Origin of the sequence: Paenibacillus xerothermodurans (assembly GCF_002220865.2) — a bacterium.
In the GTDB taxonomy this organism is placed as follows: Bacteria; Bacillota; Bacilli; order Paenibacillales; family NBRC-103111; genus Paenibacillus_S; species Paenibacillus_S xerothermodurans.
This window is the reverse complement of sequence record NZ_NHRJ02000010.1, coordinates 1-107,505: the sequence shown is the minus strand read 5'-3', so window position 1 is coordinate 107,505 and position 107,505 is coordinate 1. Positions and strand designations below refer to the sequence as shown.

The window sequence follows — 107,505 nt, the reverse complement described above, 5'->3', positions numbered from 1 at the left end:
CGCGATCTCGTTCAAGGTGCTCTCCTCACGCAATACTTCTAACACGATCATGGCCTTCTGTTCCGGGTTGTAGGTTTTCCGTTTGTTTGTCATAGTTTTATTTTATCTTATTTTTTCAGTTCTGTGTCCAACCCTATGGGGACATTATAAAATACCGGAGCGATTCTGGAGATTGTATTGTTTGTACAACGCTCTAATTATGCTGCCAACAATATCATGGACTTTAAAAGTTGTTCCGCACCAACTGGAATCTATGATTGATCGCATTCGAATTGTGCTGGAAGATCATAAGAACTTTGAAAAAGTCATCCCAAGCTGGTATAACGCTTAACAAGCGCTACAAATTGTAGAGGGCCTGCTCAAGACAGCAGGTCCTCTTTTTTGTTGAATGACTTAATCGTAAACGCCCTAATTTTAGAAAATATTTGTTACTTGTACATATAAGCCCTAGCGTAATTATCTAAATCTTCATAATGTAAGACATGCGATTTGTGAACGGAGGTGATTATGTTGAAAGTGTGTGTTGTCGGTTTAGGTTATATCGGCCTTCCAACAGCTATCATTTTCGCTAAGCATGGTGTTCAGGTTCATGGAGTCGATGTTAATTCAACTGTGGTAGAAGCATTGAATAACGGTGAATTGCACCTCGAAGAACCTGGATTAAAGGAAGCTTTACATGAAGCCTTAACATGCGGCAGATTGTCTTTTTCTACCGAGCCTACCCTTGCGGATGCGTTTATTATCAGTGTTCAAACTCCTGCACTGGCCGATCATACAGCTGACTTATCCTTCGTAAAGGCAGCTGCTGCTTCCATCGTTCCTTACTTAATGCGGGGGAGTCTCGTCATCGTTGAATCGACAGTGCCACCCAAAACTGTAGAAGAAGTGGTTATACCTATTTTACTTCAGTCGAAGCTCGACATTGGCAATGAATTATATGTGGCTCATTCTCCGGAGCGTGTGATACCCGGAAATATATTGGTTGAAATGGTCACTAACACCCGGATTGTCGGAGGGATTAATGATAGGTCGACAGAGAAAGCGATAGAACTGTATCGCAGCTTCGTGAGGGCTAACATTATCGGCACCGATATCAGAACAGCAGAAATGGTGAAATTAATGGAGAACACGTATCGGGATATCAATATAGCCTATGCCAACGAATTGGCACGCATAGCAGAGAGGATCGGCTTTGATATATGGGAAGCCATATCGTTGGCAAACACACATCCAAGAGTCCATATCCAGCAACCCGGCCCTGGGGTAGGGGGACATTGTATTGCCGTCGACCCATGGTTCATTGTGAGCAGTGCCCCTGAGCAGGCACGATTAATCGCAATGGCCAGAACAATTAACGCTGAGACACCTATGCACATCGCTCACAGGATAGAGGGCATTGTAGGCGAACAGGAGAAACCGGTTGTTACGGCATTCGGTCTTGCTTATAAAGGAAATATCGATGATACAAGGGAAAGCCCCTCACTCTCCGTGATCAAAATATTAAAAGACAAAGGATTTATAATAAACATTTATGATCCACACGTAGAAGGAGACTTCCAGAATAAATTTAACTGCCCCTACGATGCTGCCTTCGGATCCGATTGTATCGTTATTCTTACGGATCACGAGGTGTTTAAGGATATGAACTACTCAAAAATAAAAGATCAGATGAGAATTCCTAATTTATTTGATACACGCAATATTCTGGATGCAGCCGCAATGCGAGAGCTTGGCTATAGATGTTTCGGCTTTGGCCCCGCGTGGCAAATTGAAAAGGGGGAAAGAAGCCGTGGCCTGTAATTTGTGTACTGATACTATTCAAGCTGACATGTTTAACTGGAATCTGCATCCAGCAAGCAAAATATTCGAGAATTGCCCTGTTTGTGAATCTCGGCCCCGGTATAGAACGCTAGACGTCATCTTTGCAAAGAAGGTCGTGCCCTCATTAGTTAATCCAAAGGATCAACTAAGCGCTTTGGTCATGTCGGGTACGGCCTGGGAGCAAAGCATACTCAAAAAGACATTTATAAATATCGTTAATTCTTGTTTGTATGGCGATTACGGGGAAGGCAGAATACATGCGGATCTCCGTGATTTAAAGCCATTCGACGACCAAACTTTCGACTATGTTCATGCTAGTGGCGTGCTCGATTTTATTCTCGAGATCGATAAGGTATTGACTAGTGTTTATCGGGTGTTGAAGCCTAACGGTCAATTTCTGTTTCACATATTATCCCATCGATTACGCGATGACGATAGCCCTCCGACCGTCGAGGGGACTAAAAGAGAAACGTATTACCCGGAAGGGGTTGTATTGCCAAGTATTATGTACGGCAAGAAAGATATCTTACGAAGGATGAACCAACACCGATTCAGCTCGGAGATGGTGGAGATGATCGACCCCTTCTCCGGTGAGCACTGCACTTGGTTTTGGGGCCAAAAAATTTGAGGAGATGTTGTAACTATGCCGTGTAACGTTTGTAATGAAATGTATCACACAATGTTACTGGAAGGAAAAATCAAACAAATTCCGATCGCTGAAAAATTTGAGAACTGCCCGGATTGCGAAGCAAGAACGCGATTCAAAACGTTTCGCCTGATTTATGACCAGCAAGTGGCTCCGAGAGCGAATAATAAAGGAAATCTTCGAGCCTTGGTTATTTCGGGGACTGCCTGGGAGCAGTCGATCATTTCTCAGAATTTCAGTTCATTCATATCATCTGCTTTGTATGGCAATTACGGTGAAGGTACCGTAAAGTCAGACATGCGAAATTTAAAGGAATTTGCTAATGAACATTTTGATTACGTGCATGCATGCAATGTGCTTGATTATATCCCTGAATTAAACGAGGTATTGTCTAGTGTATACAGGGTGTTAAAGCCTGGCGGGATGTTCTTGTTTCATATTGCCGAATTCCGGCTTACGAACACGGACGCACGTCCTATCATAAAAGGGACTAAAAGAGAACCCTATTATCCAGAAGGGATAAGTTTACCCAATGTCCTCTTTGGCAAGCATGGTGTTGTTGAATGTATGAGGAAAAATCACTATGACGCGAAAATGTATGAAGTGAATGATATATTCAGCGGCGAAATCTGCACATGGTTTCTAGGTATCAAGTAAACGGAAGGAGAAGCGAACTTATGGCGTGCAACGTGTGTGATAACAACCTTCACTTGTTGTGGTTAAATGGAAAGATTCGACATGTTAAACCGAAAAACGAGAAATGTCCTTCATGCACAGCTGATCCCCGCTTCAAAACCTTTCGTATTATTTTCGATCAGAAGGTTATTCCGGGTGTAGTGCTGCCGAGCGGTGAATTAAAAGCCTTAGTCATTTCAGGTACCCAGTGGGAACAGGATATCATTAGAAAGCGTTATGGAACTCTAGTGTCCGCGGCGCTGTATGGGCGCTACGGTGATAATACAGTGAAAACGGATCTTCGGGATTTAAAGGAATTCCAGGATGAAGAGTTTGATTTTGTTGAAGCCTGCGGTGTGATTGATTTTATAGTTGAGGTGGATAAAGTATTCGGAGCGGTAAAGCGGGCGCTTAAGCCGGGCGGGCAATTTCTTTTCCATATTCTCGATCATCGGTTAACTGATAGCAGCAAGCCGCCTGCGGTAACAGGTACGAAGGTAGAACCGTATTTTCCCAAGGGAATCGAGCTGCCAAGTGTACAATTTGGTAGACAGTATTTATATAATGCCTTAGGTAAGGCAGGGTTTAGAGCGGCTCAGTTTGAAGTGCGAGATATATTTAGTGGTGAAACCTGCACTTGGTATTTAGGGAGAAAATAGCGCAAACGGATCGTATACTAGTGAATGATCTGGAGGTGCTTACGTGAAAAAGGTGAAAACAGCTCCAGGGGGAACCATCCGAAAAAAAGTGAATCGTTTGCAAACGTATACGCTTGAGAAATGCAACCGGCCGGACATTGTTGTGGCATGTATATTAGATATGTTCAGCTACGAATGCTTTCGGTTCGAATGCAACTTGGTGCAGCTTCACGCAGAAACATGGTATGAACAAATACAAAACATTTGTCCCCATTTTTTATTCGTTGAATCCGCATGGAGAGGTTTGGATGAGAGTTGGAGAGGCGAAATCGCAGGCTCCGAATGCAAGACAGACGCCACAATTGGCAAACTAGTGAGCTATTGCAAGGAAAGCGGGATACCAACTGTCTTCTGGAACAAGGAGGATCCTCCCAATTTTCAACATTTTATAGAAACAGCCAAATTATTCGATATCATTTTTACAACTGATTTGAACAGTGTTGACCGGTATAAGCAAATAACCGGGAACGATCGGGTCTTACCGCTTCCTTTCGGGGCGCAACCGGCTATCCATAACCCTGTTGGTATCAGGTGGAAGGAAAGAGAGAACGTAGCTTTTGCAGGATCGTATTATCAACATCGTTATCCTGAGCGCAAAACAGATATGGCTATTCTTTTTAAACCTGCATTAAAATACAATCTCCACATTTATAATCGAAAGAAATTCCCATTTCCCAAAAGCTACAAGAATCACGTCGTGGCAAGACTTGATTACAAGGATATGGTTAAGGCATACAGATGCTACAGGGTGTTTTTGAACGTGAATTCGGTAAAAGATAGTCCAACGATGTTTGCAAGGAGAGTATTCGAATTGCTGGCATCCGGCACGATCGTAATTAGTACGTTTTCCGAAGGAATCCAAAAGATGTTTAAGGACATTGTGATGATCGCTAAAACGCAGGAAAAAGCGAAGAAATATCTAAAGCGTTTCATTAAGCGCTCCGACCTAGGCGAAAAATTAAGCCTTCTCGGTATCCGTAAAGTTCATTCAAAGCATCTCTGCGAGCATCGATTCGCCTCAATACTACAAACTTTAAATATCCCTCTACATGCAAAGCCGGGGGTGACCGTGATCAGCCTAGTAAACAGTCCGGAAAAGTTGAACCGGCTGTTGAAAAATTATCGGCGTCAGGCATGGAAGGAGAAAGAGCTTATCATCTTATCTGAATGTGTTGAACTTTGCGACGAGTGGAAGGAGGTATGTGCGAGGGCCACAGACATTTCAATCGTTCAGGTGCCTCCCGGCACGTCTGTGGGAAAAGCTGTCAGTTTGGCGCTTGAGCAGTCGCGTTACGATTACATCTCCCTGTTTCATTCATTTTACTACTACGGGCCTCACTTTATCACCGATTTAATGAACGCATTTCGTTATACAGACGCGCACATCGTGGGGAAAAGCAGTTACTTTCAATTCATCAAAAACCGGAGTTTACTTTTACTTCACCATGAATCTTATCAAAATACTTATGGTGAGCCCATTTCCGCACATGCGTGGATCCTTAAAAAGGAGATTTTATCTCGGGTTCCGTTACCCAACAACCTTAAAGGTGCGTTTCCTGAATTTTTGAATGCATGTTCGCAAGCAGGCATGCGCATGTATTCCACAGATAAATTTAATTTTGTAAAGATTAGTCCGAATTGGAATGGGTATCAAGCAGCGATTAAGCGAGGCAGTGCTACTCTTATTGCTCAGACCTCAAAATATAGAAAAATCGTCACTGTTTGATACTCTTCTCCTGGCGTAAGGGGCTGGATGTTAATGGGGAGTGAAGTACAATCTCAATTCGTGCAGACGTTACAACGAATGATGGACGTCATTCAACACGATTCCTCTGAAGCGGAAATAAAAAAAATGATAAAGTCATTGAAGTCAATAGAACGCATGGTAAAAGAAAATGGGTATCAGCCACAAGTGATTCAGCAGATTTTTGTGACCACACACCCCCTGAATAAACGAAGGAAAAAGAAAGTATGGTCTCGTCTTCTGGAATTCCTTATCCATGACCCCGTTCCATTGCCGGTGGATGAAAAGCTCATAAAGGCAATAACGACTGTTATGGATGGGAATGTTACATGGGATACGATACGGGTTCGCTGGTATTCAGAACAAAATAAGTTGCAGGAGCTGTACGCCGTCCTAGATAAATATCCAGTTCGGCAAAGGGTTGGGCTTCTGCAGTATCTGGCTAAACAAAGTTTTAAACAAAATGATCTGAAGAATTCTTTACTGTATGCTGAGGAGGCTTATTCGATTCATCCAACAAACCCAACCATATTAAGAAGACTCATCAGTCTTCACCATCGTATGGGAAACATAAGCCAACGGTTGAATTTCATCGAACAATTAAGCTCTAAAAGTAACAAATTGCTGCCTAACGAGTATCAAATGGCAATGGATGAATACAAGCTTACGCAAGAAAAATGGGTGTGGACTCATGCGCCTCACAGTGTGCCGAGGGGGAATGTTATTTTACACGCATTAAACAAATCCTATCCGGAAATTAACGGGTATTCCGTGCGCAGCGCTGAGATTGTGAACCATCAACAAGAGGCGGGGCTTCATCCGGTCATTGTTACAAAATTAGGCTGGTCGCCGGTAGAATCAATGGAATTCAACACGTGTGAGACTATTGGGAATGTGGATTATTATCGCCTATTGGATGATAGAGGGTCGCAATTAAATAAAGTACCGCTTATTTCATACTTCTCGTCTTATGCCAAACAGTTTGCAGATTTCCTGCTTCGGGTTCAACCGAGAGTGGTTCATGCCGCATCCAATTTTCAGAATGCTCTAGCACCTATTATGGTTGCACAACGTATGGGTATACCCACTGTCTACGAAGTAAGAGGGATGTGGCATGATACACAAAGTTCAAAGACGCCCGGCTTTGAGGGATCGGAACGTTACAGGATGCATGAGGACTATGAGATATATACCTGCAACATGGCTGACCAGGTGGTGACCATCAGTGAAGCGTTGAGAACCCACCTGATCAACAAGGGGGTAAATCCCCTAAAAATCGAAGTGATACCTAACGGGGTTGATGTCGAGAAATTTAACCCTGTCTCGCCAAACCTATACCTTAAAAACAAGTATGGATTAGACGGAAATCTAGTAATCGGGTTCATCGGTTCTCTTGAAGTCTACGAAGGAATTGAGTTTATTTTACATGCCATTCATCAACTAATTCATGCTCCTAGCGGGAAACAATATAAGATTAAGATGTTGATTGTGGGGGAAGGCCCTGCACTAGCCGAGTTAAGAAGACTTACCTCGAGTTTGGGTCTGACACACAGTGTTCATTTTGTCGGTAAAGTTCCGAGAAGTGAAGTTGTACAATACTATTCCGTGATAGACGTATTTCCGTTCCCACGTAGAAAATTCAAGGTTTGCGAGCTAGTCACTCCGTTGAAGCCGTATGAAGCGATGGCTATGGCCAAAATCGTATTGGTAAGCGATATTCCGGCACTTAGGGAAATAATCATTGATAAACAAACGGGCATTGTGTTTGAAGCAGAGAATGTACAGTCTTTAGTTGAAGCTATACGAACCGGAATGGATCATCCTCATATTCGATGGCAGGCGAGGGAATGGATTGTGCACAACAGGGATTGGAAGAAATTGGTGAAAAGGTATAACGATATATACGATAGGGGGTGCGTCTGTGAAGCAGGAGGAAATCAAGATGCTCCGAAACCGTAAACCCATCAAAATATTCGGTGTAAAAGATACCAATTACTCAGAGAAAAAACTTCTGAATATCTGTAATGAACTGCTGAACGATAATTATTATATAGCGGAAAGATACCCTGTCTACCAAAGCGCGCATACAGGGGTCAGTCTCTGGACCTGCGATCCATATAAGGAGAGGAGTTGGAGATTTTGGCTGCACACGCTAATCGTGATCGAATACTTGGTTCATGGTTTCGAACTCTTTGGCCATACAAAGTTCATTCATAAGTCACTCGCCATTGTTACGGATTGGAAAACGCATAATCTGCCTACGGCTGATTCCGAGATGGCTTGGCATGATCATTCCACGGCGTTAAGGCTGATTGTGATCTGCAGATTATTTGAGGCTTGGCGTACCGTTTCTTGGGATCCGACAGTAGCGATGCAGTTTGCTGAAATTGCTGAATTTCATTGCATGAAGCTAAGCGATTCCGGGTTTTATCGTCAAAAACATAACCATGGGTTGGATCAAGATATTGCTTTATATGTAGCCGCTACAGTTTTTTCTCACTTGGAGCATGCCTCTGCATGGCGTGCTTTAGCTTTGACAAGGGCACAACAGCAATTGAAGCATTTGTTCGCAGCAGATGGCAGCTATCTGGAGCATTCGCCCGGGTATAGTGTGATCTTTCTCAACCGGTTGTATCATTTTATGCGCTTCCTCCAGCAGCAAGGTGACCCTCATTATGAAATGCTGCAAAAAATTATTTCTCGAAAGATTAGGTTTATTGCGCATATCCTGCAACCAAACGGTCAAATACCACCGATAGGTGACAGTATGATGACCGAACTTGATGTAGGACCTTGGCTAGACTTGGATGATAAGAATGTCTCCGAGTTAAAGTACGTACTTAGCAATGGAGTGAATGGAAGCAAGCCATCAGCGTTGGACGCACTGTTTAGCGGGGGCGGATACGCGGCGCTCAGGAATAAATGGAAATTTGACGACAATACTGTACAGCTCGTTTTTTACAGCGGCTTCCATTCGCGAGTGCATAAACATCATGATGATTTATCTTTTACGCTGTTTGGCCATGGTCAGCCGTTGTTGACGGATGCAGGTCGTTATAATTACAACTATGACAGCCCTGAGCGCAAGTATGTAGTGTCTGCAAGAGGACACAACACCGTGATGGTAGATGGGACGGACACTCTGACAACTCGGCTCAACATTGGCAATTCGGGTCTGGCTCATTACTATTTCGGCAAGCCATTTAGCTTCGTATCAGGATTACACTGCCTTTATCGTGACGTGATTCATCAGAGGGCGATTCTATACTACAAACCATGGAATATATTGGTATTTGATAGGCTTTATTCTAATCGGATGCATCAATATGAGCAATTGTTTACTTTTTTCCCCGGTGTAGAGTGTACATTCAGCGATGGCAGCATTCTTGCTATGACCAGCAAAAACAAACAGATGATCATTCGATCTTTACTAAACGATAGTCGCGAACCTAACCTTGTTAAAGGACAGAAGAATCCATTGAAAGGTTGGTGCTCTGTCCGCCACGGAACATTAGAGCCTGCATGGACATTAGCATATACCGCAGAGGGACAGCAAGTGAATTTTGCGACACACATTAGTCTGCAGCCATTGACTCAGCCGATCTCGGCGTTTCAATGGACGCATGAATCGATAAACTTTGTAATCGATGGATTCAAAATCAATTTACGACTAGAGCCACAGGGTGCCGTTTTGGGGATGAATGGGAATCGGATAAAGTTAGAGATGATTAAACAGCCAATTCTAGAGAAAACGATCAATGATCTGCGCCGACGACTAAATTTAGGGTAATTGGAGGTTCACAGATGTCTACTAACAGTTCTCCCATCCAAACTAAATGGTACACAGCTTTACTCGATGCATCAGGTCGCCTTCGTATTTTGGACAAAGCGGGGAAGGTTATCCTATCTTCAACTCAATACGCTGCCACATATGGGGAAGTATATTGTGTGCTCTATCCATTGCGCGAAGGAGACCAGAGTATCCTGCTAGATCATACAGATCATTTACATGTTGGTGATGTTATTCAAATTAGGAACGAATTCAGGAGGGGCTTCATGAACCGCCCTCTGATTCATGAGGCAATCATCACAGATATTGGGCAAAACAACAAGGTATATTTCAAGCCAAGTGTTCCTAATTCATTTTGTGAGAAGCAGAGTGTTTCCAAGAAGCTAAGCCTGCATATTCGTAAGGTAACCGGAACCGTTGAAGGTTTCTCCTCATGCTATGTTCGGCATATGATGGAAAAGGATGAGGCTATCGAGGTAGAAATGGTGGGAACCACACCGTATGCGAAAATCATATTTCACTATACATTCTCTCGCAAGTGCCCTGAGATTGAGATGCATATTACAACCCGCTACAAGGATAATGTGAAGGTATTTAATGAATCGTTGCTCTATAACTTTGCAGTAGCTCCCAGCGCAGTGTACAGAAAAAATCGGAAGCTGGATAGTCTGCAGCTGCAGAAAGAATATTGGCTCGACAAGCAAGGCTGTAAGTTCGGTAAGGATCGTCGTTCCGCTCTCATATACCACACGCCCGGCGTATCCTCCCTTCAGCTAAAGACTCGAGAAAGGCAGTTAATCATTCACCTGGACGATATGCATGACCATCGACACCGTCGAGATGTCCTAGGTATTACCTACGAGGGGCAGTCTGTGAAAGTTTTTCAAGAGTGCAATGCAGCACGATATAATAAGGGAGACCAAAGAACAAATCACATTGCGTTCATTGCAGGCTTCTCACCTGAAATTGTACCAAGAATTATGTTGAATCCGAACGGATATCTGGCAGGCTTGCTTTGGACCGAACACGCGGATAGGTCTACCATGGCTTCCACTAGGGCGGTTTACTTAGGGAGTGAGGATATCGAGTTACCTGAGGATGCTTCGGGAGGATTCGTTAAATATAAAATTCCTGTGACCAAAAGCGTTTTTTATTCCAATCCTAAGGATCGTTTATACAATGATTTGTTGCCGTCCAACACACTACAAAATCTCCCCAGCTTGGTTGCAATCAAAGAAAACAAACCATTTCGTCTTCTCTTGCAGCAGCTTTACCGCCTAAATTATGAGCTTTGCTTACATGGTATTGTGCCAACCTCGGATGACGAGGATAGACGGTTAGCTGAAGAGGCTATGCTGTTCATGAAAGCAAACTTCGATACCGTAAGTTGGATTGATCATGGTCGAAACCAGTGCAATATATCTTCCGATGGTTTGCTGCAGGGTGCATATCAATATGTAGGAGATCTTTGGGAGCAGTTGGGAACAAAGTATTTCTGGCAGTATAGTTCCGAGGATATTTCTCACGTGCAAGGCGGCAACATCGACCTGCTTCAACTAAAAAGGGGGGATACGCTCCGCACCCCGCTATATTGGCAGCACCCTACGTATACCGGACGTTTCTATACTTGGGCTGCCATCGCTACCAAAAAACTTGAGCTTTATTCAGAAAAAAACTTGTCGGATCTTGTATCCAACTGGGGTATATGTATTAATCACGTATATCCCCCAGAGGTTATGGACAACAGTTATTATATTTGCCGGGACAAAGACGGGGTGCTTAGGGCTAAACCCGAATTTAACGATTTGCTTGAACGGATAGCGGCACTGCGGGATAGCGGTCAATTAAATATCTGCACGGTTCGACAGCTTATGGACTATTGGACCCTCATCGAAAATATACGGTTTGAATACCGTTTAGATGGAAAAATTGTTGTCCATAACCGCAACGCAACTGCCATTAGGGGTCTGGCGTTAGCGATTTCCCCCGCTGATTTTGTCATTCATGTAGACGGAAAAAAGGTTAATCAAAAAATAATTGATAACAATACTATAATCTGGTTTGATATAGAGCCTGCATCAAAGGTAGCGATAACGAAACATAATTAGTACAACTCCTGGTGCTAGCAGTCTACCACAAGGCACGCCATCACCAACATAACATAACCGGACTACGATACGATGCCGTATAAAGCGGCATTTTTTGTTGTCCTAGGAATCACACTTTGGATTGACAGCTGGATGCCCATGCATTATACTGGAAAATGTAAGCGGATACAAATATGTAATGGATTACATGTAATCTGCGGAGATGCTTTGTAATGGATTACATTGCACTCATGGAAGGGGGTGTACTTGATGCGTCAGGTTACGATGGGTGATGTCGCCAAAAAGTGCAAATTATCCGTTGCAACCGTATCACGAGTGTATACTGATCCGGAGAAGGTGTCCCCCAAAAATCGTGAAAAGGTCTACAAGGCTATCCAAGAGCTCAATTACCAGCCGAATGCGCTCGCGAGAAATCTTAGAAAGCTGCAAACCAACAGTATACTCGTCATCATTCCCAATATTATGAACACGTTCTTCTCGTATATTTTGTGTGCGATACAGAAGGTAGCTTTTAATAGCGGTTATAAAGTGCTGTTAGGTGATACGGATTCATCGCCCGAAATGGAAGCAAAATATTTATATTATTTACAGCAGAAATTAGTGGATGGTGTCATCTTATTGTATCCTCGCTCGAATCCTGAAGAAATTCAGAAAATAGCAGGTGAGTATCCGGTTGTCATCGTCGGGCAGCAGGCTCCGGAGAGCAGCATCCCTTTCGTGATAAACAGTAATTTTTTAAGCTCACAAACTGCCACCGAGCATATGATCAAGCTTGGCCATCGCAGAATTGCGCATTTTTCCGGCCGATTAAGCCAGCCTGTGAGCCGAGAGCGGCAAAAAGGTTTCGTGTTCGCAATGGAAGCCAATGGATTAGATGTCGATAAATCGTTAGTGTGTGAAGGCGATTTTTATTTCGATTCCGGACATGCGTTAGCGTTAAAGCTGTTGTCTTCCGCACAACCGCCCTCCGCGTTGGTTGCTGCCAGCGATGAAATGGCTATCGGAGCTATTAAGGCCGCCAGAAAATTAGGGGTCCGCGTACCGGAGGACTTTGCAATAATAGGCTTCGATGATATTAAAATGGCCTCTATCTGTGAGCCCGCACTCACAACCATGGCCCAGCCAAAAGAGGAACTAGCCAGACTGTCCACCGAGATGCTGCTCAGCTATATCAAAGGAGAGCCGCCTCATCAGAATTGCGTTGTGCTGAATGATCAGCTCATCATCCGGGAGAGCTGCGGCTGGGCTTTGCTAAATAATGATTGAAATGTAATCGATTACGAATGCATTATTCACATCGTGTATTGCCCCAGACTGGCTTTTGCAGTGTAATTGTAATCGATTACAGCAGGGAGGTGGTCCAGCACAGCAAAGGCGTACTACAGCAAAGTCGGCGTTGTTCTCTGCTCTAATAAAATTGAAGGGGATGTATCCATGAAAAAGGCCATCGTTGCATCGAGCATCGCGACACTGTTACTTTCAGCTTGCAGTTCAGCCGCACCCGCAGACCAAAAGGGTAGTGCGTCGGGAACGCCTGCGCAGAAAACCGCGGATGCAGGAAGCGGACAAAAGAAAACATTAGAGTTTTGGTACATAGATCCAGGTGAGAAGGAAAAGGTATTTTTGGAAGCAGTCGAAAGATTCAAGAAGAAGCATCCGGATGTCGAAGTGAAAACGCTCCAAACACCAAACGACACTTACAAACAAAAGTTTTCAGTGGCCATGTCGGGCGGAAATCCGCCGGATGTGTTCCATTCGTGGGGCGGCGGCTGGCTGAAAGAGTTTGTGAATCAAGACAACGTACTGGACATTACCGGTAAATTTGATGCCGCGGCCTTTAGCCAGCAGGCGTTAGATAACTCCACCTTTGATGGCAAGGTTTACGGTTTGCCTCTAGGATTGTCCATTGCGGAAATGTGGTACAACAAAGACATTTTCGCGAAATATAATCTACAGCCTCCTACCACCTGGGATGAGTTTCTGAAAGTGATTGACACGTTAAAGCAGAATAAGGTAATTCCAATTGCGTTAGCTAACCAGCCCAAATGGCCCGGAGCTTACTATTTGATGTATCTGGCTGACCGGGCGGAGGGGCCGGAGATGTTCAACAGTGCTTTTCAACGGACGGGCCGTGGTTTTGATGATCCAGGTTATGTGAAAGCCGGAGAGTACATCCAAGAATTAGCCAAACGTGAGGCGTTTAATAAAGGATTCAACGGGATCGCTTATGATGCAGGGCAGGGACGCCAGCTGCTCTACACCGAGCAGGCGGCCATGATGCTGATGTCCAATGCTCTTGTCAATAACGTGCGCAGCGAAGCGCCTAGTTTCGAGAAAAAGCTGGATTTCTTCCCATTCCCTACGCTGCCTGGAGGCAAGGGTGATCCAGGGAACCTGCAGGCTACCACGGCGCCGGTATGGTCGGTGTCGAAGAAATCCAAAAACCCCGAATTGGCTATTGAATTAGTCAAAGAATTGACTGCTGTAGAGACGGCACAAGCTTATGCCGATCGCACCGCATCACCGGTAGCGATAAAAGGAGTCACTTACCAAGACGCGTATGCAAACAGAATGGCTGAAGCGGTAAATAACGCGAAAGCCTTGTTCTGGCCGTACGACCAAACGCTTCCCGCCGAATTAGCAGAGCTGCACAAAGATACGACGCAGGCTTTGTTCGGTTTATCTATAACCCCGGAAGAGGCGGCGAAAAAAATGGAAGAAAAGGCGAAGCAGGTCCTGAAGTAAGCAGAAAGGGTGATGCTATTGTGCGGAAAAACATAAGTGTATCTTCACCTGTTGTCACTCCTTCCAGATTGAGGAAGAAAAGACAGTTCGACAAAGCGCTGACCATTGCCTTATTTATATCACCTGCGCTGCTGGTTTATCTCGTGTACATTATCTATCCGATTCTCGGCACGCTTCAGTACAGCTTGTTCGAATGGACGGGCGGACCCGACAAGACGTTCATCGGTCTGCAGAACTATTCACAGCTGTTTGCCGACACCGTTTTTTGGCAAGGTCTTTTGAACAACGTCAAGGTGATACTCACCTCGGTGTTTCTGCAAATTCCGTTAGGTTTAGTGATGGCATTAATCTTGTTTGCGCCGATTCGGGGCAAGCGTTTTTTCCAGACGATCTATTTCATGCCCTTTTTAATGTCGACAGTGGCGATAGGCATGCTCTGGGTATTCATGTTTGATCCGCTGAATGGTGCGGTGAACCGCTTAATTAATCTGTTCGGCTTTGAGAATGTGGCTTGGCTGAGTGAAGAGAAGACGGCTATGGCCGCAATCATAATCGTCATTGTGTGGCAGTACGCCCCTTTCTACATGATTTTGTTCAAAGCGGCGATGGTAGGCATTTCGGAAGATCTCTACGAGGCAGCGAGCATCGACGGTGCCAGCTCACTGCAAAAGTTTGCCAACATTACATTTCCGCTGCTGATGCCCACAATTGTGACTTCGTCCACGCTCGCGATCGTCGGGTCGCTGAAAGCGTTCGATATCTTTTATATCATGACCGGCGGCGGGCCGAATAACAAAACCGAGCTGCTCGGCACGTATATGTACAAGCAGGCATTCGTACATTTTAATATGGGCTATGGAAGTGCGATTGCGTTTATGATGTTTCTGTTCGCCTTTTTGGCAGCCGGCATCATCCAAGCGCTGGAAGCTAGACGGAAGAGAAAGGGGGCCATATGATGACGGCTGCGTTGAAACAAGTTCCGTTGTATGTGCTCGCCCTTGTCTTATTAGTGTTCACCGGATATCCCTTCTTATATATGGTAGCGACTTCTTTCAAGACCCAGGAACAGTTTTTTATGGATCCGTTTTCTTTAATCGGTTCCATTCAATTCAGCAACTACGCGTTGGCGTTTGAAAAAGGTCTGGCGGGCTATTTCTTCAACAGCATTACCGTGACTGTGATAGCGGTTGGCTTCACCGTTTTAATTTCCGCCTTGGCGAGCTACCCGCTGAGCCGCATGAAGTTCCGGTTGAATAAAACGCTGTTTCTTTTGTTCGTATCCGGCATGATGCTGCCGATTCATTCGACGTTGATTCCGATCTTTATCTTGACCAAAAATATGGGTTTGATAGATTCCGTGCCGGCCTTGTTCGGTCCATACGTCGCCTTTAGCTTGCCGATATCGATCTTTATATTGACTCAGTTCACGTCGGAGCTTCCGCGAGAAGTGGAAGAAGCGGCGGAAATCGATGGCTGCAGTCACCGGCACATTTTTTGGAACATTATACTGCCCATGCTCACTCCCGCGCTGGCTACTATCGTTATTTATAACTTCATTCATATTTGGACTGAATTCATCTTCGCGTTAGTTTTGCTGTCAAGTCCTGAAAATATGACATTGCCGCTGGGTATGCAAAAATTTTACGGGGAGCTCACGATCAATGTTCCCGCCCTGATGGCCGCTCTGACGTTAGCTAGTTTGCCAATACTTCTTGTGTATTTCTTGGCCCAAGAGAAAATTGTGACAGGCTTGACCGGCGGTGCCGTGAAGTAGGATTCGAGTATCACAAACAACCAAATGGGAGGCGCTTTATATGAGAAAAATGGGTATCGGCTTACAGATGTACACCGTGCGCGATGAGACTGCTAAAGATTTCCGTGGTGTGCTGCGGAAGGTCGCTGAGCTTGGCTATGAAGGGGTCGAATTCGCGGGTTACGGTGACGTGCCGGCGGAGGAAATGAGCAGCCTGTTGAAGGAGCTCAACCTGCAGGCCATAGGCAGCCATGTGGGGTATAACCTCCTGCGAGACAACCTTGATGCTGAGATTGAGTATTTGAAGCAAATCGGTGCGAAGTATATCGTATGTCCGTTCATTGCCCAAGAAGATCGCAAGGATTGGCGGCAGCATTTCGAATTTTTTACAATGGTGGCCGAGAAAGCGCGTCAGCATGGGCTGCATTTTGCCTATCATAATCACGCATTTGAATTCGAGGAACGAGTAGGAGACCAGTTTGTGTTCGATGCGTTGTATGATGCGCTCTCTCCTGATCTGGCGAAGGTTGAGATGGATCTCGGGTGGGTACAATTTGCCGGGCAGGATCCGCTTGCTTACATTGACAAATACCGTGGTCGTCTCCCGCTGCTGCATTTGAAAGATTTCCGGGCTGCAGAGGATGGCACCATTGATACACTTGAGCTCGGCCATGGCATCATGCAACTGCCTGAAGTGATTCAAGCGGCATCCGACGCTGATGTGGAATGGCTTATCGTGGAGCAGGACAAGTGCGCAAGACCTTCGCTTGAAAGCATCAGCATAAGTATTCAGTGGCTGCAGGAAAATTACTTAACACGTATTTAACGTACTGTGATCTAGGAGATCGCTCTTCCAGACTACGATAAGGGGATATAGATACCATGAAAAAAATCAGAGTTGCCGTCATTGGCTGCGGTGCGATTGCCCAAAGAAGACATATACCGGAATACGCTCAAAATCCGCACGTCGAATTGGTCGCTTTTTGTGATCCGGTTATCGAACGTGCATTGGAATACGCCGAGGAATTCTCCGCGGAAGCTTATGCCGACTACGAACAAATGCTAAGCGAAGTACGCCCGGATGCGGTTAGCGTATGTACGCCGAACTATCTGCACGCGGCAGCTGCCATCGCCTCGGCCAACGCCGGAGCTCATGTGCTGGTAGAAAAGCCGATCGCCACCACAGCGGAAGAGGCACAGGCAATGGTTGCAGCCGCTCGCAGCAACGTCGTTTACTTGATGGTCGGCCATAACCAGAGATTGATGCCACCCCATGTGAAGGCGAAAGAAATTTTGCAATCCGGCAAGCTCGGCAAGGTGCTGACCTTCCGTACCTCATTCGGTCATCCGGGACCGGAAGCATGGAGCGTAGACGCAGAGAACAGCTGGTTTTTCCGCAAGGATGAGGCTATCATGGGCGCAATGGGGGATCTCGGCGTACATAAAGCTGATTTGATTCGGTTTTTCCTGGACGATGAAGTGGCTGACGTCGCGGCGTTCGTAGAAACACTGCATAAAGAAAACACAGCGGTAGATGATAACGCAACTTGCCTGCTTCGCATGCAAGGCGGAGCTATCGGGACGATGGTCGCAAGCTGGACGTACTACAAAGGCGAAGACAACAGCACGGTGCTTTGGTGTGAGAACGGTGTGATGAAAATCGGCACACATCCGCAGGACCAGGTGATTGTAGAGCTGCGGGACGGAACTATCGAAAGATATCAGGTGGGCGCCATCGCCACCAATGAGAAGCAGACGAATAGCGGCGTGATTGACGCTTTTGTCAACAGCCTTGTCACGCAAACGCCTCCACTGATTTCGGGGGAGGAAGGTATGAAATCTCTCGAAGTCATCCTGGCAGCGTTCGAGTCAAACGCGACAGGTAACATCGTGAAGCTGAACAGCGCACAGCCGATTTTAACGTAAAACGACTAGGAGAGTAAATGTGATTTTTAACGGATGGAGCTGCCTGCGGGCGGCTCCTGTTTGCGTCGTCTGGGGCTTCAAGCCGGGCAAGGTCCGATGAGATGCCTATTAAGGTGACGTCTGCAGACGAGGGACGAGCTCTTCTATATTTTGGGCTGATAGGCGGCCACACCAATCCGCTGTGCAGAGTTTTTGTGCTGCTGCTCCGGGTGACAGGTATTCAGCAGTTCCAATGGACGTATTTTCAGATTCTAACAGTCATTGGGCGAAAAAGACATTGCGACGTCCAAGGCGTTGAAATACATTCAGTCTTTCTCCACGCTCTCAAGAACACCGTGCGTACGACACGGTGTTCTTATTATGAGAAAGAAAAGTAAGTTCATGTGGGATTGAGACAAACGTGAGACGTGCTTAGCATAGTCCAGTTGAGCAGAGTCCCCCGATTGAACATTTCACTTCAATTTCGGTGTGGTAGGCGGTGCCTGGCGATGGGAGGTCGCTTGCTGGAACGAGTACGCCAATGTGATTAGGGTTGACTCACTGTTCGGTCGACCTAAAAATTCAATGCCAACCGGTACGCCAATCGGCGCTCGCGGTGGGCGCGGAGAAGCCGCCTTGAAATGTAATGGCGGGAAACCCGGTCAATGCTCCCACGATGCCATTGCGGTCCACTTGGGCTTCTCCCACTGGAACCACCAGCCGTTTTTGATGTGGATACAGCAGCACGTCCACATCATGTTCATCCATGACTTGCAAAATTTGCTTTTTCAACGTTTCCAGCTTCTTGAGTCGTGCCAAGTAATCCTGCCGCGTCAATGGATTTTCCACCGCTTGTGCGCCTTGCAACGCTGACTCGACGGAGGCGTGAAAACTGTCCTTCGCGAGGAATTCTTCCAATGTTTTCACAGGGGTGCGATAGGTTGAAAAATAACGATTCAACTCCTCTTTAATTTCATACTTTTGCACATCCAGATCGGCGATCAGCTTGTCGGTGTCCAGACCGGGGATGTTGATCGGGACAAGAGTAGCACCTAAATTTTTCATCTCTTCCATAGCCGCGTGCGTTGCGGTATTTACTTCCTCGTGAATTTGCTGCGTACCAAAAAGGTTTTGCAGCACACCGATTCGTGCTCCCTTCAGCCCGTTTTCTACCAACGCATCCGAATAGGCCGCACCAGGCTTAGTTTTGTCGGAACCAGCCATAACATCAAGCATGATGGCGGCATCTTCCACTGTTCTAGCTATCGGCCCTACGGCGTCTTGGGTGAAGGAGACGGGAAGAATGCCGTCTAAGCTGATCAGGCCTTTAGTTGGACGAATTCCGACCAAGTTGTTAGCAGAGGAAGGGGAGCGTATGGAATTCACCGTATCACTACCCGTCCCCGCTCAGCGAAGTTCGCAGTGATGGATGCGCCAGTTCCGCCACTGGAACCGCCTGGCGTTCTTGTCAAGTCATAAGGGTTGACGGTTTGCCCTCCGAGCGAACTTACGGTCATTCCGGTTATCGCGAGCTCATGCATGTTGGCTTTGCCCAAGATGACTGCACCTGCCGCACGAAGCTTTGCAACGACCTCTGCATCTTGCTCCGGTATAAACCCGTCAAGAGCGACGGCTCCCGCCGTGGTGGGCATATCTTTGGTGTTATAGTTGTCCTTCAAAATGATCGGAGCCGTGAAGCGGACCACGCGGACCTTTCACCTTTCTTTCCTCATTGAGCTGGGCGGCTGGGCGGCTTCTTTTAGAGCATTCGGGTTAATTGCCAGCATGGCGTTAATTTTCGGGCCTTGATCGTCATAAGTTTCAATTCGCTTGAGGTACTGCTGAACAAGCTTTTCCGAACTGGTCTTTCCGGTCTGCATCGCTGCCTGAAGCTCGGGAAGCGTGGCGTCCATCAAAATAAACGGCAGTCTATTGTATACGCGAAGGGCTATGGATGCGGCATCGCCTACTGTGACTTTGTCACCGAATCCAAACGTGACCGCCGTCTTGGCCCGTAGGATGCCTTCACTAACAACGGCTCCAATCATGCCCGCGAATAAGCCGGTGTCCGCCACGTCGGAGAACATCTCCGCTTGGTCTGAGAGATGCAGCGCACGGCTCGCTATTGCTGCGGCTTCCTCTTTGGTAATTGTTCTGTCCGGCATGAGCAGTCCACCGGGATATCCATCAATCATGCCAGCTGCGAAGGCTTTGGCAATGCTCGCTATATAAGGAGAGTTGACGCTTAAATCTTCGAACGGTACATTATGTACTTGCGGAAATGCTGTGCCGGACATTTCTAATGCCCTGATGATTAGGTTAATGAATTGCCCTCTGGTGATGCTCGCACCGGCATTCTCGTATAGCCAGGAGAGCAGGAGCGGTCTTTGTGATGTGTGATGTGCGGGATGATCGTTTTTGAATTGACATGATGTGCACTCCTCCAGTGAAATATTTGTGTAATATAATATAACATATAATGTCCAATTACCGTTATTATAGTTGAAATCAACATGTTGTCAATCTGATTTTGAACAATTTCATATTTTATGCTAAGAAATATGACATTGTGAGGCGATATCTTCAATGCACGAACGCAAACATTCTGCTTCACAACAGGAGCCGCGCTAAATGCACTAGAGCCTCGTCCGTTTCATTTAAATACCGTGCATAAACGGATATTCAGCAAAACAGATCAAATTCCGTTATGGTATAATGTGGATAAAAGAGTGTACAGAGCCTATCCATATAGAGTACGTTAATGAAGGGGAATCCGAGTTGAAGACACAAGTCTTTTTGCACGAGAATATCAGAGTGAAAAATCAGAAATTGATTGAAATTTACGTCTCGACCTATTACGACAAAATCTCAGCGGTGTATGCAAACATAGAAGAAGAAGCGAACGAAAAGGCTGAAAACCGATACGCTGAACTGGGTAGTTATTTTAATCCAGAGTATGATGATCCAAGTGACTTCGCGGAGCTAGCCTGGGAGGCGGGGATTGAACATCTGCAAATGATGGCGCTAATGCGTTACAACACGAAGTTGATGACGATTTCCACCTTGTATCAATTCTGGGAGCAGCAGATCAGAAAGTTTCTCTATGAAGAATTAACCAGACATCCGAATATCAATCCGTTGAAGGGGCAATTGTTCAAAGATTTTTGTGCGAGGGGATTTGGCGACATTCGACAGGTATTCGAAAAATGTGGTGTGGATATAAAAGGATTCGATGCATACGCTAAGTTGAATGAGTTGCGTTTATTAGCCAACTTGATCAAGCATGGGCCCGGCGATTCGGAGGACCAACTGCGGAAATTGAGACCAGATTTTTTTCAGGATGACGCATCTGACATTGATAGGATGGTTTTCTATCGCACCACATTAAATGAAATAGTGTTAGAGATCGATGATGAAGAGCTAGGCATATACGGCGAGTCTTTGATTGAGTTCTGGGAGGACATTCCGCAAGAAATGATTTATTCATCCTGAATTAAGGTGCAATTTTTAACCCATTTGTAGGCTGCTGGGATTGAACTGCACCCCCGTCAAGTACACAGAACAAATAATGAAAATCAGTTAGGCGGCCTTGGTCCTAAATTCCATTGGGCTAAGGCCGTTGAATTTTGCCTGTAATCGCTCGTTATTGTAAAAATAGATGTAGGCGCCAATGTCCTTTTTTAGTTGCTCAAACGTGCTGTATGTTGCAAATAATACTTCTCGCATTTCAGCGTCCCCCAGAAGGCCTCCATGGGTCCGTTATCAATGCACCTACCAACACGGGACATGCTGGCGGTTATACGTACCAAAAGAAATATGAAAATCGCAGAAGAAAGAGCGAAGATATCCGTGGGCGATCCCACCATGGGACTCGTGTCTGAAACGGAGCTCAAAATGGGAGCGGATTACACGAAAAAAATTGCAGATATGAAGACACAGTTATAATCGGTAAAATAACTATGGAGGATTGGGATAAGTATGTAGACCAGCTCAAAAAAGATGCCAATTACCAAAAAATCATCCAGGAAATGAATGCGGAGTACCAGAAACGTTTATCACAAAAATGAGGACGCCCGAAACGGTTCACTTTAACCGGCATGGGCCATGCGACGCTGTGAGTGATGGAGGCAAGCCCCAACTCCGCATCCGCAAGTAACGCTCTATAAAGCTTGTGGAAATTGCGTTTTCTAGCTAAACTAGCAAGAGAATGCAACCGACAACGAGCAAAAGGAGAAACTTGCGATGGAGGGTAAAGAAGGTAAGGTCACCCGCTCATGCTGCGCGGCAGGCCGGGGGGAATTTGACGCAGTGGGTGAACGGCAGACAGCTCCTAATGCAGCAGGCGAACGGCAGACAGCTCCTCTGACAGTGCAGCCCGGCAAGCCCGATGTGGAAGGCATGATCCACCTCTCAGGCGGCGATTTTTTGATGGGAACCGATGATGGTGAAGGGTTTCCTGCCGACGGAGAAGGACCTGTGCGCACTGTGACGCTAAGTCCTTTTTACATCGATCCGTGTACTGTGTCGAACGGACAGTTTGCGGAATTTATAGAGTCGACGGGTTATGTGACAGAGGCTGAAAGGTTCGGTTGGTCCTTCGTATTTCATTTGTTGGCATCGGATAACGTACGCGCGCAAACCACACAAGCGGTAAGCGGCACTCCGTGGTGGTTAGCCGTACAAGGTGCGTACTGGCGGCAGCCGGAAGGACCTGACTCGAATATTGAACAGAGGATGGATCACCCGGTTATCCATGTCTCATGGAATGATGCTATGGCTTACTGCAGATGGGCTGGGAAAAGATTACCAACCGAGGCCGAATGGGAATATGCAGCCCGCGGCGGCCTGTTACAAAAGCGGTATCCGTGGGGAGACCTGCTCAAGCCGGACGGAGAGCACCGCTGTAACATTTGGCAGGGTAAGTTCCCTGTGAAAAATAACGCAAGCGATGGCTATATTTCGACTGCGCCGGTGAAATCTTTTCCACCGAATGGCTATGGCTTGTACAACGTGGCGGGCAATGTGTGGGAGTGGTGTTCCGATTGGTTCAGCCCGACTTATCCGGCGACCGCGCCCAGAGCGAATCCTACCGGGCCGGCAAAGGGAGAAAATAGAGTGATGCGGGGCGGCTCATATTTATGTCACAAATCTTATTGCAATCGTTATCGGGTTGCGGCGAGAAGCTCCAACACTCCTGACAGCTCGGCGGGAAATATGGGGTTCCGATGTGCAGCTGACGCTTAACCACCGCGGCTGCGCTTTTTTTATGAATGACGGAGTTGATAAAAAAAATCTATTGGACGAGCTTTCCGATGCCACGTATAATCCTGGGTGAAAAGGTTTTCATAAAAGCATTTGCAGATTAGGGATGTGTACGATGGAATCGAATATCAAAGATGTTGCCCGGCTTGCAAACGTATCCATAAGTACTGTGTCGCGAGTGATGAATATGCCCGAAAAGGTGGCGATAGAAACGAGAGTCAAGGTGCAGGAGGCGATGAAGGAGCTCAACTACACGCCAAACGCTTTGGCCAGGGGGTTAATCTACAAGCGGACAAAATCTCTCGGGGTGCTTATACCGGATATTTCGAACATGTTTTATTCGGAAATGCTGCATGGAATGGAACATGCGGCACAGCGGCACCACTATAATCTGATATTGTGCAACACGGATAACAATAAAGCGCGAATGCTTGAAAGCCTTAACATGCTAAAAGAGAAACAAATCGACGGTTTGGTATTTACCAGCGAGCCAGTTTATCCGGACTATTATGAAGTGTTCAAAAAGCTTCAGATACCGATCGTTTTGGCAGCCACGCACAGTCTGGAATTTGATATTCCATCGGTCAAAGTCAATGATGAACAGGCCAGTTTCGACGCAGCGGAATGTTTGATCAAGCACGGGCACCGCCGAATCGGAATGATTTGCGGATCCATCACGGATAATGTGACGGCGATGCCGCGCTTGCAGGGCTTTCTGCGCGCCCTGAGGGTACACGACCTGGAAACGGATGTCGACAGCCAAGTGCAATTCGGCGGCTACAAATTTGAAGACGGTTATGAGGCGATGGGGCAGTTGCTGCGCAAATTCCCTGATATTACCGCTGTGTTTGCGTCGAGTGATGAAAGGGCGTTAGGTGCGATTTCTTATTTGCATGAGCATGGAAAAAGCGTCCCTGAGGACATTTCGGTTATCGGGTTCGACAACTTGCGTTTGGCGCAAATGTCCATTCCCAAGTTGACTACAGTAGGACAGCCCCTGTACCAGATAGGTTATTTGGCTGTGGAGAAGCTGGACCATTTGATTCAAAATGAGCATGTCGGCGAACTAAGGACTTATGTGCGTCATGAGCTGGTCGAGCGTCAATCCGTGGCACGGCGCTAGTGCAGTGACCACGGGCAACGATACTCTTTTGCCAATGATGAAAAGGTTTTCATATAAGTGACCACAGTTTTCTTGGAATTTTGTATATTTTAGCGGCAACTAGCAGGTAAAAGCTTTCACGTCAGCCTGTCGGTACATGCACGCCGGTACACGCACGCTGGAGCGACATGCTTGCTGCGGCCGCTGATTCCAAGCGGATGCAAGCTGCTGCGGACATTTTTTATCAGGACAGGATAGCTATTCAGTTAAGCAAGATCACGGAGGGATAGCCGATGAAAAAGAGAGTGAATTTAAAGCAAGCTTTCAGTTATGGCGCGGGCAACTTCGGGCTGAATTTATTTTTCAGCTCTGTCTCTACGTACCTGTTGTATTTTTACACCGATAATCTGGGTATCACCGCGGCTGCTGCGGGCACGCTGATGTTTGCCGCTCAGCTGGTCAATTTGATTGTAAACCCGGCGATGGGTGTGCTGGTTGACCGCACAAAAAGCCGTTGGGGGAAGTTTCGTCCTTATTTCCTATTCGGCAGTTTACCGCTTGCCTTGATCGGAATTTTGGTCTTCACCGTCCCGGACTTGGACGCATCGGGAAAGCTCGCCTATGCTTATGTGACCTACATTCTGTTTAATATGATTTATTCCATTGTAAACGTCCCGTATAGCTCTGTGTTGGCCGACATGTCCCATGATTACCAAGCACGATCGCAGATTTCCTCCATCAAAGTATTTCTCGGGCAGTTCGGCGGACTGGTCGTCAGCAGTGCTACGCTGCCGCTGGTTCACATGTTCTCCACGGAAACAACCGGCTTTCGCTTGGTCTATATCGGTTATGGCGTGATTTTGATCATGACGCTGCTGATCACCTTCTACGGTACACAGGGTGTCGGACAGACACAGCTCGACACTGTCAAAACGCAAGCCAGCCGTGTGACCCTGCGCAAACAATTCAATACGGTTTTTCTTAACAAATACTTGTTTCTGCTGCTTGCCTTTATCTTCGTTTTCCAATTGTGCCTGATTACGAAAAACTCGGCCATGTTATATTTCTTCAAATACAATATGGGCGAAGCGAATATGTTCGCCGTATATTCTTTGGTCGGTTTCACCATTCAGCTCGCCGGGATTGTTGTAAACCCATTCCTGGTGAATAAAATCGGCAAAAGAAATGTGGGAATCTTCAGTCAACTGATTATTATATGCAGCCTGCTCGGCTTCTATCTGGCAGAATCCAATATAACGATGGTATTTTTGCTTGGTGGTCTAAGCTACATTGGCTTCGGTCTGGCGATTCCGCTCTTGTGGGCGATGGTCCCCGACACCATTGAATATGGGGAATGGAGAACCGGCGTGCGGGCAGAGGGAACTATATATTCGGCTTTCATCTTTGTGCAGCTGTTCGCTCAGGCAATGGCGGCGAAGGTGTCCGGAGGTATCCTGTCTGCGGTAGGTTACGTGCCAAATGCCGAGCAAACTGCCGGTGCGCTGCATGGCATTGAGGTGATTGTAAGCGTTATTCCAGTCATCGGTGCGATCCTGTGCGCTGTTATTTTAGCCATGTATACTTTGAATGAATCCACGTTTCAGCGGTATGTCAGCGAAATCAATGCCCGCAAAACCGGTGTTGCACCGCCACATTAAAACATTTGCTGCAGGTAAAGATACATTTGCAGTGATGTAATAATTGGAAAGGACGACGCAATGAACGACAACGCAATGAACAACCGACACGAAAAAGCCGTGGACAAACGTAACGACTCAGCAGTGGAAAATCGACGCCACAACGCAATGGATCACCGCGACGAGCACGATCGTGACCACAAAACAATGGTGAAACCAGACGAGCAAACCCGTAGCACCAATGGAGAGGATGACCCGCGGGGCAGTCGAGCGGACAATGAAAAGACAATAGATTCAAAGTACATTCAGCAGCATCTCGCTAATGAACGCACATTTCTAGCGTGGGTACGTACCAGCGTTACCGTGGTCGGTCTGGGCTTTCTCGCAGCGGGGATTGTGTTTCGCGCCCAGCAATACCAGCAGCTCGCAGAGCGGCTGGCGGCCTTCGTGGGCATCAGTTCCGTTATTCTCGGCAGCGGCATTCTCCTGCTTGCGATTCAGAATTACTTTGCCAAACGAACAGGCATCAATGAGCAGACTTTTAAATCTCCACGGTATATCATTATAGTTACGTTTGCGTGTCTGGCTATCATCGACGTTTCCTTAATTGTGCTCATCTTACTTTTATAACTCAAATTATTAGATTTGGAGTGATACCTTATGATAAAGCCCAATATTATTATGATGATTTCGCATGACACGGGAAGATACCTCGGAAGCTACGGCCGACACGTCGCCACCCCGGGGATTGACGGACTGGCCCAGGACGGTGTGAGGTTTGATCAATATTTTTGCTCAGCGCCACAGTGCAGTCCGAGCCGCGGAAGTATTTTAACGGGCTTGTATGCGCATAACCATGGGATGATCGGGTTGTCCCATCTTGGATTTTCAATCGATGAGGACAAGACGACGCTGCCAAAAGAGCTCAGCAAGGCAGGCTATGAAACCGTGCTGATCGGATTAAGCCACGAAACGATCGGTGAGCCCGGAGGCCGGTCCTTTACATCATCCCATGCTCTGGGCTATGAGCGGGTGGAACATGTCTGCGATCCGGGTAATCCTGACGGCAATTTGGCTCCTCTGGTTGCGGATAAAACGATTGCGTTTATGCGGGAAAAAGCGGCAGCCGGCGGGGACCGTCCTTTCTTCGCTTCCGTCGGGTTTTTTGAGACCCACCGGGATTTCGATGCCTACGAGCCGGAGGCCGACCCCGATGAATCCATCGTAGTGCCGGATTACCTGCCGGATACGCCTAACGTGCGCCGTGATTTTGCACAATTTCAAGGCTCCGTCAAGGTCTTGGACCGAGCCATAGAGCGCATTTACTCTGAGCTCAAGGCAACGGGATTGGACAAAAACACGCTGATTATTTATACCACCGATCATGGCATCGCATTCCCAAGGGCAAAAGGCACACTGCTCGACGCCGGCCTCGAGACAGCCCTGATTATGGCCTGGCCGACTGTGATACGTGGAGCGCGCAGCACGTCGGAGCTCCTCTGCAATGTGGATTTGATGCCTACGCTGCTTGATATCGCAGGGGCGGATATTCCTCCCGATTTGGACGGCAGAAGCTTCCTTCCATTGTTAAAGGAGGAACCGTACGAGCCGCGGGATGCGTTCTTCTGCGAATTGACCTGGCATGACCGCTATCATCCGATGAGAGGAATGCGTACGGAGCGCTACAAATATGTGCGCAACTTTGAGGACGGACCTGCGGTTTACCTGCCTTTGGATATTCACCGCAGCTTAGCAGGACGATCGGTGAGGGAGGACTACTATGTCCCCAATGTGCCGGAAGAGCTGTATGATTTGGTGAACGATCCGCTGGAGCAGCACAATCTGGCGTATGACGAGAACTATGCAGCACAGCTGCAGGAGCTGAGACAAAGGGTGGAACGTTGGATGCGTGAAACCAACGACCCGCTGCTGCAGGGACCTGTCTCCGGCGCGGAAGCACCGGACTGGCAGCAAGAGGTGGAGAAAGGCACTACGTACCAAGGCCGTTCGCATTAGAGGAAACTTGTCTGCGCACTATGGGCTCTTGTCCTGTTAGGGATGAGAGCCTGTATTGTTTCACCCGGATGATGCCTTCACTGCCGACTTGGCTGAGTATCGCACAGGCCACGTACTGTATTGAGAGATGCCGTTGCGAAAACAAACAAACAACTTCTGTTGATGCAAATTGAATTTATCAGCAGAAAAATCTAAATATTGCAGAAAATGTTGTTATAAATTATAATAAAAACGGTTACAAAACAATAAAAACTGTCTGATATAGGTAAATTGGCGGTAATCCACAATGAAACTTGTTGCAATGGCACCCGCAGCGCCTTTGCTGATTGTCCGGTGGCATACAGTCTGTGCAGTGACAGAAGCGAGCCTCAACCACAGCCCGTGAAAGGAGGGCCGAACCAATTGAAGATCGAACGAGATTATGCGAACAAAGAGAAGCTCAACCGCGTCCTCACAACCAATATCGATGATTTTTTGAACATTGCGAAAGCCCTTTCAACAGATTTAAGAACCGAGATATTCAAGACGCTGCTCCATCAGTCGATGAATGTCATGGAGATCGCCGAAAGATTCAGCATCCCTGCGTCGACTGCAGCCATCAATGTCCGCAAGCTGGAGGAAGCCGGATTAATTCAGACGGAAATGGTTCCGGGAACGCGAGGCACACAAAAGGTATGCACCGCGGTGTACAGCCGGATCGTGGTCGATTTCTCTCATTTGCGGCCTGGGTCGCCGGAAACTACCGCAGTTGTATCCATCCCTATCGGACACTTCGTAGATTCGCACGTTTCCGGTCCCTGCGGACTGCTGAGCGAGCACTCCATCATCGGGGAAATGGATGAGCCGCGCTCCTTTTTCGAACCTGAGCGAATTAGCGCGCAGCTGATCTGGTTCCGCCGCGGGTATTTAGAATATCGGTTCCCGAACCGTGTGCCACGCGGCGCCGTGATAGAGAATTTGGAATTGTCCATGGAGCTTTGCTCGGAGGCACCTCTCTTCAACCTGGACTGGCCGTCAGACATTACCTTGTGGATTAACGGGAAGGAGTTGGGCAGCTGGACAAGCCCCGGTGATTTTGGCGGGGAACGAGGGATATTGACGCCGGCGTGGTGGGGCAGCGAGAACACACAGTATGGCCTCCTCAAAACATGGCGCGTGAACTCGGACGGATCCTTTATCGACGGGCGCGGAATATCTAATGTCACAATCCCACAGCTGGAGTTGGACGATAAGCCGTATCTGACCGTTCGAATTGGCATAAAGCCTGACGCACACAACGACGGCGGTATCAATTTGTTCGGAAGCAGGTTTGGCAATTATGAAACCGATTTAAAAATGAAGCTGGATTTTGTAAACCGAAACGAAAAAAAGAACGCGGGAGATGATAAAACATGGTAAGAAAAAAATGGTTAGCCATGGCGTTAGCCGGCGGTTTGGCCCTAACCGGCTGTTCCAACGGAGGCACCGCCAACGAGGGAACCGCTCAGAGTGCGGACGGCACAATTACGATTAATTTCATCAATGGGTTTACCGGCGGCGATGGCGCTTACATGAAGAAAATCACCGACGGCTTCAACAGCTCCCAACAGAAGTACGTGATAAAGGAAATTCAGGAAAAAGAGCACTACACTAAATTCAAATCCGGAAATTTCGATGTGGTCGTGATCCACGGCAACAATCTGCATACATATAAGCAGGACGGCATGATTCAAGAAATTTCGCCGATTATGGACAAGGCAGGGCTCAAAGAAGCTGATTTCGACCCGGCTGGCGTGAACCTCGCCAAACTCGACAGCAAGATGTATGCGGTTCCACTCGATATTCATCCCTTGACGATGTTTTATGATAAAGCATTGGCTCCACAGCCTCCGGCAACTTATGACGATTTGATTCAGCTCCAGGCGAGCCTGCAGGCGAAGGATAAAAATTTGTATGCTCTCGGCGTTCCGTCCAGCGGATTAGTGGAGTTCTACATGATGACAATAGCCGCGCAAAACGGGATTGAATTGCAGCAGGATAACTATTTGAACTTCAGCCAGCCTGAGTTTGCCGACGCCCTGCTTACGTTCAATAAAATGATCCACGCGGATCGCTTGTCGCCGGCTGGGCTTGGTGTGGACGGAGAGTTTCAAGCTTTTATGAAAGAAGCGAAAGACTCGAATGCATCGGTCAAAACGGCGGTGGCGGTGACAGGCCCATGGTATTATAGCGCGGCAAAGCAAAAATATGGCGATCAACTGGGCATCGCGGCAGTTCCGATGCTGGGTAAAAAGCCGGCCACCTATGGGAACTCGCATACGATCGCGGTGTCCGCTAAGGCACAGGATCAGCAGGTGCTTGACGGTATAGCCGAGTTCTTGCGCTATATGTACACGCCTCAGAACCTGATCCACTGGGCGGAAGCCGGACAAGCCCCGGTGCATAAGCCAACTATGGACTTTATCGTTCAGAACAAGGACAAATACCCGCTCTCTTATGTGAATCAGCAGCAATTTGCTTCATTCATCAAAGCCCCTTTTGTTTACCAATTCGGAGAGCAAATACGTTATTTGAACGAAACAGTATTCAGCAAAATGGTGTCTACGCCCAACATGACCAAAGATCAGCTGATGAAAGAACTCGAAACGGCTACGAAACGCGCGCAGCAAATAGCGGCGACAGAACCTGGCAAGTAACATCGTGCAAGCGCTCTGTGAAACGGAGATGAACAAGTCATCCCCACAGAGCCCGTTTTTTACTCTAAGTTGTTGGAGTGATCCGTGTGAAAAGCAAAACACAATCCATCAAATGGGCTTATTTGTTTGTTTCTCCCTTCGTCATTTGCTTCGTCCTGTTTTGGCTGCTTCCCCTCGTATACGGCCTCATAGTGAGTTTATACGAGTGGAATATCGCCAGCGGAAAGCACACGTTTGTCGGTCTGGATAACTATAAAAGTCTGCTCACTCCCGGAGACATTTACAATGAATTGTTTGTAAATACGCTGAAAAACACGTTGTTGTTCGTGGTGCTCAGTGTGCCTCCGTTAGTGCTGATCAGCTTGGGCCTGGCGCTTATGATCGATAAGCTCCCCACACGACTCAAGTCGATTTACCGGACGGTTTTCTTTCTCTCCTACTCCGTTTCGGTGACGGCCGTATCGGCGGTCTTCCGTTGGCTGTTTAACGAAAACGGCGGGTTTATCAATAGCGCGGCGGTGTCTTTGGGGCTGGGCGAGCCGGTGCAGTGGCTGAATTCTCAGCCTTTCGCATGGATTACGATATTGATCGCAACAGTGTGGTGGACTATTGGATTCAACATGATGCTGTTCATCAACGCTATCGATGAAGTGGATGGGACGGTCTATGAAGCCGCTGACTTGGACGGAGCGGGCGGATTCACCAAGTTCTTTGCCATCACGCTGCCGGAGATACGCAATGTGGGCATTTTTATCGTGATGACAACCATTATTGCATCGTTCAACCTGTTCGGACAGACGAAGCTGATCACGGCCGGGGGGCCGTCGGAGTCCACGAACACGCTCATTATGGGCATCCAGCGTGCCGTCTTCGACATGAACCAGCTTGGCATGGGTTCCGCTATGGCTATATTAATGGGCCTCATTATGATGGTGGTAACCGGCGCGCAGTATTTTTTGTCTTACAAGAATCATAAGTAAAGGAGAGGAAGATATGCGCAAACATCGGAGCTTGGCTTCCATCCTGAATATCGTGGCCGCCACCGTGTTGGGGCTGGTGTTTTTGGTACCGATCCTTTGGATGATTTTCACTTCGTTCAAGACGCTCGGTGAAGCTATGGCGAGCTCTTCATTGATCCCGTACACCTGGACCTTGGAGAATTATGTACAGCTGTTTTCTGACACCGGGGATGCACCGATCGATCGATGGATTATCAATACGGCTTTAGTGACTGTTGCAGGTACCTTGTTTGTCGTATTTGTTGACGTGCTCGCCGCGTATTCGTTAGCCCGGTTGGATTTTCCCGGCAAGAAGCTGGTGTTGATTATGATTGTCGGAGCGTTGACGATCCCAGGCATCGTTACTCTTTTCCCTTCATTCTATATTTTCAAAATGCTTAATCTCACCGACACATATGTTCCGCTTATTTTTCCTTACTCTGCAGGGACGCTGGGGGTATTTCTGATCTACAACTTCTTGCTGTCGTTCCCGAAGGAGCTTGAGGAAGCGGCACACCTGGATGGCGCAAATCAATGGCGCATATTGGTTTCGGTCATATTCCCGACCGTGCGACCCGCCATTCTGACGCTGACCGTCATTACCTTTTTGAACATTTACAATGACTACTTGTGGCCGCTGCTTGTTGTCAATTCTCCGGAAATGAAAACTGTGACAACAGGCTTGGCGAGCCTGATCCAAGGGGCGAACTTTGTTAATCCGGCTAAAATGATGGCTTCTACCTTGATCGCCACGCTGCCCGCACTGATCATATTTCTGTTTACCAACCGCTTTTTTGTCAAAGGGGTCACCGGCTCCGGTATCAAATAATTAATAAGATGGGAGATTTGTCCAATGACATTACGCACCGAATATCCTAGACCGCAGCTTGTTAGAGAGGATTGGCAGCATCTTAACGGAACCTGGCAGTTTGATTTCGATGACGATGACAAGGGGGCTTTTGACAAATGGTTTGCCCCGACGAGGAGCCTTTCAAGCACGATTGAAGTGCCGTTTGCCTATCAGACGCCGCTCAGCGGCATCAACGATCCGTCGTTTCATGACATCGTATGGTATAAGCGCAAGTTTTCTGTAGACCGGCACTGGCAGGGCAAACGGGTGCTGCTGCACTTCGGAGCAGTAGATTACCGGGCTTTTGTTTATGTGAACGGGAAGTATGTGGGGATGCATGAGGGAGGGCACACCCCGTTTCAATTCGATATCACAGAGGAGCTGAACTGGAGTGAAGAGGAAGTAACGGTGCGTGTGGAAGATCCCTCCACCGACGAAACCATTCCGCGCGGTAAACAGTACTGGATCGAGCAGCCCGCTGCCATCTGGTACACACGTACGACAGGGATTTGGCAGACGGTATGGTTGGAAGCTGTGGATGAGACTCGTGTAGACAAAGTGCGATGGCAGCCGGATCTTGACCGCGGCGAAGTCATTTTATCCTTTGAAACAAAGGGTTCATATGCGAATTGTGTGCTTGAGGTGGACATTTCATTTAAAGGTGTGAAAGTGGTCACAGACACGATTGCGGTGCAGGAGCGGTTCACCAAAAGGGCTTACGATTTGTTGAATCGAAACATTTTTAGAACGCCGTTCCATCACGACGGATGGACGTGGACGCCGGAGAACCCAAATTTGTTTGACGTCACATTGACTTTGAAACAGGACGATCAGACGCTTGACCAGCTGCAGTCGTACTTCGGATTACGTAAAATCCACACTGAGCACGGCATGGTATACCTGAACAATAAACCGTATTACCAGAAGCTTGTCCTCGATCAGGGTTATTGGCCGGAGGGGCTTCTCACCGCGCCAAGCGACGAGGCTCTGCGCAAGGATGTGGAGCTGGCGAAAGCGATGGGCTTCAACGGCTGCCGTAAGCACCAGAAGGTGGAAGATCCCCGCTTCCTGTATTGGGCCGATCGTCTCGGCTTTCTCGTCTGGGGAGAGTGTCCGGCTAGCCCGTCATACTCCACGGATGCCGTGGGCCGTCTGACCCGCGAATGGATGGAAATCATGGAGCGTGATTTCAACCATCCCAGCCTAGTCGCTTGGGTGCCGCTGAATGAGAGCTGGGGAGTTCCGCTCGTGAGCCACGACCGCCAGCAGCAGCACCACAGCCTGGCTATGTATCATCTGATCAAATCACTCGACCCTACGCGGCCGGTCATTTCCAACGACGGCTGGGAGCTGACGCAATCGGATATTTGCGCGGTGCATAATTATAATCATGGCGAACCTGAGGAAACGGACAAATACGCCTATTTCAAACAATCTCTGTCGACAAAGGAGCACATTCTCAGATCCCGGCCGGCCCGCAGGGGAGTCTACGCAAACGGATTCTCACACCGGGGTGAACCGATTTTGTTGACCGAGTTCGGCGGGATAGCTTACCGTGCCGGTGCGGATTCGGATTCAGACAAGGGATGGGGCTACACATCGGTAACTACCGGCGAGGACTTCTTGCGCGAATATCGGCGCGTGATTGAGGCGGTGTATGCGTCGCAAGCGATTCACGGTTTTTGCTACACCCAGCTCACCGATGTCGAGCAGGAAATAAACGGCTTATTGACGTATGACAGGCAGCCTAAATGCGATATCGAACAGATTAGAAAAATCAACTCTCTCTGGCATCTAACCACCATCACCGATCCTTCGTTCAGCGGACAGGAGTGACAGCCGATGAAGCCAGGGTTTCGCACCATAAAAACGGTAAAAACAAGCGACATCCATATGCGCGACCCTTTTGTGTTCACCTATGAGAAAGAGCAAAAATACTATCTGTTCGGCACCACGTTCGCAGACGGATGCGGGGATAAGGATCCGCTCTTCGAGGTGTACGTGAGCACCGACTTAGCCGAGTGGACCGGACCCTACGCGGCATTCGAACCGCCGAAAGGCTTTTGGGGTGTGCGGCATTACTGGGCGCCTGAAGTATTTGAAGTAGACGGGCGATTTTATATGTTCGCCTCTTTCAAAGGCGGCATTGGCGAAAACCGCGGTACAGGGATTCTTGTGGCCGATCACCCGGCAGGCCCTTACCGCGTTCACAGCGAAGGTCCGGTCACTTTGCCCGGCAGCGAATGTCTGGACGGAACGTACTATGAGGACAAAGAAGGGCAACGGTGGATTGTATACTGCCACGAGTGGACCGAGTTGTATGATGGCCGAATCGAGGGGCTGCGCTTGACTCATGATCTGAAATCATCCTTCGGTGAACCGGTGACGATCTTGAATGCCGCGCACATGCCGTGGATCCGTGTGTTCGGCGATCCGCGGATAGAGAAACAAGGGTATCTTACAGACGCCCCATTTTTATACAACGCTCGCAATGGGCACTTAGTGCTTCTCTGGTCAAGCTACTCGAAACCTGGATGCAGCGGCGATCAGGGTCTCGGCGGTTACACGGTGGCCACCGCGCGTTGCGTCGTCGGCAGGATGGAGGGGCCATGGACCCATGACGACGACTTGCTTATGGACCGCAATGCAGGGCATTCGAGCTTGTTTCGGGATTTCGGCGGACGTTTAATGATTTGCACGCATTATCCGGATACACCTCACGGCCAGGAACGGCCGTTGTTTTTGCCGGTCCGGGAAACCGACACCGGTTTGACATTGTAGTATCGCTGATGCGGCACACCACAACGGCTTGCTGTTGTAGTAACAAATGAGAGGAGTTGGTATTATTGGCGGCGGTCCATGAAAAATCGTTTCACGGGGAGAAGGCTGTCTGGTTAACGGCCGGGCGTTATGAGGCTGTGGTACTTCCTCACATTGGAGCGAACTTGGTTGCTTTTCGGGATAATTCGGCCGGGTACCGGTTCTTGCACGAGCCGGCGCCTGAAGAGATGGAGGCTTTTCGCAAGAACCCAATGATTCACGGCATTCCTGTGTTATTTCCGCCCAACAGATATGAAGACGGGCGCTTCGAATGGAACGGGAGACAGTACATATTCCCGGTGAATGAGGAGAGCACCGGAAACCATTTGCACGGTTTTTTGTATAACATTCCGTGGATGGTGGAGGAGCAGGGGGTGAATAGGAGCGAGAGTTTCGTTGTGCTTCGCCTGGATGTCACGGAAGAGCATCCCGTCTATAGATTTTTCCCTCATTTATTTACCTTCAAGCTGCGCTACATGCTTAGTGAAGACGGGCTCCAGCAGCAGGTGATGATACGCAACAATGGCGAAGAACCGATGCCTTGTCTATTGGCCTTTCATACAGCCGTGAACGCCCCGTTTGCATCCGGCAGTGCGGCGGCCGATTACAGCTTCCGAATGACGATCGGTGAACGCTGGGAGTTGAACGAGAGGATGCTGCCGACCGGTCAGCACGTGCCGTTAACAGCAGATGAAGAGCGGATGCGCGTGGCAGGCATCTCACCATTCTTCGAACCGATGGACAATCACTATACAGCACAGCCAGACAACGGCCGCAACCGCATGGAACTCACAGACGCCCGCGAGGGGGTCACGCTAGTGTACGACGTGGGGACTTCCTATAAGCAGTGGATGATTTGGAACAACGGCGCGACGGAAGGCTTCTTTTGTCCTGAGCCGCAAGTGAATTTGGTGAATGCTCCCAACGTACAGCTCCCGTCTGAGAAAAAAGGATTGTTTTCTCTCGAACGTGGAGAGATTTGGGAGGAAACGAGCCGGTTGTATTGTATCAAGAGGTAGATCGGGCTGAGTGTAATTAAACCGTTGACGAATCTTTTTTGTCGTCACGGTTTTTTTGTGGTTAGACTCCGCTAAAAAAGGTTAATAATGGTTGAATTCTAAATTAGGAGGTGGCTGGGCAATGGTTAACGACCAAAAGAAGACGCCAGTAAGCAATGGCACAGCGGGTGCAACCGCGAATCTGAAGTCGTTTGTCGAAAGCATGGCGGACGCAGAGCACCCGACCCGTAAAGATGAAAAAGCAACCGGAACGAACAAGCACATGGATCAGCAGAACAGGATGATCGATCAGCATAACTTACGGAAATGAGGAACACGGCGATAAATCGTAAATCGGTCAACACGGGCGGTGCTATCCTCAGCAGCAGTGTTAGCGTCCGCCTTGCTATGCAGCGCCTGAAAAAACGCCATTAATTCAATACTCCTACAGACAATAGCCGATGGAAGAAGGCATCCCCCGCCTTCAATTACTGGTGCTGTGCCAGTCGGCACTTGGTCGGCATTCTGCAGCACATCACCCCCAGGTCTTTTACATAATGCGTTACATTATTATCGCAGCACTCTGCATGAACTTCGCCACGGAATCTCTCAACCTCACTGTCAATTGCCCATCAATCATATTCCGTTTATGTGTCCCCCGTCACCCTGTCCTTTTCTCAGTTCCTAGATAAGCTGCGAATTACAGAAAACATAATATTTTCCTTACTTTAACACTCAGAAAATATTTTACCAGTATTCTATTCGTATCCTGAATTGGGAGGGTTGCTATGAAGCAAGCGGCAACTCATTCTGAGCTGCCATCATTCAAGGGTTGATAATCGTCGCTATCGAAGCAGCATTGTTTCTATGGAAGCAGCTTGCTTGGAGGAGTTCAATTATGTTAACAAACTGACAATTCGGGAGAAGAGTGATATCTATGAGTCCTGCATTGAGTGAGAAGGAAAAGGAAGTGGCGATCCTCATTGCGAAAGGCTACAAAGATGTCGAAATCGCCAAAAAACTGTTTGTCAGCCGGCGCAGGGTCGGGGAAATCGTATCCGCGGTCAAATTAAAGTGCCGGATCTCCTCACGCGTCAAAATCGGTATTCTTGCATATCACATGGGTTGGTTGAACATTGAAGAAGTGATAGGGGCCGTGGAGCATGAAGAAAAAAGTACCGTATATTGAGCAAATGGAGCACAGCGAGTGTGGTCTTGCCTGCTTGGGGATGGTGCTCGGATATCACGGCCGCCGTATTGGGCTGCCTGAGCTGCGGGACATGTTCGGCACGTCTCCAAAAGGGTCATCTCTGATGGATTTGATCAAGATGGGCGAGAAATTTCAGTTGGATGGAAAGGCTTACAAGGCGGAGGTAAGCCACTTTGGCGAATTGCCGCTTCCGGCGGTGCTGTTCTGGGACCATAAGCACTACGTCGTACTGGAGCATATCGGCAGGCGGCATTTCACCATAGTGGACCCTAGTCATGGCAGGCGCAAGCTGCGTTACGATGAGTTTATCGCGCATTATTCCGGTATAGTACTGACTCTCACGCCGGGCAGCAGCTTTATACCGGCGCGCCGCGAGCGAAAAGTTAATTTTCTGCTGTCTCACGTCTTGAAACAAAAGAAGCTGCTTTCCGGTATTCTGCTAGCTGGGTTTTTCCTCCAGGGCGTAGGTCTGGTCGTGCCGCAGCTGACCCGATGGGTCGTCGACCGTGTGCTTTTGCCGGGCAACCAGGGCTACATTGCGATCATCGGAATGAGCGTGCTCGGGCTGTATTTGTTTCACCAAGCTTTTTCTTTGTTGAGAGGTTATTTGATTGCTAGGTTACAAACCGTGCTTGATATGTCGCTGATGTCGGCGTTTATTGCAAAGCTGTTTTCACTGCCGTACATGTTCTTCGAGAGCCGTACCAGCGGAGACCTAATTTTCCGGGCAAATTCGAATGTGATGATTCGTCAGATTCTTTCGTCGCGGGTGATCTCACTAGTTATCGATTTTCTGCTCATTATCGGTTATGCGGCAATGATGTTGTATATGGACAGGCGCATGGCTCTAGTGGTGGTGGGTTTGAGCGTTGTCGTGCTGGTAGTGCTGCTCATAAGCAGCCGGCTGGTCAAAAGGCTATCCGACCGCAGCGTGGCCAGCCAGTCGAAGACGCAGAGTTATCTAACCGAAAACATTACGGGTATTACCGATATCAAGGTGCTGGGACTCGAAAATAAAGTATTCCGTCAGTGGAAGGAATTGTTTCAGGGTCAGCTGCACGCAGCGGAGAAGCAGAGTTTGCTTTCCGCAGCACTAGACAGCTTTAGCTCGGGCATGTATTTCATTATACCTCTGCTGCTGCTCTGGCTGGGCTCGGGAATGGTGGTTAGCGGCGAACTCACGGTGGGGCAATTGATGGGCTTCTCGGCTTTAGCGTCGCAGTTCATGATGCCGATCATCTCCCTGAGCTTAACGTATACCCAGTTTCTCGCACTCGGCGCTTATGTGCATCGGCTGCAGGACGTGATGGACAGCAAGTCGGAGCAATTGGACGGCTTCCGCCCCCACGATATGGAATGTGAACTGGAGCTGAGGGACGTGTCGTTCAAGTATGATTTTTTTGGTGACCCGGTGCTCTCCGGTATCAACCTGACGATCGCACCCGGCGAGACCGTCGCCATCGTTGGCGAGTCAGGGTCAGGCAAGAGTACGCTAGCGCGGCTGCTGCTCGGCCTGTTCACGCCGTCCGGCGGGAGCATCCTGTTCGGCGGCATTCCGATGGACCGTGTCGACCTCGCCTATTGGCGAAGCCATGTCGGTGCTGTGCTGCAGGAAACAAGAATGTTCCACGGCTCCGTGATGGAAAACATCCAGCTGCTCGATGATAACGTTTCGATGCAGGAGGTGGTGCACGCCGCGGCGCTCGCGGATATCCATGACGAGATCATGCAGCAGCCGATGGGTTACTTCACGATGGTGTCCGAGGCGGGCAGTAATTTCTCCGGCGGCCAAAGACAACGCCTGCTGCTCGCGCGTGCGCTGGTGAGCCGCCCCAGGATTCTCATCCTGGACGAAGCGACCTCCGCCCTGGATAATCTGTCGGAAGCGCGCATCCAAGCTAATTTGAAAGCGCTGCACTGCACTCAGATCATTATCGCGCACAGGTTAAGCACGGTTGTACAAGCCGACCGGATCGTCGTGCTGAACAAAGGAACCATCCATGAGTATGGCAGCCACCACGAGTTAATGTCCAAACGGGGGCTGTATTACCGTCTATACACAGCGGAAAAGGAGAATCGGAATGAAGAAGTGGCTATCTAGTGTTGTTATTGCAGCTCTACCCACGGTGGCGGTGCTCCAAGCCCCGGTGCAGCCGGCTAATGCAGCGGCGGGGGTGACGTGGTCCGACCCATCGGAGCACACGGGGTTGGCGAAGGAGACCCGGTTCCCGCGGGGCGCCCATACGGCGGCGTGGAAGCAACCCCCGTCCAGCCCGTCTACCCATACCGCGGCGGCGAAGGAGTCCTGGTTCGATCCGCCTGCGAATTCAGCACTGCTGAAGCCGTCCTCGCTTGGCTCCGATGCGAATGCACGGGCAGAGGGCGAGCAGATCGTGGTGTTTTCCGACGCTCGTATACCAGATGAAGTACTTGAATTGCTCCAGAAGGACTATCCAGACATTGCGGTTACGGTGGTGCCCGAGATTGGCACGATTAAGCTGGAAGGAACCGAACAAACCGGACAAGCCATTGAACGGATCAAGCAAGCTTATCCTTATAAAGTGGACAGCACAGGACCGGAGCAGCGCATCACGGTGCCCGGACCGCCTCCTGCAGATAAGCTGGCTCCCGGCGCCCGGGCATTGCCGACGGCACCGGAAACGATGCGCTCTCTCGCAGCGCCCCGCGATGGCGAAATCGATGTCACCGGTGCTGTGTATTATCAGTGGTTCGGTTGGGATATTCAGAAGGTGACGGAAGGCGGCAAAAGCTTCGCTAAAGAAGCCGGCAGCCACCGGGTGAAGATCGGCGTTATCGACAGCGGCGTCGATTTCAATCATCCGGACTTGAAGGCGAATATCGTGGCCAAAGGTAAGTCGTTCGTTCCCGGAGTTACAAGCACGGAAGACCGATTGGGACACGGTACTATGACCGCGGGCGCGATTGCCGCCAACGGTGCAATGCTCGGTGTGGGTCCGAAGCTAGGCCTGGTACCGTACAAAGTGATGGATAACGCAGAAGACGGAGCGGAATCGATATGGGTCATCCAGGCTATCATTCAAGCTGCCAGGGATGAATGTGACGTCATCAATGTGAGCTTGGGCACGTACAAGTCAATGCGTAAGCCGCTCGACAGGGTGATCGTTGAAGCGTATAAACGCGCCGTACAGTACGCGCACATCAAGGGTTCCATAGTGGTCGCGAGCGCCGGCAACGATGGGATTGATCTCAGCGATCCTGAAAAAGTGGCGGAACAGCGCGGCAACCCGGGCGACAGGCAGGTACACTTGCCGGGTGTGGGGGTTAGGGACGCTATCTCTGTTTCGGCCACGAACAAGTCGGATCAGCTGTCATTTTTCTCAAATTACGGTGAAGGGATCACCGTCGCCGCGCCCGGAGGCGACTACGGGGCGGACTGGTTAACCGAAGGCCTCCTGGATCCGCGGGAGCTCGTCTTCTCCACGTTTCCTACGAATCTCGAACAACCGGTATTAAGTGAGGTGCTTGGGCTGCCGCATGGTTATACGCTGAGCGCCGGTACGAGTCTCGCGGTGCCGAAGGTGTCCGGCGCGGTAGGGGTTATGATTGCCTATCAGAAGGAGCGGGGCTGGCCGCTCTCCGTTAACAAGGTGAAACAACTGCTGCGGCAAAGCTCGGCCGATCTCGGAAAGGCAGGAACAGACCCGCAGTTCGGGTATGGGTTGATTAATCTGCATCAGGCCTTAGAGACGATGGACCGCGAGAGAAGATATTGGGGCATGCCCGGCCGGTTCTTCAACGAAGAACGTGACTGAATGACACACACGCATCAGCGCCGCAGCTGCAGGCAGCGTACCAATGACCGCATAATGACAACGGGACCGGTGGCAAAAATGCAATCCCCAAAACGATGACGGCCGACTCGGCAGTGTCACGGCCCAGCGTCTGCCGTACCTTGTAAGGCACAAGGGAGCGCTGAGCTGCAGCGGGACCAGGCCATATGTCTAAGTCAGGATTGTGGCGTGCGGCAAATCGGCACTTTTGCGAAGTGCACAGCAAAAAAAACCTATTGTAAAATGAATTCGCGGCCGTTGAATATCGCAGAAAGGAGGAATTGGGATGGATCGCATGCAAGCGCTGGAAGCGTTAAAGCATAATCACCCGTCTGGTGCCAAAATGGTAGAAGTGTCCGATGCCGAGCTGATGCGTACGCGTGGAGGCGGGGATGTATCGCCTGAATGGACTCCCGGTATTTTTATGGCAACGTTTGTGTTCGGTTCCAGATTCGTCTACACGATCAGAAACTGATTCAAGCGTGGAACCCAAGTGCCTAGCCACAAGATTTGCAACTTTGTGAAGTACCCGCACGACTCAACACAAGGTATGCTGAAACAGCAAGTCCAATTCATATTATTGGGAGGAATGTAAAATGACGCGTTTGGAAGCTCTTGAATCTCTGAAGGCAAACCATCCGGCAGGCGAAAAACTGGTTGAATTGTCACTGGACGAACTGAACCGTACGTATGGCGGTGGCGATGTGGACGCTGAATGGAGTCCAGCGATTTACGCTACGGTCTATGCGCTAAGAAGCTCCAAGTGGTGCGCGGCCGGTGCCGGAGCGGGAGCAGGCGCGGTGTTTTCCTGGATTACTTGCTAACGGCCGTATCCCGAATGCTCAATTCATGCTGTGCTATTGCCGTGTTAGCTGATGACGGAATTTCAAGGAGGGATTAAGATGACTCGTGCTCAAGCTTTGGAGCGGTTGAAGGACAATGATCCGTCCGGTGCCAAGCTGGTGGAAGTGTCTCTGGACGAGTTGACACGCACGCGCGGAGGCGGAGATGTCAAGCCGGAATGGACACCTACCATCTTTGTAAGTGCATTTAGCTTCGGCTACATGATTTCTCTGACACTCAAACGCTAATTGCCTGTACGGCAATAGCGGAACGCCATAGTGCAGGTGAACCGCTCATTTGCACTATGGCTGTTTTTATTGTTATTGGACAATAACCGGGACGCCGTAGGAGGGTGATATGTGATGCAAACCTGTAACGATGCCGTTCTTGCACCGATGTCCGATGGTATGTACAAAGCGTTAAGCATACAAGAACGTGCGGAATTGATGCACGACCTGGACCTGCTTGAGTATCCGGAGGAACGGTTGAGAGAACTGGCTGAGCAATGGAAACAGAAAGCTCTGCTTAACGACAGGACGTACACTTTATGGCTCGACGCCCATGAGCTCAGCGAAGAACAATTCGCCAAGGTGATCGCGCTGGCCGAAACGGACGACTGGTGGCAAAAATGCCGGTTCGCACACGACGTGAAGCCCGAATGGATGACCTGGATCGATGAAGCTTTCGCTTTGAACCGCGCCGAAGCGTTAAAACCGGATGGGCCGGTGCATTTCAGCGTCGCGTTTCGTCCGTTCATCCTGTGGGCGAAAGGGAAGCTGCAAAGCTTCTATGATGCTAATCCAGCGCTGTCACGTCTAACCGAATGGGACAGCCTGCTGCCCTCCATTGTTGAGAACCTGGCTCAAGCGTTCGTCCAAATGGGGGCGAGAACTATCGTGCTGGAGCTGCATATCTCCAAGCAGCTGCAGGAACTAGTGGGAGAATCATCGGAGGAACGGTACCAGTCCTTCGTCCAGACCAAATTGATGAATCCGGATGCATTGGAGTTTATTTACAAGGAATATCCCATGTTGACGCGGCTGCTCATGCTGAGAACACACTATTTCTATATGGCGGTGACAGAAGCGCTTGGCCGATACTTGCACGATGCGCGGCGCATTCAAGCGGAGCTTCTCCACGGTGAGATGCGGCTCATCTCTCTCTCCGCTGGACTCGGGGACGCGCATCAGCAGGGCCGGACTGTCATGCGGCTCCATTTTACAGGGGAACATGTCATCGTGTATAAGCCTAAAGCCCTCTCTATCGCAAAGCATTATTTTGAACTGTTGGACTGGTTTAATCGTAAAGGTTTCGCGCCGGCGCTAAGAGGCCACCATGTGATTGATCGGGACGGGTACGCATGGGAGACATTCGTAACTTACCAAGAATGCAAATCCGAGGCGGAAGTTGAGCGGTATTACAAAAGGCTTGGAGGCTTGTTGGCCGTACTGCACAGCGTGTGCGGGCTTGACTTCCACTATGAAAATATTGTAGCAAGCGGCGAGCATCCCACTATAGTCGATCTGGAAACTGTTTTCCACCAAAAGACCGATCTGTTGATCGAGGAGACGGCGGATGTTGAAGCCAATTACAAAACGGTGAATTCCGTTCTGGGCATGGGGCTGCTTCCCACGCTCGTGACGACGACCGCTGATAAGATGGGTTATGACATCGGCGGGATGAGTGCGGTGGAGCAGGAGCTGCCGGTTCCGGTGCTGCGCATCGAGAATGACGGCACGGATGAAATGCGCTTCGTGCGCAAAACGGACCGCAGCGTGATGGACGCCAAAAATATTCCAAAGGTGCACGGCAGGCTGGCAGGCGTAACCGGGTACATCGAGTTTTTGCTGGCGGGGTTCAGGGAAGCTTCCGAGATCATTATCGAACATCGTTCGGAGCTCACAGATGTGAACGGTCCAATTGCCAAATTCCGGCATGATGGCATCCGCAAGCTCGTGCGCGTAACGCAATATTACGCTGACTTTTTAACAGAATCACAGCATCCGGACTATTTGAGAGAGGCGCTGGAGCGGGAACAATTGCTGGACAGGCTCTGGTTCACCATATTGGATGCCCGGCAAATTCCGTATGAGAAACGCGATTTGTTCGAGGGTGATTTTCCGTTTTTTACAACTTATCCCGGCTCCAAGGATTTGTTTGCCAGTAAAGGAGAACGAATCACGGACTATTTCAAGCAAACCGGTCTTGAAGCGGTCATGGAGAGGATTCGCAATTATACCGTCGAGTATATGAACGAGCAGGCCGAGTGGATCGAAGCTGCTGTTGCGAGTAACGCGCGCGAGGAGATGACCGTTTCGAACGTGGCTGGCAGCGCACGTGAGGAAGAGCACGCGGCCGCTGTTACCACAACCACGCATAAAGAGGTTCACCTCGCTGAGCATCACGCCGAACGCCGCGGCGAATCCCAGTATGACACCGGGCTCATGGTGGAAGAGGCCAGGCAGATCGGTTTCAAGTTAATGGAGAAAGCGGTCTACGGCAAAAGAGACGATGTCACGTGGATCGGGCTTTCCGCCAACTACCACGGGCAGTGGCAGGTTACGGCGCTGGATCGGGGATTGTATAACGGTGTCAGCGGCATCGCGCTGTTTTATGCTTACTTATATGAAGTAACGAGGGAAACGGATTTTCGAGAGATGGCGATAAAGGCCGCACAGATGCTTTGTATGACCAGGGTGCTGCCGACGGATTTTGCCAGTGCGTTCCACGGCAACGGCTCGGTGGTCCATACCCTGTGCCATCTCACGGCGTTGTTCGGTGAACGCGAACAGTGGAACGGTTGCATCGAGCGCCACATAGACAATATCACTTCCACGGTCACACAGGACAGCTATTATGACATCATGGGAGGCAGCGCGGGCGTCATCCAGGTTATGCTGAACGCTCATGAACAACTGGGCTCGCAAAAGGCACTGCATGCTGCTGAGGTGTACGGCGATCACCTTCTGGAATGTGCCGTCAACACTGGCAGCGGTTGGGCATGGAAACCGCCAGGACCGCACAAGCCGCTCGGTGGATTCGGCCACGGCGCTGCCGGCATTGCTGCCGCGCTATTCCGTCTACGCCACGCTACAGGACGTGAAGATTATTATGCGGCTGCAGCAGGAGCGTTAGCCTACGATAGGTCACTGTATGTGCAGGCCGAAGGCCGATGGGCGGATTTGCGCCCGGGGATGCAGGGCTGCACAGCACACCGGGATGCGTGGTGCCATGGCGCCGCAGGAATTGGCCTCAGCCGTGTTCTCATATCGCGTTATGTGCGGGACAGCGGCTTGGCCGAGGAAGTGGAAACCGCCGTTTTAGCAACGCTGCGCAGTGGCATGGGCCGCAGCCATTCGCTGTGTCACGGCGATCTTGGCAACGCCGAGCTCTTCCTGCTGGCGGGTGAAGCGTGCAATCGTGCGGATTGGACCGCGCTCGCGCGCACCACTGCGATGGCCGTCCTAGACGAAAAGCGGCGGTCAGGCAAATATCACACGGGGGTAGCCAGGCGAATCGAGCTCCCCGGAATGATGCTTGGCTTGTCCGGCATCGGCTATCAATTGCTTCGCTCCGCCAAGCCAGAGCTTGTGCCCTCGGTGCTTACGCTGGAGTCTGCCCGATAGGCCCACCCCGGCCTGGGTACAAAAAGTCTCCCAGAGCTGCCGGTGTCCCTCAGCACCAGGCACACCATACGCGACAACGGCCGCAAGGGAATTTCCCCGCCTGCTATAATCTTCACTTTGCCACTGCGTGCTTTCTCGTCAACCTCACGGTTGCCCCTCCCGGGCGACCGTTTTCCTTTGCGTGTAAAGTATTTTAAACAAAATGTTAAAAATATTTACCTTCCTATGGAGTATGTTGTATAATCAGGTAGAAGGTGGTGATGCAATATGCTCTCGAATCGGATTGTTGTGTACCGTGCGGAGAGAGGGTGGACGCAGCAGGATTTAGCAGACCGCACGGATGTGAGCCGGCAAACTATCGCTTTCGTCGAGAAGAACAAGTATAACCCTTCGCTGATACTTGCATTCAAGATCGCCAACGCCTTCGGGGTGCCGCTGACGGACGTATTCGATTATAAGGAGGAATGAGTATCATGAATGACATATTCACTTTGCTGCTCTTTGGGGGAATTTTCATTCTGGGTGTCGCCTTTCTGGATAGGTTCACCAAGAGTAAGGAAGCCCAAGATGAAAGAGGAAAGATCATTCAATACCAGGTGCAAAGCTTCCTTTTCCAGTTCACCTACTGCGGTGTCGGCGTTCTTCTGGCACTTGAAACCGGAGGGATGTTGACTAGCGAACAGTTCAGAAACAGTATCCTTTATTTGATGCTGTCTACGTTTCTAGTTGGAGCAGTGTATCTATTTTGGCGGAGAAAAAGGGGGTGACGAGGATGACGGCTATGCCGCGTAAGTGGTTCCGGCCGCTGATCGTAATCGCCGCAGCGGTCTGCGTACTGCTAGTTTTGGCGCTGTGTATCCCGGATAAGCGCGAATTTTTCATCCATCTTGTGTTGGTGCTTCTGGGCGGCTTGATTGCTCTATGCGTGCACGAGCTTGGACACACCGTCTGCGGATTTGCCGCGGGATTGCGATTCAAAGAGTTCACTGTAGCGTTCCTTACCATTGATACCGATGGTGAAAAGCTGCGCGTGAGAGAAAACACGAGCTGGGCCAACGTTGGGGGGCTTGTTTTATTCATACCGGCGACCGATAACGTACAAGAGATGACGTCCAAATGGCAGCTGCTTGCGGCGGGAGGTCCGCTGTTCAGTATTTTGTTTGGCAGCGCTGCGATGTTATTGGCCGACTTGTCCACGTATCCCGGATATTTGATGCAGGCTGCCGGCTTCATCAGTCTTGCTGTTTTTCTTCTGTCCGTCGTACCGCATTTCCCCGGCTGCGGCTATTCGGATGGCGCGGTGGTGTGGCTGCTGCATCGTGGCGGGCGCCGGGCCGAACGCTACTTGTGCTCTGTGCTGCTGCTTCCTTGGCTGTATGGCGCCGCGACGCCGGCGCGGTGGCCGACACGCCTAATCCGCCAAGCGGAACAGCTGATCGCGCCCGCTAACCATCCGCTGCAATCGCTTGCCGAGTGTATGGAAGAGGCCGGACTCCGCGTGCTGCTGTACTATTACAATATGGCTGCTGGAAAAAGGGAGCGGGCTGCCGAGCTGTTACGTCCGATCGTTGTGTATCGCCGGAAAGCAGCACCGGCTGCGCCTGCTCTCGAAGGCATCGATAGCTTGTATGCCACGCACCAAGTATTGTGGGGGGGAGCTGCCTCGGCAGCCGAGCTGCAAACGATTGCCGGCCGCATCAGCCGACGGGAGCCGATGTATCCGCGTTTTCAGGCGGCATGGCTCACTTGGCAGCGCAATTGGCCGGAGGCACGCATGGCGTTGGCGGAGGCGGAGGAAATATATGACCGGCTGTTGAAGCCGTTCGGTTACTCGGTAGTGGAGCACGAGTTTCTCGAAGAGATTCGCCGAAGGATTCAGCATAGTTCGCGCGAATTCGACCGGACGCCGACCGGGCAGCAAGCTTGAGTAGAAGGGGAGAGATCTGATGAATCTACCACCATTACAACTACAGCAGGTGTGCAAGCAGTATGGCGGGAAAACCGCTGTGAACGGCATTAGTTTTGAAATTGCGGCAGGTGAGATATACGGCCTGCTGGGCGGTAACGGAGCGGGGAAAACGACGACCATGAGAATGGTGCTGGGATTGATTTACCCTGACGATGGCGGTATCCGGTATCACGGCCGGAGTTACAGCCGCGAGCTGCTGCCGCGGCTCGGTTACTTGCCTGAGGAGCGAGGATTATATCCGAAACTCAAAGTGGACGAGCAGCTGATTTATCTGGCGCGGCTGCGCGGCATGGATGGCAGGACAGCGGACAAGAATCTGAAGAAATGGCTGGAAAAGTTCAATATCGCTGAGTATTACAACAGAAAAGTAGAAGAGCTCTCCAAGGGAAATCAGCAGAAAATCCAATTTATCGCGGCGGTGATTCATAATCCCGGTATTATCGTCCTGGATGAAGCTTTCAGCGGATTGGATCCTGTCAACGTTGAACTGTTGAAGAGCGCAGTCAAGGAATTGCGTGACAGCGGCAAAACGATCCTGTTCTCCACCCACCGTATGGAACATGTGGAGGAGCTGTGCCGTAATATCACCATTTTGCATAAGTCCAATCCAGTGCTGCAGGGCAGCGTAGCGGAAATCAAAAGCCGCTTCCCGCGGGAGCGCGTCCTGGTTGACATCGGCGGGCAAGAATTACACGGTTTGGAAAACATCCCGCACGTGCGGCAAGTGACGCGACATGAGCACGGTTACGAGGTGAACATCGCACGTGCCGAAGCCGCGCAGCTGGTATTGCAGCATGCTCTCGCACAGGGAGATTTAACACGGTTTGAGATTGTTGAGCCGACGCTCAACGAAATCTTCATAAGAACGGTGGGTGAAGCTGTTGAGTAGCTTTGTGACTGTAATGACCTTTACAATGCGGAATAAGCTGCGGACGAAGGCTTTTTTAGTTACTATTCTCATCATCTCTATCATCCTGTCCGTGGTTGGCAATCTGCCTTACATCATGGGCAAGGTGCAGTCGACAGAGCCACAGAAGATCGGCTTTGTCGAAGCAGCCGCCCCGGGGGTAACAGCACCGCTGAAATCCTACTTTGACCAAGCGCAGCAAGAGACAGACGTCCGGCTGATACCGCTCAAGCCAACCGGTTCCCAATCAGATACAGAGGTCGCGCTGAAACAAGCTATCGCCGATGGCAGCGTCGACGCGTACCTGACGTTCGAAGCAAGTCCGGATGCCGGCTTCCCAAAGGTGACTTACAAGTCGGTAGATGTGCCGAACAGAGGCACGTTGGCTGCGTTGACAGCAGCGCTTCGGCAGATTAAGACGGAAACCGTGCTGCACGACACACCACTGAGCAATGAGCAGAAAAAGCTGCTCTTCTCCCCGGTTGACATTGATATGCTCCAGATTTCCGCTGACACAGACACCGGCACGGCAGACGACGGCAAGACGGAGGCGGAACGAAGAATGGCTCTCGGCTTGGTGTACACGCTCATCATCGCGCTGTTCATGGGCGTTATGATTACAGGTCAATTGATCGCCAGTGAAATCACGGCGGAGAAAAGCTCCCGGGTGATGGAAATTCTAATCACCAGCGTATCACCGCTCACCCAGATGTTTGGCAGGATCGGAGGCATGTTTCTGGTCGGCCTTCTGCAGCTTGGCGTGTACGTTGCGGTTCTGTTGATCAATCTCGTACTGCCGCATAATCGGGAGCAGTTGGCAGCCTTCAACATTGATGCGGGCAGTATTGAGCCAATGCTGCTGTTGCATGCCGTCATATTTTATCTTACCGGATATTTGCTGTATGCTGTCTTGTACGCGGCCGTGGGCTCCGTGGTCAGCCGGACAGAGGATCTTGCGCAAGCGCTTATGCCGCTCACACTCTTGTCGTTGGCGGCGTTTTACATCGGCATATTCGGCATGGCACAGCCAACGTCGGCGTTTATTCAAATCTGCTCGTTTGTTCCGTTCTTTGCACCATTCGTCATGTTCCTGCGTATCGGGCTCGCGGATCCGGCGGCGTGGGAAGTGGCACTATCGCTCGGCATACTTGTGTTGTCCATCGCTGTGTTTGGCTGGCTTTCCGCTCGGATTTATCGGACGGGAGTGCTAATGTACGGAAAACGGCCGAATCTGCGCGAACTGCGTAGAGCGATGCGTGCCTTCAAAGTTTGACATGGCTTGTCAACCACGCAGTATTTTGGTAACATCTAGGAGGATGGGTGAGAGCTTATAAATCCATTAGTCTTGGGAGGTAGAATCAGAATGAACACACATCTGTTTATCGCCGAACTAGAGACGCAGCGATTGAATCAAGCGCTTTTCATCCATGATGCAGCAGACCAGTCAGATGCAGCGGGAGCCCAGCTGAACGAACGAATCATATATACTACATTGGCAATAGGCGAAGAAGGCGGCTGCTAGAACTTATTTCTATTTAATACCTTGAGGATGATGCATAAGTCGTAGCGATTCTCTTGCCCATCCTGTATACCCCCTCGGGAGGCCAGTCGGCGTTGAATACGCGGCATGCTTTCCGAGGGTCTTATTCGTGTCGGCGTGCCCAGTTTGGGCAGCGCTTTCAAACAAATTGGGAGGAGATAGGATGACAAGCCGACCTACGATAGGCATTATCGGAGCCGGCAACGAACGACATTGCGTATATTTAGCCGATGAGCTGAGAAAACAAGGGGCAGAGCCGCTCATCATGGACAACACCTCCACTTTGCCGTTTCCTCTTACTCTTGGCACCGGCAGCGGTATGCCTGATTCATACTACAATGACCATTCATTGAAGGACGTGCAGGTATTTTATCTTCGAGCGCTGTACCTTCCGACGCCCGCATTCAATGCGCAGCCGTTGGAAGCGCAAATCCGACAGGAGGGATATGTGGCATACGCCGCGCAGCGGGAACGCTACGCTGCATGGCTATCCTATCTGAAGTGTCTGCCGCTGCAGAATAAGCTTTTGGTAAATCCCATAGACAGGCTGCTGATTCATTTTGCCAAACCGTTTCAGATGGCGTTCCTCCACCGCGAGGGGATTCCGGTTCCGGCTACGCTCGTGACGAGCGAGGCGGCACAGGTGAAGGCTTTCGCCAATGGCCGGGATGTCGTGTATAAGCCCGTTGCCGGCGGAGCGCACTGCCGCAAGCTATCGCAAGAAGATCTCGAGCCAGAGCGCTTAGCCGCCTTGGCGAATGCTCCTGTCATGTTTCAGCAGCTCGTGCCGGGTCAGGAAGTACGCGTGTTTGTGCTCGATGGCAAAGTCCTGGGAGCGTTCGCGATCGAAAGCAGCGCTATCGATTACCGCACGGGTGAGGCCGCAGTGACTGCGACCGAGATCAGTGCAGCGGTAGCAAAGCTCAGCATCCGAGCGTGCCGCGCGCTTGGCCTACTCTTCAGCGGCGTGGATGTAAAACTGGGCAGTGACGGTTCGGCAGTGCTGCTCGAATGTAATCCCAGCCCGATGTTCGAAGGATTCGACCGGCATGCAGAAGTTTCTATCGTCTCCCAGCTTGCCTCCTTTCTCATACAAGAAGCTGCTGCCAGAAGTGCAGTGGGGATGTGAGCTCTCGGGGCGTCCATCGAGGGCTCCACCTAGAAGCTGAATAATTCATTCATTTCACACACCACATACTATCTACTAGGCTACCTTGTCATAGGCAGCCTTTTTTTCAATCCAGTTTCGACCGGGGTAGCGTGTCCATTGGTCGAGAGGTGACAAGCTAACTTTTACTGGATCAACCAATAACTCCCGAAAATAACCTTGTAAAAACCACTCTTCTCATGTTCTCCAATAAATTGGTCCATACCAAAAACTCGTTCTTTACTCTGATAGCCATATTCTTGCAGTGTAGTGGAGTCCAATTCATAACACTGCATATAGTCAATGGGGGTATCTTCATACTCGACAATTAATGGTGTTACCGCATGGATTCCTTTAAGGCGCGTCCGCATTTGCCATCGGGTTTTCACCGCTCAATTATTCCATACTGCCGTATGGGTTTCGGCAGCTGCTCACAGCGGATCGCCCAAGCACCGGCTTCGGCTGCTGCTGCTGGAAGCATGTGTGTGGTTCACACAAATGCTTGCTTGGTTAAAGTGATGTATGCGCCGGATCGGAGGGGAAGCGGATGGCTGCGGCAAATTTAGAGGAAAAACAGGCCACACGAGCTCTGCATAATTTCATTTTTCCTTTTTCCCTGAAGCAAAACTGCCAGCTGGATCTGAAACAGCAAATACAACAGCATGGCTTTGAATTTTTCTCGCTGAATAACTTGCGTCTGGAGGACGCCTATTACGGTGATGATTACCGCGTGTCCCATCGGAATATGGAAAGATATTATTTGCCGTTCACCGCAAATATTTTGTTCCCACACCAAGAGAACGCGGACTGCTTTCAGAGGTTCTCCAAGCCCATGCGGCACGATTGCGAGCTAAAAACACAGCTGTTTACAATTCCTTTCCGCATCATATCGGTGGACATTTTTTTGTGTCCGTTTCAGCTCGGGCTGATCACTATTCGCACGGAGCTCACAGCCGCGCACACCGATTACTCGTTGGCTGTTGAGTTTGCGAATCGGTTCAGAGTGCTTGAGGATGTCAACGCTCAGGATGACGCCACCTATATTGTGTGTGAAAATGCGGAATTTAAAGAAATCGAGGAATTCATTTTTCAGCGGCTGACTCCTTTCATCGTGCCATGCTTGGATAAAGCAGGCATGGTAGGTGCATATTTCGAGACACTGCCGTTTTTTGTGGATGAAAGAATGTACGTGCAAGCTATGTACTGCTTCGAGAATGGAAGTTCAATCGCCAACCATGACTTATACAGAGCAGCGCAGCTCGACGGGATAAACAGCAAAGGTGAGCCATACATCAGCGCCACCAACACGGACTATATCAAAGATTACTGCAGAACTCACGGCTATGTGAGGTGGAGCCCGGACACATTTTATATTGTGAATGAACACTCTTTCAACTGCTTAACGTCCGACCCTGATCAATTTAGCGTATTGGCTAATCAGATGTACGGAGAATACTACTATGGTATGCTGCTCAATTTATTTCATAAAATCGTACTGCTCAAACTGTCCAACCGGTATTCGCAGATCCAGGTGGAAAAAGATCACGAAGACGTTGAACATCTGATTCGCTCTATCACAACGTTTTCTTCAAAATACTTTTTCTTGGAGCTGGTCTCTCAGTCTCAGGGCAGGGAGATTTTTATGCAGCTGCGAAAAACTTATGGTAATGATGAGCTCTACCTCGACGTCAAACAGACGCTTACCGACTTGTTTGAATATCAAGGCCAATTTTCAGCGAAGCGCCAGAATTACTTGCTGCTGATTCTCACCATATACACGGTGATAGGCGGGATTTACGGCATGAACCAGGTCATCGAAGATTTAAAAGGAACGATAGATTGGAATAAAATCTGGGAGTATTCAATTTTTGAATGGATTGCACTGTTTGTGACTTTCAGCGGCATGGTCGTCGCATTCGCGTTAGGCTTTGCGGTGTTGATCAGGTGGAGCAAAGACAAGCTTAATAATACGTGACAAAGTATCAACGGAGTTTCTCAGCGAGTGTACCGTGGTGAATCTTATAAAAAAGCAGCGGCAGTCGGGATCAAATCAATGTCCCGACTGCCGCTGCATTTAGATGTGCTATCTAATTGTTTTTAATCAGTACTTTGCACCGGCAACTGCCATATCGTGTGTTTCACATTCTGCGGAACAATAGCCGCGTTGTGTGGTGAGGCAGTCGTCACAGCACAGATGCTGATGGTGGCAGGTGTCATCCTTGCAGTTGATATACGTTTCGGTTGGTGCGCCGCAGTGGTGGCATTTTCCTACCACGGTACTTTCATCGGTTTGGTTGACACGTACAGCAATACGCTCATCGAACACGTAACAACTTCCGTCGAATCCGCGGCCTTTCACCTCAGGATCTTTACCGTAGGTAACAATGCCGCCGTCCAATTGGTGCACATCATTGAAGCCTTCATTTTTCATCACGGCAGTCAACATCTCACAGCGGATACCGCCAGTGCAATAGGTGATAATTTTTTTATCCTTGTGCTGCTGCATGTTCTCCCTGATCCATTCGGGAAACTCGCGGAAAGAATCTACATCAGGCCGGATCGCGTTGCGGAAGTGGCCGAGGTCATATTCGTAGCCGCTTCTTCCGTCCAGTACGATGACGTCATCTCTTTGCAGCAGTTCATGGAATTCTTTCGGCTTCAAACGCCCGCCGCCATCGGTGACAGGGTTCAGCTTTTTATCGTAGCGAAGCGTGACAAGTTCTTTTCTGTAACGAACGAAAATCTTCTTGAACGCGTGGTCGGCACTCTCATCAATCTTGAACACGATATCGCTGAATAGGGGATTCCGGCGCAACTCAGCCATGTAGCGTTCCGTTTGCTCAACAGTACCGGACACTGTGCCGTTGATTCCTTCGTCAGCGATCAGAATGCGTCCTTTCACGCCAAGGTGTTTGCAAAACTGCAGATGTTCGGCAGTAAACTCTTCTGCGTTGGGTACAGGTACATATTTATAAAAAAGCAATATTTGATAGTCTTTGCTCATCGTTATCACCTCTCTATCTGTCTTGAACATAGAATGGCGGAAGAACAAAGGCAGTTGCCTTGTTCGTCCGCCTGTATGCTGCATACTCGGCAACGATATTTTTATTATCGTCTATCAATATTATATTATACTGCATTTTGGGTCAACGATAAAGTGGAATATATAGTTGCTCATCCCGAATCTCGCAGGTCGGACCAGGTGAATGCAAGGACATCAGTGCGGAGCGATATGGCGTACTAGTGCAGCAGATGCATAGCATTGCCTGAATATACGTGAAAAATGAGCACACACAAAACCACAATCACAGCACCACAGCCGACTAGAACGTAGTCGGCTGCTGCCTCATGAATTGTTTCTCCGGTTGCTTTGGTATGGAAGAGGTATGTATTGGACGGTCGGTCTGCGCGAAGGATTTTGCCGATACAATTCCATCAGCTCATATATCTCCCGGGGCAGTCCGAAGCGCACGGCCAATCCGAGCTGCTTCAATTCTTTGCCGCCCAGCGGGTAGTCGTGCGTCCAGTGGCCGCCCGACAACAGCTCCGCTACTTCCAATGCTTTCGCCTCACCCATCCTCGGCGTAAGCAGCTGTTTAACAAAATTCCGTACCTGCCGGATCGCCTTCTTAGCAATATCCGCCATGATCAGTGTGTTGTCGCTGATCTCGTCTGCTTTTTTTATTTTCGTGACCTCAATAATCGAAGCTGCCGGAAAGCGGCCTAACTGCGGATCGACGGGTCCCAGCACGGCGTTTTCATCCATGACGATTTCATCCGCCGCCAAGCTGATCATGGTGCCGCCGGACATCGCATAATGCGGGACGAACACGGTAACCTTTGCCGGGTGTTTGTTCAATGCTTCGGCGATTTGCTCCGAAGCCAGCACCAGCCCGCCGGGCGTGTGCAGGACCAGGTCGATCGGCATATCGTCCGGAGTGAGCCGGATCGCCCGCAGAATCTGCTCGGAATCGTCGATGTCGATGTAGCTCCGAAAAGGAATCCCGAGAAAGCTGAGCGTCTCTTGCCTGTGAATAAGCGTGATGGCACGGGATTTCCGGCTTAATTCGAGCCGCCGAATCGCTCTGAAGCGGGCGGATGCAATCTGTCTGTGCCGGATCACCGGGAACAGGGTGTAAATCAAGAGAAGAATCAACAGTAATTCAAACATGTGGTTAGCTCCCCTTGCCGCTTGTTGGTGCAGCTACCGTTAGACATGAAGTTGTGGCGCTGCGGTATGGTGTATTGTTTCCCAGCGTCGTGTGATCCATGTAAACCCCAGGCAAAAAGTCATGCCGCTGCATCCAGTTGGGTGTGCGGCCGCACACCACAAGACCAAACACACTTGAGACGCGGCGCGCGCTTCAGTGCGGTGCGCGGCAGGGCGCACAAAAAAGCTGGCACCTGCAGGCGCCAGCTGGCACAGCGGATTAAATTTTGTGCGTGCGAGCTGCCGCATCAGCCATCCCAATGGCTTTAACACATCTGTAGTCCCACAGCGCTACACATTGGCGGTCAGGAAACCGCTTCTCCTAAAAATCTCGCCATATTTGTTTTCCAGGCTTATTTTCGGTTTTTGCATGGCACGGAATGGCTCAGGCGTTATTTTCAAGCTGTAAGCGTGCGGGTTAGGAACCTGTCCGGGCAGCTCAATGCTCAAATCACTAGCTTGCTGTGTCCATGCCAGCTCCTGATTGGTCCCAAGCAGCGTGATCGTTGTGCCCGGCTGAGCGAAGAGGCCTTTAATCGTCACCTCGGCCGATGAGTCCGCGCCCAGGACGGTGGCAAACACGTGATCATCTTTTGTCGTAAATCTCACCGCACTTCCGTCAGCGGTCTCACCCTCAGAGTCTACCCACGCCCGAGTCCCGTAAATCGCTTCGCTGTTAACGTGCATAAAAGCTCCCAAAGCTAGCAATCTGTCCACTTGCACAGCATCCAGCGTGCCGTCCGCCTTTGGACCGACATTGAGAAGAAGGTTCCCATTTTTGCTTACTACGTCCACGAACATGTTGATCAATTCCTGCGGCGTCATATACTCGTCGTTTTGGTTGTAGCCAAACGAGATGCCGAGTCCCCGTGTCATTTCCCAATAGAAAGAGGGGATATTTTTAATGGCCGAATACTCGGGAGTGGAGAAATCGCCGAGCTGCATTCCATTTTCCTCTTGCCCCCAGCGGTCGTTGACCAATACTTCATCCGGGTTCGCCGCCTGGTTATAGAAGTATGATATCAGCTCTTTACTTTGCCAGGTGGCTGCATAGCTTTTCTCATGCGGCTTCCAGTAGTCATCAGACCACAGCAAGTCCGGCTTATAGCTGTCGATTAATTCTTTCATTTGTTTATGAGAAAGATCACGGTATAAAATATGTGGAAAGTTCGGGTAATACCAGTTAAATGTCAGAGAGTAGTAGAGCCCCATTTTCATGCCCTCGGCTGTAACCGCTTTAGTTAATTCCCCGGTGATGTCTCTGTGTGGTCCGGTATCCATGCTGTTCAGATGGCTTTGCTTGGTCGGCCACATGCAGTAACCGTCCGAATGCTTGGTCACGAGTACAACATACTTGGCGCCGATGTTCTTAAATAAGCTCGCCCAACCGTGCGGATTCCATTGGTCGGCAGTGAATCGTGGAATGAAGTCTTCATATTGGAAGTCCGCGCCGTAAGTGTCCACATGATATTTCCAGACAGGAGTGTTTTTGTACATCATCCCATAGCCGTACAGCTCCGCATAAGGGTGATGGCCGATGGTTTCGTTGTAATATTCTTTTTTCTCGCCGTATGTCGGCGCCCAGGCCGGCACGGAATAGACCCCCCAATGGATAAATATCCCCAGCTTTGCATCCATAAACCATTTGGGCAGCTTATGCTCATTGAGCGACTCCCAAGTCGGTTGGTAAAGTACTCTCGACATTAAGTTATTTCCTCCTGTCAGCGTTCTATAAATCATCCATATCGTACCGAATTAAGTAAATTAGGTCAATAAAAAAAGAAAAATCTAGTGAAAAATAATAATTATTTTACTAGTTAATTTACTAAAATATTATGCCGGAAAGGTGAGGTACGTTTCTTTTGTCTGGATTTAAACTGAGATTGCATGACTCAGCTTGAAGCACATGCCAAAGCGCTGCTCACATTTCTCCACGTCGAAACTAGAAAAAGTTGTCGTTTTATATTGATTAATCACGTAAAGTTTAATATATTTGAGTAAAATATAACCAGTGATGGGAGCGGCAAACAAGTGACAGTGAAACTAAAAGACGTCGCCGAGCGGGCGGGTGTGTCGCTGACAACGGTGTCGAGATTGTTGAAGGAGCAGGATCAGATTTCGGTGTCGAAAGAGACGGAAGACCGCATTTGGACTGCCATACGCGAATTGGGATATGACTTGAGCCGCGGAAAGCGGGGTTCAAAGAAGCCGCTGAAGAAGCTCAGGAAAGTCGGCTACATTCTGCAAATTACGAAAGAGAAATTCGAGGATACCTTTTTCTCCAAGATCATACATGGGATTGAGCAGGAGATTATCAGCCAAAGGTATGAGCTCGGTTTTGCTTATACGGTGCCGGATCTGGAAGATCCGGTGATTCTACGGCGGGTTTTGAACTCTGAAGCGGATGGACTGATTTTCATCGGCAGTATTCCGAACGATTTACTTCAGACGCTGGTGGGCCGCATTCCGAATTGTGTTGCCACCCTCGCTGTGCCGGGTCAGCACCAGATAGATTGCATTACGATAGATTATGAGAAATCGTTCTATCAGCTGGTCAGGCAGCTAATTCAGGCAGGACACAGGGACATCGCTTTTTTTGGCGGCAAGAGCTACGGTGTGTCTCCGGAGGAGCGGGCAGGCTCGTTTTTCGATAAGCAGGATGAAAGATTTCAAGGCTATTTAAAGGCGCTGCTGGAAAGCGGCATCCCGATTAGGGATGAGATCATCAAGGACGGAAACTGGGAGTTGGACACGGCTTACCGCAAAATGACCGATATGCTGCAAAGCGGCACGAAGATAACGGCGGTCGCGGCTTCCAATGATCGCATGGCAATCGGCGCTATGAGGGCCATCCAAGAGAGGGGCCTGAAAATACCCGAGGAGATCTCCGTGACCGGATTTGATGATATTGAAATGGCGCAGTTTGTGTTTCCCCCCTTGACCACGATCACGTATCACAAAGAGGAAATCGGGCGGTTGGCCGTCAGACTGCTCACGGAAAATATGCAGCCGCAGAACAGAATCGCAGCTGCAAAAAAGATCGTGCTGCCGGCCGCCATCGTCGGGCGAGAATCCGCTAAGACAATACTCCAGCCCCACGTTAAACTGCCGGACTGAATATCGGTTTCGGCTTTTATATACAACTAAAATAATGACATTGGAGGTTTATCATGAACAGATGTAAGCAATTGTTCGGCAGGATTCTGCCGCTGGTTCTCGTTCTGGCGCTGCTTGCCGGCTGCGGAAGCCCGCAGGGTGAGGAGACGGGCGCTGCGGGGGGAGCGGGGGATCCGACGACCATCACGTTTTGGGGATGGATTCCTTTCAACTCCGAGATGGAAAAAATCGTACAAGCGTTTAACCAAAAACACCCCGACATTAAAGTGGATTACCAGATCATGGACTGGAACAATTACTGGAACAAGCTGACTTTGGATTTGAATACCGGCGCGGGTCCGGATGTTTTCGCCATGAATTACGGCTACTATGCTAAGTTCAAGGACAACATGACCGAGCTGACGCCTTTGGCCGACACCGTGATCGGGGCAGACTGGAAGACGAAGTATAAACAGGACCTGCTTGAAGGCGCTTACAGGGACGGGGAGCTCCGCATGATGCCGGCGGCATTTGGGGGACAGTGGTACATCTACTATAACAAGACCTTGATGCAAGAAATGGGCTTCAATGTTCCGAAAACTTATGAAGAATGGTCGAGCTTCAGCAAACTGGCCGGTTCCACCGCCATTCCAATCTTGTTTGGAGGCAAAGAGTCGTTAAACAATGCTTATTTGTACCACTGGTTAGTGAATTCGATACAGCCCGGAATCGTGCAGGATGCCGCCAAAGGCAAAACCAAATTCACGGACGAACCATTTGTGAAGGCGTTTGCTGCATTACAGAAGATGTATGCGGACGGACTCATCAAAGAGTCATCGTTTGGCATCGCGGCCAACCCTGATGCGGACAACTTATTCAAGAACAGGAAGGGAGCAGCCTTCTTATCGGGATTTTGGCTTACGGGTCCTTTGCTTGCGGGACAGCAATTGGCAGGCACGGCGATCGAGAAGGACGAATTAGGCGTAGCGCTCATGCCGAACCCGCTCGGCAAAGAGACGATTGTAGGTGAAATCGACCACGGCTGGGTGATCAATGAAAATTCTGAACACAAAGAAGCGGCGATGAAATTCGTTTCTGAGCTAACGACGGGCGAGAGTGCCAAGATTTGGCTGAGCGCACTTTTCGCGCAGCCGGTGGCCGCGGATATAGCGATGGATTACGGTGCAATCAAAACGGAAGAAGCCAAAAACACGGTCGGCGTCATCGAGGATTCGGTGAAAAACCTGGTGGGACCAAGGTCCTCCGGTATTCCGGAAATCGACAATAAAACCGGAGATGTTATCATGGCCGTGCTGCTGGGCAGCATGACGGTGGACGAAGCACTGAAACAGATCCAAGCGGCCTATGACAAGCTGCCCAAATCCTAGATAGGGCGGTGCAGTCCGATGCGAACGAAAGACCATGCTGCTTACTTATATATCATTCCAAGCTTGCTGTTTATTCTTATGTTTCTTTTTTTGCCCATTCTGTATAACGTCTTGGTCGGGTTCACAGATTTAAGAGGGGTAAAATTCGAGAAAATGAGCTTCATCGGATTTGCGAATTATGTTCAGCTCGTTTCCGATCCGATTTTCTTAAAGTCGCTTACAAACGTTTTCGTCTTTATGCTGCTGACTTTACTGTTTCAGATGGGGCTGGGCTTGCTGCTGACGGTATTTCTGGCAAACAAATTCCGTGGTCATCGCGTTATGGAGCTTATCTTTTTCATGCCGGTCGTGCTCTCGTCCGTAGTCATTGCACACAGCTTCAATCAAATTTATGAGCCGAATTTCGGCGGGCTCAACCGTTTGCTGGACTTCCTCGGCTTGGGCGACTTCCAACGCATTTGGCTGGGAGATCAGACATGGGCGCTGTACGCGATTCTGGCGGCCAACATCTATCAATGGACCGGCATGGGAATCATCTATTACAGAGTTGGACTGGCTAACATTTCACAGGAGATCTATGAAGCGGCCAAGATAGACGGGGCCGGGTTTTGGCAGCAATTGATCCGGATCACCACCCCGCTGCTGAAGTACAGCCATCTGACGATCATGCTGATGACGACAATCGGCACATTGAAGTTTTTTGATTTGGTGTACATTATGACGGGCGGCGGGCCGGCGGGCAGCACTGAATTCCCGATGACCTACCTGTATAAAAGGTTGAGCATGGAAGGGAACAACGGCCTCGGCAGCGCATTGGCTACCCTTGTGGTCATTTTGGCGATTGCGCTTGCTGTCGTCCAGACCAAAGCATTCAAGAAAGTCGATGTGGATTAGAAAGGAGGCTTTTCAGAATGCAGGTTGCAAAAAACTACCGGTATTTGCTGATTGCATTGTTAGCCGCGCTTTGCGTGCTGTGGTTAATGCCGGTATACAACGCGGTGACGGCATCATTGATGACACATGGCTGGGGAAATTATGAGAAAGTGCTGGGCTTTAAATTGAAAGGCCAGTTATTTCTGCCGAAAATGTTAATCAACAGTGTCATCGTCGTCGGTACGTCGATCTTACTGATTCTGCTCGTAAGCATGTTGGCCGCATTCGCCTATTCGAAAATGAAATTTCGCGGCCGTCACTTTTTCTACTTACTCACATTGGGCTTTTTTGCCGTGCCGGTTATCACAATACTGCAGCCGAATACGGTGATCCTCAACTATCTCGGCTTGCGTAACACTTATCTGGCTATGATCATCCCTATGACAACGATCAACATTCCGATCGCTCTGCTGATTTTCAAAAACTACTTCGACGGCATCTCGAACGCGTTTATGGAGGCGGCAATGATCGATGGCTGCACGCGTTTGCAGACTTTTATTAAACTGATCATCCCGATTTCGGTGCCGGCGATTGTCAATGTGTTGATTGTGGTATTTCTCAACGGATGGAACGACTATGTGATTCCGTTAATGTTCAACTCCAAGCCGGAGCTGTTCACGTTGACATTGGCGCCCGGATTTTTCAGCACCTCGATGTACAGCGGGGAAATCGGGACCTTGTATGCGAGCATCATCGTGATTGCGGTGCCTACGTTGTTATTTTATCTTTTCATGCAGCGCTACATAATAGAGGGCTTGACGGCGGGAGGTATTAAGGAGTAGCGGTTCAGATGCGGACGCGGGGGATGTGGCTGTGCTGCAAGGAGTGCGTTGTTGACAAAAAAAAAGAGGAGTCTGCCATGGGGCAGCTCCTCTTTGCATATCATGCTGTGACTTGCAGCCAGATGGCATTCAGCTTACAGCGATCCCACAAAGCCCCGGAGGGCCGGCTGCTATCTATGCAGTGTGTCGTCCTGCAGCGCAGCTGCATGGTTCAACACCGTTGCTTTTCCATGTCCGTTTTTGCGATTAGTCTGCATACCCCACTAACTCAGTGAACCCGTGACCATTGATCAATATACGGACGCCTTTCTCAGAACGAGAGTGTCCAGACACTTTGCATGCGCCCTCCCATATGGCTCTCATCGGCCCTATTATGGGGATTTCTTGGCTCTTGGCCAGCGGGGTCACGTGCAGCTCTATAGCTAAATCCGGCAGCGATATCCGCCATTCCACCGGATACCTGACGCCCGTGTATAGGCTCTGCCAATGGGCAAGTGGTTCCAGCGTCACATTGTGGGATCTAGTCATGGCGCCATCTTTGCCGATTAATATAGCCGTAGGGGGAGCAGGGGCAGCGGAATCCGCTGCACGCAGCCGATTGATGAGCACATCGCGACCATCGTCCAGCTGCAGCCCAAACCAGTCCCAGCCTGTCCCCTGGATCAGCCCGTAATTGCGCCCCCATTGATGGTCAAACCATCCTTCGCCCGATACGGGCTCTGTCACTCCGGTGTCTGCGTGATACAGCTCTCCTGTTACGGTGTTGCGTGTGACGGAATAGTACTGTAGTCCGTTCATGCTTCCTTGCGCATCAATAATAGCAACGGGTTTTACCGGCGCGAAATGTAAGCTTGCGCGCGTCGCCCCGCCGCTGAGCTGCAAATGGAAATGCGATGTTAGGTCGTCTGCAAAAGTCAGTTCGGAGCGGCCGTATTTCAACCGGGTCGGATGAGATTGCACCGTTACATTTTCCAGCCATTGAGGCGTTGAGTTCCGGTTCCTGCGTGTACCCGTGGTCTGCTGCTTCTTGGTGATGGCATTCATAATATGATACATAGGAAGGTACAGCCCAGCGAGCTGAAGGGCGAGCCTGCAATCCCAAGCGGATTCGCTGCGGGATCTTTTGTCATTTACGCGCAGCAAGGAATGTATTAGATAATGGCCTTTAAGGACGGGTAGTTCGCCGATCCGAAAGAACGAAGCCATCAAAGCATAACGGTTCCCCTGGGCGCCTGTGAGAAACGCATAGCAGTACCACCATTCCAAGTTGGCAAAAGGATGGGGTGCCGCGTCTCTGGGGAATTTGATTGAGCCGTCGTCATGGTTCACAAGCCACACACCTGTCTTTTGTTTTTAACAGGATATGTGCGTTTGACCATACGGGAAACTCGTCCTGGGAAATGAGCACCGCGAGCGCTGTGCTATCGCAATTACTACCGAATCCGAAAAAATCGGGCGCACTCTCCCCGGACTCGGGGCCATTTTACACTAATTTATGGTATTTAATTATATATTTGGATTATACACTGGCCCAATTATATAAATTTTTTAACTAATCTTAATGATAATTTAAGAATGGTGCTATAAAATAGGGAAAACTGTTGAAAAGGTGAGGCAGGCATGGAGCAATACTGTATAAGCTATAAAGGCAAACAACTGCTTGGACCTATGTCCAGACAAGGAGCGGAGGAGAAAAAAAAGAGTCTCAGCCGGTTGTTCATGAACCTGGAAATTACTCCGTACACGCGCAAGAATCCGTATAACATTGCACAATGATGACACAGGCACCCATCCGGGTGCTTTTTTTCTTGCTGCGTGGCGGGTGCGGGGATAAACGCATACTGGGGGCATTTTGTTCATAAAGTGAACTAAGTGCAGCGCGCAGCCGGAGCTATTCGGTGATTACCACTCGTACGAACGCGGGCTCCCCCATCGCAGCTGCGTTAACAGCAGCAAAAGTGAAGGAGAAAAATTTCAGCTAGCATCTTCCAAAACTGCTTGAAAATTGGGAATCAAGGTGATACATTATGTATCATAATGGACACTTTGTTTAGAGGGTAAATTAAGTTACCAAATCGAGAGCGAGGGAGTGCTCAGAGACCACCAGCAAAATGAACGCCACCACGTCGGACGATGCAATATAAAATTTGGCAGCCTGCCAGGGAGGGGTGCACACGTGATTCTTAAAATGAAAGCGGTTTCTAAAACGTTTTATGGCGTCAAGGCATTGGATACCGTGGATTTTTCGCTTGAGGCGGGCGAGGTTCACGCATTGCTCGGGGAGAATGGGGCAGGTAAATCCACATTGATGAAAATCATCGCAGGCATCTACCAACCTGACAATGGGGAAATCACACTAAAAGGCCGCCCCGTGCACATTGCGTCTCCTGCCGTATCACAGCGCTTAGGCATCGCTATCATCCACCAGGAGTTAAACCTCAACCCCTACATGACAGTAGCGGAAAATATTTTCATGGGAAGAGAGCCGCGCAAGCTGGGATTCGTTGATTTCAAGAAGATGGAGGCGGATACGGTGCGCTTGCTCGAACAGCTGGGGCTGATGATCGATCCGCGTGCGAAAGTAGCGTCGCTAAGCATCGGTGAACAGCAAATCGTAGAGATTGCGAAGGCACTATCGATCAATGCAGAAATACTTATCATGGATGAGCCGACTGCCGTATTAACGGACCGGGAATCCGACAAGTTGTTCGCCCTCATACATCGGCTGAAAAACAGGGGCGTTGCGATCATATACATATCCCATCGGCTCAGTGAACTGAAGCTGATTTGCGACCGCATGACCGTACTGCGGGATGGCAAACACGTGATCACTCGGCCGTTTGACGGCATCACCGAGAGGGAAATCGCAAATCTGATGGTCGGACGAGAATTGAAAGAGTTGTATCCGGATAAGCCGTCCAAGTTTGGCGAGAACATTCTGCAGGTGGAAGATCTTACGTGTGAGCCGTATTTTCGCAATATCAGCTTCTCGCTCAAACAGGGAGAGATTCTCGGATTTGCAGGATTGATCGGCGCTGGACGCACCGAGTTGGCCAGTGCATTGTTCGGCGATAAGCGAATACAATCCGGAACAGTTTATTACAAGGGGAGCCGGCTGCACGTGAAATCACCGATCGATGCCGTTCGGTACGGGCTGGGTTTCGCAACGGAAGACCGCAAACAATCGGGGCTGCTTCTTGACATGAGCGTTACGCAGAACACAACCTTGCCGAGCTTGGCGGGCATCAGCCGGTTTGGTTTCATCCGCCGCAAAATGGAGAACCGGCTCGTCCGGGAGAAAGTAACTGAACTGAAGATCAAAGCTAACCAGGTGGATCGGGCGGTGAAGCATCTCAGCGGAGGAAACCAGCAGAAGGTCGTTCTGGCCAAATGGCTCGTCGCCGAAACCGAGCTGTTCTTCCTGGATGAACCGACGCGGGGAATCGATGTCGGGGCGAGGCGTGAGATTTACAATCTCATTTCAGAACTTGCGGCACAGGGAAAGGGGATAATCGTCATTTCGTCGGAGCTGCCTGAGCTTCTCGGATTATGCAACCGGATCATCGTTATGCATCAGGGGCGGGTGACCGGTGAGTTGGATCACACGGAATCCACAGAGGAAAAAATAATGGCGCTAGCCGCAGGAGTATAAATCTAATTTACGAGAGGAGCTCACGTACTATGGCAAACGGGCCAATTGAATCTATGGTGCAGGATGCCGACCTAAGCCTGGCTCGCAGGCAGCAGAACCGGGAAAGGCTGAGATATGTGTGGGAACAGTACAGCGTCGCTTTCGCTTTTATCATTTTAGTCATATTGGCTGCTTGCATCAGCGACAGCTTCCTCTCGCTCAGCAATATTCGCAACGTGCTGAGGCAAATATCCATAGTTGGCATCATCTCCATCGGGATGACCTTTGTTATTCTGCTCGGGGGGATCGACTTATCCGTTGGTTCGGTGTTGGCTTTGTCAGGCACGGTGATCATGGCCTCGCAAGTCGAATACGGCATGTCCCCCGGCATGTCTATCCTTCTGGGTTTGGCGGCAGGGGCTCTTATTGGCGTGATAAACGGGTGCATGGTGACTTACGGTAAAATTACCGCCTTCATAACGACGCTTGCGATGATGACGATCGCGCGCTCGATTGCTCTCTATTATGCGGATGCAGGCGCGATCTCGGGCAGCAGCACGGCATATAGCGAAATCGGAAACGGATATATGCTTGGCATTCCCATCCCGGTAGTTATTTTTGCCGTTACCGCTGTTGCCGCCTATATCGTTCTTGAAAAGATGGTGCTCGGCCGCCGGATATACGCTGTCGGAGGCAACATACAGGCGGCGCGCCTCTCGGCAGTGCCTGTGTACCAAGTGACGATTCTCGCTTATATGATTTGCGGTCTTACAGCTGCGATCGGGGCGGTGATAGAAACCGCCAGGCTCAACTCGGTATCCACGTCCAGCTCCGGCCATATGTATGAGTTGGATGCGATAGCGGCGGTGATCATCGGTGGCACCAGCCTTGCCGGAGGACGCGGCCGCATTATTGGCACACTTTTCGGGATTTTGATTCTCGGGGTTCTGAGCAACATCCTGAACCTTGTGAATATTTCACCATACATTCAGGGGGTGGTTAAAGGAGCGATAATAGTTGCCGCGGTCATTCTGCAAAAAAGAGATTAGTTTCAAGGGCACGCAATGATGAACTGTTATTCTATTCGCGTCTAGGGGGATGTGCGCATGTTGAAATCAGTTAAACGACGGGCGGTCACATGTACGGTATTGATGGCTCTGGCCATGATGACAGCAGCTTGCAAGAACACACCGGCGTCGTCGGAGTCCAGTCCGTCGCCGTCAGCCGAACCGGCGAAGCCGGCGCAGCAGGCAGAGGCTGCCGCGCCGGCGGACACCAGCGGGAAGAAGTTCACGCTGGGGATTTCGCTGCCGACGGCCGATCACGGCTGGATGGGCGCCTTGGTGGCCAATGCCAAAGAGGAGGCTGAAAAGCACAAGGCCAGCAACATCGATTACATCTTGTACACGGCGAAAGATCCCGCCAAGCAAACGGCGGATATCGAAGATTTGATTACCAAAGAAGTGGATGCGATCGTGATGCTGCCGATGGAATCTGGCGCGATGACACCGGCCGCAGAGAAGGTGGCGGGCGCGAATATCCCATTAATCGTGGTCGACCGGGCGGTAAATACCGAAAGCTATCGGACATACATAGGCGGGGATAACTACGGAATCGGCTATGGCGACGCCAAGTACCTGGTTGAGTCGCTCACGAAGAAGAAAGGCAAAGCGGAAGGCAAGGTTGTTGAAATATCGGGGGTACCATCCACGGTAACCGATCTGCGAAGCAAAGGATTCCGCGATTACATCAAAAACTTCCCGGGCATTGAGATCGTCGCCTCCCAACCGGGCGATTTCACCCGTGAAAAAGCGTTGAAGGCCACGGAAAACATCCTGCAGGCCAATAAACAAATCGACGCTGTTTATTCCCAGGACGACGATATGACCATCGGTATCGTGCAGGCGATCCGCGACGCGGGACGCCAGGATGATATGTTCATTGTGAGCTCCGGCGGCATGAAGGAAATCTATCAAATGATGAAAGAGAAATCGAAACCGGAAATCGTCGTTTCCCTCACTTACTCGCCAACGATGAGCGGTACGGCGGTGAATCTGGCGACAAAGATTTTGCAAGGCAAGGGTCTGGAAGGCTTCTGGGAAAAGAGCATCCCACACAATATCGTGCTCGAAGCCACACCCGTCACACCGGACAATGTAGACCAATTCTATAAAGCGGACGCAAAGTATTAAAAGGGTCTATGACCCCGCCTTTGCCATCTATAGTGCTCATTGAAAGGGGGGAGGCCAAGAAGAACACCTTGCTTCACTGCACCTACCAAGATTCATCGATGCTCTCACAAAACGGCAGTTAAGAGGAGGAGAAAGGTTTTGAGGCGATGGCACTTCAAAGTTAGTTTCTTTATGGTCTTCGTCATGCTGCTGTCCGCAATGCTCCCCGTGAGTCTTGTAGCCGGCAGCACGACGGCATCCGCGGCAGAAGGAGCGGATGCAAAAAAAGTGCTGATGATTACGAAAACAACAGGCTACCGCCATGCATCGATCGACCAAGGGGCTAAGGTGGCGCTTCCCCAAATGGCAGAGAAGCACGGTTTTGAAGTGGATATCACGGAAGATGCAGCAGACATTAACGCTGCGAATCTTTCGAAATATGACGTTGTGTTTTTCGCCAACACCACCGGCAATTTCAGTCAGTGGGGCTTTACCGAGCAGCAGAAGCAGGACTTGATGAATTTCATCAAATCCGGGAAGGGCTACGTCGGTGCGCATGCCGCTACTGACACGGGCTATGACTGGGCCGAATACGGCCAAATGACCGGCGGCTACTTCAAGAACCATCCGTGGACGCAAACGGTAAAGTTTAACGTGGAAGATGATGATCACCCGGCAACTTCCCATCTTGGCGCTTCCTGGGAAGCTCTGGAGGAAGTGTATTACTTCCAGGAAAACCCACGCAGCAAAGGCAAGCACATCCTGCTAAGCCTGGATATGAACAGCGTGGGCGGCGATCCGACGGAGGACCATCCGAATGCATGGTGCAGCCCGGTTGAAAAAGGCAGAATGTTCTACACGGCACTCGGCCATCATCCGGAGACGTGGCTGAAAGAAGATTTCCAGCAGCACCTGCTCGGCGGCTTGCAGTACGCCTGGGGCGAAGCCACCGACACGCGGTGCGGTGAAAGCTCGGCACAGCCCGGTCTGCAAAAAGTTTCAATCACTAAGTCCATCTCGATGCCGGTTGGAATAGATATTGCCAACGACGGTAAAATTTTCGCGATCAGTTTGACAGGCAAAGTATATGAAGTTTCCCAAGACGGGGACACGAAGGAAATTCTGGAGATCCCGACGACCCTCGAAGGGGAGCATGGACTGATGGGGATTACTCTGGATCCCGATTTTGCCACGAATAACTACATCTATTTGTATTACACGAATCCTACAAAGGTAGGCGACAAGCTGATAAACCATTTGTCCCGCTTCACCTATCAAGACGGCGTGCTGAATCCGGATTCAGAAGAGAAGCTGCTGGATGTATCCTCTGATCCGAGCTGCTGTCATCAGGCCGGTTATATCGATTTCGGTCCGGACGGCAAGCTGTACCTGACAGCTGGAGACAATGGTTTGCCAACGCAGGGACCGCAAATGAAAGCAATGACTACCTCCCAGAACCTGGACGACATGCGCGGAAAGATCCTTCGTCTTAACAAAGACGGCTCCGCACCCGAGGATAACCCGTTCTATACCGGCGACGGCGGCGCAAGAGATTACGTCTATGCGTACGGGTTCCGTAATCCATACCGCATTTCTTTTGAGGAAAAAGGCGGCAAGATGATCATCTACGAAGGTGATGTAGGTCCTGATGGAACTTTCGCCGGCGGCGCTGACGGTGACTTTGATGAACTTAATGCAGTGACCGAGCCGGGCCAAAACTTCGGCTGGCCATACGGGATTGGCGATAAGGCGTACAGCACGAAAACTCACCCGAACGCCACACACGTGAAACAAATTGATGACGAAGTGTTCGCTGAGAAATTCGCAGAAACAAAGAAACCGATCGCCTTCTATCCGTACACTCAAAAGGCGCCATGGGGGGGCGGCGGAAGAACGGCGATGGCCGGCCCAGTGTATAACTACACCGGTCCTAATGCGATCCCTGGACTCGCAGGTAAATTTTTGGCCTATGAATTCACACGCAATTATATTAAAGCCGTTACTACGGACGACAACGGTGAAATCGTGAAAGTGGATGATTTCATGTCCGGCTTGCTTGCGCCGATCGATATGAAACTCGGGCCGGACGGTGCCTTGTACGTTGTTGAATTCGGCAGCTCCTGGAACCCGGATCCGAATGAAAGTATCACTAAGATTTTTTACGGCAAACTGGCAAGAAAACCGGTCGTTAAAGCCGAGGCAAGTGCGACATCCGGCACAACTCCTCTAACGGTCCAATTCGATTCGGCCGGCACGATCGACCCTGATGGCGACCAGCTCACCTATGAGTGGGATTTCGGCGACGGCGGTACATCCTCGGAAGCGAATCCATCGCATACATTTACGACAAATGGCAACTACACGGTAACGCTTACCGTAACCGACAGCACCGGTAAATCCGCCGTGTGGAACACCACAATCATCGTGGGCAACACTGCTCCAACCGTCGATATTGCTTCTCCGCAGAGCGGCCTGTTCTTCACCAATGGCCAAACAGTGACGGCAGCAGCCTATGCCCATGACGCGGAGGATGGCGAGATTGCCTGCGACAGAATCACCTGGTCGGTTCTGCTTCTGCATGACGACCATTTCCATCCAACGGATACGGGAAGCGGGTGTCAGCCGGAATTCACGCTCTTTGACGAGGGTCATGGACCGGAAGCTCGCATTTCCTACCAGATCATCGCAGAAGTAACGGACAATGGCGGAGACAATGCAGCGCCGCTCAAAGCGACCGATTCGATCACCTTCCGCAATAAGCGTGTGCAAGCAGAAGACTTCGATGCCGACGGTGGCAGTAATCCGTCCAATCCTGCCGCGGAAGGCGTACAGATCGAGGATACGCGCGACGTCCATGGCGGTAAAGACGTTGGATTCATTGAAGCCAAAGACTGGATCATGTTCAAGGATATCGATATGAGTTCCATTAATAAGATGTACTTCCGTATGGCGTCTGAATCTGCCGCTCGCATTGTGGAGGTGCGCCTCGACAGTCCTACGGGTGAAAAGGTCGCAGGTGTCACGGCACCCACGACAAAAGGATGGCAGAACTGGAACACGTTGAGCGCAGATGTCGCCGCTGTGGCACCTGAAGTGGCTCCCAAAGCCACACCGAAAGAGGCACCGGCTGCTGTAACACAGGCCGTGTATCGCGGCAGCGTCAAGGACTCCGTATATGGCAGAGAATCGACGCCGCGCAGCGTAACGAAAGCCGTATACAGCGCACCGGAACCAGCACCTGCCGTGACGGACACCGTGTATGCCAACCTCCATGATGTGTATCTCGTCTTCCCGACGGGTGGCAACAACATTAACTGGGTACAGTTTGCATCACCTGGTGACGCCGCTCCTACAGAAGCCGATGTTTGCACCACAGGCTGTGCTCCGGCTACGCCGAAGCCGGATGTGACCGGCGCGTACGACAGAACCGGCTGGAAAGCTTCAGCTAGTGACGAGTCCGCAGGTGACAAGGCAGATAACGGTATCGACGGTGACCAAACGACCCGCTGGTCCACAGGCACCGGATCGCAAGCTGGCATGTGGTATCAGCTGGACATGGGCAAGGTGCAAAAAATAAGCCGCATCGTCGTTGACCATGGTTCGCATTGGCCGCCGGCAGAAGCGGGTGCGCATCCGGACTATTTCCGCGGCTACGATCTGCAAGTGTCCACCGACGGCGAAACCTGGACGACGGTCGCTTCCAAAGACACAAGTTGGAACAAACTTGTCGTTGACGAGTCGTTTCCTGCTGTGGATGCACGTTACGTGAAAATGGTCAACAAAGGCGAAAACGCGTCCTGGTGGCTGTCCATTCATGAAATGTATGCGTTCCCGCCCGCACCGAAATCCGACTGGACCTTTACACACTCGGAAAGAGGCACCGGAGACGACACGAATAATCCGTCCGACGTAAAGCACGTGATCGACGGCAAAATCAATACGCGCTGGGATTCCGGCGGGAACCAACAGCCAGGCCAATGGTTCCAAGTTAACATGGGGTCCGTGAACGGAATTAATGAAGTGATAGTTGATGCTTCCGGACATAATCAAGACTATGCGCGCGGTTACACAATTGAAGTGTCGAAAGACGGCCAGAACTGGAAACAGGTAGCTGCCAACGAAGACAACACGGATGTGAAAATCGTTGCACAGTTCGCCCCCGTTAAGGCTCAGTATGTCAGAATCACCCAAACCGGATCCGCGCAGAACTGGTGGTCTATCGACGAGCTGGATGTGAAGGAGACCGAAGAACCCGTCATGGAACTAGATGCAGCTTTGACGACTGACATCGCAGGCCGGATCCTTGAAGCCGGCGACGAAGTCAAGGTCACGGTTTCCGCTACAGACGCTGAAGACCTGTATGCAGCGAAGCTGCTGTTGAACTACGATTCCACCAAGTTCGAGTATGTGAATGCTGCGATCAACGGCGGGTTCGGCACAGAAGGTGAAACGGCATCTCTCATTCTGAAACCGGATGGCGATAAGCTCTCCATGGCTTTGACAGCGCTAGGTGATGCTGAGGGCCACGACGGTGACGTAGCTTTGGTCGACATTACTTTCAAGGTGATGGCTGACGGCGCGGCAACGCTGATCCGGGGCAGCGAATTCTCTGATGTCAATGGAGTGATAGCTATGCTGAACGAAGATCGCACGGTGTCGATTGCGCTCACCAACCCTGATGTGGACGGCAACGCCGGCCTGCAAATCAGTGACCTTGTTATGGTGGCAAAAGCTTTCGGTAAAACGGTGTTCGATCCGAAGCTCGATATCAACCATGACGGCAAAGTCAACATTGAGGACATTGCATATGTAGCAAGAAAACTGCTTGAAACCCCGACCTCGGGCAATTAACGTATGATCGATGCCAGCCCGGCATTTTGGGCTGGCATCCCTACTCTAGCAATATCGTTTCTTTTACATAACGCAAAACGAGGATCAGCTGAAGAACCCAGATGATCATTCAGCCGACTACCACCACCAAGAAATAATTGGAGGCACAATATGAGGAGCTTATCCCGAAAAATCACCGCTACAATTGGAGCCGCGATGTTGATGTCCGGCGCGGTTTCCAGCTACGGCGTACAATCTGTGTATGCCGCGGCCGCGAACCAAGACGCCCAAGTGAAAATTGGCGTGTCCGGTACGTCCTATAATGTAAAACAAAACATCGCACTGCCGATTCAAGCACTCAATACGTCCGAGCTCATGGGCGTCGAATTCTCCATAAAATATGATCCGCAGGTATTGGACTTCATTAAAGAGGATACCAGCGATTTCTATCCCCCGGACAAGGCCAGCAATATCGTCATTGATGAACAAAATGGCGTATTAAAATATGCGCTGATTAAGAGAGAAATTCCAAGTGATCAAACGATCCCGCAAGCTGGGCTTGTCACCCTTCACTTTGCGGCGCTGCAGCCAGCGGAAGCCACGTCTGTAAAGGTTGGCGATATTATCGCCACAACAGGTTATCAGACCATTCAAATGAATTCGGCAGACGAGGTGCAGTTGAAAATTGCAGAAGCTGGAGAGGCTCCGACCCCGGGTGAGCCGGAGCCCACACCAGGTCCCACCCCAACGCCCGGCGAGCCAGATCCAGGTCCAGGCGACACTGATAACCCTGACAACCCAGGCGATCCGGGCACAGGCGATCCCGGCACAACAGATCCGGGTCAAGGCAACCCGGTAGATCCAGGCAGCGATCCCACCAATCCAGGCGATCCCACCAATCCAGACAAACCACGCAAATCGCGAGGCGGAGGCCGCGTAGTCATTCCAGTGACTCCGGGCACGCCGGTGGCTGAAGAGAGCCAGCCGGATGAGATCTCCAAGCAGATTGAAGCGGCAGTGGGGGCAACGATAGAGCTCGGTTCGCAGGCCAAGGTTATCATTCCGGCAAATGCATTGAAAGCGAATGCGACCGTCACCATTCACCGCCTTGTCGACGCCAGTCGCATCAGCGGGCTGCTGCCGCAGGGCATGGCCGTGAAGATCGGCGGGGACATCTATGAAATCACCACATCCGGCGAGAACAAGTTTAACAAGCCGGTATCGATCATCCTTAGTTTCGACGACGAGAAACTAATCGGCGGCAAAGAGCCGGCAATCTACTACTACCATGAAGGCAGGAAACAATGGATATTCATGGGCGGACAGGTGGATGCAGCCAGCGGGCGAGTTTCAGTTCAAGTGAATCAGTTGAGCACATTCGCGGTTTTCACTGACCCGACCGCCGTACACTTGATCGATATCGACACCCACTGGGCGGCCGAATACATCACACGCCTGGTTGGCATGAAAGTGATTACCGGCTATGAGGATATGACGTTCAAACCGGAAGAGAACGTGACCCGCGCTGAATTCACCGCGATGATGGTCGCCGCACTGGGTCTTCCAGCGGATAAGAGTGGCAAGCTCTCGTTTGCGGATGCGGAGCAGATTCCGGATTGGGCCGCAGGGTATGCGGTGGCGGCTGTGGACGCAGGCATCATCGAAGGCCGGCCAGGCGCTAACGGCAGCGTATACTTTGATGCCGGAGCTCTTATCACGCGCGCTGAAATGGCTGTCATGGTCACGCGGACTTTAACTGCAACCGCATCCGGTTCCACCGCTGCGTTTGCCGATGCCGCGGCCATTCCGGACTGGGCGAAACAGAGCATTGAAACCGCAGTGGAAAAAGAGATCATCAACGGGTTCGAGGACAACACCTTCCGTCCTGAAGCTAAGGCGACCCGCGCACAAGCGGCCACTATGATCTTCAAGCTGCTGCACGAAAACGGAATTTAATCACAGGATTCCTCTTCTTTTCGTGAGGAGGGATTCGCCAACTTTTTGTACGAGGAGAAGAGCCAATGAAGCTAAACTTGGGGAGGCTTGGCGTACTCCTGTTTTCCGCTGTTTTTACCGCCGGATTGCTGTACAGCATGGCACAGACAGCACTCGCGGAAGAAACCCCGGTGAAAAAAATCAACTTATATGCGACAGACGGGTATGTGCCCGCGCCCGACGGTACCGAGTTATACATTTGGGGATACAGTTTGCAAAACAAAAAAGGCACAGCCGTGTATCCCGCGCCTACGATTGAGGTGGAAGAAGGGGACGATGTGGAGGTCACGCTCACTAACCTGGGTGCGGCGAAACAGGGGATTCTTCCAGCAGCTCATACGATTCACTTCCATGGGCTTGACACAGATCAACGGAATGATGGGGTTCCTCACACCCATCCGCCGACCTTTGTGGGCGAAAGTTTTACCTACCAATTCAAGGCCACGCACGCTGGCACCTTTTTCTATCATTGTCATGTCGATACCGTGGAACACCTGCAAATGGGCATGACAGGTCCCTTTATCGTTAAGGCGCAGGGCGGCGGCAAGCAGGCGTGGACGAACGGTCCGTCTTACGACAAGGAGGTCGTGTATCAACTGAACGAAATCGATAAGTCCTGGCATGATGCGGTTGAACAAAAGCAATGGTATGACCGGACCGACTATCGGCCGGATTTCTGGGCGCTGAATGATCAATTTATATCTCAAAATGCAGGCACTTCCATTCGAGCGGAGGCTGGAGAAACGGTGCTGATCCGTCTGATCAACTCCGGTTACGAAAAGCATATGTTCGATCTCAGCGGGCGCACGTTTCAGGTCATTGCCACAGACGGCAGACCTTTGCCGCAGCCATACGAAACGCAGGCGATAACGCTCGCTTCGGCTGAACGCTACGACATTCTGGTGCGGTTTGACCAAACCGGGGATTATCCGGTGCGGTTTGACGCGACAACCGAGTAATGGTGGAGGTGAAGGATGAATGCCACGCGTTGCAACCGTCAGGTGGAGTGTGCTCCTTGCTGCGCTATTATTTACCTTGATCGCCATTGCCACCATGCAGCAAGCGCATGCCGCCTCTGTCAAGAAAGTCCAGCTGTACGCCACGGATGGATACCATACGTTAGCGGGCGGTAAGCAGGTCTACGTGTGGGGGTACAGCTTGACCAACGAACCCGGCAGCGCACGCTTCCCGGGACCAAGGATTACAGCCGAGGAAGGGGATAACGTTGAAGTTACGGTAACCAATATAGGTGCACACAAGCCGGGCGCTGATTTTCAGGTGCACTCCATGCACGTGGACGGTGTAGACCCGGAAGGCCACGCCGGTGCCATTCTTGCGGCCGGACAAAGCGAGACGCGTCAGTTCACGGTGAATCAAGCAGGCTCTTATTTCTATTACTCCTCCGACCCTAACGGGTATGCACGGCAGATGGGGCTGAGTGGTCCGTTTATCGTGACAGCGAAGGATTCGGCCGAGCAGGCATGGACCGGCGGCCCGGCTTACGATAAGGAATACGTCTTCCACTTGAATGAAGTAGATCCGGTATGGCACAAAGCTGCCGAGGACGGCACCGTTCACGATCCGCAGCAGTTCCACCCGCGCTACTGGACGATCAATGGCAAATCTTTTCCCGACCTCGAGAGCGATCCTGAGACGATGATCCATGGAAAAACCGGCGAGAACATCCTGGTTCGCCTCATAAACCCCGGGTTCGATGAGCATCCGATGCATCTGCACGGCCACCATTTTCACGTAGTTGCCGAGAATGGGACACCTTTGCCGGCACCGATCGAAAAAGACACCGTTGATCTCGCGCCGGGGGAGACCAAGGACATCCTGATCAATTTTAAACAGGCTGGGCATTTTCCGTTTCACAGCCATAAAATCCTCGACAATACGAACGATGGCGTGTATCCCGGCGGCCTGCATACGATGACGCATATCGACTGGCAGGACGCAGGCGGCGGCAAAATAGCCATTGAAGCGGGCAGCACTCATGCTGCTGTGAATGGGGAGCACGTGATGCTGCCGGTCGCGCCTTTTCAGCTTAAGGGTGATACGTATATTCCGTTGACGTTCGTCGCTGCCCAGTTCGGCGGGGATTTACGGGAGCGTGGGGCCGACGGAAGCTTAGTCTACCGCAGCCAACATACCGCCTGGGAGCTCTGGTACGTGCAGCAGCATGCCATCTGGAATGGACAGCAAATGCAGCTGCCATCACCAATGCTCGAGATGAAAGGTGAACCGATGATTCCCGCAGGTGTACTGGCGACAGCATTGTGCGCGCAGGTCGAGCAGGATGCCGCGTCGGGCGCGGTTACCATCGAGTATGAAGCGGGACAGGAGTGCCGCAGCTCTGAGCCGGATGTCACCCCGCCTGTGGTGAGCGCGACTCCGCAGGGTGGCACGTACGCCTCCAGCCAACAGGTGACATTATCGATTACAGATAACGATCCGAGTGCAGCAATCTATTACACGCTGGATGAATCTGCACCTACTAACGGCTCCGCCGTGTACACCGCTCCGATATCCATATCCGCGGCGGCCACGTTGAAATTCATCGGGATCGATTCGGCGGGGAACGCCAGTGACGTCCAGACGGAAGTGTACACCATTGAACCATCTGTCGAAGTCATGGTAGACGCGCTCGATGCTGTCTTCTCACCCGCAGAAGTTACAATCAAACCAGGCACTACGGTCACTTGGGTATTGAAGAGCAGTATGCTGCATTCGGTGACGTCGTACGACGGGCTGTTTGACGAGCAGCTGAGTCCGGACGGACAAAAGAGTTTCAGCTACACGTTCAACGAACCTGGAACGTTCGGTTACGTCTGTGTGGTCCATCCATTCAGCATGACGGGCACGGTGATTGTGGAGGACGAATAGGAAGGAGGAATCGCCTCTTGGGAAAATGGAAGGTTCTGTGCTGTGCCGCGGTGGTTAGCCTCTTGTTGGGCTGCTTACACGCTGCAGCGGCAGCGAGCGAGGGTGGCGTGGAGTTCCCGGACGTGAACTTGGAAGGCGCAGTCCGGGAGGCGCTGCAGAAGCCTACAGGAGCGATTACACAAGAAGAAATCGCCCGATTAACAGAGCTCAATGCCTCCGGCCGGGCGATCCGGGATCTGACGGGCATCGAACATGCGACCGGACTGAAATCTCTGAATTTATCGGATAACGAAATCGGTGACGTCTCCCAGCTCGGCGCTCTCGCCGAGCTGGAGACCCTCATTTTGAACGGAAATGGCCTGTCTGATGTCGACGGCATCGGTGGTTTGCCCTCATTAACATCTCTCTGGCTGACCAACAACCAAATCTCTGACTTGCGTCAGCTGAGTTCGCTTGGGCGGCTGCAGCATTTGTACGCGGCACACAATCGGGTGAACAGTTTGGCAGGATTGGAAGAGCTGCAGCAGCTGACCGACTTGAATTTGGCGGGCAATGACATCCAGGATGTCTCCCCGATCCGTGCACTATCGCAGCTGCAGACATTAAATTTAGGCGACAACGAAATCAGCGCTATTGGCGGCATGGAGGAGCTCGTGCAGTTGGAATGGCTGTCCTTGGCGAACAATCCTGTGACGAATATCACGCCGCTCGGCGGATTATCGAACCTGGTCTATCTCAATCAGCGCGGCTATGCCGTGTCTGCTGATTCCAGGCAGGTTATGGAGGCACTCGCAGAAAAGGGTGGGGTGGTCGAATATGTTTTGTTGATACCAGAGGGAGCTTATATCTACGATATTAATCTCGACGGAATTGCAGATGCCAACGATATGAACGATGCGATCAACTTTTATCTCAATTTGCACGACATGAAGACCCATCATCCCGAACTGAAGATAGCCGGAAATGAGATCGACCCGGCTGCCCTTGTCGGCTCTACCGCATTTGTATATGATGTGAACCGCGACGGTACCGCCGATGTCAATGATGTGAATGCTGCAATCAATCACTATCTGAATCTTGACGACATGAAAAACAAGCATCCGGAGTTCAGAGTCGTTCTACCAGAGTAGCTTGCCGCCCCCACTCGACGAGGCAATCTAAAGAGGAAGGAAAATGATGGTATGAACCTGTTAAGCAAGGCAGGGCTATGGGCACTTCTTCTACTCTTAATGTGTTCCGGCGTCGCGTCGGCCGCCGCCAGCACGGTAACGGACGACAACGGCAGAGTGATCATCACCGGCAGTAGTGACGGCACGAAGGTCACCCTGTCATTGGAGTACGCGGACCTGACCGCGGACTTCACCGGATTCAATCTCGAGCTTGAAGTTCCTGCGCCTCTTGATGCGTTAAGCGGGAAGTTCGAGTCGGGGAATCCTGCGATTCAACTCAGTGCGGCGGACAACTACGACACGACCGTCGGGTTATACAAATTAATTATCCTGAATCCGGCACTATCTGCCAGTCCTCAGGGCAGGAGCGGCAAGATAGGCGACGTGACGTTCCGTTTTAAGGTCGAACAGAGTGCACAGGAATTGGCATTTTTAGTTAAAACGGTTCGCGTGTACGGCGGGGGAGAGCAGCTTATTCACAAGCGAAATGAACGGTACGCTCTGCCGCAGCCGGATACGACAAAACCGATCGTCGCGGCGCAGCCAGCCGGCGGCACATATGGTGAGACACAAACGGTCACGCTTACGCTTGACGACAATGACCCGGCGGCTGAAATACATTATACTTTGGACGGTGAGACTCCTACCGCGTCATCGTTGCTGTATACCTCACCGCTCACGATCGATCGAAGCACCACTTTGCAGTTTATAGGCATCGATACGGCCGGTAACCAAAGTGATGTCGCAGCCGAGCTCTATGACATTGACATGACCGGCCCTACCGTCACGGAAGCAAAGTTACAGGATGAGAAGACGTTAACGGTGGCTTTTGATGAGGCGGTTGATGCGGTGATAACGGATGTTACCAGCGGCCACTTCCAACTCCATACGGGAGATAGCAGCCAAACTGCGGTGGAGATCGAATCGGTGACACTGAATGCGGATAAGAGTGTCGCTACGCTCACAATGGCCGCTGCACTGGAAAAGCATGTGCATTATAAGCTCACGGTGCAAGGCGTGCGGGACCTGCTCGGTAATGCGATGGCAGACACCTACGCCACCACTCTGACGATGAAGGATACGCCTCCGGTTAATCAGGCGGCACTGTTCTTGGAACAAAGTGCGGATATCATTGAACCTGGAGATGAATTTAAAGTCATCATCAAAGCAGATGCCAACGATGTGTATGGCTTCGACATCTCCTTAACGTATGATCCTGCGTTCGCCCAGCTTATCGATGCCCCCATAGTTCATTCGGATTTTGGCGCCGAAGGCACCGCGTCGCTCCTCTTTAACGATGACAAGGCCGGAACATTGCGAATCATCGGCACTCGGTTGGGAGCGGAATCCGGTGTGAGTGGCCGTGTCGGCTTAGTCGAGTTGAATTTCAAAGCCCAGGATAAGGACGGTATGTCCGGATTTGTCATAACTACCGATTCCCAGCTGGCGGACTCACGTCCGATCGTCCAAAGCCTCCCGACGGCTGTATCAGGCGGCATCGCCATAGCGGATCCGGATGTCGGTGGCGGTGGGCTCGCGGTAAATGATCTTGTGCTCGTTGCCCGCGCATTCGGCAAAAGTGCCGGAGACAGCGGCTACCTGGAGAGCGTGGACATGAATAAGGACGGAAAGATCAACATCATCGACATTGCTTATGTTGCTTATAAACTGTTGAAGTGAAATAAGCAAAACAACCGGACCGCTTCAGCGGATCCGGTCGTTGTGCTTTTTGAGACTCTGCCAACCTACCTACCGATTCCCGCTGTCTCGTCACTGGCCTGCAACAATCGGAGCTCGGATTTTCGCACCGCCGGATTCAGCCCGACACCGATAAAAACCAGCACAGGGGTATACGGTACATCTACGAGGAATCGGGTAAATATGGACTGCTCATACGAGTGTTGGAATAGAAACAGTCCGTCTTCTCCAGCCAGCCGGACAAATCCCTTCGCCCGGTAGAGCTGGCCGGGCAGGCTGCCGAGCCACCCCTCAAACGCTTGCCGGATGAGAGGGCCGCTCGGATAAAAAGCAAACGAATTCAGATGCAGGTGCTTGTGAAGATGAAGCGGTTCGGCTGCCACCGGGGCATGTGCCACTCGTTCCGCAGAACTAATGGCTGATGCAGCTGCACCGGCGCGGGTTGATGCGATGATCTGTGCGCTCGGATTGATGCTTTGGAGATGTGCCAATACGATCGGCACGCGATCCGGATCAGCTAAGGCATCCGTTTTAGTCAGCACAATGACGTCCGCATGTGTGGCTTGAGCCAACAGCAAGCCGCTCAATTCCGGCGGAAGCCGCTCCATATCGTCCCACTGCTTGGCGTCTACTACGGTGATCACTGCACGGACTTCGATGCTGCCGGATATGGTCGGATCGGTGCAGGCGTCGAGGATATCGAAGGGCTGCGCGGCACCTGTCGCCTCGATGTAAATGGCGTCCAGGCGGTGTTCCTGCAGCAGCTGCTCAATCTGGGCGCTGAGATCTCCTTGCAGGCTGCAGCAAATGCAGCCGTCAGTCAAGTCCTTGCGCGGCAGCTCCTTGGGAATGAAGGAGGAATCGATGCTCACCTCCCCCAGTTCATTCATAATAACAGCGATGTTTCGCCCAACTTCCAATTCGTGCTGCATAAGCCGCGTGAGCAGGGTGCTTTTGCCCGCTCCTAAAAAACCGGTTAGAATGAAAACCTCCGTCGAATGCTCCGGCATGAAATCCACTCTCCTGTGGTCCGCATAGGGGTATTTTGTTTGCGCTTCCAGCTTGCAAAACCGACGAGTGTGCTGCCTCCAACATGCAGGCACCGACACCCTGATACATAATGTATATATACCACATAAAACTCAATAAACTCAATGAAATTCGCTTGTCAGTCCCGGATTGACCATGATACACTATGTACCATAACCGACTTTGTCATTCGGTTAAATTAAGTGCTAAAGCACTACGAGAAAGGAGAATGGCGCACACGCACTTGACAGCAACAGCAAGCGTTCCGCGAGCTAGGTAAAGAACGATCGGGCATGATTTCATCGCGTCACATACGGGCCGATTTCACCCGTGAAACCTACTTTCGTCTGAAGAAGGGGGAAGTCCATGAAATTAGCGTACAGCACCAATGGTTTTACGCAAAGGCCACTGATTCAGGCAATCGAAGAGATCGCTCAGCTCGGTTACCCGGCTGTAGAGATTCTGGCAGATGCGCCGCACGCTTTTCCGCCAAGCAAGGACGCTCCATGGGTTCCGGATGTGATCAAGGTGTTAGACCGGCTAGGCATGGAAGTTTCGAATATCAACGGAAATACCGCCATAGGATTCTTCCGAGAACATACAGGACAGATTAGCTTCGAGCCATCGCTATGCAACGCGAGCCAAGAAGTCAGAGCCAGGCGGCTCGCCTACACGAAAGGCTGCATTGATTTCGCACACACGATCGGGGCAAGCAATATCAGTATAACCAGCGGCATGTGTTTGCCAGGTAATCCCCCGCCAAGCGCTTGGGGGCATTTCTTAGCGGCACTCACGGAAATCATGGACTATGCAGAGAAGAAATCCATTAATGTGGGAATTGAATGCGAACCGGGCCTGTTAGTGGAAAACGGTGATGAGCTGCTGGAGATTATCAGAGCGGTTGGGTCCACCCGGTTAGGGGCGAACTTGGATCTCGGACACGCTGAAGTCGGCCGCGAAGATATCGATGCCCTGCTCAGAAAACTGGGTCCGCGAATCTGGAATATCCATTTGGAGGACATTCGGGACCGCAAACACTACCACCTTATTCCTGGAGAAGGCACGATGAATTTCGCGGAGATCATGGATACGCTGCAGGATATCGGCTATGAAAGGTTCATCACGATAGAATTATATACATATGCGCACAATGATGTAAACGCTGCCAAAAGGTCATTTGCGTATTTACAGCCTATGCTCAAGGAGGTTATGCAAAGTGAAATTTTTTGAACCGCATATCCATGTTTATTCCCGCACGACAGATGATTACGAGAGAATGAGTACCGCTGGCATTCGCACGATCGTGGAACCTTCATTTTGGCTGGGAAGCACTCGCAGATATGCGGAAACCTTCTTCGATTATTTCAATCACATCCTCACCTTCGAGCCTGAGCGGGCAAGCAATTACGGGATCGACCACTACAGCTGTGTGTCGATGAACCCTAAGGAAGCGAATAATCTGGTTCTAGCTCACCAAGTGATTGACGGAATGCCGGAGTACCTGCAGCATGAGCGGTGTCTTGCAATTGGTGAAGTGGGCTTTGATCTCATTACCGAAGCAGAAGAGGAAGTTATGAGGCGGCAGCTGCATCTGGCCAAGGACATGAATATGCTCGTGATGGTTCATACTCCGCATAAAAATAAACGTGCCGGGACAGAGCGCACAATTCAGGTGCTGCACGAAGTCGGGATCGATCCAGCGCAGGTCATCCTTGATCATAACAACCACGATACCATAGATTTGGCGGTAGAGTACGGAGGGTGGAGCGGGATGACGATTTACCCGACGAAAGTGTCCGTTGAAGGCGCATTAGATATTTTTAGCAAATACGGCATCGAACGCATGCTCATCAACACGGCTGCCGACTGGGGGCCTTCGGATCCGCTTAACGTGTCCAAGACCGCCCGGGAGATGAGACGCGTCGGATATTCGGATGAGCAGGTGGAGCGTCTTGTATGGGACAATCCGGTTCAGTTTTACAGTCAGTCGGGCAAATTGAAGCTGCAGAACAAAGGGGAGGAGATTGCTATATGAAACTGGGATTCAGCAGCAACGCATTCAAAAAATTCTCCATTGAAGACACGATACACGTGTTAAGTGAGATCGGCTACGACGGCATTGAAATTCTGCTGGATGTTCCGCATGCGTTTCCGCCTCAGACATCGGATGACAAGGTCGCGGATATCATCGCCAAGCTCCAGGAACGCAATATGAGCATCTCCAACCTGAACGCTTTCATGCTATACGGAATCAAAGACTGCTGGCACCCGTCTTTTGTCGAGGCGAGTGAGGCCGAGCGCCGCCAACGCATTGACCATACGCACAACTGCATCGATCTTGCTGTCAAGCTCGGGGCGAAGACCTTATCCACCGAGCCGGGCGGCCCGCTGCTCGGTGTGGAGCGCGAATGGGCACACCGCGTGTTTATTCAAGCCATGGAAGAGCTTGCCGATCACGCGGAGAAAGCCGGAGTCACAATATTGGTCGAACCCGAACCGGATCTTCTGATTGAAACATCGGAGCAGTTCCTGGCTTTCAAACAGGCGGTGCCGTCAGAGGCCATCGGTTTAAATTTTGACATCGGACACTTTTTCTGCGTGAATGAGGATCCCACGGCGCTCGTTGACAAACTTCTGCCTTACACCAAACACTACCACTTAGAGGACATTGCAGCGGATCGTGTGCATTGCCACCTGATTCCGGGACAAGGCGCTATCGACATTCCCGCCGTGTTGAAAACCATAAAGGCCACAGGCTATACCGGATTTATCACCGTTGAACTCTATCCGTACGAGGATAAAGCGATAGAAGCGGCTAACGACGCGTATACGTACGTCAAGCAAATCATCGACACCCTATGAGCCAAGTGCGGCCCTATCTGCAGCTGATTCGCGTGCCGAATTTATTTACCGCCATGGCGGATATTATGGCCGGAGCATGGGTGGCAGCCGGTTTGGCCGGTAGTTCGCCCTTTTCTTCGCAGCTCATCGCATTGATTGTCTCCAGCACATGTCTCTATGCGATGGGCGTCGTGCTGAACGACTACTTTGACCGACATCTCGACAAGATGGAACGGCCGGAACGGCCGATTCCGTCGGGGCGGATATCCCCGGCGGCCGCGCTGGGTCTGGGGATCGCGCTTGGTACTGCCGGAGTAGTGGCCGCAGCTGTCGTAGGTATGACCAGTCTGGCTCTCGCTGTGCTGACCGTCGCTTGCATCTTACTGTACGACCGGTATGCCAAACACCATCCGGTGTACGGCCCGATTACGATGGGCATTTGCCGCGGTCTGAATCTGCTGCTGGGCATGAGCTTGGTGCCGGAACAGCTGTTAGCATACTGGTGGCTGTCCGTATTCGGCGTGCTGTATATCAGTGCGGTGACGCTCATGGCGCGCGGGGAAGTTGGGCCGGGGAGCTATCCTATTCGAGTGCGGTTTGTCGCTGCCGTGATCGCCTTATGTTCCATTGGGGTGCTCCTTATTTCGACATCCGCGTATCAGGCGGTGACGCTGCTGGCGGTCGTTATTTTCCTGATCTGGACGTTTTCCGGCGTTGGACCTGCGCTCAAAGAGTCCACAGCCCCAAACATCCGTGGTGCGGTCGGTAAATGTATCGTCGCACTGCCGTTATTGGATGCTGCGATTGCCGCACCATTCGGGGGATGGCTCGCGTTCGCGTCCGTGGTTATATTCCTGGTGTGCAGTTTTTCGCTCGCGAAACTATTTGCCGTCACTTAGAGGAGGGAGAAAGCATGAGTCCAAAGCATATTGTGGTGCTAGACGTTATTAGCTTAACGCAGCAGATGCTTGATGAACCGGAGCTGACGCCGAACATCCGGAAGCTGCTGGAGGGGGCACGGCAGTGCAGCATTCGTCCTGTTTTCCCAGCCGTCACAGGCACGGCGCAGGCCACCTACATAACTGGAGAAGCGCCAAGCGGACATGGAATTATTTGCAATGGGTTAATGGATCGGAATTATAAAGAAGTGACCATGTGGAACCAGACGATGGTGCCCGTGCAGGGTGCAAAGCTATGGGAAAAGCTGAAAAAGGAAGACCCGGAAGCCAAGACGGCCGTTCTTTTTTGGCAGTTCAGCAAGCTGACCACCGCCGACTACGTCGTGACACCGGCACCTATCCATTTGGAAGATAAAATGATCCTGTGGTGCGATTCCAAGCCGCGCGACTTGTATCCAAATTTGGCGGAGAAATATGGGGAATTCGATTTAAAAACGTTCTGGGGACCGCTCGCGTCAGTGAAGTCGAGCGAATGGATCGCACAGGCTGCGCTTGATGTCCTCGACGAATATCGTCCCCGGCTAAGTCTCGTCTACTTGCCGAATCTGGATTATCACGCCCAGAGGTTTGGCCCTGACAGCGAACAGGTTCGACAAGCGGTAAAGGAGCTGGACTCCGTGATAGGCGGGTTCGTCGAGGAACTGGAGCGCCGTGGGCTGAGAGACGAAACACGCATTGTACTGTTGTCGGAGTACAGCTTTAAGCCGGTAAACCGGCCTGTCTACATTAACCGCCTGCTCAACGAGAATGGCTACGTTGCCGTAAACCGTGTGCAGGAGATGGATTTTGCCGACATCGAGAAGTCCGCAGCTTTCGCGTTGGCCGACCACCAGATCGCACACGTGTATGTTCCGAATCCAGCGGATATCTCCGCCGTGAAAGAGCTGTTGCTCGATACGCCGGGCATTGCGGAAGTCTGGGGCGAGCAGGAAAAACGGGAAAACCGGATCGATCACCCCGGCGCGGGAGAATTGATTGCCATCGCCGAACCGGACAGCTGGTTTGTTTACTATTGGTGGCTCGACAATGAGCGAGCGCCGGATTTCGCCCACACCGTCGACATCCACCGCAAGCCCGGCTATGATCCGGTCGAACTCTTCGTCGATATGAAGACCTATAAGATTCCGCTGGAACCGGACCGTATTCGAGGCTCGCATGGGCTGCCGGCGCGGGGGGCGGGCGACCTGGTATCCATGATCGTGACAGGGCGGGATATCGACCTCCCGGAGCAAATGGATGCGACCGATGTGCACGAGTTTCTGCTCAATCTCGCCATACAGGCCAAAGGAGTCACGGTGTGACCATTCGCCGCCCGACTTACTGGCTGGTGACAGGAGCAGTTCTGCTGTGCCTCGCATTCTGGGCCGGTCGCGAGTGGCTGCACGCAGATATCATAGCGGCGAACGCCCCGGCTGATGGGCCGAATGAGATCACGGGCGACAGCGGCGACGCCATCCGGAAGCTCAAGGCCATTATGGACGCTGATGACCAAACCTTTATTTATTTTTATGAGACCGATTGTGAACTTTGCGAAAAGCTCGAGCCGATGATTTATGCCACTGCGGAGCAAAGCGAGGTTCAGCTGTATCGTTTCAACCTCACGAAGTATGAGGACGCCATGCAGCTGAAGAACCACAAGGGCATGCCGCTTGTCGATTTTTATAAGGATCTTCCTGCTGTCGGCTACTACAATAAAGGATGGTTGATCGCGTGGGCGGAGGGTGAACAGTCCCAGCAAACGTATCACGACTTTTACGAGCATTTCCGGTTCGGTGATGACGACCAGGAGCATCAGCATGACCATGAACATGAGCATGAGCATGAACACGACCACGGCGAACACAACTAACGGGCATGCCCGTGGCTGGTGTGCATGAGTCTGGAATTGAGCGGCGGAGGAGCGCGATAAGCGAGACAATGATTAGCAGGACAATGATAAGCCCCGGTAACGAGCGGGCTTTCCTGCAAGCTGAAGCACCCAGACGGGTGCTTTTTTTTGTTTGCTGCGTGCTGTGTGATGCTAAACCAACTCCCAACATCGTGCCAGGAAGTACGAGGATCTCATTCTGCCCGGTTAGGGACTTCTGTTCTGGTAAACTCCTCGGCATCGGTTAAACCGTCGATTTTTACCGGGCCGCTGAGCCGGCTTTCTGCGTTCTCGTTCGGCGGGTAATCGGGATTTGCACGGGCCGTTTGAGCCGCCCGATCCCTGTCTTCCGGTTGAGTTGGTATTTCCATTGCTGCTGCCTCCCCGTAGGTTTATTTGGGCGCACCCATAGTGGTAGGTTCTCCCACCTGCAACAATCCATGCACAGTACCCGCTTTTTGGGCGGGCCTGCTGCCGCTGATTCCGCAAGACGGAGCAATCACCGTGAGTCCAGCGCGCTATGTGTCACACGCCAGGGGTTTCGCCACAGGCATTGTGGAAAAATTTGAATTGAGTTCTAACTATAGGCTAGTTATAATACAAATAAATCAGTCTAGTATTATCAGTCATACTAGTATCACGTGTGCGGTTTTACAAACCACAAAGGGAGGCGGATTCTATGATTAAAGTAGCGGTGGTGGGTACAGGCGGTATTTCACAAGCACATTTGGAAGCGTATTCTTTTTTTCCCGAGCGATGTAAGGTAGTTTGCATTTGTGACATTTATCCGGAGAAGGCGGCCGCGTTGAAAGAAAAATTCAAATTGGACTGCGACATTGTGGGCGAGGCGTCGGCAGTCGCAGACAGAGACGATATCGACCTGGTCTCCATCTGCACTCCCCCTTACACACACGCGGAATTGTCCATCGAATTTTTGCGCTCAGGCAAGCATGTGTTAGTGGAGAAGCCGATGGCCTCTTCTTTATCGGAATGTGATCAAATGATCGCTGCCGCTGAGCAAGCGAACAAAATACTGTCCGTCGTCGGTCAGAACCGGTTCCGGGATCCGATCATGAAATTAAAGCAGCTGCTGGATGCGGGAGCGGTGGGCAAAGTGCTTCATGCGCAGGTGGAATCCCACTGGTGGCGGGGACACGTGTATTACGATCTGTGGTGGAGAGGCACTTGGGAAAAAGAAGGCGGAGGGTGCACGTTAAACCATGCAGTTCATCATATTGACATGCTGCAATGGATGATGGGTATGCCGGACACGGTGCAGGCGGTGATGAGCAACACTGCGCACGATAACGCGGAAGTGGAGGATCTGTCGATTGCGATATTATCCTATGCAAATGGCGCTTTGGCTCAAATTACCAGCTCAGTAGTCCACCATGGGGAGGAGCAGCAGGTCATTTTTCAAGCAGAGAAGGCAAGAGTATCGGCGCCATGGAAAGTGTACGCGTCCCTGTCCAAGGAAAACGGATTCCCTGAGAGGAATGCGGTGCTGGAGGCGGAGATCGAGGCGCTGTACGGGCAACTTCCCGAAGTTCCATACAGCGGACACACGGGGCAAATCGACAACGTGTTGACGGCGGTAGAAAATGCAACGTTGAACGTGTTGGTCGATGGACATCAGGGGCGCAACACGCTGGAACTGATTACGGCTATTTACTTGGCGGCCAGCACGGGACAGAAGGTTCAACTGCCGCTGCAGCCTGACAATCCGTTTTACACACGCGAAGGAATTATGGCGAACGCGCCTCATTTTTATGAAAAGAAAAGCTCGGTGACGGGCTTTGCGAAGAACGATATCACGTTAGGCAGTGATTATACTGAGATAAGCTAGCGTACGCCCGGGAGGTTGTTATGAATAATCAACTGACAGCAATGAAAGACAAAAGGGGACTTGTTCGGGATTATGTATACGAAACCCTGAAGAAAAACATTATGGAGCTTAGACTGGAACCGGGACGCTTCATCTCTGAGAAAGAGTTAGTAGAGATGCTCTCGGTGAGCAGAACACCGATTCGCGAGGCGCTGGTGCGACTGACCCAGGAGGAGCTCATTGAAACCACTCCGCACAAAGGCTCCATCATTTCACTCATTGACTTGGAACACGCGGAGGAGTCCAGATTTTTGCGAGCCACGCTTGAATCGGCAATCGTACGTGAAGCATGTGCCAAGCTCAGCAGGGAACAGATACTGAATCTGCAAAATCTTATTGCGCTGCAGGAGCTTTGCGAGTCCGAGGGGAACTATGAGCGGCTGTTTGAGCTTGACGAACAATTCCACCAAACCATCATCGTAGGCTGCGGCAGGACGCGCACTTGGGGTTTGATTCAACAGGTGACGACGCACTACAATCGTATCCGTTTTTTGAGACTGGCGTCCAACCATGACTGGCGCGTCATACTTGCACAGCACCGCGGAATCGTGCAGGCCATTCAAGAGAACGATCCTGCTGCCGCCGAACAGGTTTTACGGGACCATTTGGACAGAGTCATTATTGAGAAAGAAGAGCTTAGACAAAAGTATCCCCGGTATTTCAAATAATTCTATGAAGCGATCCAATGGTTGGAGGCATGCTCGATGAGAATGGTATTCAGATGGTATGGAGAAGGCAACGATACGGTGACCCTGCGACAAATTAAGCAAATTCCCGGCGTGGAGGGAATTGTTTGGGCGCTGCACGACATGCCGGCAGGCGAAGCATGGCCTATGGACAAAATTTTGCAATACAAGAAGCTGTCGGAGCAGCACGGACTGCACCTGGAAGTCGTCGAAAGCGTCAATGTGCACGAAGATATCAAGCTCGGCTTTCCCACCAGAGACCGGTATATTGAGAACTATAAAAAAACGATAGAGCATCTCGCCGCAGTCGGCGTGAAGGTAATTTGCTACAACTTTATGCCGGTGTTCGATTGGATCCGGACTGAATTATTCAAAGAGCTAGAGGATGGATCAACAGCATTGTTTTATGAAAAAGCGAAGGTGGCCGACATTGATCCTATGGAGCTGGTTGTTAAAATCAATGCAAATCCTGAGTTGTCGATGGCGGGCTGGGAACCGGAGAGGCTCATCAATCTCACTTCGCTGTTTGAAGCGTATCAGCATGTCACGGACGAGAACCTGTGGGATAATCTGCAATACTTTCTGGAACAGATCATTCCCGCAGCGGAGGCGAACGACATCAAAATGGCGATACACCCCGATGACCCGCCATGGCCGATCTTCGGACTTCCGAGAATCATCACATGTCAAGATAACATCCGCCGGCTGCTGAAGCTGGTGGATAATCCGTACAATGGCGTCACTCTCTGCAGCGGCTCTTTGGGTGCCCATCCGGACAATGACATCGCCGGTATGGTTAGGGAATTTGCGGACCGGATTCCGTTCGCGCATATCCGCAATGTGAGAGTGTATGAGAACGGAGATTTCATCGAGACTTCGCATAAAACGAGCGACGGCACCGTGGATATATGCGGAATCGTGAAGGCGTATCATGACAGCGGCTTCCAGGGCTACGCAAGACCTGATCACGGCAGACATATCTGGGATGAGCAGTGCAGGGCGGGCTACGGGCTGTACGATCGCGCACTGGGCATTATGTATCTGTGGGGTATCTGGGACTCGTTGGAACGAATGAAGCGGGAGGCGTCCATATGATTGCCATTAATCATAATCTGAGGGGTAAAGTCGCCGTCATCACCGGCGGCAGCGGGGTTCTATGTTCCGCGATGGCCAAGGAGCTGGCCAGACATGGTGTGATACTCGCAATTCTCAACCGGACAGCGGAAAAAGGTGAGCAAGTGGCCGAGGAAATACGAAGCGGGGGCGGCCGAGCAATAGCGGTGGCGTGTGATGTTTTGCATGAAGCGAGCGTGAGGTCGGGCGGGGAGACGGTAATGGAGCAGCTCGGCCCATGCGACATCCTGATCAATGGCGCCGGCGGCAACCATCCGCAGGGGATTACAACTAACGAGACGTTTCTGCCCGGGGATTTAGGCAATAAGGAAATTACAACATTTTTCGACTTAAGCGCGGCAGGCATCTCTCATGTGTTCAACCTGAATTTTCTCGGCACGGTTGTACCGACGCAAGTGTTTGCCCGGCATATGGTGCACAAACGGGGAGCTGTCGTAATCAACATGTCATCTATGAGCGCTCCGAGCCCGATGACGAAAGTGCCCGCCTACAGCGCGGCGAGAGCCGCTGTCGAGAACTTCACGCAGTGGTTGGCCGTACACATGGCCGAGGCAGGTATTAGGGTCAATGCCATTGCGCCCGGTTTTTTCTTGACGGAACAAAACAGGCGGCTGTTAACGAATGAAGACGGTTCTCTGACAGCCAGATCCAACAAGATATTAAACCACACGCCCATGCGCAGATTTGGAACTCCCGATGATCTATTAGGCACTTTGATCTGGTTGGCTGATGAGAACATGTCCGGATTTGTGACCGGAATCACCGTGCCGGTAGATGGCGGTTTCATGGCGTATTCAGGAGTTTAAGCGGTTTGGTGGCCATAAGCAGGAGGGTTTGCGGGTGAAATCACACGCAGCCGGTAATATCGAGTGGCGGAATGCATTGGGTAAGCGCTTTTAGTTTGCTATACTGAATATATGTGCAGACGGGCACGAGCACCAACATTCCACTACGAAAAGAGGAAATGTTATGACAGACATACTGGCAAAGGTGAAACAAGCCGCAATGCAGATGGACGGAAATGGCAAGCATGCCGCAGATATCGGACCCGTGATTGTCGACGCCGGCGCTATTCACCAGGTAGCTCCTTTTATTAAGGACCGTTCCTTCGGAAGAGTGGTGGTTGCCGCTGACACGAATACATATGCAGCAGCGGGCGGCAGCCTGACAGAGTCGTTGGCGGCAGCTGGGATTAACGTCAGCGTGACGATCATCCTCCCGGACAGTCAGGGTGATGTCATCGCAGATGAAACGGCACTCATCCAACTTATATTGGATTTGAAATCATACTCAGCGGACGTCGTCGTCGCGCTGGGGTCAGGCACGCTGCATGATATTACCCGTTTCGCCGCATACTCGCTCGGAATTCCGTTCGTCTCCGTGCCTACCGCTCCATCCGTGGACGGTTTCAATTCGAAGGGTGCGCCTCTTATTTTACGGGGAGAAAAGAAAACGATTACGGCGATTGGCCCGGCAGCGATTTTTGCTGACCTCCACATACTCAAAAAAGCACCTGCGCCGTTGGTCGGGGCGGGCTTCGGCGATATGATCGGCAAATACACCTCACTGTTCGATTGGAGCTTCGGCAGCATTGCGGGCGGAGAACCGTACTCCGACGTTGCGGCGGAAATGACGCGGAATGCGCTGCACCGGTGCGTCGATCATGCGGATGAGATCGCGGCACGCAGCCAGGAAGGCGTCCGGCTGTTGACGGAGGCTTTGCTGGAGTCGGGATTTGCCATGCTGCTGTTCGGGCAATCCCATCCGGCCTCAGGCGCTGAACATCATGTGTCGCATTATTGGGAGATGGAGTGCTTGCGGCTGGGAAGACGGCAGCTTCTGCATGGCGCCAAGGTCGGTGTGGCGTGCGCGGAGATTGCGGAACTGTATCACCGGCTAGCTGATGAGCGGCTGCTGCCCGTGTCAGCCGATCATGAAGTGGTCGCTGCGGAAATCCGTGCGATACCGGACGGAGAGTCCATCCGTCAGCTGCTGCGGACAGTTGGCGGCCCGGCGACAGCGGAGGAGCTTGGCATCAACGATGAGTTGCTGGAGCGGAGTATTCGGGAAGCGCATCATGTGCGGCCGAACCGTTACACGCTGCTGCGAGCGTATCAAGTGGCACGCGGGGCAAAATGAGTGAGAGTTGCACTCGGTGTCGATGGTGCTGCAGCGTTATAGCGGCGGGAACATGATACACATTCCTACCCGGTATCGGCGTGTGGATGCAGCCACTGTTTCGGTATTGTATTGCATAACGGTTGTACCCTGTCCACACCCCTGTGAGCGGTCAAATCCGGATTCTTCACAGCACAAGAAGTTTTATGATGTACATACAACTTCGCTGTGATATACTTTCTTTTACAACAGACAAACTTGGGGTGTGAAATGACAGACAAGCGAATGCCGAAGTATCAGCTGGTAAAGCAAGAAATTATGGCCTGGCTCCAATCGGGGAAGCTTAAGCCCAATGATCAAATGCCGACGGAGCATGAGATTGCAGACCGGTTTCAGGTGAGCAGGCAGACTGTCAGGCAGACGCTCGGTGAGCTGGAACAGGAAGGTTGGTTGTATCGCCTGCAAGGGAAAGGGACGTTTGTGTCGATGCCAAGAGGCGCCGCCGTACAAGAAGTGCAGACCATCGGGATGATCACCACTCACATATCGGATTATATATTTCCCCATATTGTGCGCGGGGCGGAATCGACGCTGCGCAGCAGAGGGTACGGCTTATTACTGTCGAGCACAGACAACAGCAAGGAAAAAGAAAAGGAAAGCTTGATGATGATGCTGGGGAAACCGTTGAACGGACTTATCATGGAGCCGACTAAGAGCGCCCGGGGAAATCCGAACCTGGAGCACTTTCTGGCGATGCAGCACCGTAATATCCCGCTGGTCATGATTAATGCGCGCTATCCCGAAATGAGCTGCCCCTGTGTGAAGGTAGATGATGAATCCGGCGCTTTCAAAGCTGCAGAGCACTTGATTGGCATGGGCCATACCCGCATTGCGGGCTTTTTTAAGATTGACGATCTGCAAGGCGTGAACCGGCTGAAAGGTTTTATGCGTGCTCATCAGCAGTACGGCATACCGCTTTCGCCGGGTTCCGTTGTCACCTATGAGACGGATGATAAAAACGCGAAGCCCTTTCAAGCTGCGCTCGCAATGTTGGATAGGAGTGGCCGTCCGACGGCGTTCGTCTGTTATAACGACGAGCTGGCGGTGCATCTGCTGGGTGCGGTGAGACAGGTCGGCCTGACGATTCCGGGCGATCTGTCCATGGTCGGTTTTGACGACGCCACATTGGCTACGGCGACTGAAGTACAGCTGACCACGCTTACCCATCCGAAAGCGGAAATGGGCACGAAGGCTGTGGAAGTGTTGCTGTCCATGATCGACGGGCGAACGCTGGCAGGAGAAGATATCGTGTTCGAGCCCGAGCTGGTTGTGCGTGATTCGGTTCGGAGAATATAGGAGCAGAGAAGTGCCACTGAGAATTGGGCTTATAAAATTTTACATGTTCTCCCGGGGTAAACCTGTACACTTGTATGTACAGGTTTATTTTGTGTTAAAAAGTTGTGGCAATATTGTACGTACAAATGTATAATGGGGTAGAACTTATTTTTGACATGGGAGGGGGATATTACCTTTGTTGGAGCAGCTGAAGCAAGAGGTGTTAGAGGCTAATTTGGATCTCCCCAAATTCAAAATGATAACGTTTACATGGGGAAACGTCAGCGGTATCGACCGCGAGGCTGGCTTGATTGTTATCAAACCCAGCGGCGTACCGTATGAAGAGCTGCGCCGGGACGACATGGTGGTGGTGGATGTCGAAGGCAACGTAGTGGAAGGACGTCTCAGGCCGTCATCGGATACGCCTACACATCTGGTGTTGTATAAATCGTTCCCGAAAATCGGCGGCATCGTCCACACGCACTCACCCTGGGCGACAAGCTGGGCGCAGGCAGGCAGATGCATTCCGGCACTCGGCACGACACATGCGGACTACTTTTATGGTGAACTGCCGTGCACGCGAAAGATGACGGAGGAGGAGATTAACGGAGCTTATGAAGTGGAGACAGGCAATGTGATCGTGGAGACGTTTCAAGGCATCGATCCGATGCAGGTCCCGGGAGTACTCGTGCACTGCCACGCGCCTTTTGCTTGGGGGAAAGACGCTCATGATGCGGTACATAACGCGGTGGTGTTGGAAGAGGTGGCTAAGCTGGCACTGCAGACCTATACGCTGAACACCAATGTCGCGGCGATGGAGCAGTGCTTGCTGGATCGCCATTTTTTGAGAAAGCATGGCGCGAACGCGTATTACGGTCAAACGCAAAATTGACGAAGGGAAGTGGCTCTCGTGACAAAGTATGCGATTGGCGTGGATTACGGCACGCAATCCGGCCGGGCTGTGCTCGTTAACCTCTCGGATGGCACCGAGTTGGCTGATCATGTGACGCCGTATCCGCACGGCGTAATTGATGAGGCGCTGCCCGAGGGAGACATTAAGCTCGAGCATGATTGGGCGCTGCAGCATCCTGGGGATTACATCGACGTGCTGCGCCGCTCCGTGCCGGAAGTCATCCGAATGGCTGGAGTGGATCCTGCAGACGTGATCGGCGTGGGCATCGATTTTACGGCTTGCACGATGCTGCCGGTGGACGATGCAGGTGTGCCGCTGTGTATGATTGCAGAGCACCGCAATAATCCACACAGTTGGGTAAAGCTGTGGAAGCATCATGCAGCCCAGGATGAGGCGAATTTGATTAATGACATAGCCGAGGCGCGTGGAGAGAAATTTCTGCCCAGATATGGCGGGAAAATTTCATCCGAGTGGATGATTGCGAAGATATGGCAAATATTGAACGAGGCTCCTGCTATTTATGATGCGACGGACCTTTTTCTTGAGGCCACCGACTGGGTCATTTCCCGGATGACAGGCAGTACCGTCCGCAACAGCTGCACTGCGGGATATAAGGCGATATGGCATAAAAGCGAGGGCTATCCGGGCCGGGACTTTTTCAAGGCGCTGGACGCCCGACTGGAAAACTTAACGGAGACGAAACTGCGTGGGGCCATAGTTCCGCTCGGGACCAAAGCCGGTGAACTTACTGCGGAGATGGCCGCTATGATGGGTTTAAAACCGGGGACCGCTGTGGCGGTGGGCAATGTCGACGCCCACGCGGCGGTACCTGCAGTAGGCGTTGTCACGCCCGGTAAGATGGTCATGGCGATGGGCACATCAATCTGCCACATGCTGCTCGGCACGGAGGAAAAGCCCGTGGAAGGAATGTGCGGCGTAGTGGAAGACGGGATCATTCCAGGGTATTACGGCTATGAGGCCGGCCAGTCTGCGGTGGGCGACATTTTTGAGTGGTATGTGGAACAAGCGGTTCCCGCGTATGTTAAAGAAGCGGCGGAAATCGCGAAGCTAAGCGTCCACGAATGGCTGGAACAGCGCGCCTCGGCGTATAAGCCGGGGGAGACCGGTTTGCTTGCGCTCGACTGGTGGAACGGCAACCGTTCTGTCCTGGTCGACACGGATTTGACAGGGCTGTTGGTCGGATGCACCTTGTTGACAAAGCCCGAGGAGATTTACCGCGCACTGCTTGAAGCCACTGCTTTCGGCACACGAAAGATTGTGGATGCATTGCATTCAAACGGTGTCGAGGTGGGCGAGCTGTACGCGTGTGGCGGACTTCCGCAGAAAAATCGTCTGCTGATGCAGATCTACGCGGATGTTACCAATCGGGAGATCAAAGTTGCGGCATCAAAGCAAACGCCGGCGCTAGGGGCGGCGATGTTTGCTGCGGTTGCAGCAGGCGCTGACAACGGCGGCTACGACTCCATCGTCGAAGCGGCGCAGCACATGGCTCGCGTACGAGAGGAAACGTACAAACCAATCGCAGAGAATGTAGCAATCTATGAGAAGTTGTATCAGGAATACGCTGCGCTGCATGATTATTTTGGCCGGGGTCAGAATGATGTGATGAAACGTCTGAAAGCCATCAAGGAAAACGGTGTCACACAGGGTTAAATTTTTTTCTAAGGAGGAATCATTTAATGCTAAAGATGAAATCGTATACATTTTGGTTTGTCACGGGCAGTCAGCATTTGTACGGTCCTGAGACGCTCGAACAGGTGGAGCAGCATTCGCGTGAGATCACGCAAGGCTTGGACCGCGACGACGCGATTCCGTTCAAGCTATCGTTTAAGCCGGTGCTCACTACGTCGGACGCCATTCGGCGGCTGGTGCTGGATGCAAATGCCGATGACGAGTGTGCGGGCATCATCACATGGATGCATACATTCTCGCCGGCGAAAATGTGGATAGAAGGTTTGTCCAGGCTGCAAAAGCCGCTGCTGCATTTGGCCACGCAATACAACCGAGATATCCCATGGGATACGATAGATATGGATTTCATGAATTTGAATCAGGCCGCTCACGGAGACCGCGAATACGGTTTTATCGGCGCCCGCATGGGGATATCCCGCAAAGTTGTGGCAGGTTATTGGGAGGACGCCGCAGTTCGCCGTCGTATGGGAGAATGGATGCGCACCGCAGCGGCATTCGCGGAAAGCCGGAATTTGAAGGTCGCCCGGTTTGGCGACAATATGCGGCAGGTGGCGGTTACAGAGGGTGACAAGGTAGAAGCACAGATCAAATTCGGCTGGTCTGTCAGCGGGTATGGCGTTGGAGACCTGGTGGAGCGTGTGAATAGTGTCACCGGCCAGGAGCTGAACCGGCTAATGGAGGAGTACTCCGAACGGTACGAAATTACCGCGCAGGGGCGGCAGGACGGTACAGTGCGCGAGTCGATCGGTTACCAGGCACGTTTGGAGCTGGGCTTGAAATCATTTTTGGAGGAGGGTGGATTCGGGGGTTTTACCACCACTTTCGAAGATTTGCATGGCTTGAAGCAGCTGCCAGGGTTGGCTGTGCAGAGGCTGATGGAGCAAGGCTACGGCTTTGGAGGTGAGGGGGATTGGAAGACGGCCGCCTTGGTGCGATTAATGAAAATTATCGCCGGCAATGTGGGGACCTCGTTCATGGAGGACTATACCTACCATCTCGATCCACAGAATGAACTGGTGTTAGGCGCGCACATGCTGGAGATTTGCCCAACCATCGCCGCGGATAAACCGAGACTTGAAGTGCATCCGCTAGGCATCGGAGGCAAGGACGATCCCGCACGCATGGTATTCAACGGGAGATCCGGCGCGGCCGTTAACGCAACGATTGTGGATATGGGCACCAGATTCCGTCTGTTGGTGAACGAAGTGGACGCCATACAGCTTGAGCATGCGATGCCGAACCTGCCGGTAGCCCGTGTACTATGGAAAGTGCAGCCGAATCTTAAGGATGGCGTCGAATCCTGGATTCTGGCCGGCGGCGCGCACCATACCGGTTTTTCTTATGTAGTGACCGCCGAGCATTTGACTGATTTCGCGGAAATGACCGGGATGGAATGTATGATCATCAACAAAGACACCAAGCCGTTGGCGTTTCGTAATGAGCTCAGATTGAACGACATGGCCTGGCGGCTTGGGTAGGCTGCTGCGTATGCCGGATAGGGGAGTTAGCACACAACGTCAGTATGCGAGCCTGGGGAACCAGGTTCAGTATAAATCATGTGCTCAGAGAAAGGGGACAAGCGAATGCCAAAAGTGAAAGGTGCTTTGCTGCTAACCATGAGTTCCATTCTGGCGGCCACAGTTGTTTTAACGGGCTGCAGCGATTCAGAGGGCTCCGCACAAGACGGGACATCACCGCAAACCGGGGCGGCGGGGGAGACGACGCTCACGTTCTGGACGTTTAATGCAATTCATCAGAAGTTCTATGAGGATGCGGCCAAACGGTGGAATGAGGCGAACCCGAACAAAAAGGTCATTCTGAAAGCCACTACTTATCCGTTTGACGACATGCACAACAAGCTGCTCCTTTCGTTACAATCTGGCGTAGGCGCCCCGGACATCGCCGACATTGAAATCGGCAAATTCAGCAATTACCTGAAGGGTAACAAGCCGCCTCTCGCGGAGCTGAACGATATTGTCGACCCGGTGAAAGCGAACATGGTGCAGTCGAGGTTGGATATTTACAGCAAGAATGATAAGGTATACGGCTTGCCGACGCACGTTGGAGCCGAAGTGATGTACTACAACAAGGAGATCATGGACCAAGCGGGAGTCAACGTAGACGATATAAAAACGTGGGACGACTATTTCGAAGCGGGCAAAAAGGTGCTGGCTGCCACAGGCAAACCAATTACAACGGTGGAAAGCAGAGACCCGTTCTCTTTTACCCCGTTTATATTGCAGCAGGGCTCGGATTATTTTGATAAAGACGGTCAAGTGATCTTGGACAACGAGATAAACATCAAAACATTGCAGTTCATGCGAAACATGCTGGATGAGAAAATCGCAATAGTCGCCCCAGGAGGCGATCACCACGCTGAGGAATATTACGGTTTCATGAACACGGGCGGTGCCGCATCCTTGGCGATGCCGGTTTGGTACATGGGCAGGTTTACACAATACATGCCGGACTTGAAAGGCAAAATGGTCATTCGTCCGCTGCCTGCGTGGACTGAGGGTGGCAAACGATCCTCCGGCATGGGCGGTACAGGCACTGTTGTCACAGCACAATCCAAGCACGTAGCGCTGGCGAAAGAATTCCTCGCCCATGTCAAGCTGTCGGAGGAAGGCAACAAACGGATTTGGACCGATCTCGGATTTGATCCGCCGCGGTGGGACGTGTGGACTGCTCCGGAAATGAAATCGGATAATCAATTCACCGCATATTTCGGCAACGGTATTTTCGATGTGCTGCTGCAAATTAAGGATGAGATCGATTCACCGCGTATGCACGAGAAAACTCCGCTGGCGGTTGATCTTCTGAAAAAGAACGTGATGTTCAAAGTGCTGGAAGAAAAGAGCGCGACTCCTGAGCAGGCTCTGAAAGAAGCGGCGGACGAATTGAGAAGATAGGGGGGAGACGATGAACAATAGCGGTTTGCAGCAGGAACAGACAATGACCGCAGGCAGAAGAAAGCTGTCAGGGGGTGCGCTGCATTCCCGGAAAGTGGCGCCTTATGTGTTTGTTTCACCTTTTATCATTACTTTTTTAATGTTCCAAATGTATCCGATTATCAGCTCGTTCATCATGAGCTTCCAAGAGATCGTACCGGGCGATACGAAATTCATTGGTGTACAAAACTACAGTAAACTCGTACAGGACCAGCACTTTTACACTGCCGTTTGGAACAGCATGCGGTATACATTTTGGACACTACTCATTCTGTTACCGGTGCCGTTGGTGCTCGCGGTGTTTCTGAACTCGACCAAGATGGTGGCCAAAAACTTTTTCCGCTCCACACTGTTCATCCCGGCGCTTACCTCTATTGTTGTGGGTGGTGCGATTTTCAGACTCATTTTTGGAGAACTGGAAAATGCCCCGATGAACGTCCTGCTTTCCTTGTTCGGATATGAGCCGGTGAAGTGGACATCCGGTGCGGGGACAGGTATGTTCCTGATGGTTGCTTTAGCGTCGTGGCGTTGGATGGGCGTGAACATCATCTACTTTTTGTCCGGGCTGCAAAGCATCCCGAATGAGCTGTATGAAGCAGCGGATATGGACGGCGCCAATGCATTTACGAAGTTTTTCAACATTACGATTCCATTGTTGAAACCGGTTACTGTATACGTGTTGACCATCAGTATTTTCGGCGGCTTTCATATGTTTACCGAAAGCTACGTGTTCTGGGGGACGAAGTCGCCGTCAGATATCGGTTTAACGATTGTCGGCTACCTGTATCAGCAAAGCTTCGAGTTTTTCGATATGGGATACGGCTCGGCGATCGGCGTGGCCTTCCTCGTTCTGGTGCTGGCTATCAACCTCCTGCAGCTGTTTGTTTCCGGACAGTTCAGAAAGGAGGCGTAGCCTGATGAAGAGCACGACAGCAATACAACGGGGTTTATTGCTCCTTTTGTTTGTGATATTGGGCGCGGTCGCTTTGTTCCCTTTTTACGCATTATTGTTGGCTTCGTTTAAGGAACCGACAGAGCTGCTGCGCTATGGCCTAAATGTAAAACTGCAGCCTGAAATACTTAATTTAAAGAATTACACGTATCTATTCAGTGGGGAAGGAAAAATTTATTTCACCTGGTACAAAAATAGCATCATGATCACCGTGGCATCCACTCTGCTTACCTTGTTGTTTTCGTCCTTGGTGGGATACGGCTTGGCGGTGTACCAATTCAAGGGCAGGAATCTGATTTTCATACTCGTCCTGCTGGTCATGATGGTTCCCGTCGAGGTGATCATGCTGCCGTTATACAAAATGTCCATCACGTTGAAACTCATCGATTCATATTGGGGCGTGATCATTCCGTTCATCGTTTCGCCGTTTGCCGTCTTTTTCTTCAGGCAGTTTGCCACAGGCATTCCGAAGGACTACCTCGATGCGGGCAGGATTGACGGTTGCACGGAATACGGCATTTTCTTCAGGATCATGGCCCCTCTGATGGCGCCGGCGTTCGGGGCGATGGCCATTTTGCAGGCATTGGGCAGCTGGAACAACTTTATCTGGCCGTTGATCGTGCTGCGAACCGACACCAAGCTGACGCTCCCGATCGGCCTTTCATCCATGCTCACGCCTTACGGGAACAACTACAGCATTCTTTTGTCGGGCAGTATTCTATCCGTCCTTCCGATTCTAATTTTGTTTATCATTTTCCAACGCTCCTTCATCTCGGGCCTCACGGTGGGCGGGGTTAAAGGCTAGTGTTGAAATATCCTTATATTATGAGAGTGAGGTAATCAGACGCATGAGTAACCACAGAAAAGCGACTATGATCTTGGACAAGGATTTTAAAGTTTCGGAAATTGACAACCGCATCTATGGGTCGTTTATCGAACATCTCGGCCGTGCTGTGTATGAAGGCATCTACGAGCCGGGCCATCCGCTTGCCGATGAACAAGGATTCCGCAAGGATGTCATCGGCTTGGTGAAAGAGTTGAACGTGCCGCTCGTGCGTTATCCTGGAGGTAATTTTGTGTCCGGGTACAACTGGGAGGATGGCGTGGGCCCTGTGGGCGAGCGGCCTCGGCGCCTGGAACTCGCTTGGAGGACCATTGAAACAAACGAAGTGGGCACCAACGAGTTTGCAGACTGGGCGAAAAAAGTAAATTCCGAGGTCAACATGGCCGTGAACCTCGGCACACGGGGGATCGATGCCGCCAGAAACCTGGTGGAATATTGCAACCATCCGGCAGGCACTTATTGGAGCGATCTTCGCGTGTCCCACGGGTATAAAGCGCCGCACAAGTTCAAAACGTGGTGCCTCGGGAACGAGATGGACGGTCCTTGGCAAATCGGGCATAAAACGGCCGCGGAATACGGCCGCATCGCGACAGAAGCCGCGAAAGTGATGAAATGGGTAGATCCAACGATCGAGCTCGTTGCCTGCGGCAGCTCCAACAGTGCCATGCCGACATTCGCAGATTGGGAAGCAACTGTGCTCGACCACACTTACGATCATGTGGAGTACATCTCTTTACACCAGTACTACGGCAACAAAGAGGACGATACAGCCAACTTCGTTGCCCGCTCGCTGGACATGGACGCATTCATCCGTTCCGTCACAGCGATCTGCGATTATATCAAGGCGAAGAAGCACAGTAAAAAAACGATCAATCTATCGTTCGACGAATGGAACGTTTGGTACCACTCGAGGGATGCCGACAGCAAAAGAGATCCTTGGCAGATTGCACCTCCGCAGCTCGAAGACATTTATACTCACGAGGACGCTATACTGGTGGGCTGCATGCTTATCACAATGCTGAGACATTCGGACCGTGTAAAAATTGCGTGTTTGGCCCAGCTTGTCAACGTCATTGCGCCGATTATGACGGAGAAGGGCGGGGCGGCGTGGAAGCAAACCATTTTCTACCCATACATGCATGCGTCCGCTTATGGTCGCGGTGTGGCTCTTAATCCGATTATTTCTTCGCCTAAGTATGACAGCAAAGACTTCACGGATGTGCCATACTTGGAATCCACAGCGGTATATAACGAGGCAGCCGATGAGTTGACCATTTTTGCAGTTAACCGTGATCTGGAAGACTCGCTATACCTGGAGTGCGATATCCGCAACTTCGACGGCTATCGTGTGGTGGAACACATCGTGTTGGAGAACGGGGATGTGAAAGCGCGAAACACCGCTGGAAACCAGGCGAGCGTGGCGCCGCATAACAACGGTAACGCTGAAGTGAAAGATGGTTTCGTGCAGTCCATGCTGCCTAAGTTCTCTTGGAACGTGATTCGATTGGCAAAGTAGGATTATATAATCGATGACTTTTTTAACAAAAACAATCAGGCGAACCATATCACGAAGCTCTCGTAAGTCCTGTGATGGAACAAAGCTCCTCTCAATCAAACCGTGGCGTAACAGCTTAGCAATCCATTCGGCATCAGATACATCCGTCTTACGACCAGGGACATTCTTGATCCGGTAAGCATTAGCCAGAGTGATGTCAAAGTATCCCTCTAAGATGTTGTAAACTGGACGCTGGTAAAATCCCAGTACTCTCCATGGCAATATGGGTAATACTTTTGGATTCCAGCCATGAAAGCAAGTCAAACAGCTGCCGTGTTGTTGTGCCGAATGTTTTGACTTCGGACTGTGTCTTAGAGTGTGGAGTATCACTCACAAGCGTACAGGCCACAATAGTTTCTTGATGAACATCCATACCTGCACAATGACTAAGTAACGTTTGAAATTCTATCCCAACTCCCTCGAATAAGTGGCCGCGGTCGGTGCACAATCGATTGAATTTGAACATTTTTCTGTTCGTGGTCACCATTCAGTACGAGAGCCTTACTGTCGCTTCTCAGCTAATCTGGCGGGTGGAAAACCACCGTCAATGACGGTAGTAATGTAATGCCAACCCGCCAGAATGCAGAGAGGCGTAACGCCAATCATAGAGTGGAACAAATGCATCCCTCGGACAATCTCCGGGGATGCGTTAGCGTGACGTTATGAAGGCGACCCGGCAATGCCCCGTTGTCGGTCCATATCTGCCAGAACTCGGGCGATGTGGCTTTCCTCAATCACTTCCAAGTCTTTGTTTACGACATCGAGAAGCGTTTGGGCGCGAACCTGGTTCGTCACCCGCGGGAGCCCCTGGCTTGCCGCGAAAACCCGTTGCAGATCGCCTTCGGCAAATAGAGGCTTTTCCAGTTGTGCTACCTTCATGTGGTGCCGAATGTACCCGTAGGTTTCTTCTTTCGTCATGGCCGTTAGGTGGTATTGCATGCCAATTCTTTGGACCGTTTCTTCGTGTTTTTTCAATCGCAGGATCTTACGCAACTCCGGCTGCCCAACCAGAATCAGTGGGAATAGAGAGCAGGAATCCATGTTGTGGTTTCATGACGAAGCGCAACTCACTCAGCATGGCATCACTCATCTCATGGGCTTCATCCACCGCGACGACCAACACATGCGCTCGCCTTGTGCTGTTCTCGCCTGCAAGGCTTCCTCCCATTGTTGCCGAGCTTTCCCTACATTGTAGCAAGGCTCTACACCCATGTGGGTGAGCATGGCTCCATAGAAATCCCGCGGCTTGAGTCCCGCCTTGCAGAGATAGATGGGGGCGTAAGTCATATCATCCAAATACATAAACAATCGGCGGATCAGCGTAGATTTCCCGCCGCCTACTTCCCCGGTGAGCACACTCAGATAGCGGTTTTGAATCAGAAGGTTTAGACGTGCCAACGCCTCTTTGTAGCTGCGGGATTCAAAGCAGCAGGACGTGTCCAGTTCTTTGCTAAACGGTGGTACACCGGGGGCTGTCACTGTCGTCATGCCTTCCCACCTCCTTGAGTGGCACAGGACACCGGGTCTTGTTCTGCAAGAGCGGCTTGGCGCTTTCGCTCTGCCAATTCGAGAAATGAGAGTTGTCCATCGGGTTCCTCCACCAGATGCGCGGTTTCCGGCTTTCTTTTCGTAACGGCGGGAGAGATCGATGACGGTGGCATCGGGCCATTGCTTGTCTTGGCACCACACCTGAATACGGGAGAGATCAAACGGATCGTAGCGAAGCTGCACACGCTCCCCGCAGAGCTCCAGGTCTACCTCGTAGGCATTGCCGTCCAGACTAACGCAGCCGGTCTTGTCCACCTTTCGGGTCTCTTCCCAGAGAAAGATGTCCATCAACTCCGCCAGTGCGGCCCGGCGTGGCTTCCGGTTGCTCGATTCCGCCCGCACTTTCTGCGGTTGTTTCGTTGAACCATGCGCCCGGATGTGGTAGTACCCCTCGATCCAAGCGGCGAGGCCTTGGTTCAGTGCTTCCAGTGTCAGGATGCGCCCTTGCTCGATCTGTACGCTTCGGGTTTAAAGCTGGTGTCAATGAAAATGGAAGAAGCGTTCAATTTTACCGCGACCCTGAGGACGAAATACGGTACTGTGGGAAAGGCGGATGCCAAGCTTCCCACAAATTCGAACCAGGTGTTGGGAGGAGAAGGCGGCTCCATTATCGCAATAAAACTGCTCTGGAATGCCGTGCTTCAGAATCGCCTTCTTCAGGCTGTCCTCGATGCGCGGCAGCTTCTCATCCCAGTAAAACTGAGCGTAGGTAATAAGACGCGAAAAGTCATCCAGGATGGCAAACAGGATGGCTTTCTTCTTTTTCTTCGGGTCTGCCGGATCGGGAAGATACAGCGTGTGCTGGAAGTCAAACTGCCACAACACATGGACATCCTCCGCCTCGAAGCGTCGGAAGCCCTTGGCGGCTTGCGACTGAATCAGGTCTTTGCGACTTGCTCCTGCCTTCTTCAACTGACGAGCCAGAGTGCTTGCCGCAATTTCTGTTTGGGCAACAAGGCCACTCTCCTTGAGCATAAAGATAATTTGTTCCACACTGCGTTCCGGTCGTGCCTTCCGCAGCCGAATGACTTCTTGCAGGATCGGTGCAGGAATTCCGGTAGACGTTCGCTGCGTCCGCCCTTTTGGCTTAAGGGCCTCCCATTGTCCGCTTCGGTATTGGGACAAGTAGCGTTCGAGGGATCGGATGCTGACGCGAGTCTTCGTACTTCCGGGTATGTGATACGTTTGCTGGGCGGCCTGCTCCAAATAAGCCTTGATCTCACCGGGGGCCATCGGGGTCTGCCGACTGACAATGGGGGCGATCAGGCTATAACGAAACGCGGCCGTTTGTTCTTTTACTTGTTGTTCCATCGGTTGGGCACGCTCCTTTTTCAATGAAAGATGGGAGAAATCCCGTATCCTCATTGTGAAGGCAGGCGCTACCGTAGCTACGGACATCTTTTTTGGGATGATGTGTTCGGCACCGCCAGCTCCAATGAACGAACATGCCGATGCAGGAGATGAACGAAGAATATCGCTATACTGGCGGAGCTTTGACTTCGCCATGTCCCACAACTCAAAGAAGCCGCCCCAAAGGGATCGCTTCCGTGCTTGCTCCGACCCTAGCTCCATGTGGGGGAGAAGGGCCAGAATCCAACTCCATAGATGGGATACCGCTAGAACCAATCGCTCTCTCCAAACGGAGGTCCACCGCCAGAGGGTCTTCTAGGTGTAGGGAACGCAGGGCAGGGAATCGCTTTGGGTGGCAATCTGGGCAAGGGAATTGCCTTGATCTTGCTGGCGAATAACCTCTTCCTTCACGTCAAGAGCTACTTGGTGATGCTTCTCCACAAAGTCGGGGATCATGCCAAAGGTCCCACCGCATTCCGGCAATGGACAGTAGAATTGGTAGATGGGGATCTCCCGAGTTTCTTCCAAAGTAATAACGGTTCTGGTGAAGCTGCCATGACGGTATCGAAGCTGGTGACCTTGTCCACAGTGGGGACAACGCCGGGGTCTGTCTTGATTGGGAATGCCTACATTTACAACAGAAAAAGAGAAAACCGCTCTTCCCCCGACATGGGAATTGAGCGGCGACACCTTACAGCTTTTGTTACAGGGTCGAACCACCAAAAAAAGCCGCGTACTTGGCCCGACCGACGGTTATTACTCAGTATTGGAAGTAGAAAAGAAACGTAACATACCTAGCTTTGATGATGGGGTTGCGGCAAAAAGCCATGATTGTTTTTGTTAGTTTGAGGGTTGCTTTCTTATTTTTTAGGTGTTTTCGCGAAAGGATATTTTCAGGATAGACTCGCTTTTTGCTCCTTTCCTATCGCTTGGTTAGTCGCAACACCACGCAGGGATCCTGGCCGATCCTTACGGCTAACATAGAAAAATATGCGCTAAGCAAATGAGAGCCTAGTACGCCAATACGCCAACCAGAACATTCTGGTTGAGCTAATATACATGATGATTGCCTCTAATGCATTATGGATGGAGTTTTTGCATTTCGTATTAAGTCTTTTTGCGATCCTTAAGTCTACGCACAAAAAAGATTATTAAAAACAATATTGGAAAAAAAATAATCCCTAGAGCGGCTAGGACTAATATGTACGCAAACTTTGCGTCTTGACTTAATGCTGTATCGAAATTATGAAAACCATAAACAATAACAACGAACCAAATAATTACAAGAACGAATGCTAACTTATAGGAAATACTAATTTTAATCACCTAACCTTCAGATAAATTTATATTATAATAATATATTTGCAATGTAAAAAAAGGGGCGGTTGGCCCCGAGTCTGTAAAATATTTTGTGTAAACTCTCAMACCATACATTAAAATGGAAGAAAGGTTGGTTTGAGAGGATGGCTGAAATGGCTCGATTTAACAAAGRCCAAGTGAAGGCTTTTGTAAAAGAAAATAACTTGAAAACCATGGATGACGTACAATCGGCATTGAAGGAGCTGTTTGCYGAAACGCTRCAGTCGATGYTGGAAGCCGAACTCGATACGGAACTGGGCTATGCGAAGCACGACGTGAAGAGCAAGGCTACAACGAACAGCCGGAATGGCAAGAGCAAGAAAACCGTGACCAGCACATATGGTGAGATGGAAATTGGGGTGCCCCGTGATCGCAATGGT

The 107,505-nt window shown here is 50.9% G+C and carries 93 protein-coding genes and 2 pseudogenes; 79 read left to right on the top strand and 16 right to left on the bottom strand.

Translation table 11 applies throughout. The features are described from left to right. The first annotated feature begins 507 nt into the window (after positions 1-507). The 14 genes from CBW46_RS15475 (at position 508) to CBW46_RS15410 (ending at position 17,906) form a co-directional block, all read left to right on the top strand. On the top strand, positions 508-1,800 hold the full coding sequence (locus CBW46_RS15475; protein WP_243633338.1) for a nucleotide sugar dehydrogenase: 1,293 nt from the start codon (positions 508-510) through the stop codon (positions 1,798-1,800). 136 nt (positions 1,801-1,936) lie between these two features. Further along, positions 1,937-2,449 carry a class I SAM-dependent methyltransferase gene (locus CBW46_RS15470; RefSeq protein ID WP_165842340.1) on the top strand — a complete coding sequence of 171 codons (513 nt, stop codon included), beginning with the start codon at positions 1,937-1,939 and terminating at the stop codon, positions 2,447-2,449. Positions 2,450-2,464: 15 nt separating this feature from the next. Continuing rightward, the gene (locus CBW46_RS15465; RefSeq protein WP_089200898.1) at positions 2,465-3,124 is read left to right on the top strand and encodes a class I SAM-dependent methyltransferase; all 660 of its coding nucleotides are present in this window, start codon (positions 2,465-2,467) and stop codon (positions 3,122-3,124) included. 20 nt (positions 3,125-3,144) lie between these two features. After that, positions 3,145-3,801 carry a methyltransferase domain-containing protein gene (locus CBW46_RS15460; RefSeq protein ID WP_165842339.1) on the top strand — a complete coding sequence of 219 codons (657 nt, stop codon included), beginning with the start codon at positions 3,145-3,147 and terminating at the stop codon, positions 3,799-3,801. Between the two features lie 43 nt (positions 3,802-3,844). Further along, positions 3,845-5,566, top strand: coding sequence for a glycosyltransferase family protein (locus CBW46_RS15455; RefSeq protein ID WP_089200896.1), 1,722 nt, complete (start codon positions 3,845-3,847; stop codon positions 5,564-5,566). Between the two features lie 33 nt (positions 5,567-5,599). Further along, positions 5,600-7,543: a glycosyltransferase family 4 protein gene (locus tag CBW46_RS15450; protein ID WP_165842338.1), complete on the top strand. Its 1,944-nt coding sequence runs from the start codon at positions 5,600-5,602 to the stop codon at positions 7,541-7,543. Continuing rightward, positions 7,506-9,374 (top strand): heparinase II/III domain-containing protein, encoded by a 1,869-nt coding sequence (locus CBW46_RS15445; protein ID WP_133254000.1) that lies wholly within the window; start codon positions 7,506-7,508, stop codon positions 9,372-9,374. Before CBW46_RS15450 ends, CBW46_RS15445 begins: the two co-directional genes overlap by 38 nt. A 14-nt stretch (positions 9,375-9,388) precedes the next feature. Next, a complete protein-coding gene (locus CBW46_RS15440) occupies positions 9,389-11,482 on the top strand; it encodes a hypothetical protein (RefSeq protein ID WP_089200893.1) in 2,094 nt (697 codons plus the stop codon). Positions 11,483-11,731: 249 nt separating this feature from the next. Continuing rightward, positions 11,732-12,748 (top strand): LacI family DNA-binding transcriptional regulator, encoded by a 1,017-nt coding sequence (locus CBW46_RS15435; RefSeq protein WP_089200892.1) that lies wholly within the window; start codon positions 11,732-11,734, stop codon positions 12,746-12,748. A 168-nt stretch (positions 12,749-12,916) separates the two neighbouring features. Beyond that, the gene (locus CBW46_RS15430) at positions 12,917-14,227 is read left to right on the top strand and encodes an ABC transporter substrate-binding protein (protein WP_089200891.1); all 1,311 of its coding nucleotides are present in this window, start codon (positions 12,917-12,919) and stop codon (positions 14,225-14,227) included. Positions 14,228-14,247: 20 nt separating this feature from the next. Further along, complete coding sequence (locus CBW46_RS15425; protein WP_243633337.1) at positions 14,248-15,183, top strand: carbohydrate ABC transporter permease; 936 nt, start codon at positions 14,248-14,250, stop codon at positions 15,181-15,183. Further along, positions 15,180-16,001 (top strand): carbohydrate ABC transporter permease, encoded by an 822-nt coding sequence (locus CBW46_RS15420; protein ID WP_341538194.1) that lies wholly within the window; start codon positions 15,180-15,182, stop codon positions 15,999-16,001. Before CBW46_RS15425 ends, CBW46_RS15420 begins: the two co-directional genes overlap by 4 nt. 40 nt (positions 16,002-16,041) lie before the next feature. After that, positions 16,042-16,806, top strand: coding sequence for a sugar phosphate isomerase/epimerase family protein (locus CBW46_RS15415; protein WP_089200889.1), 765 nt, complete (start codon positions 16,042-16,044; stop codon positions 16,804-16,806). Between the two features lie 56 nt (positions 16,807-16,862). After that, complete coding sequence (locus tag CBW46_RS15410) at positions 16,863-17,906, top strand: Gfo/Idh/MocA family protein (protein ID WP_089200888.1); 1,044 nt, start codon at positions 16,863-16,865, stop codon at positions 17,904-17,906. A 561-nt stretch (positions 17,907-18,467) separates the two neighbouring features. Here CBW46_RS15410 and CBW46_RS15405 read toward each other — a convergent pair. The 3 genes from CBW46_RS15405 to CBW46_RS15395 are packed head-to-tail and all read right to left on the bottom strand — an operon-like array spanning position 18,468 to position 20,182. Continuing rightward, positions 18,468-19,271 (bottom strand): amidase family protein, encoded by an 804-nt coding sequence (locus CBW46_RS15405; RefSeq protein WP_089200887.1) that lies wholly within the window; start codon positions 19,269-19,271, stop codon positions 18,468-18,470. Further along, positions 19,268-19,591 (bottom strand): amidase family protein, encoded by a 324-nt coding sequence (locus tag CBW46_RS22095; protein ID WP_089200886.1) that lies wholly within the window; start codon positions 19,589-19,591, stop codon positions 19,268-19,270. The genes CBW46_RS15405 and CBW46_RS22095 overlap by 4 nt, the downstream gene beginning before the upstream one ends. Positions 19,592-19,600: 9 nt before the next feature. Then, positions 19,601-20,182, bottom strand: coding sequence for an S-layer homology domain-containing protein (locus CBW46_RS15395; RefSeq protein ID WP_089200885.1), 582 nt, complete (start codon positions 20,180-20,182; stop codon positions 19,601-19,603). Positions 20,183-20,663: 481 nt separating this feature from the next. On the opposite strand from CBW46_RS15395, the gene CBW46_RS15390 reads away from it, so the two are divergent. Beyond that, entirely contained in the window at positions 20,664-21,377 is a 714-nt protein-coding gene (locus tag CBW46_RS15390) for a hypothetical protein (protein WP_089200884.1), read from the top strand. An 87-nt stretch (positions 21,378-21,464) separates the two neighbouring features. Here CBW46_RS15390 and CBW46_RS15385 read toward each other — a convergent pair whose 3' ends face one another. After that, a complete protein-coding gene (locus CBW46_RS15385) occupies positions 21,465-21,611 on the bottom strand; it encodes an IS3 family transposase (RefSeq protein ID WP_089200883.1) in 147 nt (48 codons plus the stop codon). Positions 21,612-21,650: 39 nt separating this feature from the next. Between CBW46_RS15385 and CBW46_RS21400 the strand changes: the two genes are divergently transcribed. The 28 genes from CBW46_RS21400 to CBW46_RS15250 all read left to right on the top strand — a co-directional run bounded on the left by CBW46_RS21400 (position 21,651) and on the right by CBW46_RS15250 (position 51,279). Further along, the gene (locus tag CBW46_RS21400; protein ID WP_165842337.1) at positions 21,651-21,830 is read left to right on the top strand and encodes a hypothetical protein; all 180 of its coding nucleotides are present in this window, start codon (positions 21,651-21,653) and stop codon (positions 21,828-21,830) included. 297 nt (positions 21,831-22,127) lie between these two features. After that, positions 22,128-23,129, top strand: coding sequence for a formylglycine-generating enzyme family protein (locus CBW46_RS15375; RefSeq protein ID WP_089200881.1), 1,002 nt, complete (start codon positions 22,128-22,130; stop codon positions 23,127-23,129). Positions 23,130-23,262: 133 nt separating this feature from the next. Beyond that, positions 23,263-24,270 carry a LacI family DNA-binding transcriptional regulator gene (locus tag CBW46_RS15370; protein ID WP_089200880.1) on the top strand — a complete coding sequence of 336 codons (1,008 nt, stop codon included), beginning with the start codon at positions 23,263-23,265 and terminating at the stop codon, positions 24,268-24,270. Between the two features lie 272 nt (positions 24,271-24,542). Beyond that, a complete protein-coding gene (locus CBW46_RS15365) occupies positions 24,543-25,907 on the top strand; it encodes a glycoside-pentoside-hexuronide (GPH):cation symporter (protein ID WP_089200879.1) in 1,365 nt (454 codons plus the stop codon). 60 nt (positions 25,908-25,967) lie between these two features. Then, positions 25,968-26,516: a YidH family protein gene (locus CBW46_RS15360; protein WP_243633336.1), complete on the top strand. Its 549-nt coding sequence runs from the start codon at positions 25,968-25,970 to the stop codon at positions 26,514-26,516. Between the two features lie 30 nt (positions 26,517-26,546). After that, positions 26,547-27,902 (top strand): sulfatase family protein, encoded by a 1,356-nt coding sequence (locus CBW46_RS15355; protein ID WP_089200878.1) that lies wholly within the window; start codon positions 26,547-26,549, stop codon positions 27,900-27,902. A 402-nt stretch (positions 27,903-28,304) separates the two neighbouring features. Further along, complete coding sequence (locus CBW46_RS15350) at positions 28,305-29,300, top strand: ArsR/SmtB family transcription factor (RefSeq protein WP_089200877.1); 996 nt, start codon at positions 28,305-28,307, stop codon at positions 29,298-29,300. After that, the gene (locus CBW46_RS15345; RefSeq protein WP_089200876.1) at positions 29,294-30,577 is read left to right on the top strand and encodes a type 2 periplasmic-binding domain-containing protein; all 1,284 of its coding nucleotides are present in this window, start codon (positions 29,294-29,296) and stop codon (positions 30,575-30,577) included. Before CBW46_RS15350 ends, CBW46_RS15345 begins: the two co-directional genes overlap by 7 nt. An 86-nt stretch (positions 30,578-30,663) precedes the next feature. Further along, a complete protein-coding gene (locus CBW46_RS15340) occupies positions 30,664-31,557 on the top strand; it encodes a carbohydrate ABC transporter permease (protein WP_089200875.1) in 894 nt (297 codons plus the stop codon). 13 nt (positions 31,558-31,570) lie between these two features. Further along, positions 31,571-32,404, top strand: coding sequence for a carbohydrate ABC transporter permease (locus CBW46_RS15335; protein ID WP_089200874.1), 834 nt, complete (start codon positions 31,571-31,573; stop codon positions 32,402-32,404). 24 nt (positions 32,405-32,428) lie between these two features. Next, complete coding sequence (locus tag CBW46_RS15330) at positions 32,429-34,261, top strand: glycoside hydrolase family 2 protein (protein WP_089200873.1); 1,833 nt, start codon at positions 32,429-32,431, stop codon at positions 34,259-34,261. A 6-nt stretch (positions 34,262-34,267) separates the two neighbouring features. Further along, positions 34,268-35,206, top strand: a complete 939-nt coding sequence (locus CBW46_RS15325) for a glycoside hydrolase family 43 protein (RefSeq protein WP_089200872.1) — start codon at positions 34,268-34,270, stop codon at positions 35,204-35,206. A gap of 65 nt (positions 35,207-35,271) precedes the next feature. Beyond that, positions 35,272-36,264 carry an aldose 1-epimerase gene (locus CBW46_RS15320; RefSeq protein ID WP_089200871.1) on the top strand — a complete coding sequence of 331 codons (993 nt, stop codon included), beginning with the start codon at positions 35,272-35,274 and terminating at the stop codon, positions 36,262-36,264. 121 nt (positions 36,265-36,385) lie between these two features. Next, the gene (locus tag CBW46_RS15315; RefSeq protein WP_089200870.1) at positions 36,386-36,574 is read left to right on the top strand and encodes a hypothetical protein; all 189 of its coding nucleotides are present in this window, start codon (positions 36,386-36,388) and stop codon (positions 36,572-36,574) included. A gap of 606 nt (positions 36,575-37,180) precedes the next feature. Beyond that, on the top strand, positions 37,181-37,432 hold the full coding sequence (locus tag CBW46_RS15310; protein ID WP_089200869.1) for a response regulator transcription factor: 252 nt from the start codon (positions 37,181-37,183) through the stop codon (positions 37,430-37,432). Then, the gene (locus CBW46_RS15305; RefSeq protein ID WP_089200868.1) at positions 37,407-39,554 is read left to right on the top strand and encodes a peptidase domain-containing ABC transporter; all 2,148 of its coding nucleotides are present in this window, start codon (positions 37,407-37,409) and stop codon (positions 39,552-39,554) included. The genes CBW46_RS15310 and CBW46_RS15305 overlap by 26 nt, the downstream gene beginning before the upstream one ends. Beyond that, complete coding sequence (locus CBW46_RS15300) at positions 39,535-41,247, top strand: S8 family peptidase (RefSeq protein WP_089200867.1); 1,713 nt, start codon at positions 39,535-39,537, stop codon at positions 41,245-41,247. Before CBW46_RS15305 ends, CBW46_RS15300 begins: the two co-directional genes overlap by 20 nt. A 304-nt stretch (positions 41,248-41,551) precedes the next feature. After that, on the top strand, positions 41,552-41,740 hold the full coding sequence (locus tag CBW46_RS15295; protein ID WP_089200866.1) for a mersacidin family lantibiotic: 189 nt from the start codon (positions 41,552-41,554) through the stop codon (positions 41,738-41,740). A 121-nt stretch (positions 41,741-41,861) separates the two neighbouring features. Further along, positions 41,862-42,089 carry a mersacidin family lantibiotic gene (locus CBW46_RS15290; RefSeq protein WP_089200865.1) on the top strand — a complete coding sequence of 76 codons (228 nt, stop codon included), beginning with the start codon at positions 41,862-41,864 and terminating at the stop codon, positions 42,087-42,089. Between the two features lie 78 nt (positions 42,090-42,167). Further along, positions 42,168-42,356 (top strand): mersacidin family lantibiotic, encoded by a 189-nt coding sequence (locus CBW46_RS15285; RefSeq protein WP_089200864.1) that lies wholly within the window; start codon positions 42,168-42,170, stop codon positions 42,354-42,356. A 114-nt stretch (positions 42,357-42,470) separates the two neighbouring features. Next, positions 42,471-45,734, top strand: a complete 3,264-nt coding sequence (locus CBW46_RS15280; RefSeq protein WP_089200863.1) for a type 2 lanthipeptide synthetase LanM family protein — start codon at positions 42,471-42,473, stop codon at positions 45,732-45,734. Between the two features lie 267 nt (positions 45,735-46,001). Continuing rightward, the gene (locus CBW46_RS15275) at positions 46,002-46,202 is read left to right on the top strand and encodes a helix-turn-helix transcriptional regulator (RefSeq protein ID WP_089200862.1); all 201 of its coding nucleotides are present in this window, start codon (positions 46,002-46,004) and stop codon (positions 46,200-46,202) included. Between the two features lie 5 nt (positions 46,203-46,207). Next, entirely contained in the window at positions 46,208-46,501 is a 294-nt protein-coding gene (locus CBW46_RS15270) for a hypothetical protein (protein ID WP_089200861.1), read from the top strand. A 5-nt stretch (positions 46,502-46,506) separates the two neighbouring features. Continuing rightward, a complete protein-coding gene (locus tag CBW46_RS15265; RefSeq protein ID WP_089200860.1) occupies positions 46,507-47,661 on the top strand; it encodes a zinc metalloprotease in 1,155 nt (384 codons plus the stop codon). Between the two features lie 19 nt (positions 47,662-47,680). Then, positions 47,681-48,592 carry an ABC transporter ATP-binding protein gene (locus tag CBW46_RS15260; protein WP_089200859.1) on the top strand — a complete coding sequence of 304 codons (912 nt, stop codon included), beginning with the start codon at positions 47,681-47,683 and terminating at the stop codon, positions 48,590-48,592. Further along, the gene (locus CBW46_RS15255) at positions 48,585-49,883 is read left to right on the top strand and encodes an ABC transporter permease (protein WP_089200858.1); all 1,299 of its coding nucleotides are present in this window, start codon (positions 48,585-48,587) and stop codon (positions 49,881-49,883) included. Before CBW46_RS15260 ends, CBW46_RS15255 begins: the two co-directional genes overlap by 8 nt. A 90-nt stretch (positions 49,884-49,973) precedes the next feature. Further along, complete coding sequence (locus tag CBW46_RS21395) at positions 49,974-50,132, top strand: hypothetical protein (RefSeq protein WP_165842336.1); 159 nt, start codon at positions 49,974-49,976, stop codon at positions 50,130-50,132. 181 nt (positions 50,133-50,313) lie between these two features. Then, entirely contained in the window at positions 50,314-51,279 is a 966-nt protein-coding gene (locus CBW46_RS15250; RefSeq protein WP_089200857.1) for an ATP-grasp domain-containing protein, read from the top strand. Positions 51,280-51,443: 164 nt separating this feature from the next. Here CBW46_RS15250 and CBW46_RS22340 read toward each other — a convergent pair whose 3' ends face one another. Continuing rightward, the gene (locus tag CBW46_RS22340; RefSeq protein ID WP_424446554.1) at positions 51,444-51,668 is read right to left on the bottom strand and encodes a GNAT family N-acetyltransferase; all 225 of its coding nucleotides are present in this window, start codon (positions 51,666-51,668) and stop codon (positions 51,444-51,446) included. A 176-nt stretch (positions 51,669-51,844) separates the two neighbouring features. Between CBW46_RS22340 and CBW46_RS15240 the strand changes: the two genes are divergently transcribed. After that, on the top strand, positions 51,845-53,272 hold the full coding sequence (locus CBW46_RS15240; RefSeq protein ID WP_089200855.1) for a magnesium transporter CorA family protein: 1,428 nt from the start codon (positions 51,845-51,847) through the stop codon (positions 53,270-53,272). A gap of 126 nt (positions 53,273-53,398) precedes the next feature. Here CBW46_RS15240 and trhO read toward each other — a convergent pair whose 3' ends face one another. The 3 genes from trhO to CBW46_RS15225 form a co-directional block, all read right to left on the bottom strand. Further along, on the bottom strand, positions 53,399-54,301 hold the full coding sequence (gene trhO, locus CBW46_RS15235) for an oxygen-dependent tRNA uridine(34) hydroxylase TrhO (RefSeq protein ID WP_089200854.1): 903 nt from the start codon (positions 54,299-54,301) through the stop codon (positions 53,399-53,401). A 342-nt stretch (positions 54,302-54,643) separates the two neighbouring features. Continuing rightward, entirely contained in the window at positions 54,644-55,468 is an 825-nt protein-coding gene (locus tag CBW46_RS15230) for an SDH family Clp fold serine proteinase (RefSeq protein ID WP_089200853.1), read from the bottom strand. 330 nt (positions 55,469-55,798) lie between these two features. After that, the gene (locus CBW46_RS15225) at positions 55,799-57,211 is read right to left on the bottom strand and encodes an alpha-L-fucosidase (protein WP_165842335.1); all 1,413 of its coding nucleotides are present in this window, start codon (positions 57,209-57,211) and stop codon (positions 55,799-55,801) included. Between the two features lie 327 nt (positions 57,212-57,538). Between CBW46_RS15225 and CBW46_RS15220 the strand changes: the two genes are divergently transcribed. Genes CBW46_RS15220 through CBW46_RS15205 form a run of 4 tightly spaced genes read left to right on the top strand, consistent with a single transcriptional unit; the run spans position 57,539 to position 61,706 of the window. After that, positions 57,539-58,624: a LacI family DNA-binding transcriptional regulator gene (locus tag CBW46_RS15220; protein ID WP_089200851.1), complete on the top strand. Its 1,086-nt coding sequence runs from the start codon at positions 57,539-57,541 to the stop codon at positions 58,622-58,624. A 53-nt stretch (positions 58,625-58,677) separates the two neighbouring features. After that, complete coding sequence (locus CBW46_RS15215; protein ID WP_089200850.1) at positions 58,678-59,991, top strand: ABC transporter substrate-binding protein; 1,314 nt, start codon at positions 58,678-58,680, stop codon at positions 59,989-59,991. An 18-nt stretch (positions 59,992-60,009) separates the two neighbouring features. After that, a complete protein-coding gene (locus CBW46_RS15210) occupies positions 60,010-60,885 on the top strand; it encodes a carbohydrate ABC transporter permease (protein WP_089200849.1) in 876 nt (291 codons plus the stop codon). A 17-nt stretch (positions 60,886-60,902) separates the two neighbouring features. Continuing rightward, positions 60,903-61,706 carry a carbohydrate ABC transporter permease gene (locus CBW46_RS15205; protein ID WP_089200848.1) on the top strand — a complete coding sequence of 268 codons (804 nt, stop codon included), beginning with the start codon at positions 60,903-60,905 and terminating at the stop codon, positions 61,704-61,706. 246 nt (positions 61,707-61,952) lie between these two features. Here the strand turns inward: CBW46_RS15205 and CBW46_RS15200 are convergent, their stop codons facing one another. Continuing rightward, entirely contained in the window at positions 61,953-63,035 is a 1,083-nt protein-coding gene (locus CBW46_RS15200; RefSeq protein ID WP_165842334.1) for a lipocalin family protein, read from the bottom strand. 291 nt (positions 63,036-63,326) lie between these two features. Here CBW46_RS15200 and CBW46_RS21390 point away from each other — a divergent pair, with 291 nt between their 5' ends. From CBW46_RS21390 to CBW46_RS15155, 10 genes are all read left to right on the top strand, one after another. Further along, a complete protein-coding gene (locus tag CBW46_RS21390) occupies positions 63,327-63,482 on the top strand; it encodes a hypothetical protein (RefSeq protein WP_165842333.1) in 156 nt (51 codons plus the stop codon). Positions 63,483-63,882: 400 nt separating this feature from the next. Beyond that, positions 63,883-65,358 (top strand): sugar ABC transporter ATP-binding protein, encoded by a 1,476-nt coding sequence (locus tag CBW46_RS15195; RefSeq protein WP_243633335.1) that lies wholly within the window; start codon positions 63,883-63,885, stop codon positions 65,356-65,358. Between the two features lie 29 nt (positions 65,359-65,387). Next, positions 65,388-66,386: an ABC transporter permease gene (locus CBW46_RS15190; protein ID WP_243633334.1), complete on the top strand. Its 999-nt coding sequence runs from the start codon at positions 65,388-65,390 to the stop codon at positions 66,384-66,386. Positions 66,387-66,443: 57 nt separating this feature from the next. Then, positions 66,444-67,529 (top strand): substrate-binding domain-containing protein, encoded by a 1,086-nt coding sequence (locus CBW46_RS15185; protein ID WP_089200846.1) that lies wholly within the window; start codon positions 66,444-66,446, stop codon positions 67,527-67,529. 138 nt (positions 67,530-67,667) lie between these two features. Continuing rightward, positions 67,668-72,359, top strand: coding sequence for a ThuA domain-containing protein (locus CBW46_RS15180; protein WP_089200845.1), 4,692 nt, complete (start codon positions 67,668-67,670; stop codon positions 72,357-72,359). Positions 72,360-72,509: 150 nt separating this feature from the next. Beyond that, positions 72,510-74,294, top strand: coding sequence for an S-layer homology domain-containing protein (locus CBW46_RS15175; RefSeq protein ID WP_089200844.1), 1,785 nt, complete (start codon positions 72,510-72,512; stop codon positions 74,292-74,294). A gap of 65 nt (positions 74,295-74,359) precedes the next feature. After that, positions 74,360-75,292 carry a multicopper oxidase family protein gene (locus CBW46_RS15170; protein ID WP_089200843.1) on the top strand — a complete coding sequence of 311 codons (933 nt, stop codon included), beginning with the start codon at positions 74,360-74,362 and terminating at the stop codon, positions 75,290-75,292. 19 nt (positions 75,293-75,311) lie between these two features. Next, the gene (locus CBW46_RS15165) at positions 75,312-77,219 is read left to right on the top strand and encodes a stalk domain-containing protein (protein ID WP_089200842.1); all 1,908 of its coding nucleotides are present in this window, start codon (positions 75,312-75,314) and stop codon (positions 77,217-77,219) included. Positions 77,220-77,236: 17 nt separating this feature from the next. Continuing rightward, positions 77,237-78,349: a leucine-rich repeat domain-containing protein gene (locus tag CBW46_RS15160; RefSeq protein WP_089200841.1), complete on the top strand. Its 1,113-nt coding sequence runs from the start codon at positions 77,237-77,239 to the stop codon at positions 78,347-78,349. A 51-nt stretch (positions 78,350-78,400) separates the two neighbouring features. Then, entirely contained in the window at positions 78,401-80,068 is a 1,668-nt protein-coding gene (locus CBW46_RS15155) for a chitobiase/beta-hexosaminidase C-terminal domain-containing protein (RefSeq protein WP_089200840.1), read from the top strand. A 65-nt stretch (positions 80,069-80,133) separates the two neighbouring features. Here CBW46_RS15155 and CBW46_RS15150 read toward each other — a convergent pair whose 3' ends face one another. Beyond that, on the bottom strand, positions 80,134-81,096 hold the full coding sequence (locus tag CBW46_RS15150; RefSeq protein ID WP_089200839.1) for a CobW family GTP-binding protein: 963 nt from the start codon (positions 81,094-81,096) through the stop codon (positions 80,134-80,136). A gap of 385 nt (positions 81,097-81,481) precedes the next feature. On the opposite strand from CBW46_RS15150, the gene CBW46_RS15145 reads away from it, so the two are divergent. The 6 genes from CBW46_RS15145 to CBW46_RS15120 are packed head-to-tail and all read left to right on the top strand — an operon-like array spanning position 81,482 to position 86,764. Next, complete coding sequence (locus tag CBW46_RS15145; protein ID WP_089200838.1) at positions 81,482-82,345, top strand: sugar phosphate isomerase/epimerase family protein; 864 nt, start codon at positions 81,482-81,484, stop codon at positions 82,343-82,345. Further along, a complete protein-coding gene (locus CBW46_RS15140; protein WP_089200837.1) occupies positions 82,332-83,150 on the top strand; it encodes a TatD family hydrolase in 819 nt (272 codons plus the stop codon). The genes CBW46_RS15145 and CBW46_RS15140 overlap by 14 nt, the downstream gene beginning before the upstream one ends. Beyond that, the gene (locus CBW46_RS15135) at positions 83,147-83,977 is read left to right on the top strand and encodes a sugar phosphate isomerase/epimerase family protein (RefSeq protein WP_089200836.1); all 831 of its coding nucleotides are present in this window, start codon (positions 83,147-83,149) and stop codon (positions 83,975-83,977) included. Before CBW46_RS15140 ends, CBW46_RS15135 begins: the two co-directional genes overlap by 4 nt. Beyond that, the gene (gene eboC / locus CBW46_RS15130) at positions 83,974-84,855 is read left to right on the top strand and encodes a UbiA-like protein EboC (RefSeq protein ID WP_089200835.1); all 882 of its coding nucleotides are present in this window, start codon (positions 83,974-83,976) and stop codon (positions 84,853-84,855) included. Before CBW46_RS15135 ends, eboC begins: the two co-directional genes overlap by 4 nt. A 14-nt stretch (positions 84,856-84,869) precedes the next feature. Continuing rightward, positions 84,870-86,216: an alkaline phosphatase family protein gene (locus CBW46_RS15125; RefSeq protein WP_207802297.1), complete on the top strand. Its 1,347-nt coding sequence runs from the start codon at positions 84,870-84,872 to the stop codon at positions 86,214-86,216. Beyond that, on the top strand, positions 86,213-86,764 hold the full coding sequence (locus tag CBW46_RS15120) for a thioredoxin domain-containing protein (RefSeq protein ID WP_089200834.1): 552 nt from the start codon (positions 86,213-86,215) through the stop codon (positions 86,762-86,764). The genes CBW46_RS15125 and CBW46_RS15120 overlap by 4 nt, the downstream gene beginning before the upstream one ends. Before the next feature lie 212 nt (positions 86,765-86,976). Here CBW46_RS15120 and CBW46_RS21385 read toward each other — a convergent pair whose 3' ends face one another. Beyond that, positions 86,977-87,153, bottom strand: coding sequence for a hypothetical protein (locus tag CBW46_RS21385; RefSeq protein ID WP_165842332.1), 177 nt, complete (start codon positions 87,151-87,153; stop codon positions 86,977-86,979). A gap of 308 nt (positions 87,154-87,461) precedes the next feature. Between CBW46_RS21385 and CBW46_RS15115 the strand changes: the two genes are divergently transcribed. From CBW46_RS15115 to arfA, 13 genes are all read left to right on the top strand, one after another. Further along, positions 87,462-88,628, top strand: a complete 1,167-nt coding sequence (locus CBW46_RS15115) for a Gfo/Idh/MocA family protein (protein ID WP_089200833.1) — start codon at positions 87,462-87,464, stop codon at positions 88,626-88,628. 20 nt (positions 88,629-88,648) lie between these two features. After that, positions 88,649-89,335: a GntR family transcriptional regulator gene (locus tag CBW46_RS15110; RefSeq protein ID WP_089200832.1), complete on the top strand. Its 687-nt coding sequence runs from the start codon at positions 88,649-88,651 to the stop codon at positions 89,333-89,335. A gap of 36 nt (positions 89,336-89,371) precedes the next feature. After that, positions 89,372-90,448: a mannonate dehydratase gene (gene uxuA, locus CBW46_RS15105; RefSeq protein ID WP_089200831.1), complete on the top strand. Its 1,077-nt coding sequence runs from the start codon at positions 89,372-89,374 to the stop codon at positions 90,446-90,448. Next, the gene (locus CBW46_RS15100; protein WP_089200830.1) at positions 90,445-91,293 is read left to right on the top strand and encodes an SDR family oxidoreductase; all 849 of its coding nucleotides are present in this window, start codon (positions 90,445-90,447) and stop codon (positions 91,291-91,293) included. Before uxuA ends, CBW46_RS15100 begins: the two co-directional genes overlap by 4 nt. Before the next feature lie 163 nt (positions 91,294-91,456). After that, the gene (locus CBW46_RS15095) at positions 91,457-92,626 is read left to right on the top strand and encodes a sn-glycerol-1-phosphate dehydrogenase (RefSeq protein WP_089200829.1); all 1,170 of its coding nucleotides are present in this window, start codon (positions 91,457-91,459) and stop codon (positions 92,624-92,626) included. A 249-nt stretch (positions 92,627-92,875) separates the two neighbouring features. Further along, a complete protein-coding gene (locus CBW46_RS15090; RefSeq protein WP_089200828.1) occupies positions 92,876-93,961 on the top strand; it encodes a GntR family transcriptional regulator in 1,086 nt (361 codons plus the stop codon). Positions 93,962-94,136: 175 nt separating this feature from the next. After that, positions 94,137-94,832, top strand: coding sequence for an L-ribulose-5-phosphate 4-epimerase (gene araD / locus CBW46_RS15085; RefSeq protein ID WP_089200827.1), 696 nt, complete (start codon positions 94,137-94,139; stop codon positions 94,830-94,832). An 18-nt stretch (positions 94,833-94,850) separates the two neighbouring features. Further along, complete coding sequence (locus CBW46_RS15080; protein WP_424446529.1) at positions 94,851-96,527, top strand: ribulokinase; 1,677 nt, start codon at positions 94,851-94,853, stop codon at positions 96,525-96,527. A gap of 26 nt (positions 96,528-96,553) precedes the next feature. After that, positions 96,554-98,044 carry an L-arabinose isomerase gene (gene araA / locus CBW46_RS15075; RefSeq protein WP_089200825.1) on the top strand — a complete coding sequence of 497 codons (1,491 nt, stop codon included), beginning with the start codon at positions 96,554-96,556 and terminating at the stop codon, positions 98,042-98,044. Positions 98,045-98,149: 105 nt separating this feature from the next. Next, entirely contained in the window at positions 98,150-99,478 is a 1,329-nt protein-coding gene (locus CBW46_RS15070) for an ABC transporter substrate-binding protein (RefSeq protein ID WP_089200824.1), read from the top strand. 43 nt (positions 99,479-99,521) lie between these two features. After that, positions 99,522-100,430, top strand: a complete 909-nt coding sequence (locus tag CBW46_RS15065) for a carbohydrate ABC transporter permease (RefSeq protein WP_089200901.1) — start codon at positions 99,522-99,524, stop codon at positions 100,428-100,430. Between the two features lie 4 nt (positions 100,431-100,434). After that, positions 100,435-101,274, top strand: a complete 840-nt coding sequence (locus tag CBW46_RS15060) for a carbohydrate ABC transporter permease (protein ID WP_089200823.1) — start codon at positions 100,435-100,437, stop codon at positions 101,272-101,274. 43 nt (positions 101,275-101,317) lie between these two features. Continuing rightward, positions 101,318-102,829, top strand: a complete 1,512-nt coding sequence (gene arfA, locus CBW46_RS15055) for an arabinosylfuranosidase ArfA (protein WP_243633333.1) — start codon at positions 101,318-101,320, stop codon at positions 102,827-102,829. A 36-nt stretch (positions 102,830-102,865) separates the two neighbouring features. Here arfA and CBW46_RS21900 read toward each other — a convergent pair. From CBW46_RS21900 to CBW46_RS21880, 5 genes and pseudogenes are all read right to left on the bottom strand, one after another. Then, a pseudogene (locus CBW46_RS21900) lies at positions 102,866-103,241 on the bottom strand (IS110 family transposase); the annotation flags it as partial. 287 nt (positions 103,242-103,528) lie between these two features. After that, positions 103,529-103,843 carry a hypothetical protein gene (locus tag CBW46_RS21895; RefSeq protein WP_243633332.1) on the bottom strand — a complete coding sequence of 105 codons (315 nt, stop codon included), beginning with the start codon at positions 103,841-103,843 and terminating at the stop codon, positions 103,529-103,531. A 111-nt stretch (positions 103,844-103,954) separates the two neighbouring features. Then, positions 103,955-104,356, bottom strand: coding sequence for an ATP-binding protein (locus CBW46_RS21890; protein WP_243633339.1), 402 nt, complete (start codon positions 104,354-104,356; stop codon positions 103,955-103,957). Positions 104,357-104,599: 243 nt separating this feature from the next. After that, positions 104,600-104,704 (bottom strand): annotated as a pseudogene (locus tag CBW46_RS21885) (Mu transposase C-terminal domain-containing protein); the annotation flags it as partial. A gap of 192 nt (positions 104,705-104,896) precedes the next feature. Next, positions 104,897-105,727, bottom strand: coding sequence for a DDE-type integrase/transposase/recombinase (locus CBW46_RS21880; protein WP_243633331.1), 831 nt, complete (start codon positions 105,725-105,727; stop codon positions 104,897-104,899). A 387-nt stretch (positions 105,728-106,114) separates the two neighbouring features. On the opposite strand from CBW46_RS21880, the gene CBW46_RS21380 reads away from it, so the two are divergent. Together CBW46_RS21380 and CBW46_RS15025 are read left to right on the top strand one after the other, a co-directional pair. Continuing rightward, positions 106,115-106,555: a hypothetical protein gene (locus CBW46_RS21380; RefSeq protein ID WP_089200822.1), complete on the top strand. Its 441-nt coding sequence runs from the start codon at positions 106,115-106,117 to the stop codon at positions 106,553-106,555. Positions 106,556-107,238: 683 nt separating this feature from the next. After that, a partial coding sequence (locus tag CBW46_RS15025; protein ID WP_207802296.1) for a transposase occupies positions 107,239-107,505 on the top strand: 267 nt, incomplete at its 3' end.

Excerpts from the sequence above, each read along its gene's own strand:
- CBW46_RS15385 (WP_089200883.1), bottom strand. The coding sequence starts at position 21,611 with ATGCGAGAAGTATTATTTGCAACATACAGCACGTTTGAGCAACTAAAA.
- CBW46_RS15420 (WP_341538194.1), top strand. The coding sequence starts at position 15,180 with ATGATGACGGCTGCGTTGAAACAAGTTCCGTTGTATGTGCTCGCCCTT.
- CBW46_RS15430 (WP_089200891.1), top strand. The coding sequence starts at position 12,917 with ATGAAAAAGGCCATCGTTGCATCGAGCATCGCGACACTGTTACTTTCA.
- CBW46_RS15090 (WP_089200828.1), top strand. The coding sequence starts at position 92,876 with ATGACAGACAAGCGAATGCCGAAGTATCAGCTGGTAAAGCAAGAAATT.
- CBW46_RS15355 (WP_089200878.1), top strand. The coding sequence starts at position 26,547 with ATGATAAAGCCCAATATTATTATGATGATTTCGCATGACACGGGAAGA.
- CBW46_RS15295 (WP_089200866.1), top strand. The coding sequence starts at position 41,552 with ATGGATCGCATGCAAGCGCTGGAAGCGTTAAAGCATAATCACCCGTCT.
- CBW46_RS15185 (WP_089200846.1), top strand. The coding sequence starts at position 66,444 with ATGTTGAAATCAGTTAAACGACGGGCGGTCACATGTACGGTATTGATG.
- CBW46_RS15230 (WP_089200853.1), bottom strand. The coding sequence starts at position 55,468 with ATGTTTGAATTACTGTTGATTCTTCTCTTGATTTACACCCTGTTCCCG.
- CBW46_RS21385 (WP_165842332.1), bottom strand. The coding sequence starts at position 87,153 with ATGGAAATACCAACTCAACCGGAAGACAGGGATCGGGCGGCTCAAACG.
- CBW46_RS15270 (WP_089200861.1), top strand. The coding sequence starts at position 46,208 with ATGAATGACATATTCACTTTGCTGCTCTTTGGGGGAATTTTCATTCTG.
- CBW46_RS15145 (WP_089200838.1), top strand. The coding sequence starts at position 81,482 with ATGAAATTAGCGTACAGCACCAATGGTTTTACGCAAAGGCCACTGATT.
- CBW46_RS15415 (WP_089200889.1), top strand. The coding sequence starts at position 16,042 with ATGAGAAAAATGGGTATCGGCTTACAGATGTACACCGTGCGCGATGAG.
- CBW46_RS15175 (WP_089200844.1), top strand. The coding sequence starts at position 72,510 with ATGAGGAGCTTATCCCGAAAAATCACCGCTACAATTGGAGCCGCGATG.
- CBW46_RS15070 (WP_089200824.1), top strand. The coding sequence starts at position 98,150 with ATGCCAAAAGTGAAAGGTGCTTTGCTGCTAACCATGAGTTCCATTCTG.
- CBW46_RS15315 (WP_089200870.1), top strand. The coding sequence starts at position 36,386 with ATGGTTAACGACCAAAAGAAGACGCCAGTAAGCAATGGCACAGCGGGT.
- CBW46_RS15450 (WP_165842338.1), top strand. The coding sequence starts at position 5,600 with ATGGGGAGTGAAGTACAATCTCAATTCGTGCAGACGTTACAACGAATG.
- CBW46_RS15260 (WP_089200859.1), top strand. The coding sequence starts at position 47,681 with ATGAATCTACCACCATTACAACTACAGCAGGTGTGCAAGCAGTATGGC.
- CBW46_RS15065 (WP_089200901.1), top strand. The coding sequence starts at position 99,522 with ATGACCGCAGGCAGAAGAAAGCTGTCAGGGGGTGCGCTGCATTCCCGG.
- CBW46_RS15365 (WP_089200879.1), top strand. The coding sequence starts at position 24,543 with ATGAAAAAGAGAGTGAATTTAAAGCAAGCTTTCAGTTATGGCGCGGGC.
- CBW46_RS15125 (WP_207802297.1), top strand. The coding sequence starts at position 84,870 with ATGAGTCCAAAGCATATTGTGGTGCTAGACGTTATTAGCTTAACGCAG.
- CBW46_RS15115 (WP_089200833.1), top strand. The coding sequence starts at position 87,462 with ATGATTAAAGTAGCGGTGGTGGGTACAGGCGGTATTTCACAAGCACAT.
- CBW46_RS15265 (WP_089200860.1), top strand. The coding sequence starts at position 46,507 with ATGACGGCTATGCCGCGTAAGTGGTTCCGGCCGCTGATCGTAATCGCC.
- CBW46_RS15155 (WP_089200840.1), top strand. The coding sequence starts at position 78,401 with ATGAACCTGTTAAGCAAGGCAGGGCTATGGGCACTTCTTCTACTCTTA.
- CBW46_RS21390 (WP_165842333.1), top strand. The coding sequence starts at position 63,327 with ATGGAGCAATACTGTATAAGCTATAAAGGCAAACAACTGCTTGGACCT.
- CBW46_RS15305 (WP_089200868.1), top strand. The coding sequence starts at position 37,407 with ATGAAGAAAAAAGTACCGTATATTGAGCAAATGGAGCACAGCGAGTGT.
- CBW46_RS15345 (WP_089200876.1), top strand. The coding sequence starts at position 29,294 with ATGGTAAGAAAAAAATGGTTAGCCATGGCGTTAGCCGGCGGTTTGGCC.
- CBW46_RS15285 (WP_089200864.1), top strand. The coding sequence starts at position 42,168 with ATGACTCGTGCTCAAGCTTTGGAGCGGTTGAAGGACAATGATCCGTCC.
- CBW46_RS15395 (WP_089200885.1), bottom strand. The coding sequence starts at position 20,182 with ATGTCCGGCACAGCATTTCCGCAAGTACATAATGTACCGTTCGAAGAT.
- CBW46_RS15165 (WP_089200842.1), top strand. The coding sequence starts at position 75,312 with ATGCCACGCGTTGCAACCGTCAGGTGGAGTGTGCTCCTTGCTGCGCTA.
- arfA (WP_243633333.1), top strand. The coding sequence starts at position 101,318 with ATGAGTAACCACAGAAAAGCGACTATGATCTTGGACAAGGATTTTAAA.
- CBW46_RS15460 (WP_165842339.1), top strand. The coding sequence starts at position 3,145 with ATGGCGTGCAACGTGTGTGATAACAACCTTCACTTGTTGTGGTTAAAT.
- CBW46_RS15095 (WP_089200829.1), top strand. The coding sequence starts at position 91,457 with ATGACAGACATACTGGCAAAGGTGAAACAAGCCGCAATGCAGATGGAC.
- CBW46_RS15190 (WP_243633334.1), top strand. The coding sequence starts at position 65,388 with ATGGCAAACGGGCCAATTGAATCTATGGTGCAGGATGCCGACCTAAGC.
- CBW46_RS15410 (WP_089200888.1), top strand. The coding sequence starts at position 16,863 with ATGAAAAAAATCAGAGTTGCCGTCATTGGCTGCGGTGCGATTGCCCAA.
- CBW46_RS21880 (WP_243633331.1), bottom strand. The coding sequence starts at position 105,727 with ATGGAACAACAAGTAAAAGAACAAACGGCCGCGTTTCGTTATAGCCTG.
- CBW46_RS15360 (WP_243633336.1), top strand. The coding sequence starts at position 25,968 with ATGAACGACAACGCAATGAACAACCGACACGAAAAAGCCGTGGACAAA.
- CBW46_RS15330 (WP_089200873.1), top strand. The coding sequence starts at position 32,429 with ATGACATTACGCACCGAATATCCTAGACCGCAGCTTGTTAGAGAGGAT.
- CBW46_RS22340 (WP_424446554.1), bottom strand. The coding sequence starts at position 51,668 with ATGCGGACGCGCCTTAAAGGAATCCATGCGGTAACACCATTAATTGTC.
- CBW46_RS15110 (WP_089200832.1), top strand. The coding sequence starts at position 88,649 with ATGAATAATCAACTGACAGCAATGAAAGACAAAAGGGGACTTGTTCGG.
- CBW46_RS15150 (WP_089200839.1), bottom strand. The coding sequence starts at position 81,096 with ATGCCGGAGCATTCGACGGAGGTTTTCATTCTAACCGGTTTTTTAGGA.
- CBW46_RS21400 (WP_165842337.1), top strand. The coding sequence starts at position 21,651 with ATGCACCTACCAACACGGGACATGCTGGCGGTTATACGTACCAAAAGA.
- CBW46_RS15375 (WP_089200881.1), top strand. The coding sequence starts at position 22,128 with ATGGAGGGTAAAGAAGGTAAGGTCACCCGCTCATGCTGCGCGGCAGGC.
- uxuA (WP_089200831.1), top strand. The coding sequence starts at position 89,372 with ATGAGAATGGTATTCAGATGGTATGGAGAAGGCAACGATACGGTGACC.
- CBW46_RS15215 (WP_089200850.1), top strand. The coding sequence starts at position 58,678 with ATGAACAGATGTAAGCAATTGTTCGGCAGGATTCTGCCGCTGGTTCTC.
- CBW46_RS15325 (WP_089200872.1), top strand. The coding sequence starts at position 34,268 with ATGAAGCCAGGGTTTCGCACCATAAAAACGGTAAAAACAAGCGACATC.
- CBW46_RS15225 (WP_165842335.1), bottom strand. The coding sequence starts at position 57,211 with ATGTCGAGAGTACTTTACCAACCGACTTGGGAGTCGCTCAATGAGCAT.
- trhO (WP_089200854.1), bottom strand. The coding sequence starts at position 54,301 with ATGAGCAAAGACTATCAAATATTGCTTTTTTATAAATATGTACCTGTA.
- CBW46_RS15250 (WP_089200857.1), top strand. The coding sequence starts at position 50,314 with ATGACAAGCCGACCTACGATAGGCATTATCGGAGCCGGCAACGAACGA.
- CBW46_RS21890 (WP_243633339.1), bottom strand. The coding sequence starts at position 104,356 with ATGACGACAGTGACAGCCCCCGGTGTACCACCGTTTAGCAAAGAACTG.
- CBW46_RS15170 (WP_089200843.1), top strand. The coding sequence starts at position 74,360 with ATGAAGCTAAACTTGGGGAGGCTTGGCGTACTCCTGTTTTCCGCTGTT.
- CBW46_RS15370 (WP_089200880.1), top strand. The coding sequence starts at position 23,263 with ATGGAATCGAATATCAAAGATGTTGCCCGGCTTGCAAACGTATCCATA.
- CBW46_RS15300 (WP_089200867.1), top strand. The coding sequence starts at position 39,535 with ATGAAGAAGTGGCTATCTAGTGTTGTTATTGCAGCTCTACCCACGGTG.
- CBW46_RS15290 (WP_089200865.1), top strand. The coding sequence starts at position 41,862 with ATGACGCGTTTGGAAGCTCTTGAATCTCTGAAGGCAAACCATCCGGCA.
- araA (WP_089200825.1), top strand. The coding sequence starts at position 96,554 with ATGCTAAAGATGAAATCGTATACATTTTGGTTTGTCACGGGCAGTCAG.
- CBW46_RS15475 (WP_243633338.1), top strand. The coding sequence starts at position 508 with ATGTTGAAAGTGTGTGTTGTCGGTTTAGGTTATATCGGCCTTCCAACA.
- CBW46_RS15310 (WP_089200869.1), top strand. The coding sequence starts at position 37,181 with ATGAGTCCTGCATTGAGTGAGAAGGAAAAGGAAGTGGCGATCCTCATT.
- CBW46_RS15280 (WP_089200863.1), top strand. The coding sequence starts at position 42,471 with ATGCAAACCTGTAACGATGCCGTTCTTGCACCGATGTCCGATGGTATG.
- CBW46_RS15135 (WP_089200836.1), top strand. The coding sequence starts at position 83,147 with ATGAAACTGGGATTCAGCAGCAACGCATTCAAAAAATTCTCCATTGAA.
- CBW46_RS15465 (WP_089200898.1), top strand. The coding sequence starts at position 2,465 with ATGCCGTGTAACGTTTGTAATGAAATGTATCACACAATGTTACTGGAA.
- CBW46_RS15100 (WP_089200830.1), top strand. The coding sequence starts at position 90,445 with ATGATTGCCATTAATCATAATCTGAGGGGTAAAGTCGCCGTCATCACC.
- CBW46_RS15440 (WP_089200893.1), top strand. The coding sequence starts at position 9,389 with ATGTCTACTAACAGTTCTCCCATCCAAACTAAATGGTACACAGCTTTA.
- CBW46_RS15240 (WP_089200855.1), top strand. The coding sequence starts at position 51,845 with ATGGCTGCGGCAAATTTAGAGGAAAAACAGGCCACACGAGCTCTGCAT.
- CBW46_RS15210 (WP_089200849.1), top strand. The coding sequence starts at position 60,010 with ATGCGAACGAAAGACCATGCTGCTTACTTATATATCATTCCAAGCTTG.
- CBW46_RS15435 (WP_089200892.1), top strand. The coding sequence starts at position 11,732 with ATGCGTCAGGTTACGATGGGTGATGTCGCCAAAAAGTGCAAATTATCC.
- CBW46_RS15205 (WP_089200848.1), top strand. The coding sequence starts at position 60,903 with ATGCAGGTTGCAAAAAACTACCGGTATTTGCTGATTGCATTGTTAGCC.
- CBW46_RS15275 (WP_089200862.1), top strand. The coding sequence starts at position 46,002 with ATGCTCTCGAATCGGATTGTTGTGTACCGTGCGGAGAGAGGGTGGACG.
- CBW46_RS15060 (WP_089200823.1), top strand. The coding sequence starts at position 100,435 with ATGAAGAGCACGACAGCAATACAACGGGGTTTATTGCTCCTTTTGTTT.
- eboC (WP_089200835.1), top strand. The coding sequence starts at position 83,974 with ATGAGCCAAGTGCGGCCCTATCTGCAGCTGATTCGCGTGCCGAATTTA.
- CBW46_RS15335 (WP_089200874.1), top strand. The coding sequence starts at position 31,571 with ATGCGCAAACATCGGAGCTTGGCTTCCATCCTGAATATCGTGGCCGCC.
- CBW46_RS21395 (WP_165842336.1), top strand. The coding sequence starts at position 49,974 with ATGAACACACATCTGTTTATCGCCGAACTAGAGACGCAGCGATTGAAT.